At 44.5% G+C, this 113,756-nt stretch carries 119 protein-coding genes, 1 pseudogene, 2 riboswitches and 1 other annotated feature (1 of these 123 running past the window's edge); of the genes and pseudogenes, 81 read left to right on the forward strand and 39 right to left on the reverse strand.

Translation table 11 applies throughout. The features are described from left to right. Positions 1–551: 551 nt before the first annotated feature. The 3 genes from EIZ58_RS00005 to EIZ58_RS00015 all read right to left on the reverse strand — a co-directional run bounded on the left by EIZ58_RS00005 (position 552) and on the right by EIZ58_RS00015 (position 4,534). Positions 552–1,655 carry a CapA family protein gene (locus tag EIZ58_RS00005; RefSeq protein WP_134698481.1) on the reverse strand — a complete coding sequence of 368 codons (1,104 nt, stop codon included), beginning with the start codon at positions 1,653–1,655 and terminating at the stop codon, positions 552–554. A 125-nt stretch (positions 1,656–1,780) separates the two neighbouring features. Further along, positions 1,781–3,583 (reverse strand): L-lactate permease, encoded by a 1,803-nt coding sequence (locus EIZ58_RS00010; protein ID WP_134698482.1) that lies wholly within the window; start codon positions 3,581–3,583, stop codon positions 1,781–1,783. A 264-nt stretch (positions 3,584–3,847) separates the two neighbouring features. Further along, entirely contained in the window at positions 3,848–4,534 is a 687-nt protein-coding gene (locus tag EIZ58_RS00015) for a FadR/GntR family transcriptional regulator (protein ID WP_167577407.1), read from the reverse strand. A gap of 129 nt (positions 4,535–4,663) precedes the next feature. On the opposite strand from EIZ58_RS00015, the gene EIZ58_RS00020 reads away from it, so the two are divergent. The 6 genes from EIZ58_RS00020 (at position 4,664) to EIZ58_RS00045 (ending at position 11,375) form a co-directional block, all read left to right on the forward strand. Continuing rightward, a complete protein-coding gene (locus EIZ58_RS00020; protein WP_134698484.1) occupies positions 4,664–6,076 on the forward strand; it encodes an FAD-binding oxidoreductase in 1,413 nt (470 codons plus the stop codon). Positions 6,077–6,132: 56 nt separating this feature from the next. Beyond that, a complete protein-coding gene (locus EIZ58_RS00025) occupies positions 6,133–7,422 on the forward strand; it encodes a (Fe-S)-binding protein (protein WP_134699576.1) in 1,290 nt (429 codons plus the stop codon). Positions 7,423–7,558: 136 nt separating this feature from the next. Beyond that, positions 7,559–8,260, forward strand: a complete 702-nt coding sequence (locus tag EIZ58_RS00030) for a FadR/GntR family transcriptional regulator (RefSeq protein WP_134698485.1) — start codon at positions 7,559–7,561, stop codon at positions 8,258–8,260. Between the two features lie 163 nt (positions 8,261–8,423). Then, positions 8,424–9,158 carry a (Fe-S)-binding protein gene (locus tag EIZ58_RS00035; protein WP_134698486.1) on the forward strand — a complete coding sequence of 245 codons (735 nt, stop codon included), beginning with the start codon at positions 8,424–8,426 and terminating at the stop codon, positions 9,156–9,158. Continuing rightward, complete coding sequence (locus tag EIZ58_RS00040; RefSeq protein WP_134698487.1) at positions 9,155–10,663, forward strand: LutB/LldF family L-lactate oxidation iron-sulfur protein; 1,509 nt, start codon at positions 9,155–9,157, stop codon at positions 10,661–10,663. The genes EIZ58_RS00035 and EIZ58_RS00040 overlap by 4 nt, the downstream gene beginning before the upstream one ends. Further along, positions 10,656–11,375: a LutC/YkgG family protein gene (locus EIZ58_RS00045; RefSeq protein WP_134698488.1), complete on the forward strand. Its 720-nt coding sequence runs from the start codon at positions 10,656–10,658 to the stop codon at positions 11,373–11,375. The genes EIZ58_RS00040 and EIZ58_RS00045 overlap by 8 nt, the downstream gene beginning before the upstream one ends. A 50-nt stretch (positions 11,376–11,425) precedes the next feature. On the opposite strand, the gene EIZ58_RS32980 is transcribed toward EIZ58_RS00045, so the two are convergent. Beyond that, complete coding sequence (locus EIZ58_RS32980) at positions 11,426–11,575, reverse strand: hypothetical protein (RefSeq protein WP_167577408.1); 150 nt, start codon at positions 11,573–11,575, stop codon at positions 11,426–11,428. A gap of 277 nt (positions 11,576–11,852) precedes the next feature. On the opposite strand from EIZ58_RS32980, the gene EIZ58_RS00050 reads away from it, so the two are divergent. Both EIZ58_RS00050 and thiI read left to right on the forward strand, forming a co-directional pair. Then, on the forward strand, positions 11,853–12,998 hold the full coding sequence (locus tag EIZ58_RS00050) for a cysteine desulfurase family protein (RefSeq protein WP_134698489.1): 1,146 nt from the start codon (positions 11,853–11,855) through the stop codon (positions 12,996–12,998). Positions 12,999–13,008: 10 nt separating this feature from the next. Beyond that, positions 13,009–14,223: a tRNA uracil 4-sulfurtransferase ThiI gene (gene thiI, locus EIZ58_RS00055; RefSeq protein WP_483296320.1), complete on the forward strand. Its 1,215-nt coding sequence runs from the start codon at positions 13,009–13,011 to the stop codon at positions 14,221–14,223. 43 nt (positions 14,224–14,266) lie between these two features. Here the strand turns inward: thiI and phaC are convergent, their stop codons facing one another. The 3 genes from phaC to EIZ58_RS00070 all read right to left on the reverse strand — a co-directional run bounded on the left by phaC (position 14,267) and on the right by EIZ58_RS00070 (position 16,694). Next, complete coding sequence (phaC, locus tag EIZ58_RS00060) at positions 14,267–15,355, reverse strand: class III poly(R)-hydroxyalkanoic acid synthase subunit PhaC (RefSeq protein WP_370297579.1); 1,089 nt, start codon at positions 15,353–15,355, stop codon at positions 14,267–14,269. Between the two features lie 45 nt (positions 15,356–15,400). Further along, positions 15,401–16,144, reverse strand: a complete 744-nt coding sequence (gene fabG / locus EIZ58_RS00065) for a 3-oxoacyl-[acyl-carrier-protein] reductase (RefSeq protein WP_134698490.1) — start codon at positions 16,142–16,144, stop codon at positions 15,401–15,403. A 73-nt stretch (positions 16,145–16,217) separates the two neighbouring features. Beyond that, complete coding sequence (locus EIZ58_RS00070; RefSeq protein ID WP_134698491.1) at positions 16,218–16,694, reverse strand: DUF4349 domain-containing protein; 477 nt, start codon at positions 16,692–16,694, stop codon at positions 16,218–16,220. Positions 16,695–17,038: 344 nt separating this feature from the next. On the opposite strand from EIZ58_RS00070, the gene phaQ (EIZ58_RS00075) reads away from it, so the two are divergent. Next, on the forward strand, positions 17,039–17,482 hold the full coding sequence (gene phaQ / locus EIZ58_RS00075; RefSeq protein ID WP_134698492.1) for a poly-beta-hydroxybutyrate-responsive repressor: 444 nt from the start codon (positions 17,039–17,041) through the stop codon (positions 17,480–17,482). 56 nt (positions 17,483–17,538) lie between these two features. Further along, entirely contained in the window at positions 17,539–18,090 is a 552-nt protein-coding gene (locus EIZ58_RS00080) for a hypothetical protein (protein ID WP_134698493.1), read from the forward strand. A 120-nt stretch (positions 18,091–18,210) separates the two neighbouring features. Here EIZ58_RS00080 and EIZ58_RS00085 read toward each other — a convergent pair whose 3' ends face one another. After that, positions 18,211–19,050, reverse strand: coding sequence for a metal ABC transporter permease (locus EIZ58_RS00085; protein ID WP_134698494.1), 840 nt, complete (start codon positions 19,048–19,050; stop codon positions 18,211–18,213). A 16-nt stretch (positions 19,051–19,066) separates the two neighbouring features. Next, on the reverse strand, positions 19,067–19,819 hold the full coding sequence (locus tag EIZ58_RS00090; protein ID WP_134698495.1) for a metal ABC transporter ATP-binding protein: 753 nt from the start codon (positions 19,817–19,819) through the stop codon (positions 19,067–19,069). A gap of 169 nt (positions 19,820–19,988) precedes the next feature. On the opposite strand from EIZ58_RS00090, the gene EIZ58_RS00095 reads away from it, so the two are divergent. Beyond that, positions 19,989–21,104 carry a two-component system sensor histidine kinase NtrB gene (locus EIZ58_RS00095; RefSeq protein ID WP_134698496.1) on the forward strand — a complete coding sequence of 372 codons (1,116 nt, stop codon included), beginning with the start codon at positions 19,989–19,991 and terminating at the stop codon, positions 21,102–21,104. 42 nt (positions 21,105–21,146) lie between these two features. On the opposite strand, the gene EIZ58_RS00100 is transcribed toward EIZ58_RS00095, so the two are convergent. Further along, the gene (locus tag EIZ58_RS00100) at positions 21,147–22,343 is read right to left on the reverse strand and encodes a hypothetical protein (protein WP_134698497.1); all 1,197 of its coding nucleotides are present in this window, start codon (positions 22,341–22,343) and stop codon (positions 21,147–21,149) included. A 94-nt stretch (positions 22,344–22,437) separates the two neighbouring features. Between EIZ58_RS00100 and EIZ58_RS00105 the strand changes: the two genes are divergently transcribed. The 7 genes from EIZ58_RS00105 to EIZ58_RS00135 all read left to right on the forward strand — a co-directional run bounded on the left by EIZ58_RS00105 (position 22,438) and on the right by EIZ58_RS00135 (position 28,891). Further along, positions 22,438–23,013 carry a TVP38/TMEM64 family protein gene (locus EIZ58_RS00105; RefSeq protein WP_134698498.1) on the forward strand — a complete coding sequence of 192 codons (576 nt, stop codon included), beginning with the start codon at positions 22,438–22,440 and terminating at the stop codon, positions 23,011–23,013. Positions 23,014–23,060: 47 nt separating this feature from the next. Then, positions 23,061–23,183, forward strand: a riboswitch (SAM riboswitch). A 100-nt stretch (positions 23,184–23,283) separates the two neighbouring features. Then, the gene (locus EIZ58_RS00110; protein ID WP_134698499.1) at positions 23,284–24,405 is read left to right on the forward strand and encodes an aminotransferase class I/II-fold pyridoxal phosphate-dependent enzyme; all 1,122 of its coding nucleotides are present in this window, start codon (positions 23,284–23,286) and stop codon (positions 24,403–24,405) included. Then, positions 24,405–25,544: an aminotransferase class I/II-fold pyridoxal phosphate-dependent enzyme gene (locus EIZ58_RS00115; protein WP_134698500.1), complete on the forward strand. Its 1,140-nt coding sequence runs from the start codon at positions 24,405–24,407 to the stop codon at positions 25,542–25,544. Before EIZ58_RS00110 ends, EIZ58_RS00115 begins: the two co-directional genes overlap by 1 nt. A gap of 57 nt (positions 25,545–25,601) precedes the next feature. Beyond that, positions 25,602–25,834, forward strand: a binding site (T-box leader). Between the two features lie 42 nt (positions 25,835–25,876). Next, the gene (trpS, locus tag EIZ58_RS00120; protein WP_134698501.1) at positions 25,877–26,893 is read left to right on the forward strand and encodes a tryptophan--tRNA ligase; all 1,017 of its coding nucleotides are present in this window, start codon (positions 25,877–25,879) and stop codon (positions 26,891–26,893) included. A 37-nt stretch (positions 26,894–26,930) separates the two neighbouring features. Continuing rightward, complete coding sequence (locus EIZ58_RS00125; RefSeq protein WP_134698502.1) at positions 26,931–27,299, forward strand: DUF3905 domain-containing protein; 369 nt, start codon at positions 26,931–26,933, stop codon at positions 27,297–27,299. A gap of 98 nt (positions 27,300–27,397) precedes the next feature. Next, on the forward strand, positions 27,398–28,705 hold the full coding sequence (locus tag EIZ58_RS00130) for a pyrimidine-nucleoside phosphorylase (RefSeq protein WP_134698503.1): 1,308 nt from the start codon (positions 27,398–27,400) through the stop codon (positions 28,703–28,705). Positions 28,706–28,720: 15 nt separating this feature from the next. Further along, positions 28,721–28,891 (forward strand): XapX domain-containing protein, encoded by a 171-nt coding sequence (locus EIZ58_RS00135; protein ID WP_134698504.1) that lies wholly within the window; start codon positions 28,721–28,723, stop codon positions 28,889–28,891. A gap of 178 nt (positions 28,892–29,069) precedes the next feature. Here the strand turns inward: EIZ58_RS00135 and EIZ58_RS00140 are convergent, their stop codons facing one another. Then, positions 29,070–29,993 carry a C40 family peptidase gene (locus EIZ58_RS00140; RefSeq protein WP_134698505.1) on the reverse strand — a complete coding sequence of 308 codons (924 nt, stop codon included), beginning with the start codon at positions 29,991–29,993 and terminating at the stop codon, positions 29,070–29,072. A gap of 122 nt (positions 29,994–30,115) precedes the next feature. On the opposite strand from EIZ58_RS00140, the gene EIZ58_RS00145 reads away from it, so the two are divergent. Next, positions 30,116–31,288, forward strand: coding sequence for a THUMP domain-containing class I SAM-dependent RNA methyltransferase (locus EIZ58_RS00145; protein WP_134698506.1), 1,173 nt, complete (start codon positions 30,116–30,118; stop codon positions 31,286–31,288). Next, positions 31,281–31,403, forward strand: coding sequence for a hypothetical protein (locus EIZ58_RS34680; RefSeq protein WP_255438085.1), 123 nt, complete (start codon positions 31,281–31,283; stop codon positions 31,401–31,403). Before EIZ58_RS00145 ends, EIZ58_RS34680 begins: the two co-directional genes overlap by 8 nt. A gap of 50 nt (positions 31,404–31,453) precedes the next feature. On the opposite strand, the gene zwf is transcribed toward EIZ58_RS34680, so the two are convergent. Both zwf and EIZ58_RS00155 read right to left on the reverse strand, forming a co-directional pair. Further along, the gene (gene zwf, locus EIZ58_RS00150; RefSeq protein WP_240688900.1) at positions 31,454–32,992 is read right to left on the reverse strand and encodes a glucose-6-phosphate dehydrogenase; all 1,539 of its coding nucleotides are present in this window, start codon (positions 32,990–32,992) and stop codon (positions 31,454–31,456) included. Positions 32,993–33,050: 58 nt separating this feature from the next. Continuing rightward, positions 33,051–34,343, reverse strand: coding sequence for a bifunctional folylpolyglutamate synthase/dihydrofolate synthase (locus tag EIZ58_RS00155; protein WP_134698508.1), 1,293 nt, complete (start codon positions 34,341–34,343; stop codon positions 33,051–33,053). Between the two features lie 139 nt (positions 34,344–34,482). Between EIZ58_RS00155 and thrS the strand changes: the two genes are divergently transcribed. Continuing rightward, complete coding sequence (gene thrS, locus EIZ58_RS00160; RefSeq protein WP_134698509.1) at positions 34,483–36,411, forward strand: threonine--tRNA ligase; 1,929 nt, start codon at positions 34,483–34,485, stop codon at positions 36,409–36,411. Positions 36,412–36,472: 61 nt separating this feature from the next. Here thrS and EIZ58_RS00165 read toward each other — a convergent pair whose 3' ends face one another. The 4 genes from EIZ58_RS00165 to EIZ58_RS00180 all read right to left on the reverse strand — a co-directional run bounded on the left by EIZ58_RS00165 (position 36,473) and on the right by EIZ58_RS00180 (position 39,291). Then, a complete protein-coding gene (locus EIZ58_RS00165; protein ID WP_134698510.1) occupies positions 36,473–36,685 on the reverse strand; it encodes a hypothetical protein in 213 nt (70 codons plus the stop codon). A gap of 121 nt (positions 36,686–36,806) precedes the next feature. Next, positions 36,807–37,526: a demethylmenaquinone methyltransferase gene (locus EIZ58_RS00170; RefSeq protein WP_134698511.1), complete on the reverse strand. Its 720-nt coding sequence runs from the start codon at positions 37,524–37,526 to the stop codon at positions 36,807–36,809. Positions 37,527–37,650: 124 nt separating this feature from the next. After that, on the reverse strand, positions 37,651–38,082 hold the full coding sequence (locus EIZ58_RS00175; protein ID WP_134698512.1) for a protein-tyrosine phosphatase family protein: 432 nt from the start codon (positions 38,080–38,082) through the stop codon (positions 37,651–37,653). A 159-nt stretch (positions 38,083–38,241) separates the two neighbouring features. Next, positions 38,242–39,291, reverse strand: a complete 1,050-nt coding sequence (locus EIZ58_RS00180; protein WP_134698513.1) for an ABC transporter substrate-binding protein — start codon at positions 39,289–39,291, stop codon at positions 38,242–38,244. A gap of 231 nt (positions 39,292–39,522) precedes the next feature. On the opposite strand from EIZ58_RS00180, the gene EIZ58_RS00185 reads away from it, so the two are divergent. The 4 genes from EIZ58_RS00185 (at position 39,523) to EIZ58_RS00200 (ending at position 42,584) form a co-directional block, all read left to right on the forward strand. After that, positions 39,523–40,170, forward strand: coding sequence for a Crp/Fnr family transcriptional regulator (locus tag EIZ58_RS00185; RefSeq protein ID WP_167577409.1), 648 nt, complete (start codon positions 39,523–39,525; stop codon positions 40,168–40,170). Between the two features lie 281 nt (positions 40,171–40,451). Next, positions 40,452–41,138, forward strand: a complete 687-nt coding sequence (locus tag EIZ58_RS00190) for a TerC family protein (protein WP_370297581.1) — start codon at positions 40,452–40,454, stop codon at positions 41,136–41,138. Positions 41,139–41,189: 51 nt separating this feature from the next. Next, positions 41,190–42,302, forward strand: a complete 1,113-nt coding sequence (locus tag EIZ58_RS00195; RefSeq protein WP_134698516.1) for an MGDG synthase family glycosyltransferase — start codon at positions 41,190–41,192, stop codon at positions 42,300–42,302. A gap of 87 nt (positions 42,303–42,389) precedes the next feature. Beyond that, complete coding sequence (locus EIZ58_RS00200; protein ID WP_134698517.1) at positions 42,390–42,584, forward strand: alpha/beta-type small acid-soluble spore protein; 195 nt, start codon at positions 42,390–42,392, stop codon at positions 42,582–42,584. Positions 42,585–42,648: 64 nt separating this feature from the next. Here EIZ58_RS00200 and EIZ58_RS34685 read toward each other — a convergent pair whose 3' ends face one another. Beyond that, positions 42,649–42,780, reverse strand: coding sequence for a hypothetical protein (locus tag EIZ58_RS34685; protein ID WP_255438087.1), 132 nt, complete (start codon positions 42,778–42,780; stop codon positions 42,649–42,651). A gap of 178 nt (positions 42,781–42,958) precedes the next feature. Here EIZ58_RS34685 and mbcS point away from each other — a divergent pair, with 178 nt between their 5' ends. The 3 genes from mbcS (at position 42,959) to ytfJ (ending at position 45,722) form a co-directional block, all read left to right on the forward strand. Next, positions 42,959–44,563: an acyl-CoA synthetase MbcS gene (gene mbcS / locus EIZ58_RS00205; RefSeq protein ID WP_240688901.1), complete on the forward strand. Its 1,605-nt coding sequence runs from the start codon at positions 42,959–42,961 to the stop codon at positions 44,561–44,563. Positions 44,564–44,637: 74 nt separating this feature from the next. After that, positions 44,638–45,309: a DUF2953 domain-containing protein gene (locus tag EIZ58_RS00210; RefSeq protein ID WP_134698518.1), complete on the forward strand. Its 672-nt coding sequence runs from the start codon at positions 44,638–44,640 to the stop codon at positions 45,307–45,309. Then, positions 45,282–45,722, forward strand: coding sequence for a GerW family sporulation protein (ytfJ, locus tag EIZ58_RS00215; protein ID WP_134698519.1), 441 nt, complete (start codon positions 45,282–45,284; stop codon positions 45,720–45,722). Before EIZ58_RS00210 ends, ytfJ begins: the two co-directional genes overlap by 28 nt. Positions 45,723–45,755: 33 nt before the next feature. Here the strand turns inward: ytfJ and EIZ58_RS00220 are convergent, their stop codons facing one another. After that, positions 45,756–46,055, reverse strand: coding sequence for a hypothetical protein (locus EIZ58_RS00220; protein ID WP_134698520.1), 300 nt, complete (start codon positions 46,053–46,055; stop codon positions 45,756–45,758). 133 nt (positions 46,056–46,188) lie between these two features. Then, on the reverse strand, positions 46,189–49,644 hold the full coding sequence (gene pyc, locus EIZ58_RS00225) for a pyruvate carboxylase (RefSeq protein WP_134698521.1): 3,456 nt from the start codon (positions 49,642–49,644) through the stop codon (positions 46,189–46,191). Positions 49,645–49,846: 202 nt separating this feature from the next. Here pyc and EIZ58_RS00230 point away from each other — a divergent pair, with 202 nt between their 5' ends. Continuing rightward, positions 49,847–50,383, forward strand: a complete 537-nt coding sequence (locus EIZ58_RS00230) for a hypothetical protein (RefSeq protein ID WP_134698522.1) — start codon at positions 49,847–49,849, stop codon at positions 50,381–50,383. Positions 50,384–50,390: 7 nt separating this feature from the next. Here EIZ58_RS00230 and EIZ58_RS00235 read toward each other — a convergent pair whose 3' ends face one another. Beyond that, positions 50,391–51,593, reverse strand: coding sequence for an MDR family MFS transporter (locus EIZ58_RS00235; RefSeq protein ID WP_134698523.1), 1,203 nt, complete (start codon positions 51,591–51,593; stop codon positions 50,391–50,393). 118 nt (positions 51,594–51,711) lie between these two features. On the opposite strand from EIZ58_RS00235, the gene EIZ58_RS00240 reads away from it, so the two are divergent. The 7 genes from EIZ58_RS00240 (at position 51,712) to EIZ58_RS00270 (ending at position 57,912) form a co-directional block, all read left to right on the forward strand. After that, on the forward strand, positions 51,712–52,620 hold the full coding sequence (locus EIZ58_RS00240; protein ID WP_134698524.1) for a LysR family transcriptional regulator: 909 nt from the start codon (positions 51,712–51,714) through the stop codon (positions 52,618–52,620). A 2-nt stretch (positions 52,621–52,622) separates the two neighbouring features. Continuing rightward, positions 52,623–53,519, forward strand: a complete 897-nt coding sequence (locus EIZ58_RS00245; RefSeq protein ID WP_134698525.1) for an RluA family pseudouridine synthase — start codon at positions 52,623–52,625, stop codon at positions 53,517–53,519. Positions 53,520–53,525: 6 nt separating this feature from the next. Further along, positions 53,526–54,149: a flavin reductase family protein gene (locus EIZ58_RS00250; RefSeq protein ID WP_134698526.1), complete on the forward strand. Its 624-nt coding sequence runs from the start codon at positions 53,526–53,528 to the stop codon at positions 54,147–54,149. Between the two features lie 152 nt (positions 54,150–54,301). Next, positions 54,302–55,360: an ABC transporter substrate-binding protein gene (locus EIZ58_RS00255; protein ID WP_134698527.1), complete on the forward strand. Its 1,059-nt coding sequence runs from the start codon at positions 54,302–54,304 to the stop codon at positions 55,358–55,360. 179 nt (positions 55,361–55,539) lie between these two features. Then, on the forward strand, positions 55,540–56,502 hold the full coding sequence (locus tag EIZ58_RS00260) for an ABC transporter permease (RefSeq protein ID WP_134698528.1): 963 nt from the start codon (positions 55,540–55,542) through the stop codon (positions 56,500–56,502). Then, the gene (locus EIZ58_RS00265) at positions 56,495–57,289 is read left to right on the forward strand and encodes an ABC transporter ATP-binding protein (RefSeq protein ID WP_134698529.1); all 795 of its coding nucleotides are present in this window, start codon (positions 56,495–56,497) and stop codon (positions 57,287–57,289) included. Before EIZ58_RS00260 ends, EIZ58_RS00265 begins: the two co-directional genes overlap by 8 nt. Before the next feature lie 71 nt (positions 57,290–57,360). Continuing rightward, complete coding sequence (locus EIZ58_RS00270; RefSeq protein WP_134698530.1) at positions 57,361–57,912, forward strand: YkvA family protein; 552 nt, start codon at positions 57,361–57,363, stop codon at positions 57,910–57,912. Positions 57,913–58,247: 335 nt separating this feature from the next. On the opposite strand, the gene EIZ58_RS00275 is transcribed toward EIZ58_RS00270, so the two are convergent. Next, positions 58,248–58,724, reverse strand: coding sequence for an N-acetyltransferase (locus EIZ58_RS00275; RefSeq protein ID WP_134698531.1), 477 nt, complete (start codon positions 58,722–58,724; stop codon positions 58,248–58,250). 552 nt (positions 58,725–59,276) lie between these two features. Between EIZ58_RS00275 and EIZ58_RS00280 the strand changes: the two genes are divergently transcribed. From EIZ58_RS00280 to EIZ58_RS00290, 3 genes are all read left to right on the forward strand, one after another. Next, positions 59,277–60,419 (forward strand): ATP-binding protein, encoded by a 1,143-nt coding sequence (locus EIZ58_RS00280; RefSeq protein ID WP_134698532.1) that lies wholly within the window; start codon positions 59,277–59,279, stop codon positions 60,417–60,419. Positions 60,420–60,633: 214 nt separating this feature from the next. Next, positions 60,634–61,491, forward strand: coding sequence for an S-layer homology domain-containing protein (locus tag EIZ58_RS00285; RefSeq protein WP_134698533.1), 858 nt, complete (start codon positions 60,634–60,636; stop codon positions 61,489–61,491). A 17-nt stretch (positions 61,492–61,508) separates the two neighbouring features. Then, positions 61,509–63,092 (forward strand): DUF4855 domain-containing protein, encoded by a 1,584-nt coding sequence (locus tag EIZ58_RS00290; protein WP_134698534.1) that lies wholly within the window; start codon positions 61,509–61,511, stop codon positions 63,090–63,092. 139 nt (positions 63,093–63,231) lie between these two features. Here the strand turns inward: EIZ58_RS00290 and EIZ58_RS00295 are convergent, their stop codons facing one another. Then, positions 63,232–63,429: a hypothetical protein gene (locus tag EIZ58_RS00295; protein WP_134698535.1), complete on the reverse strand. Its 198-nt coding sequence runs from the start codon at positions 63,427–63,429 to the stop codon at positions 63,232–63,234. 213 nt (positions 63,430–63,642) lie between these two features. Here EIZ58_RS00295 and EIZ58_RS32985 point away from each other — a divergent pair, with 213 nt between their 5' ends. Continuing rightward, positions 63,643–63,816, forward strand: a complete 174-nt coding sequence (locus tag EIZ58_RS32985) for a hypothetical protein (protein ID WP_167577410.1) — start codon at positions 63,643–63,645, stop codon at positions 63,814–63,816. 24 nt (positions 63,817–63,840) lie between these two features. Here EIZ58_RS32985 and EIZ58_RS00300 read toward each other — a convergent pair whose 3' ends face one another. From EIZ58_RS00300 to EIZ58_RS00310, 3 genes are all read right to left on the reverse strand, one after another. Beyond that, the gene (locus EIZ58_RS00300; protein WP_134698536.1) at positions 63,841–64,239 is read right to left on the reverse strand and encodes a globin domain-containing protein; all 399 of its coding nucleotides are present in this window, start codon (positions 64,237–64,239) and stop codon (positions 63,841–63,843) included. A gap of 74 nt (positions 64,240–64,313) precedes the next feature. Beyond that, positions 64,314–64,763 (reverse strand): GNAT family N-acetyltransferase, encoded by a 450-nt coding sequence (locus EIZ58_RS00305; protein WP_167577411.1) that lies wholly within the window; start codon positions 64,761–64,763, stop codon positions 64,314–64,316. 156 nt (positions 64,764–64,919) lie between these two features. Continuing rightward, on the reverse strand, positions 64,920–65,105 hold the full coding sequence (locus tag EIZ58_RS00310; RefSeq protein WP_134698538.1) for a twin-arginine translocase TatA/TatE family subunit: 186 nt from the start codon (positions 65,103–65,105) through the stop codon (positions 64,920–64,922). 196 nt (positions 65,106–65,301) lie between these two features. Here EIZ58_RS00310 and EIZ58_RS00315 point away from each other — a divergent pair, with 196 nt between their 5' ends. The 5 genes from EIZ58_RS00315 (at position 65,302) to EIZ58_RS00335 (ending at position 68,696) form a co-directional block, all read left to right on the forward strand. Beyond that, positions 65,302–66,231: a hypothetical protein gene (locus EIZ58_RS00315; RefSeq protein WP_134698539.1), complete on the forward strand. Its 930-nt coding sequence runs from the start codon at positions 65,302–65,304 to the stop codon at positions 66,229–66,231. Positions 66,232–66,251: 20 nt separating this feature from the next. After that, a complete protein-coding gene (locus EIZ58_RS00320) occupies positions 66,252–66,506 on the forward strand; it encodes a hypothetical protein (protein ID WP_134698540.1) in 255 nt (84 codons plus the stop codon). A gap of 23 nt (positions 66,507–66,529) precedes the next feature. After that, positions 66,530–67,501, forward strand: a complete 972-nt coding sequence (locus EIZ58_RS00325; RefSeq protein ID WP_134698541.1) for an NAD(P)H-dependent flavin oxidoreductase — start codon at positions 66,530–66,532, stop codon at positions 67,499–67,501. 229 nt (positions 67,502–67,730) lie between these two features. Next, on the forward strand, positions 67,731–68,030 hold the full coding sequence (locus EIZ58_RS00330) for a 4a-hydroxytetrahydrobiopterin dehydratase (RefSeq protein WP_134698542.1): 300 nt from the start codon (positions 67,731–67,733) through the stop codon (positions 68,028–68,030). Between the two features lie 150 nt (positions 68,031–68,180). Beyond that, positions 68,181–68,696 carry a DUF3907 family protein gene (locus EIZ58_RS00335; protein WP_134698543.1) on the forward strand — a complete coding sequence of 172 codons (516 nt, stop codon included), beginning with the start codon at positions 68,181–68,183 and terminating at the stop codon, positions 68,694–68,696. A 25-nt stretch (positions 68,697–68,721) separates the two neighbouring features. On the opposite strand, the gene EIZ58_RS00340 is transcribed toward EIZ58_RS00335, so the two are convergent. Together EIZ58_RS00340 and EIZ58_RS00345 are read right to left on the reverse strand one after the other, a co-directional pair. Beyond that, positions 68,722–70,122: a S8 family peptidase gene (locus EIZ58_RS00340; RefSeq protein WP_134698544.1), complete on the reverse strand. Its 1,401-nt coding sequence runs from the start codon at positions 70,120–70,122 to the stop codon at positions 68,722–68,724. A gap of 112 nt (positions 70,123–70,234) precedes the next feature. Next, a complete protein-coding gene (locus EIZ58_RS00345) occupies positions 70,235–71,044 on the reverse strand; it encodes a metallophosphoesterase (RefSeq protein ID WP_370297585.1) in 810 nt (269 codons plus the stop codon). 214 nt (positions 71,045–71,258) lie between these two features. On the opposite strand from EIZ58_RS00345, the gene acsA reads away from it, so the two are divergent. The 3 genes from acsA (at position 71,259) to EIZ58_RS00360 (ending at position 74,371) form a co-directional block, all read left to right on the forward strand. Next, on the forward strand, positions 71,259–72,977 hold the full coding sequence (acsA, locus tag EIZ58_RS00350) for an acetate--CoA ligase (protein ID WP_205672081.1): 1,719 nt from the start codon (positions 71,259–71,261) through the stop codon (positions 72,975–72,977). 359 nt (positions 72,978–73,336) lie between these two features. Further along, entirely contained in the window at positions 73,337–73,729 is a 393-nt protein-coding gene (phaQ, locus tag EIZ58_RS00355) for a poly-beta-hydroxybutyrate-responsive repressor (protein ID WP_134698545.1), read from the forward strand. 99 nt (positions 73,730–73,828) lie between these two features. Further along, positions 73,829–74,371 (forward strand): transcriptional regulator, SarA/Rot family, encoded by a 543-nt coding sequence (locus EIZ58_RS00360; RefSeq protein ID WP_134698546.1) that lies wholly within the window; start codon positions 73,829–73,831, stop codon positions 74,369–74,371. A 35-nt stretch (positions 74,372–74,406) separates the two neighbouring features. Here the strand turns inward: EIZ58_RS00360 and EIZ58_RS00365 are convergent, their stop codons facing one another. Continuing rightward, complete coding sequence (locus EIZ58_RS00365) at positions 74,407–75,087, reverse strand: tetratricopeptide repeat protein (protein ID WP_134698547.1); 681 nt, start codon at positions 75,085–75,087, stop codon at positions 74,407–74,409. Positions 75,088–75,246: 159 nt separating this feature from the next. Between EIZ58_RS00365 and EIZ58_RS00370 the strand changes: the two genes are divergently transcribed. Together EIZ58_RS00370 and EIZ58_RS00375 are read left to right on the forward strand one after the other, a co-directional pair. Then, entirely contained in the window at positions 75,247–76,776 is a 1,530-nt protein-coding gene (locus tag EIZ58_RS00370) for a fumarate hydratase (RefSeq protein ID WP_134698548.1), read from the forward strand. 54 nt (positions 76,777–76,830) lie between these two features. Next, entirely contained in the window at positions 76,831–77,892 is a 1,062-nt protein-coding gene (locus EIZ58_RS00375; protein WP_134699582.1) for a M42 family metallopeptidase, read from the forward strand. A gap of 51 nt (positions 77,893–77,943) precedes the next feature. On the opposite strand, the gene EIZ58_RS00380 is transcribed toward EIZ58_RS00375, so the two are convergent. Next, positions 77,944–78,216 carry an alpha/beta-type small acid-soluble spore protein gene (locus EIZ58_RS00380; protein ID WP_134698549.1) on the reverse strand — a complete coding sequence of 91 codons (273 nt, stop codon included), beginning with the start codon at positions 78,214–78,216 and terminating at the stop codon, positions 77,944–77,946. Positions 78,217–78,305: 89 nt separating this feature from the next. On the opposite strand from EIZ58_RS00380, the gene EIZ58_RS00385 reads away from it, so the two are divergent. From EIZ58_RS00385 to EIZ58_RS00395, 3 genes are read left to right on the forward strand one after another with little or no spacing between them, the layout of a single operon-like run. Further along, positions 78,306–79,226 (forward strand): EamA family transporter, encoded by a 921-nt coding sequence (locus EIZ58_RS00385; protein WP_240688902.1) that lies wholly within the window; start codon positions 78,306–78,308, stop codon positions 79,224–79,226. A gap of 15 nt (positions 79,227–79,241) precedes the next feature. Next, positions 79,242–80,306, forward strand: a complete 1,065-nt coding sequence (locus tag EIZ58_RS00390; protein ID WP_134698550.1) for a M42 family metallopeptidase — start codon at positions 79,242–79,244, stop codon at positions 80,304–80,306. Positions 80,307–80,321: 15 nt separating this feature from the next. Continuing rightward, entirely contained in the window at positions 80,322–80,819 is a 498-nt protein-coding gene (locus tag EIZ58_RS00395; protein WP_134698551.1) for a hypothetical protein, read from the forward strand. 187 nt (positions 80,820–81,006) lie between these two features. On the opposite strand, the gene EIZ58_RS00400 is transcribed toward EIZ58_RS00395, so the two are convergent. Beyond that, positions 81,007–81,498 (reverse strand): molybdopterin-binding protein, encoded by a 492-nt coding sequence (locus EIZ58_RS00400; RefSeq protein ID WP_134698552.1) that lies wholly within the window; start codon positions 81,496–81,498, stop codon positions 81,007–81,009. 111 nt (positions 81,499–81,609) lie between these two features. Between EIZ58_RS00400 and EIZ58_RS00405 the strand changes: the two genes are divergently transcribed. From EIZ58_RS00405 to EIZ58_RS00420, 3 genes are all read left to right on the forward strand, one after another. Next, a complete protein-coding gene (locus EIZ58_RS00405) occupies positions 81,610–81,930 on the forward strand; it encodes an Fpa/YlaN family protein (protein ID WP_134698553.1) in 321 nt (106 codons plus the stop codon). Positions 81,931–83,582: 1,652 nt separating this feature from the next. Continuing rightward, on the forward strand, positions 83,583–83,837 hold the full coding sequence (locus EIZ58_RS00415; protein ID WP_134698554.1) for a DNA alkylation repair protein: 255 nt from the start codon (positions 83,583–83,585) through the stop codon (positions 83,835–83,837). 151 nt (positions 83,838–83,988) lie between these two features. Continuing rightward, entirely contained in the window at positions 83,989–84,363 is a 375-nt protein-coding gene (locus EIZ58_RS00420) for an Asp23/Gls24 family envelope stress response protein (protein ID WP_134699584.1), read from the forward strand. 58 nt (positions 84,364–84,421) lie between these two features. Here the strand turns inward: EIZ58_RS00420 and EIZ58_RS00425 are convergent, their stop codons facing one another. Then, positions 84,422–84,763, reverse strand: coding sequence for a YugN family protein (locus EIZ58_RS00425; protein ID WP_134698555.1), 342 nt, complete (start codon positions 84,761–84,763; stop codon positions 84,422–84,424). Positions 84,764–84,933: 170 nt separating this feature from the next. Here EIZ58_RS00425 and EIZ58_RS00430 point away from each other — a divergent pair, with 170 nt between their 5' ends. From EIZ58_RS00430 to EIZ58_RS00440, 3 genes are all read left to right on the forward strand, one after another. After that, positions 84,934–85,383 (forward strand): CBS domain-containing protein, encoded by a 450-nt coding sequence (locus tag EIZ58_RS00430; protein ID WP_134698556.1) that lies wholly within the window; start codon positions 84,934–84,936, stop codon positions 85,381–85,383. Positions 85,384–85,616: 233 nt separating this feature from the next. Further along, positions 85,617–86,216, forward strand: a complete 600-nt coding sequence (locus EIZ58_RS00435; RefSeq protein ID WP_134698557.1) for a hypothetical protein — start codon at positions 85,617–85,619, stop codon at positions 86,214–86,216. A 13-nt stretch (positions 86,217–86,229) separates the two neighbouring features. Continuing rightward, the gene (locus tag EIZ58_RS00440) at positions 86,230–87,015 is read left to right on the forward strand and encodes an SDR family oxidoreductase (protein WP_134698558.1); all 786 of its coding nucleotides are present in this window, start codon (positions 86,230–86,232) and stop codon (positions 87,013–87,015) included. A 14-nt stretch (positions 87,016–87,029) separates the two neighbouring features. Here EIZ58_RS00440 and hprK read toward each other — a convergent pair whose 3' ends face one another. Together hprK and EIZ58_RS00450 are read right to left on the reverse strand one after the other, a co-directional pair. Further along, entirely contained in the window at positions 87,030–87,944 is a 915-nt protein-coding gene (gene hprK / locus EIZ58_RS00445) for an HPr(Ser) kinase/phosphatase (protein ID WP_134698559.1), read from the reverse strand. A gap of 128 nt (positions 87,945–88,072) precedes the next feature. Beyond that, complete coding sequence (locus EIZ58_RS00450) at positions 88,073–88,510, reverse strand: protease complex subunit PrcB family protein (protein ID WP_134698560.1); 438 nt, start codon at positions 88,508–88,510, stop codon at positions 88,073–88,075. 90 nt (positions 88,511–88,600) lie between these two features. Here EIZ58_RS00450 and EIZ58_RS00455 point away from each other — a divergent pair, with 90 nt between their 5' ends. Together EIZ58_RS00455 and EIZ58_RS00460 are read left to right on the forward strand one after the other, a co-directional pair. Beyond that, positions 88,601–90,415, forward strand: coding sequence for a hypothetical protein (locus EIZ58_RS00455; RefSeq protein ID WP_134698561.1), 1,815 nt, complete (start codon positions 88,601–88,603; stop codon positions 90,413–90,415). A 74-nt stretch (positions 90,416–90,489) separates the two neighbouring features. After that, on the forward strand, positions 90,490–90,942 hold the full coding sequence (locus tag EIZ58_RS00460) for a YlbF/YmcA family competence regulator (protein WP_134698562.1): 453 nt from the start codon (positions 90,490–90,492) through the stop codon (positions 90,940–90,942). Here EIZ58_RS00460 and EIZ58_RS00465 read toward each other — a convergent pair. After that, complete coding sequence (locus EIZ58_RS00465; protein ID WP_134698563.1) at positions 90,939–91,250, reverse strand: hypothetical protein; 312 nt, start codon at positions 91,248–91,250, stop codon at positions 90,939–90,941. The two genes, EIZ58_RS00460 and EIZ58_RS00465, sit on opposite strands and share 4 nt — an antisense overlap. A 186-nt stretch (positions 91,251–91,436) precedes the next feature. Between EIZ58_RS00465 and EIZ58_RS00470 the strand changes: the two genes are divergently transcribed. From EIZ58_RS00470 to EIZ58_RS00520, 11 genes are all read left to right on the forward strand, one after another. Continuing rightward, positions 91,437–91,772 (forward strand): YlbG family protein, encoded by a 336-nt coding sequence (locus EIZ58_RS00470; protein WP_134698564.1) that lies wholly within the window; start codon positions 91,437–91,439, stop codon positions 91,770–91,772. A 62-nt stretch (positions 91,773–91,834) separates the two neighbouring features. Then, positions 91,835–93,007, forward strand: a complete 1,173-nt coding sequence (locus EIZ58_RS00475; protein WP_134698565.1) for an LL-diaminopimelate aminotransferase — start codon at positions 91,835–91,837, stop codon at positions 93,005–93,007. A gap of 105 nt (positions 93,008–93,112) precedes the next feature. After that, the gene (locus tag EIZ58_RS00480; protein ID WP_134698566.1) at positions 93,113–94,207 is read left to right on the forward strand and encodes a GspE/PulE family protein; all 1,095 of its coding nucleotides are present in this window, start codon (positions 93,113–93,115) and stop codon (positions 94,205–94,207) included. After that, the gene (locus EIZ58_RS00485; protein WP_134698567.1) at positions 94,170–95,219 is read left to right on the forward strand and encodes a type II secretion system F family protein; all 1,050 of its coding nucleotides are present in this window, start codon (positions 94,170–94,172) and stop codon (positions 95,217–95,219) included. The genes EIZ58_RS00480 and EIZ58_RS00485 overlap by 38 nt, the downstream gene beginning before the upstream one ends. 11 nt (positions 95,220–95,230) lie before the next feature. Then, positions 95,231–95,590 (forward strand): competence type IV pilus major pilin ComGC, encoded by a 360-nt coding sequence (locus EIZ58_RS00490; RefSeq protein WP_134698568.1) that lies wholly within the window; start codon positions 95,231–95,233, stop codon positions 95,588–95,590. A gap of 94 nt (positions 95,591–95,684) precedes the next feature. Next, the gene (locus EIZ58_RS00495) at positions 95,685–96,026 is read left to right on the forward strand and encodes a GspH/FimT family protein (protein WP_167577412.1); all 342 of its coding nucleotides are present in this window, start codon (positions 95,685–95,687) and stop codon (positions 96,024–96,026) included. Continuing rightward, positions 96,019–96,357 (forward strand): type IV pilus modification PilV family protein, encoded by a 339-nt coding sequence (locus EIZ58_RS00500; RefSeq protein ID WP_134698570.1) that lies wholly within the window; start codon positions 96,019–96,021, stop codon positions 96,355–96,357. The genes EIZ58_RS00495 and EIZ58_RS00500 overlap by 8 nt, the downstream gene beginning before the upstream one ends. Beyond that, the gene (locus EIZ58_RS00505) at positions 96,357–96,761 is read left to right on the forward strand and encodes a ComGF family competence protein (protein WP_134698571.1); all 405 of its coding nucleotides are present in this window, start codon (positions 96,357–96,359) and stop codon (positions 96,759–96,761) included. Before EIZ58_RS00500 ends, EIZ58_RS00505 begins: the two co-directional genes overlap by 1 nt. Positions 96,762–96,796: 35 nt before the next feature. Next, complete coding sequence (locus tag EIZ58_RS00510) at positions 96,797–97,153, forward strand: hypothetical protein (protein WP_134698572.1); 357 nt, start codon at positions 96,797–96,799, stop codon at positions 97,151–97,153. Positions 97,154–97,235: 82 nt separating this feature from the next. Continuing rightward, positions 97,236–97,406, forward strand: coding sequence for a YqzE family protein (locus EIZ58_RS00515; RefSeq protein WP_134698573.1), 171 nt, complete (start codon positions 97,236–97,238; stop codon positions 97,404–97,406). Positions 97,407–97,421: 15 nt separating this feature from the next. After that, positions 97,422–97,670 carry a YkuS family protein gene (locus EIZ58_RS00520; protein ID WP_134698574.1) on the forward strand — a complete coding sequence of 83 codons (249 nt, stop codon included), beginning with the start codon at positions 97,422–97,424 and terminating at the stop codon, positions 97,668–97,670. 949 nt (positions 97,671–98,619) lie between these two features. Here EIZ58_RS00520 and EIZ58_RS00525 read toward each other — a convergent pair. The 3 genes from EIZ58_RS00525 to EIZ58_RS00535 all read right to left on the reverse strand — a co-directional run bounded on the left by EIZ58_RS00525 (position 98,620) and on the right by EIZ58_RS00535 (position 102,045). Continuing rightward, positions 98,620–99,375 carry a hypothetical protein gene (locus EIZ58_RS00525; protein WP_134698575.1) on the reverse strand — a complete coding sequence of 252 codons (756 nt, stop codon included), beginning with the start codon at positions 99,373–99,375 and terminating at the stop codon, positions 98,620–98,622. 124 nt (positions 99,376–99,499) lie between these two features. Beyond that, entirely contained in the window at positions 99,500–100,357 is an 858-nt protein-coding gene (locus tag EIZ58_RS00530; protein WP_134698576.1) for a YqhG family protein, read from the reverse strand. Next, positions 100,354–102,045, reverse strand: coding sequence for a DEAD/DEAH box helicase (locus EIZ58_RS00535; protein ID WP_134698577.1), 1,692 nt, complete (start codon positions 102,043–102,045; stop codon positions 100,354–100,356). The genes EIZ58_RS00530 and EIZ58_RS00535 overlap by 4 nt, the downstream gene beginning before the upstream one ends. A gap of 139 nt (positions 102,046–102,184) precedes the next feature. Beyond that, positions 102,185–102,273: riboswitch (glycine riboswitch) on the forward strand. Between the two features lie 189 nt (positions 102,274–102,462). Between EIZ58_RS00535 and gcvT the strand changes: the two genes are divergently transcribed. The 8 genes from gcvT (at position 102,463) to EIZ58_RS00565 (ending at position 112,161) form a co-directional block, all read left to right on the forward strand. Next, positions 102,463–103,563, forward strand: a complete 1,101-nt coding sequence (gene gcvT / locus EIZ58_RS00540; protein WP_134698578.1) for a glycine cleavage system aminomethyltransferase GcvT — start codon at positions 102,463–102,465, stop codon at positions 103,561–103,563. A 6-nt stretch (positions 103,564–103,569) separates the two neighbouring features. Then, the gene (locus tag EIZ58_RS00545) at positions 103,570–103,938 is read left to right on the forward strand and encodes a glycine cleavage system protein H (RefSeq protein ID WP_134698579.1); all 369 of its coding nucleotides are present in this window, start codon (positions 103,570–103,572) and stop codon (positions 103,936–103,938) included. Then, positions 103,935–105,287, forward strand: a complete 1,353-nt coding sequence (gene gcvPA / locus EIZ58_RS00550; protein ID WP_134698580.1) for an aminomethyl-transferring glycine dehydrogenase subunit GcvPA — start codon at positions 103,935–103,937, stop codon at positions 105,285–105,287. Before EIZ58_RS00545 ends, gcvPA begins: the two co-directional genes overlap by 4 nt. Further along, entirely contained in the window at positions 105,259–106,743 is a 1,485-nt protein-coding gene (gcvPB, locus tag EIZ58_RS00555; RefSeq protein WP_205672085.1) for an aminomethyl-transferring glycine dehydrogenase subunit GcvPB, read from the forward strand. Before gcvPA ends, gcvPB begins: the two co-directional genes overlap by 29 nt. Positions 106,744–106,798: 55 nt before the next feature. Beyond that, positions 106,799–106,927, forward strand: coding sequence for a hypothetical protein (locus EIZ58_RS34690; RefSeq protein ID WP_255438098.1), 129 nt, complete (start codon positions 106,799–106,801; stop codon positions 106,925–106,927). 334 nt (positions 106,928–107,261) lie between these two features. Next, complete coding sequence (locus tag EIZ58_RS34695) at positions 107,262–107,390, forward strand: hypothetical protein (RefSeq protein ID WP_255438099.1); 129 nt, start codon at positions 107,262–107,264, stop codon at positions 107,388–107,390. 1,115 nt (positions 107,391–108,505) lie between these two features. After that, on the forward strand, positions 108,506–109,342 hold the full coding sequence (locus EIZ58_RS00560; RefSeq protein ID WP_134698582.1) for a lipoate--protein ligase family protein: 837 nt from the start codon (positions 108,506–108,508) through the stop codon (positions 109,340–109,342). Positions 109,343–109,482: 140 nt separating this feature from the next. After that, positions 109,483–112,161, forward strand: a complete 2,679-nt coding sequence (locus EIZ58_RS00565) for an S-layer homology domain-containing protein (RefSeq protein ID WP_134698583.1) — start codon at positions 109,483–109,485, stop codon at positions 112,159–112,161. A gap of 47 nt (positions 112,162–112,208) precedes the next feature. On the opposite strand, the gene dat is transcribed toward EIZ58_RS00565, so the two are convergent. After that, entirely contained in the window at positions 112,209–113,033 is an 825-nt protein-coding gene (dat, locus tag EIZ58_RS00570) for a D-amino-acid transaminase (RefSeq protein ID WP_134698584.1), read from the reverse strand. A gap of 215 nt (positions 113,034–113,248) precedes the next feature. On the opposite strand from dat, the pseudogene EIZ58_RS00575 reads away from it, so the two are divergent. Further along, a pseudogene (locus EIZ58_RS00575) lies at positions 113,249–113,756 on the forward strand (adenosylcobalamin-dependent ribonucleoside-diphosphate reductase); its annotated part runs 155 nt beyond the window's last position; the annotation flags it as partial.

Consider the following 113,756-nt stretch of genomic DNA (forward strand, 5'->3'; position numbering starts at 1 on the left):
CACAGTTAGATGCCCTCAAACCCAGCCGCAGCCCGGATCGGGGCACCAAACTCACAGTTAGATGCCCTCAAACCCCGCCGAAGCCCCGGATCAGGGCACCAAACTCACAGTTAGATGCCCGCAAACCCCGCCGAAGCCCCGGATCAGGGCACCAAACTCACAGTTAGATGCCCGCAAACCCCGCCGAAGCCCCGGATCAGGGCACCAAACTCACAGTTAGATGCCCGCAAACCCCGCCGAAGCCCCGGATCAGGGCACCAAACTCACAGTTAGATGCCCTCAAACCCAGCCGAAGCCCCGAATCAGGGCACCAAACCCACAGTTAGATGCCCTCAAACCCAGCCGAAGCCAAAATCAGGGAATCAAACCCACAGTTAGATGCCCTCAAATCCAGCCGAAGCCCGGATCAGGGCACCAAACCCACAGTTAGATGCCCTCAAATCCCGCCGAAGCCCGAATCAGGGAATCAAAGCTGCCGTTTGATACCCTCAAACCTCGCCGAGGTCCAGATCAGGGAATCAAAGCCCCCGTTTTTCCCTCGATTCTCCTATCTAAGGGTTCACTACAAATGTATTGTCACTTTGCCAGCTTCCACCCACAGACAGTCGTTTCAGCCGCTCCATAATTTGTTGTGTAATCGTCTCGTTTGCGTGCCACACGGCTCCCTGGTCGATATGCATAGGAATGAAACGGGGCAGGATCTGGTCATCGGTTAGAGTTACCTGAAGGATGCCGGACTGACGTCCTTCCGCCGTACGACTCGTGGTAAACACAAAATTCCCTAGGCTGTAGGCAATGAGTTTGCCCTTATACCACTCCAAGCCTTGAAGCACATGGGGATGACTGCCGATCACCAGATCTACTCCTAGATCGATTAGACCATGGGCGAGTTGAACTTGATAGGGTAAGGGCTTTTCGGCTAGTTCCTGACCCCAGTGAAGGTAGACGATGGTATAGTCGTTTTGACTCACATAGGGTTTGACGCTACGGTAGACGAGCTCTGGATCATAGGCACTAGACATTCCAGGATGGTTTTGACCGGCGTGCCAGCTGGCTTCAGCTAAAACTCGGCTAAAACCAAAGATGGCGATTTTCTTTCCTTTCACCTCTAGTTCAACTGGAGCGTAGGCTTCCTCCTGATTGTTTCCTCCTCCGACATATCGAACTCCTGCTTTATGCAGGTGCGCTAGTGTATCAAGGAAAGCCTCTGAACCATAATCCAAGGCATGGTTGTTTGCGACTGTAACTACATCGACTCCTGCATTTTTCAGTGCTTCAGCCATCACGGGATCACTGCGGAAGGTGTATTCCTTTTGCTTGGCATCTCCCCGGGTACTAATGGCAGTTTCAACATTTAGCATGGAAAGGTCGCTTCCATGAAAGATGGGTGCCGCATCCGTAAACGGATAGTCAGGACCCTTGGCTTTAACCATATCAGCCACCCGGCCAGCCATCATGGTGTCCCCGGCAAAAGAGATGACGATGGGGGAAGGTGAAGGGAGTGGGAGTGTGGTTGTGGGTTGGCTAGAACCGACTGCTTCTTTTTCTTTTCTTTCTTCCACAATAGACTTTTCATGTTGGGGTAAAGATTCTTGCTTAGCACAGCCTGCCAAAAAGACGAGAAGCAAGATAAGGATTTTGGAAAGTATGTTCATGGCAACCTCCGTTTGTTACATGCTGTTCCTATTATGGAACAATGTCAATCATCTCGTAAATACGAAATTTGAACGGATGGACAAAAAGAAAGGATGGAGCTTCGTAAGCCCATCCTTTTACTAATCTAAGAGGCAATATTCTTATTGCTGCTGAACTGTGCAACCCTTCTATTATTCGTAGCAATAATCCAGATGGCTGCGAAGCCGATAGCCACAGCAATAAATGTACCGACATTAAAGATTCCCTTTTGAGAATACCAAACAATGGAATAACCTACGGAACCAAGCAAGAGTGCGTAATAAGTGAAAGGCAAGAGTGTTTTGCGTATTACATCGCCTTCACGCCCGACGAGTCCAACTACAGCAGATGCAGCGACTACGTTATGCACACAAATCATATTACCAGCGGCTCCACCGATAGCCTGTAGAGCCACCATCCAAGTTGGATCCACCCCGATGCGCTCGCCAACCCCGAATTGGAATAACGAAAACATCATGTTACTAACGGTATTACTTCCAGCAACGAAGGCACCTAAACCACCGATGAAAGGAGCGAAGATGGGCCAAGCAGAGCCGGCTAAGGCAGCTACTCCATCGGCAAGAGCGATAGGCATTCTAGCGAACTCGGCAGCACCGCCTCCCGTGTTAATGAATACTTGTACCATAGGAACTGTAAAAATAAGGGCTACAGATGCAGATAATGTTGTTTTAAAAGCGCTCGATACGGCACGACCGTATGCTGCACCACTCATTTGATGTAATAAGAGTGTAATGAGGGAAACAACAATAAAGATCGTCCCAGGCAAATACAGAGGTTGGAAGCTCGCACTGATTTCAGTTCCAAATAGATTGGGGAACTTTACCGTCCAAGATCTTAACAAATCCATGAAAGGCAACGCTTTCAAACGTGTGACTACGAGGAATAATCCAACAAGAATATAAGGAGCCCATGCCTTAATCATGCTGATATCGCCATTACGTGCAGCAATATCCTTGATTTCAATTTTTCCATTCCAAGAAGCATCCCAATTTTCTTTCTTATCGAAGTCCCACATATCATTTTTGGCAGGCATAAGGAAACCGTTCTTGGCTGCCGTGATTACAATGGCAAGTCCTACTAAACCACCGATCATAGATGGGAATTCAGGTCCGAGCAAGACAGCTACTAAGTAATAGGGAATCGTCATGGCAAACGCGGAGAATAAAGCGAATTTCCATACTTTCAAGCCTTCACTAAAGCTCTTGTTTTTGCCGTAGAATCTGGTAAGGAAAGCCACTACGATTAACGGTACTAAAGTTCCGCCAATGGCGTGAAGGAGAGCAACCTTGGCTCCGATCATGTTGAGGAATTGGCTCCATTCCGCATAGCCAAGATTGGCTGCAAAGGCTTTAATAGCTTCGTCCGAGCCTATACCGCTATTGATTCCCACAAGGACAGGCGTACCAACTGCACCGAATGAAACCGGCGTGCTTTGAATAATCATTCCTGCCATAACAGCTGCCATCGCAGGGAAGCCTAGACCGACCATAAGTGGAACGGCGACTGCAGCAGGTGTACCAAATCCAGCAGCCCCCTCAATAAAGGAACCAAACAACCAAGCAATAATGATCGCTTGAATTCGACGATCAGGGGTAATATCAGTAAAGCCCTGGCGAATCGTCCGCAAGCCACCGCTTTCTTGTAGCGTATTTAATAGTAATATGGCCCCGAAGATAATGTATAGCAGCGTTCCTGCCGTAACTAAACCGTTTACAGAAGCAGCAGCAACTTGGGCACCCGGTACCTTCCAGACAAAAAGAGCAAGACCGGCTGCAACAATATAACAGATGGGCATAGCTCGGCTTGCAGGCCAACGCAAGGCGACAAGGAATAAGGCGACGGACAGAATAGGAAGTAAAGATAAGATAGCTAAAACCCCAGTACTCAAAATAAACCCCCCTAAAAAGTTTCCCCCGTGATCTAGAAAACGCTTACAGCATGAACATGTTTTTAGCAGATAAGAATCAATAAGTATTCTGAACTCTTTATCTGCATTAGTGGAATCGACTTGCTACTATCCAGCCGGTTCTCATTATCATGTTGTAGTGAGATCATCAGATGACCTTATTATAGAAAGGCAAAGATATTTTGACAAGTAGTATTTTCTAATTTTTTTCGAACCCCCCATAACTAGAGGATTGCAGCCCTCCAGTTAGTTCTTGTTTAATACCGTTTCTACCTTGGATAAATGATCTCTCATAACGATCATTCCAGCTTCCCCATTCTGAGAAATGATGCATTTTAGCATTTGCTGGTGCTCCTCGAAAAGGCGGGCTGCCGTTTCTTTACGGCTATAGAGCCAAAGATTTCGGGTATCTCGAATGGTTCGACTCATAACGGTAGAGATGCTTTCCATCATGGCGAGCAAGAAAGGGTTCTGTGTAGCTTTGGCTATGGCTAAATGAAAATTCACATCATAAACCTGGCTAATTTCTTCATTTCCAATGGCATCTTTCATCTGGTTTAAGATTCTTTCAAGCTCTTCTATATCAGATTGGGTGCGCAATTTGGAGGCAAGCTCAATACAACCGACTTCCACGATTTTTCTCACCTGCAGAAGCTGACTCAGCTCTAACGGGTTGTCTACAGGAAGGTCTTGAAAAGGAGACATGCTGGAGATTGCACTAGTGACGTAGGTGCCCCCTCCTTGCCGAGACTCTATTAAACCTTTGGCTTTGAGTTGACTTAAGGCTTCACGGATGGTCGATCGGCCTACATGATATTCCTTCGCTAAACTTTCAATGGAGTCTAATTTATCTCCAGGTTTTATCAGTCCGGATTCAATCAGTCGCTGCAATTCTTCAGCGATGATTTCATAGCTCTTTTTGGTTAGGCTCATAAGTTCCTCCACTTTTGATCGCAATGGGTATAAAAATACTCTACACAATTTTGTAAGCATATGATAGAGTAGATTTATCAAAAGTCATCTGATGACCTGTCAACATGGTGAAAAACGGGAGGGCGAATCATGATTAGTCCACAATTAAAAAATCAATTTATCGCGATCGTAGGAAGTAAATATTACTTGGATAGTCCAAATGAATTGTATGCGTATTCATATGATGCCACTCCAATCTATCAATCGATGCCAGATGCGGTCATTATGCCAGAGACCACGCAGGAAGTGTCGGACATTCTTAAGCTGGCTAACGAACATTTGATTCCGGTCGTACCAAGAGGCTCGGGGACGAACTTGGCGGGCGGAACGATCCCTGTCGAGGGCGGCATCGTGCTAAATATGAATCGCTTTAATAAAATTTATGAGATTGATCAACGAAACCTTACGGCTACAATAGGGACCGGAGTGGTAACCGCGGATTTGCATAAAGCCGTAGAAGCCGTAGGTCTATTTTATCCACCAGATCCAGGAAGTATGAGGATATCCACTGTCGGCGGCAACATGGCTCAATGTGCAGGAGGGATGCGCGGCTTAAAGTATGGGGTGACCAAAGATTATATCATGGGTCTTGAGTATGTGCTGCCTTCCGGCGAGATCCTTCGCTGCGGCGGAAAAAATGTAAAAGATGTCGCCGGCTACGATATGACACGCCTCATGGTCGGATCGGAAGGAACCTTGGGGGTTGTTACGGAAATAACAGTCAAATTGGTTCCCCTTCCTGAAACAAAGCGGACTTTGGTCGCTTATTATCGCAACCTTGTAGATGCGGCACGTACAGTAGAGACGGTGATTGCATCAAAAATCATTCCTGCGACCATGGAGTTTATGGATCAATCCACCATGAAGGTTGTTGATGATTTTGCGAAGTTAGGGCTCCCTTTAGAGATGAAGTCGATGCTTTTAATTGAGCAGGATGGCAGTGAGGATCAGGTGGTAAAAGACATTGAGAAAATCGCAGAGATTGCTCGCCAGGAAGGAGCAGCCCTGGTTGAGGTAGCCCGTACGATCGAAGAGGGAGCGAAGTTATTAGCGGCGAGAAGATCTGCTTTGGCCGCATTGTCCCGATTGCGACCGACGACGATTCTTGAGGATGCAACGGTTCCGCGCTCGCGTTTAGCTGAGATTGTAGAAGTGGTAGAACAAGTCGCTGTGAAGTATGACTTGCAGATCTGTACCTTTGGTCACGCTGGGGATGGAAATTTGCATCCTACCTGCATGACGGACGAACGGAATAAAGAGGAAATCCATCGTGTGGAACAAGCATTTGATGAGATATTCCGAGCTGCTATTCGAATGGGCGGAACCATTACAGGAGAGCATGGGGTGGGCATGGCCAAGATGAACTACCTCAGTCTTAAAGTAGGCGATGGCGGCGTGGAATTGATGAAGCGATTGAAGGCCGCCTTTGATCCCAACAACATTATGAATCCAGGAAAAATGTTTGCCAATAGCGAAAGACGCAGAGTGGTGGTGAAGCAGTAATGAGTACGATGACCAACCTGCCTGTACAAAAGCCTGCTTGTGACGTGGAAGTTAAAATGGATTCCCAAAATGGGTTATTGGCAAAGTTTAATATGGATGAAATTATGAATTGCATGCACTGTGGTTTTTGTTTGCCGGCCTGTCCTACGTACCGTGAGACGGGAATGGAGTATGCGAGTCCGAGGGGCCGAATCGCCCTCATGAAGGGGGTAGCGAAAGAGCAGCTTTCCCTCGATGAGGAGTTCGAGAAAAATATGTATCTCTGTCTAGGATGCCGGGCTTGTGAAACGGCCTGTCCGGCAGGGGTTCCTTATGGGAGCTTGGTGGAAACGGCCCGGGATGTTGTAGAAGACTATAAGAAGAAAAAAGAAAAGCCTTCAATGATCCGAACGATCCTATTTGAAGAGCTCTTCAGCAAGCCTAAGCGAATGAAGTGGTTAGGAACCGCTCTATGGGCAGCTCAAGCAGCTGGAATGCAAAAGCTAGCAGATAAAACGGGACTTATTCAAATCTTGCCAAAGCCGATGGCAGAGATGCAAAAAGCGGTGGATACGATTGCCTCCCCGTGGGAAAGAAACAAAAGACAATCTGTTATGAAGACAGAGCAAAAAAGATTATTTAAAGTCGGTTTATTTACTGGCTGCGTGATGGATGTTATGTTCTATGAAACGAATCAAGCAACCGCTCGCCTTCTGTTGAAGGCGGGGTGTGATGTCCAATTTGTAGAGAACCAGTCCTGTTGTGGCGCTCTTCACGCCCACTCCGGTGAAAAGGATGGGGCAAAGGAACTTGCGAAGCGTAATATCGAAGCCTTTGAAAAGGCGGAAGTAGACTTTATAGTCAATAACGCTGGGGGATGCGGAGCCGCACTAAAAGAATATCATCATTGGTTTCATGAAGATCCAGAATGGAAAGAGCGATCGATGGCTTTCGTGGCTAAAATGCGAGATGCTAACGAGCTTTTAGCAGAATTGCCGCCAATCACTTTCAGCAAACCGCTCTCCGTACGAGTAACCTATCAAGACTCCTGCCACTTGGCTCATGGGCAAGGTGTTCGTAATCAGCCTCGCCATCTCATACGCAGCATTCCGGGCGTAGAATATGTGGAGCTGGCCAATGCGGATAGTTGTTGCGGCTCAGCAGGGATCTATAATATTACGAACTTTGACATGTCCATGCAGATCTTAGATGGAAAGATGGAGCAGGTTAAAGAGACGAAAGCTCAATACGTTGTCACTTCCAATCCAGGCTGCTTACTGCAGATGAAGAACGGCATCATCCGTGCTGGAATGGAAGGGAAAATGGAAGCCATCCATATCATGGACTTGTTGGACAGAGCACTATAAATAAAGAAGAGGCCCTATTTTCTTTTAAAACAAAGAATGGGGCCTTCTTACATGGACGTTGCTGTAACAAGATGGGAAAATGGAGGATAGTGTGCTATAATTCTCTTCATACAAAGAAGGAAACTTGAGGTGGGCCATGAAACCACAGTTTAAAGTGCGAAAAACCTATGAAGAGGTTGCGGATTATCTGCGTGACCAGATCATTTCAGGTGTATATAAGGCCGGAGATCGATTGCCATCCTTAAGAGAGCTTGGTGAAATCCTAGGTGTGGGACAATCCACGATTCGAGAAGCAATAGGATCGCTGAAAACCATGGGACTCGTGACTATTCGCCAGGGCGAGGGAACGTTTGTTACGAGACTTGAACCTGAAGAGCTTAAACATACTTTAGAGTCTCTTAGACCGGTGACCAAGCAAGATATCAGTTCTCTTTATGAAGTTCGCAAGATCATTGAAGCGGGGATCGTCCGTTTAGCAGCCGAAAGAAGAACAGTAGAAGATCTCCGATTAATTGGGGAAGCGCTAGACGAGATGGAAGAAGCGCATAAAGGAGATCTAAGAGAGCAAGGAGATCAGGCTGACTGGAACTTCCATTTTGCTATCGCACAAGCCTCCCATAACGAAATGCTTGAGTCCGTCATGCATTCCATCTCGGAAATGATTGAGCGGACAATGAAGGCGTCGCGACAGAAGATGTATGAAGAGTTGGATGCTGATATTCTTCTGGTGGCTCATCGAGAGATATACGAGGCGATTCGACTCCAGAATGTGGAGCAGGCCCAAGAAGCCATGATTAAGCACTTGCAGGAAGTAGAAGAGATTATGCTACAAGACTAGAAGGTTCGAGGTGTAGCCCTTGAACCTTTTTCCTATTGAAGCAAGAGTTAAAAAGTTCTGTTCTTTTTTTAAAAATTGCAGTATACTCTACTTAATAGACATCTGATGACCTGAAGGGCGTTGGAGATATACTTACTTCGTTAGGCAAAGGGAGGGTTTACACATGAAAGTTTCCCTGTTTGTTACCTGTCTAGTAGATGGGATTTACCCTCATGTAGGGGAGGCTATGGCAAGACTGTTAGCTCGCCACGGGGTAAAGCTTGACTTTCCAGAGGTACAGACCTGTTGTGGTCAGCCGGCTTTTAATAGCGGATACTGGGAGGACGCGCGTGGCGCAGCGATCACTTTATTGGATGCGTTTGAAGACAGTGATTTTGTGATTTCTCCTTCGGGATCTTGTGTAGGGATGATTCATCATAATTATGAGAGATTATTTGAAAATGATAACGTTCTGCTAGAAAGAGCGAAAAAACTAATGGATAAGACCTATGAGTTTACCCAATTCCTTGTCCAGGTGCTTGGCGTAAAAGATTTAGGGGCGTATTTTCCGCATAAAGTAACTTATCATCCTTCTTGTCACGGCACTCGTTTACTCGGGGTAAAGAATGAACCCTTAGAGTTACTCAAGCATGTTCGCGGACTAGAGTTGGTACCGTTGCCATTTGGAGAGGACTGTTGTGGCTTCGGCGGAACCTTTGCGGTGAAAATGTCAGATATCTCAGGGGCCATGGTCGAGGAGAAGGCGCAGCATGTAATGGAAACCGAGGCAGAAGTACTAGTTGGACTGGATATGGGATGCTTAATGAACATTGGCGGGCATCTTCACTATAAGGGAAAACCCTTGCGTGTCATGCATCTCGTTGAACTTTTATATGAAGGAGTGAAAGCGAAGGCATGAATACAGCTAAACTGACAAGTGTAAAAGATCGTGCCAAGGTGGCGCTCAATGACCAATTTTTAAGAAATGCCGTTAGGTTCACTACGGAAAAACTGCGTTCAGGCCGAAAGACCGCATCACAAGATCAAGGAAACTGGGAGGAGTGGCGGGAACGCGGCAGACAAATTCGCTTACACACGATAGCCCATCTGGATTATTACTTGGCCCAGTTCATTGAAAATGCAAGAGCGCAAGGAACACATGTTCATTTTGCTTCGACCAGTGAAGAAGCGGTTGAAATTGCGATGAAAATAGCAGAAGCTAAGCAAGCGAAGTCTGTTGTAAAATCCAAATCGATGGTTTCTGAAGAGGTTCATCTCAACCAAGCGCTTGAGAGTGCAGGAATTGAGGCAGTAGAAACCGATTTGGGGGAATATATTATCCAACTAGCGGGGGAGACCCCTTCCCATATCATCATACCGGCCATTCATAAGAATAAGCAGCAAGTGGCCGATTTATTTTCCAAAGAAGCAGGGGAACAGCTCCCTGCTGACACGACCATTTTAGCAGGGTTCGCAAGGGCAAAGCTTCGCGAGAAGTTTCTGGAAGCGGATATTGGTATGACCGGCTGTAATTTTGCGATTGCGGAAACAGGGTCTATCACCTTGTTCTCTAATGAAGGAAATGCACGCATGGTGAGTACCGTGCCGAAAACACAAATTACCATGATGGGGATGGAACGAATTATCCCTACCTTAGAGGACCTAGAAGTAATGGCTACCTTACTGCCTCGTTCTGCAACCGGACAAAAGTTAACGGTTTACATGTCCATTATCACAGGACCGCGCCGAACCCAAGATAGTGATGGACCGGAAGAAATGCACATCATTATTTTAGACAATGGACGATCCTTACAGTTAGGAGATCCAGAATTTCAAGAGCTGCTCAACTGCATTCGTTGCGGGGCCTGCTTAAATGCCTGTCCCGTCTATCGGCACATTGGGGGCCATTCCTATGGAAAGGTGTATAGCGGACCCATTGGAGCGGTGTTGACCCCAGCCCTGAATGGCAACGTGGCTGAGTGGGATGATATCGCGAATGCCTCGACACTATGCGGGGCTTGCTGGGAAGCTTGTCCGGTGAAAATTCCTTTACACGACATGCTGGTTTATTTGAGACGAAAAAAAGCTGATCAAGGATATACCTCGGCTTCGGAGAGAGCTGCTTTTAAAGGGTTTCGATATGTGATGTCCAACCATAAACGCTATCGATTATCTATGAAAATGGGAGCCATTGGACAGACCCCTCTAGTCAGTAACGGCATCATTTCGGCAAAGGTAGGGCCACTAAAGGGATGGACGTCCCACCGCTATGCCCCTTCTTTGGCTAAACAGTCGTTTAGAGATTCCTGGAGAGCTCTAGATTTAGATGTACAATCAGAGCTGCGAGAGATGGATCCCGATATCCAAGCGAAGATGAACCAGATCGTAGAAAGTCGGAGAAAAGGAGGGAAAACCAATGGCTAAACCATCGGATTACTTGGCAGAACTTGAAGTAAGATCCAAGCAAAGACAAGAAGAGTTTCTAACTAATATTAGGACTCGTTTAGGGCGTTCAAACACGCCTCCGGTACATCCGTTTAGGGGAGCTCCTGATTTCTGGTTAAACTATGACATGTCGCAGCAGGAACGCATTGAACTATTTATGGAAAACTGGAGAAAAGTCGGCGGGGAAGCCATTCATGTAGCAACAATGGAAGAAGCTAAGGGGTATATCTCTGAAGTCGCTCAGACCATGCAAGCGCGCTATTTGCTTAGTTTTGATCAGCCAGAATTGCTGGAGATGAAATTGGCAGAAGCCTGCCCGGGGACCGAAGTCACCTACTGGAATCCAGACAGAAAGGACGAGCTTCTAGCCAGGGCGGCGGGAACAGACATTGGAATAGGCATCGTAGACTATGCGATCGCGCATACAGGGACCATCTTGGCGATGTCAAGTCCTTATAAAGGACGATCCATTAGCTTGCTCCCCACCGCGTTTATGGCTGTGATCAAGGCTGAAACCATTAAGACGCGTATGGGCGAGGTCCTAAAAGAAGTACATGGACTCCAAGAAGCGGGCGAAATGCCGGCTGGTGTTCACTTCGTGACGGGTCCAAGCCGTTCCGCAGATATAGAAAATGATCTTACAATCGGCGTTCATGGTCCCGGTGTAATGTATGCCGTGGTGGTAGGATGAAACAAGTAAAGGGTGCCTCCAAAACGACAGTTTTGGGGGCACCCTTTCGCTTATGCATTATAAACTTCCATTAAGTAGGTATCGCTATCTAGCTTCTCGAATCCTTCTTGCTGTTGGCTCAAGCGATTTAATTGAGTTTGTAAGGACTTAATTTGCTCTTCTAATTGTTTAATTACTTCCACCTTTACTGTTACGGTCATCTGAGATCCCTCCATGCTCATTATGTTATCTTTTTCTCTGTTTAACTTCACCGCGTCATGGTGAATACAGTTTCTAATTTATTGATAATTCTAACAAGGGGAAGAGCTTTTGTAAATAGCTTTCGGGAATGTAAGCGATTCCAATTAGAAAGAATTTTTTGACATTTACCATCGCTTTAAGAGAACTAGTTGTATGCGCTTGTTTAGATAAGTTATAATGTGGTTTAGCTTTTTCTTCCATTGCAAACGGGAATACTTTAATAAGGAGGTGCTGCCTATGATATATTTAGATAATGCGGCAACTACTGCACCCTATCCGGAAGTGGCAGATGTTATGAGGTCTGTTATGGATTCGTATTATGGGAATCCCTCATCGCTGCATCATTTAGGAGTAGAGTCCGAGAAGGTATTGCAGCAGTCTCGAGGAGTTGCGGCAAAGCTATTGGGGGTCCAACCCGGTGAAATTGTTTTTACTTCAGGGGCGACTGAGAGCAATAATCTAGCGATTAAAGGGATTGCTTTTCAGTATCAGAATCGTGGAAAGCATATTATAACGACGGCGATTGAACATCCCGCTGTTTACGATGTCTGTAAACAGTTGGAACATTTCGGCTTTGAGGTCACGATCCTTCCAGTAGATCGGAATGGAGTGATAAGTCTAGAGGATCTAAAAGCAGCCATTCGGAATGAAACCATCCTGGTTTCCATTATGCATGTAAATAATGAAGTAGGCAGCGTTCAACCGTTGAGGGAGATTGGTGCCGTATTAAAGAACTATCCCAAGCTATTTTTCCATGTCGATGCTGTTCAAGGGTATGGAAAGCTTCCCGTTCATCCTAAAGAGTGGGAAGCGGATCTTGTCTCCTTATCCGCCCATAAATTTCATGGGCCCAAGGGAACCGGTTTGTTATACGTGAGAAAAGGGATTGACCTCTTTCCTTTAATGGTAGGGGGAGGGCAGGAAGGCGGGTATCGCTCGGGAACGGAAAACCTTGCTGGTATTGTAGGGATGGTAAAAGCGATGAGAATGTCGAAGGAAAAATTTGAGGCTAATCCAGAGTATGTGCGGAGCCTTCGAAACCGGCTGTGGGACAGCTTGGACCAGTGGGAAGAATGCAAGGTAAATTCCCCCAAGGAGGGAGCACCCCATATCCTTAACTTTTCCTTGCCAGGATTGAAATCGGAGGTTCTCCTCCATGCCCTAGAGGACAAGCAGATCTGCATTTCAACCAAGTCTGCCTGCTCCTCTAAAGTAGATCGGCCCAGTCGTGTACTGCTTGCTATGCATGTAGGGGAGTCGAGAGCCCGCAGCAGTTTAAGAATTAGCCTTTCCTATTCGAATACAGAAGCTGAAGTCCATGCCTTTCTCACAAGTCTCTATCAAGTAGTTCCCCAATTAAAACAAATGCTAAAGGTAACCTAAAGGAGTATGTATGATTAATTATGAAGATATTTTAGTTCGCTATGGTGAAATGGCTCTTAAAGGAAAAAACAGGGGGATGTTTGAAGCGCAGCTCATTCGAAATATTAAGCGTGCTTTAGATGCTTATCCGGCAGTAGAAGTGGAGAAGGCTTACGGCAGAATGTATATTTCTTTGAACGGTGCTCCTTATTCGGAAGTGGAACCCAAGATAAAAAAGATTTTTGGCATCACTTCCTTTAGTCCTACGAAGAGGCTAAACAGCTTTGAATTGGAGACGATACAAGAAGCCGCTCTATCAGTGATGCGGGATGTCAGTCCTGCTCCTATGACCTTCAAAGTGGAAACCAATCGATCCAATAAAAGGTTTCCTCACCGTTCGATGGAGATGAATAATCTGATCGGTGGCTATGTTTTGCGAAATATGCCAGGCCTAAAGGTAGACGTGAGAAAACCTGAGGTCCTGTTAAAAGTGGAAATTAGAAACGAAGGAACCTTTATCAGTTGCTTGGATATTCCTGCCTTTGGCGGGCTTCCCGTAGGAACGAGCGGGAAGGCTATGCTGCTTCTATCGGGAGGAATTGACAGCCCGGTAGCGGGATGGTTGACCATGAAAAGAGGAGTCAGGATCGAAGGCATTCATTTCGAGAGTCCTCCATTTACAAGTGAGCGCGCGCGACAAAAGGTGGTGGATTTAGCCGGGATTGTTAGTCAGTATGGTACCGGTGAAATGAGGGTCCATATGGTTCCCTTTACAAAAATCCAAACAGAGATCCGACAAAAATGCCCCGAGCATTATTTGATTACGATCATGAGAAGGTGCATGGTGCGAATAGCGGAGAGAATTGCCAAAAAACGCAAAGCTCTTGCGATTGCAACGGGAGAAAGTCTTGGCCAAGTAGCAAGTCAGACGATGGAAAGCATGAATACGATTAATCATGTTACGAATATGCCTATCATTCGTCCGCTCGTAACGATGGATAAATCAGAAATCGTAAAGATCGCAACAGAAATAGGGACGTATGAAACTTCCATTCTTCCTTTTGAAGATTGCTGTACCATTTTTGTTCCTAAATCACCTGTAACACGCCCGAACCCTGAGAAGGCAGAAAAGTTCGAAGCAGAACTAGCTGAGCTTGAAGCCTTAATTGAAGAGGCTGTACAGAATACAGAAACCATTATCGCCTCTTCCCGTCCGAAAGAAACAGAAACCATGGACTTGTTCTAAAGATGAAAAGACCCCAGTGAGATTCACTGGGGTCTTAAGTATATTAGTTGGAACGTTCAGCTAACCAGTCACCGATTGTTGGATAGGTGTGCTTGACAGCTTGGCGTCCGAAAACAATGGATACATGACCTGTAGGCATAAGAGAGAGGGTCTTATCCTTGCTAGAGATAGCATCCATTAATGGCTCGAGCTGCTTTGGCTGAGCAATATGGTCTCTTGTTGCGCCAATGTTAAGGACATTAGCTTTAATTTCTTTAAGATCTACGCGATGGCCACGAATGATCAGTTCACCTTTAATCAACTTGTTATGTTGATAGAATTCCCGAATCCATTGACGGAAGGCTTCTCCAGGGAATGGAACGCCATCGCCTACCCATTTTTGCATGAGTTTCCAGCTATCAACAAAAGATTGGTTTTCTACGCGCTCAGCTAGACTTACATAAGGACCAGCGAAATTGACGAGAGGCTTCAGCATCTTGTTGCCAAGATCAATCATCTCTGGTGGAATGTTTCCTAGCGTGTCGACCACTTTATCCAGATTAAAGTAACGCTCATCCAACCAGTTGGTGAACAAACCTAAACCAGAAAAATCGATAGGAGCGGTCATGAAGATCGCGTTTTTGATAGGTAGTTGGGCATGAAGAGCAGTAAAAATCGCTGTCATGGTACCACCCATGCAATATCCTAAGACGGATAATTCATCTGCGCCGCTGTGGCGTAGAACCTTGCGCACAGCTAAAGGCATATAATCCATGATGTAGTCATCCAGCTTCATGTAGCGATCTTCTGGCCCAGGAGATCCCCAATCCATGAGATAAACATCGAAGCCGCGGTTCACCAGATACTCTATTAAGCTGTTGCCAGGTGATAGATCAAGGATATAAGGCTTGTTGATTAATGCATAGAACATTAACAACGGTACACGTTGAGTCTTGGGTTTATTCGGTGCGAAACGATAGAGTTTAGCCTTGTTTTTAGTCCAGATGACTTCTTTCGGAGTTTGATAGACTTGCGGTTCTGGTTCTACGAACATGACTTCGTTAAATCGCTTTACGCGGTCCAGTTGCTTCTTGAACTCATCAGGAGCTAAACCCAAGATTTCTTCCCATTCTTTAACTGGGGACATGATCATTTTTTTGTAACCCTCCACTTTTTTCTGTTGCTGAACAACAGATTATTACATGTAAAGTCCGCCGTTCACGTTTAATTGTTGACCAGTAATGTAATCACCATCGGTTACAAGATAATTTACGGCACGAGCGATCTCGCTAGCTTGACCTAGACGGCGTTGAGGAACTTTAGATACAATCTTCTCTAAAATCTCAGGAGCAATTTCTGCTACCATTTCCGTTTCAATATAGCCAGGGCATACAGCGTTTACTGTAACGCCTTTATTTGCCATTTCAAGAGCAAGAGACTTCGTGAACCCGATAAGACCAGCCTTGGAAGCTGCATAGTTGGTTTGACCAATGTTTCCGGATTGACCAATAACGGAGCTAATGTTGATGATGCGACCGTATTTTTGCTCTACCATGGATGGAAGAACGGCACTGGTTGTATTGAAAGCACTGTTAAGGTTTACGTCAATAACCTTTCTCCAGGCTTCTTCTGTTAACTTAAGGAAGGTGCGATCGCGAGTGATACCAGCATTGTTTACTAGAATATCAACCTTACCGTAACGGTTGATCGTTTCTTCTACTAATACCTTTGCTTGTGCGCTATCAGATACATCAGCTTGACTTGCAAATGCTTCAGCACCAAGGGCTTCGATTTCTTTTACCACTTCATTAGCAGCATCTGCATTGCTATTATAGTTAATGACTACCTTAGCTCCATTGCGGGCTAATTCTAGTGCGATAGTTTTACCAATTCCGCGGGATCCGCCAGTTACGATAGCTACTTTGTTGTCGAGTGTTTTCATCTTCATACATCCTCTCTCATGTGTAAGTATTTGTGTAGTGTTTTTGTTTATTATTTATATATCTAAAAGTTATCTATTTAGATTTAGGTTTTTGTTCTGCTGCTTCAGGAGTACGAGTTTCTTTTGCAGTTGCAATCTCACTCTTGGCTTGCAGAATCTCAAAAAGCTGATCTAATCGGGAAGTTAATTTCGCAATATCCGCTTGTAAAGTTTTGACTTCCTTCGACAGATCTCTTTGCTTAAGCTGATCAATGATCTCGTCTTCAATCGTTTGTTCTAACTTGTCGAGTTTACCCTCAACATTAACGACCATCCCAGCGATATTCGCTACATCTTGTCGAGAAGGCATGTTAGCTTGCTCCAGATATTTCTCAGCAGATTGACGGGCTACATTCTGATATTGAAGGTAGCTGTTAAGGCTTTGTCCCATCCACTTGGAAAACTCTTCCTTGTGCATGGCCTCGTCTATCGTCTGACTCCATTGCTCCTCTGCCTTATCATAGAATTGCTTCCATACGGCAAAAGGGTCAAAGGGCATGTGCTGACTCATGGTTTCATCTCCCTTTTCATCTTTTTGCAAAACAATACTCTCTGAAATAGCTGACTCTGCTCTAATTAGTCAAACGATTGATCAAAGAGTCTTTGCAAAGGATCCTACTTCCCTTCGATCGCTGTCGAAATTTAGGATTCTATTTGCTTACATTGAAAATTATAGTCAATAGTTGGTGCGAAAACAATTGAAACCCTTCGACAATTCTGTGAAGATAATAAGAAATACTTATCACAATTTGTCGAATAAGCTCTGAGGGTTTTCTTGTGCCAATACTTGACAGGGGGGACCACATAGGTGTAAATTACACATAGAAGGAAATTACAAATTTGTAGGTGATGCTCATGTCGGCCAGTAAGGATAAAGAACAACAGGTCCGAGAAGATGAAAAATGGAATATCCCCGGCGGGCCGCCAAAAAACATGATGGTCCCCGTTCTCCTGCTGATACTTAAAGGATGGAATGCTCATGGATATGAGTTGATCCAGCAGCTTGTCAAGTTCGGTTTTCATTCCATAGATCAAGGCAATGTTTATCGAACGCTTCGCCAATTGGAGAAGGAAAACATTGTGAAGTCCGAATGGGACACGACCTCAGGTGGCCCTGCCAAGCGAGTTTATTCCTTGACCGATGCAGGGACACAATACTTAGAATCCTGGGCAGAGGCATTGGGCCAATATCAGAACATGCTTGATCAATTCTTCAATATGTACACTCAATTCTTCATGTCCTTACCGAGTGTGCCTACCCGAAAAAGTAAAGAAAGCGACGACAACGACTTTGAGTGATTCAGCTTATGCTGTGTCATATAAAAAAAAAATGATATTTTAGGAGGATGTAAAAAATGGCAACTGCACAAGCGAAAAAGAACGAATTAACAAATCCGGTAAATGTATTCGACACGATGTGGGATGGATGGTTAAACAGCGTAAAGCTAATGTATGGATATCAGCGTGAGATGGAAGCTGTTACGATTCAATCTATCGAGCGTCAAAAAGAAATCTGGCAGCAAACAAAAGAAAATCTAGATAAATTAGAACTAGAATTAAGTAAATTTGTTGTCGATGTAAAGGCAAATATGCTAGATAACGTTAAAAATGTGAACGGTGAAGCCGTATCTAAAAATGTAGAAGATTGGAGCAAGCGTGCTGAAGAAGTGGTGAATAAAGTTCAACAGCTTTATGGTACACCTGGCAAGGCTAGCAACAGCATGTTCGGAAAATCTTTAGAACAATTAGAGTCTACTCTACTAAGCTTAATCGAACAACAACAAAAGAATCGTACAGAAGTTCAAGAGCTATTAGAAAACTTTACAGACCAAGTAAAGAAGACAAACAAAGGACTTATGGAGTCTTGGGAAACAAGCCGTACTTCTGCTTTCAATATGTTTAAATAATTTTATGACTGTCCCCATGGTTGAAGATAACCATGGGGACAGTTTTTTTAGGGATGTCATCAAAAAACAAAAAACTGTATCCGAATTCCACTTAGGTGGAGTAAGATACAGTTATAAGGGTTAATCCTTTTTTAATACAATCTTTTTTATGAAGAGTACAAGAACGAGTAAGAAGACCGAGAATAGCACAATGGTACCACCAGATGCCCAATCCAGATAGAAAGCTGTTATTAACCCACCTAATACGGCGATCTCTGCTAAAACAATGGAAATCCAAAAGGTTTGCTGGAAGCTGCGTGAGATCTGTAGGGCGGCAGCAACGGGCAATGTAATAAGAGCAGAAACAAGTAAAATTCCAACAATACGCATCGAGATGGCGATGGTTAATGCCACGAGAACAATGAACACAAGGTTAATCATCCGTCGCTTAATACCAGAGATTCTTGCGTATTCTTCATCAAAGGATAGAGCAAAAAGCTCTTTGTAAAGAAGGTAGATGGAAAGTAAGACAACAAAACCAACCCCGATAATGGTCCACAGGTCGTTTCGTCCTACGGCCACTACGCTTCCAAACAAGTAGGAAAAGAGATCAACATTAAAGCCCTTGGCAATGCTAATGAGAACGACGCCTAACCCAATTCCGGTGGATAAAATAATGGGAATGGCGAGCTCTTGATAAAACCGATAGGCTTTTCTAAGCTGTTCTACGAGGAGAGCTCCAATAACAGAAAAGATCATTCCCATATACATTGGATTAATCCCCTGAAAAAAGGCTCCTTTCTTTGATAACAGGATGCCTGCAGCGATTCCTGATAACGTGATGTGAGAGAGGGCGTCAGCCATAAGCGAGAGCCTTCTAACAACAAGAAATACCCCAATAGCGGGGCAGATGATGCCAACTATTAAACCGGCAAAAAGGGCATTGCGCATGAATTCGTATTGAAACATAAGATCAAGCATGGATCGTGAGTTCCTCCTAATGACGATGCTCTACCAGATTCATATTAGAGCCGTAAGCAGATTCTAAAATAGCTTTTTGATTAGCATGAAAGTCACTAGGGTTTCCATGGAAGTGGATTTTCTTATTTAAGCAAGCGACTTTGTTTACATGATTGGTCATCATTCCAATGTCATGGGTGACCATTAAAAGGGTCAAGTTGTGATCTTGATGGAGTTTTCCCAGCAGCTGATAGAATTTATCGACCGACTCGGTATCCACTCCCACCGTAGGTTCGTCTAATATCAGCAGCTCGGGGTTAGAAACGAGGGCTCTAGCGATAAAAGCTCGCTGTTGCTGGCCTCCGGACAGTTTCCCGATATTGCGTTCGGCTAGGTCTGATAGTCCTACTTGATCGATGGCTTCTAAAATAGCGGAACGATGCTGACGTGTTAACCTTTTAAACAATCCCAGTTTCCCGAATAGACCCATGGAGACCACTTCAAACACGGTAGCGGGAAAACCGCTGTTAAAGCTGTTGGCTTTTTGAGAGACATAGCCAATCTTATGCCACTCCTTAAACGAGCTCAGTGGGGTTTCAAATAGCTTTACTTCCCCCTGCTTCGGTTCTACTAGGCCTAAGATAATTTTTAGCAAGGTTGATTTACCTGATCCGTTTGGACCAACTAAGCCTACATAATCGCCTTTTTCAACGATGAATTGTACGCCTTTTAGCACTTCATTTTGATTATAATGAAAATGGATGTTTTTACATTCAATAATCGGCTTCATGGACGCCACCTTTTAGTTTGTACTTCCTTATCTAGAGCCATTTTATCATAGGGGAAAACGGGTAGATAAGTCAACTGCTGAAGCGTGTAACAGGAATTTTGAAGGTTTTGTAGAAATATATAGATTATTGGCTGTCTTTGTCTACTCTATTCGATTAAGGAGTCTATGTATGTTATCTATGGATCGGGCAACGCGAGAACACCTGCTTGCCTTTGCGAATGAATACGTGAACGAAGTCTTTGGTAAATCCGCTAATTATGAAATTCTTTTTCAAGAAAAAAGAGACGAACTTGTTGAAACTCTACAGCAGGCCCTTATGTTTGTCCTTGAGGCCATTCAAGATGAAACGATTTCTTTACAGACGGTTACCGAATTTGCGCAACGTTATGCGGAGCATTTTGTCATTTATTTTCACGATGCAGAAACCCTGATCAGGGACTGTTCTGAACTTAAACATCGCTTTCTCACCAAAATCATTTACCCCTATTCTCTTGAGGGGAAAGAACCAAGAGCCGTTCGGGTCATTAACACCTTTGTTGACGAATATATGATTCGGTTATTCAAAGAGAAGCAGTGGGAACTCGAACGAATGGAAGTGGAGAAGTTTAATGCCATAGGGAATATGGCTTCCGGAATGGCTCATGAATTGCGTAATCCGATCACGAGTGTAAAGGGCTTTTTAAAGCTGATCTATGAGATGCATCCCCATCCCGAAGAAATCCACAGCTATTACACCATTATGGACGATGAAGTAAAGAGACTTGACTATATATTAGAGAGATTTCTTTCCTTAACTAAACGCAAAAACCTTCAGATGAAAAGAGAATTCGAAGAGGTGGATCTTTGCCATATCATTGATCGGTGTGTTTCTCTTTTTGAATTTGAATTCATTCGCTTAGGGATTGAAACGATCGTACAGCTTGAGCCTCATGCAATTATCAAAGGAAATTCCAAGGAAATAGAACAGACCTTTATTAATATTGTGAAAAATGCTTGTGAAGAATTCCAGCGGCTACCCAATCAAAGAGAAAAGCTGTTTCGCATCACGTGCCGGGTCAAGGAGGAGAAGGTGCTTGTTCTGTTTTTTAATAACGGGGCACCTATTAGCTCAGAAGATGTGAAGCATATCTTTAGTCCGTTCTATTCAACAAAAGAAAATGGGACGGGGTTGGGCCTAGCTATATGCAAGCAGATCATAGAAGCTCACGGGGGAAAGATTCATATCTATCCTGAGCCGGATGGTACGATGGTTGAAGTGAAGCTGCCTCGAACGGTGGAGTCTTAATACATAACAATGGAGGGCAAGAAAGGCCCTCCATTGTTATGCTTATCGATAGGACTTATGGATATCCCAAAACATTTTCAACAAAGCACCGCCGATGAGAAGACTTGTACCCAGTAGTCCGATCCATATACTTTTCGTTAGAGAAATCTTCACCCATTCGAAGAGACCTGCAAGAAACAAGAGGATAATCATGCCGGCAACCCCCATGCAGTAAACAGTTGATGACATAGCCAACCGCTGGCTAGTGTAGACTACTACGATATAATAAAGGAGGAAGCTTGTAATAAAACCTAGAAGAGTCAAGTGCAGGTAAGCGATAATGACTTGCCGGCTGTCAAATACAGCATAAGACAAGACTGGCCAAGCTCCTATGAGCTCAAACAGAGATTTAACGCCCAAGCTGATAAAGGACAGACCCAGTAGCCATCGCATAGCCCCATCTTGTTGCTTTAGCCATAATGGTTTGGCGACATGGATGAGGAATAAGGCAATCGCCAGAAACTGCAATAGAGAACCTATCATCCCAATCAGCGCGGCAAGGGGATGGTCAAAAAACCAAAGAGAAGTGGACAAATAGGATGGGATTACACTAACCGCAACCATATAAAACAGCCATCTTATAGTCGAAGTAGGCTTAGTAGCTGTAGGATAAGCTAAAGAATAGCATACGCCCAGAATAACAAAAGTAAACCATCCATTATATTGTAGATGAAGATAATAATAGACAAATAAGTTCGATAGGTTGCTGTCACCAGAGCCAATCATTTGGTTTAGGGCAACCCCCCAAGGGCCCAAAGAAGATAAAAGATTAAACCAGATGGCAGCTTGGTAAAAGGATGACGCAAACCAAGGCCAGTTTTGGCTACGGTAAGAGAAAAAACGATAAGCAAAATAATAGGACAAAAAGGCGTGTAGAGTGGAGAAGGCGATGGAATAAACTCCATACCCCTGATAACTGAACGTAATGAGCATCCCTACAACGGAAACGTGTAATAAATAGTAATAGATTTTCATCGAGCGTTGGGTTAGGGAATGGACTGGAAAGCAATGTCGGACAATCACAACATTTAAGATAAAATACACCCAACCCAAAAAAGCAACGTGAGAATGAGCGTGTACAATATGCAAAAATTGAAGTTCAGGCCAAACGGGAGCAATCATTTTCCATCTTAAAAGAATACCTAGAAGGGTGATAATGATAAGATAAAAATAGCCTGAGTAAATCCATTGCCGGGTCATTTGTATGTCCGCCGCCTTTTTGATTAATATATTTGCATGTATAGTTAAAACATACTCCAACAAAAAGTTCAACTTGTATTAGAGTGAGGGTTTTATGGACATCAGATTAGAGGATTTGTATTATTGGATCAGCGCTTACCGGGGGCTGGGAGTCGCTGTGGCTTTTATTCTTCCCATTGTCGAAGCCTTTTTCCCTGTACTTCCTCTTTTTGCTATCGTAACAGGCAATGCTGCCGCCTTCGGTCTATGGAAAGGGTTTATTTTTACCTGGCTTGGGGCATGTACAGGCTCTCTTATTACCTTTTGGCTCGTTCGCAAATGGGGCAGAAATTGGACGAAAAAGTGGCTTCATCGATATAAGGGGCTGGAAAAAAGTTCAAGGTGGTTTGAACGTCATGGCTTTTCGGTTCTTTTTTTGCTTCGTTGCTTTCCCTTTTCTCCATCTAGCTTCATAAACGTGTTGGCTGGTTTATCCTCTTTGCCTTTTCATACCTATTTTTGGGCAACCACCTTAGGCAAAGCGGTCAGTGTATTTGTCCTATCCTACGTTGGTGCTGATCTGCCAGACCTTATAAGACAACCAATAAAAATTGCATTGGTGGGCATCATCGTGCTGCTTTTATGGAGTATCGGCAAAATAGTAGAAAAGCGGTACTTGCCGAAATCCTAAGAATTGATTATAATTTTAACTAATTAGTTTAACAAGTTAATACGTTACTCTTATCAAGAGAAGGTGGAGGGACTGGCCCTATGAAGCCCGGCAACCGGCTGTATGAATTTTTTTCATACTGTACGGTGCTAATTCCTACAAGATGAATGGTTCATCTTGAAAGATAAGGGTCTGTCGTTTCTTGATAATGATCAGCCCCTTTCTCGCTCATAAGAAAGGGGCTTTTGCCTTACACTAACACAGATAGAATGTCTAGCAGGAGGAGAAATTATGGAGTTAGAGACAACATTAGCGCAAATTGGCAATCGCAAGCAAAAGGATACGGGGGCCATAAGCTTTCCTGTGACTTTTTCGACGGCATTTTTGCACCCTGCTTTGGGAGAAAGTACAGGATTTGATTATATTCGGACGAAGAATCCAACCCGAACGGTTTTGGAAGAGGCTATCGCGGAAATTGAGGGAGGAGACCGCGGTTTTGCGATGAGCTCTGGAATGGCTGCTATTCATGTGATCATGGGATTGTTCAAGCCAGGAGATCATATTATCGCTTCCCTAGATCTCTATGGAGGAACGTACCGATTATTTGAGCAAGTGTGGAAGGACTACGGATTAACCTTTAGTTATGTGAATTTAAGAGAAGCAAGCGATCTGCAAGAGGCCATTACGGACCAAACCGCAGCTGTATTCATTGAAACTCCAACAAATCCGATGATGATCACGGCTGACATTGCCGGCTTGAGCCAGATCGCAAAGGAACATGGATTGTTGACGATTGTAGATAATACGTTCTTGTCTCCCTATTATCAGAAGCCTCTTCTATTGGGTGCTGATATTAGCTTTCATAGTGCAACGAAATACTTGGGAGGACATAATGATGTGCTAGCGGGTCTGATCGTAACCAAAGGCCAGGAGCTCTCGGATCGATTGTATTTCTTGCAAAATTCCATTGGGGCGGTATTGGGACCGATGGATTCCTGGCTTCTGATTCGCGGAATGAAAACTCTGGCCCTACGCATGGAACGTCATACAGACAATGCCAGACAAATCACGTCGTTCTTAAAGGAACATCCTTTAGTGAATGATGTGCTTTATGCAGGCCAGGGTGGAATGATCTCCTTCCGGGTGCAAGATCCAGGCTTAGTCCCAGGCTTGTTACGAAATTTGAAGGTCATTTCGTTTGCCGAAAGTCTAGGGGGAGTAGAGAGCTTGCTCACCTATCCTGCGGTGCAGACGCATGCCGATATCCCTAAAGAGGTCAGAGAAGCGGTAGGAGTATGTGATCGGTTGCTGAGATTCTCTGTCGGGATTGAGCATGCAGCAGACTTAATCGCGGATCTACAGCAAGCCCTGCATGCAGCGGAGATCGAGTGGAGACAAGGAGAGGGAGTATAATGAGCTTAGACTTTGGAACGAGACTCATTCATCATCGACACAGCGTGGATCCTCAAACGGGCGCGAGCTCTACGCCGATGTACTTAGCATCAACCTACCATCAAGAAGATGTGGATCAGCCTGGCGCCTATGATTATTCAAGATCAGGTAATCCGACGCGTCATGCCCTCGAAGAGACGATCGCGGAGCTCGAAGGAGGAGTGGCAGGGTTTGCTTTTTCATCCGGAATGGCCGCGATTTCCACCACCTTCTTGCTATTCTCCGCAGGGGACCATTTGATCATTAGTGAGGATGTATATGGAGGCACGTTTCGTGTCTTGACAGAAGTGTTGAGCCGTTTAGGGATTACTTGCACTTTTGTCGATACTACGGATTTAGCAAAAGTAAAAGAAGCACTGCGCCCCGAAACCAAGGGAGTCTATATCGAGACCCCGTCTAATCCGTTGCTTAAAGTATCCGATCTGCAACCGATTTGCGAATGGGCCAGACAGAATGGCATCATCTCAATGGTAGACAATACCTTTTTGACTCCGTATTATCAGAAGCCGCTTGTGCTGGGTGCCGATATCGTGATACATAGTGCGACGAAATTTATCTCCGGGCACTCTGACGTGGTAGCAGGTTTAGTCGCTGTTGGAGATCCAGCGCTCGCGAAGAGAGTGGGATATTTGCAAAATGCATTTGGCTCCATCTTAGGGGTTCAGGATTGCTGGCTCGTTCTTCGCGGTCTGAAGACCCTGAAGATTCGCATGGAAGCATCGACTCGAGGAGCTGAAAAAATTGCTCGTTGGTTAGAGAGCCAACCGGCAGTCAAACAGGTAAATTACACGGGACTTCCTTCACACCCTGGTCACTCCATTCAAGCTGCCCAAGCAACGGGCCATGGAGCGGTACTTACGTTTGAAGTGGAAGATGGATCCGTTGCACGCAAGCTAATGAAAAACGTGAAGATCCCCATTGTTGCGGTGAGCTTAGGATCGGTTGAATCGATCCTATCCTATCCATGCAAAATGTCACATGCCTCCATGCCTGAAGAAGAAAGAAACCGTCGAGGAATTACGGACGGCTTACTGCGCTTGTCTGTAGGTTTAGAGGACCCGGATGATTTAATTGCTGATTTGGAACAGGCCTTAGCTTAGAATGATCAGAAACTTGCATTTTTTCTATGACTAAGCTAAAATTTGAACAAAGAATGAATAGTGGCGTTGACGAAGAAGAGTAAACACGAAATTTCTGTTGAAGAGAGCCAGTGGTCGCTGTGAACTGGTACAGAGTCGTCGTTGAATGGCCTTCCGAGCCCCAAACCGAAACAGACGGAGTAGGCTTTGGCGGAGTGTCTTCCCGATATCGAAGACATAGAGATGATTTGAACTTTAATTTTTTTCTGTTCAGATCAACAAGGGTGGCACCACGGTCCCTCGTCCCTTATGGATGAGGGGCTTTTTGTATTTTCAAGAAAAAAAGGAGTGGAATGATGAGCAAGAAGAAGATTTTTTCAGGTATCCAACCAAGCGGTTTGCTTACATTAGGAAATTATATCGGAGCCATGCGTCAATTTGTGGAGCTTCAAGATGAGGGCGATTGTATTTTTTGTGTCGTTGACCTACATGCCCTCACCGTTCCTCAAGATCCTGTGGCTTTAAGAAATAATGTTCGATCACTGGCCGCTTTGTTTTTAGCCGTCGGCATTGACCCGCAAAAATCGAAACTAATCGTTCAATCTCAAGTTAAAGAACATGCCGAGCTAGGCTGGTTGATGCAATGCGTGTCACATATGGGTGAATTGGAGCGAATGACGCAATTTAAGGATAAGTCAACTGGTAAAGATGTAGTTACCTCTGCTTTGTTTACGTACCCTGCCTTGATGGCGGCCGACATTTTGCTGTACGATACCACCCATGTACCTGTAGGGGAGGATCAGAAGCAGCATTTAGAACTCACGCGTGATATTGCTGGACGTTTCAATAACCGGTTTGGAACAACGTTTGTGGTGCCAGAGCCGATGATTCCAAAAGTAGGCGGGCGCGTCATGTCACTTGATGATCCAACGAAAAAGATGAGCAAGAGCAATCCTAACGAGGGAAGCTACATTGCCTTGTTGGATGAACCCGCGAAAATTATCAAAAAGATTAAGCGAGCCGTAACGGATTCGGAAAATGAGATTCGTTTTGATGTCGAGAATAAGCCCGCGATCAGCAACTTGTTAACCATCTATTCCTTCTGTGCTAACGCTTCGGTTGAGGATTTGGTTTCCCGATATCAAGGCGTGGGGTATGGCACCTTTAAAAGTGAATTAGCCGAAGCCGTCGTTCAATTCCTGGCGCCTGTCCAAGCCCGTTATCGTGAGCTGGTTGAATCCGATGAACTAGACCGCATTTTGCTAACTGGAGCCGAGCATGCATCTGCCTTCGCTGAGAAGAAAATGATTGATGTAAAGGAAAAGATGGGCTTGATTCCAAGGGAAAAGTTGTCTACATTAACCCGATAAGGAGTGGCTACACTAAGGATACTCCTTGAAAGAGGTGATGGACATGAGTAGCAAAGAACAGAAGCCTAAAAAGGTTTCACTAAACTCTCCTGTCATGGATCAAACCATTCCGCATCAAGTTCATGCTCCCGATTATAAGCAATCGAAGTCAGATGCAACGGAGCCCTTTGTCAATGAATTTGGGGTCGTCATTGGGGATAGCTTCTATGATTCACCCCATTCTCCATTAAACAACTGGAGCACGGATGTGGACCCTGCTATTATGGCTGGGGATCAATGGGTGCATCCGACAAATGATATCGGAAATAATTCAGCCGAAAATGCTGAAATGATTGAAGAAGGAATCAATCCTCGAGGAGTCCCCTTCATGCATCCTACGAAGGATGTCAGCTACGGAAGAGATTAAAAAAGAAGAGAACTGGCCATTTGAGAAAAAGGCCAGTTTTTTTATATCGCAATTGTGGTAAAATGATCCAAAATAGCTTGAAGTTAGAGGTGACACACATGAGAATGGTGGATCTGATCCAAAGAAAAAGGGATGGTCTTACGTTATCCAAGGAAGAAATCAACTTTATTATTAATGGATATACCCAAGGGAGCATACCCGATTACCAAGTGGCGGCATGGGCCATGGCTATTTACTTCCAGGGAATGAATGCACAGGAAATTGCGGATCTGACCATGGCCATGGTTCAATCCGGGGATGTAGTGGACCTGACAGGGATTGAGGGAGTGAAAGTGGATAAACACAGTACCGGCGGTGTTGGAGATACGACTACGCTTGTGTTAGGTCCGCTAGTAGCAGCTGTCGGCGTTCCTGTAGCAAAAATGTCGGGACGCGGACTTGGACACACGGGAGGAACCATTGATAAATTAGAATCGATTGAAGGTTTTCATACGGAAATAACCAAAGAACAGTTTATTGATATCGTTAATAAATATAAGGTTGCGGTTGCTGGACAGAGTGGGAACCTCACTCCTGCGGATAAAAAGCTATATGGGCTTCGTGACGTCACGGCCACTGTGAGTTCCATTCCGCTTATCGCTAGCTCTATCATGAGCAAGAAAATTGCTTCAGGAGCGGATGCCATCGTGCTCGATGTTAAGACCGGGGACGGCGCTTTCATGAAGACGATTGAAGGGTCAAGAGAACTGGCACAGACCATGGTGCGCATCGGGCAGGATGTGGGTCGCAATACAGTTGCTGTCATCAGTGACATGAGCCAGCCTTTGGGATTTGCGGTAGGAAATGCTTTAGAAGTGAAAGAGGCCATCGACACCCTGCGAGGTGAAGGTCCAGAGGATTTAACAGAGCTCTGCTTAGTGTTGGGTGCACACATGGTACACCTAGCGAAACGGGCAGAAACCTTTGAAGAGGCCTATAACCAGCTGCAGTCGGTATTGAAGTCTGGTGAAGGGATACATAAACTTAAGGAGTTTATCGCGGCGCAAGGGGGCGATTCGAGCATCGTTGATCATCCCGAGAAGCTTCCTCAAGCTAATCGCCAGATCGAAGTGAAAGCAAGCTTAAATGGATATATTAAGTCTATACAGGCAGAGAGCATTGGTCATATTGCCATGATGTTAGGTGCAGGCAGAAAGACCAAGGAGGATCCCATTGATCTAGCTGTGGGGGTTGTTTTAAAGAAGAAGGTAGGAGCTCCAGTCAAAGCAGGGGATGTTCTAGCTGTCTTGCACGTGAACGGTTCAGCGGACTACTCGGATATAGTGAACAGAACCACTCAAGCATTTATCCTTACGCAGGAGCCAGTAGAGCCACCGACTCTAATATATGATGTCATTGTCGAATAGCTGGGAGGTACTACGATGAGAGAGATCGTGATGTCTATCCTTGCTGGAATCTTAGTGGGGATTATTTTTAAATTAATGAAGCTTCCTATTCCGGCCCCACCGGTCTTGCCTGCTGTACTTGGAATCTTTGGTCTTTACTTGGGAGGAAAAATTGCAGAAATGGTACTGCAGATGTGGGGCAAATAAAAAAGGAAGAGCACGTCTTTTCTAAGACTTGCTCTTTTTTCATTTAGCAGATAAGAATTTATAAAATATTAGAATTCTTTATCTGCATAAGGGCAACTAGGCTGCCGCACAACTCATTTGACATAAAGAACGTCAAGTGGAGTTTCAGCGCCAAGGCTTGGCGCCAGCCAAGTTTTCTTTACCAAAATCTCATGGCCCCGCAATATTTCTCTAAGTATTTGCCTTCCCATAGCGGTTGGATCTTCACTACGTAATTAGAGTTCGAAGCATGCAAGAACTCTCCGTCACCAGCATAAATCCCCACATGGTCAACAAATCCTCGTTCATTCGCAAAATAAACAAGATCACCAGGCAGCAAGTCCTCCTTCTGTACCTCCATCCCATGTTCCTTACCGAACTTAAATTGCGCAGAGGCATCCCGAGGGATCAAAATTCCATTGGCCAAATGCATGGTGCGTGAGAATCCCGAGCAATCATAGCCAAAGCTAGACATTCCGGACCATAGATAGGGAAGATCAAGAAAAGGCTTACTTGCTTCCACAATTTTATCCCCGTCTTGTTTCTCAAGCAACGGGTAGGGAGCGTGTTCTCCTTCTCTGACTTTAACTTCGGAAGCAGCAAGGGCTCCCTGTTCTCCCGTAGGCAGCTTCACCCAAACCTGTTCCTCGTCTTTTCTAATAAAAGGGAGGTGAGTCAAATAGGAGAGGGTTAGGCCGTTCTCCTTCTTTAGAGAAGTTTGAGGTACGGTAACCCACGTGTGAGGTGCTTGGGTATAGAGTAGGTGATAGTCTTCGTTATAGGTCAACTGCAGTGTAGGAACCCACCCAGGATATCCCGTTTCATTCTTAGGTGTCCACTGGTCGGGTATCAGGATGTGACTCCAATCTCCTGACTCTTCTGTCACAATGACTTGGGAACCATATAGTAGTTGGGTTTGTAAAATATTTTCATCAATAAACCAAATGCGGTCTTGATGGGTTAAGCCTGAAAGCCAAGCAGGCAAATCGGTTGGATTGGTCGTTGCATAGTAGTCCATCTCTCGCTGCAGATTGGGCTGGGTCCATACGGTTGCTACATTTACACTTACGTAGGCGAATTTCAACTAAACGTCCCCTTTCAGTTACAAGCGTACTCACTAAGTATAAACCTCCATCTTTCGTTTGGAAACAGGTTTGAGTAATAGTATAATGTTTTCATTACGCCTTGTGGATAGGAGAGAAGGGTATGTCTAGCAGTCAGATTGTGGAATTAATTGCGACTTCGACCTTTGGTTTAGAGTCTGTGGTTGGAGAAGAGGTTCGTTCCCTAGGTTTTGAAAATGCGGTAGTAGAAAACGGAAAAGTCACGTTCAAAGCAGGTCTTGAAGCGATACCGAAAGCAAACTTATGGCTGCGGACCGCAGATCGCATCCGATTAAAGGTAGGTGAGTTCGAGGCTCGTACGTTCGATGAGCTATTTGAAAAAACAAAGGCCCTTCCTTGGTCAGATTGGCTTCCTGTGGACGCTCAATTTCCCGTAGATGGGAAGTCGGTCAAGTCGACGCTATTTTCCATTTCAGATAGCCAAGCGATCGTGAAAAAAGCGATTGTCGAACATATGAAGCAAAAATATAAAAAAGAATGGTTCGAGGAAAGTGGTCCATTATATCGGATTGAGGTTTCTTTGCTTAAGGATGTCGCGACCTTAACGATCGATACGAGTGGAACAGCCTTACATAAACGGGGTTATCGTACCTTAATCGGTGGAGCTCCCCTCAAGGAAACCATGGCAGCTGCCCTCATACTGCTTTCGAAATGGAGACCGGATACAGCATTAATTGACCCATTTTGCGGGTCTGGAACGATACCGATTGAGGCCGCTCTAATTGGCCAAAATATTGCTCCAGGAATGAACCGGGAGTTCGCTTCAGAAAACTGGCCTATCATTCCTAAAGAAATTTGGCGAGAAGCCAGAAGAGAAACGCATGATCTAGCCAGATATGATCAACCTCTTCAGATTATGGGGACGGATTATGATGAAGAGGTTTTACAGGTCGCAAGAAGGAATGCGGAAGAAGCCATGGTCGGGGAACATATCCACTTCCAGCGAATGGATGTAAGAGATCTGCGCTCAAGCAAGAAATATGGTAAGATCATTTGTAATCCTCCCTATGGAGAGCGACTCGGGGAAGAAAAAGAAGTCGAGCTATTGTATCGAGAGATGGGTAGGGTTTTCCAAGCCCTAGACACCTGGTCCTACTATGTGATTACTTCTAATGAGAAGTTTGAGGAATTGTTCGGGAGAAGGGCAAGCAAAAAGAGAAAGTTGTTTAACGGTAATATCAAAGTAGATTATTATCAATATTTTGGACCGAGACCTCCACGGCCAAAGAGAGAAGGGGAAGAGCCGCGTGGATGAGTTTTTTCGACGCAGAAGAAATAATAAGCCGCTTTACTATATCATGATCGGGTTTTTAGCTTTTGGACTACTACTGATTGCTGGAGGCATCTGGTTTGTGATGAACGTGCAGTAAAGGAAAAACTCCCGTTAGGCGTTAACGGGAGTTTTTTCGTGTTTGTAAAATTAGGCTCTAACAAAGTAGGATTCATTACCTGCTGTGGATTCTTCCTGTCCATTGACCGGCCACCAGCGGAACCCATCTTGTGTCAGCATTTGAGCAGAAGCCTCTGGTCCCCAGCTTCCTGCAGCGTAGCGATGAAGCTCGGTTTTTCCTTGCGAGAAAGCTGCAGAAATAGGATCTACAAATTTCCATGCCAGGGAAACTTCGTCCCATCGAGTGAAGAAGGTAGAATCTCCTTCGAGACAATTGTGGAGAAGTCTTTCATAGGCTTCCGGTGAATTGATTCCCGTTTCACAATTCTGGCAGAAATCCAGCGGGATGGGGGAAAGGATGCCATCCGTACCTGGCTTTTTCGCATTGAGCTTAAAGTAGATCCCTTCTTGTGGATGGATCCGGATGCTTAAAAGGTTAGGCTCAAGATTCCCTTGTTTATTGAAATAAAGATTCTTCGGAAGTGTCTTAAACTGAATAATAATTTCTGTAGCCTTATTTGGCATTCTTTTCCCCGTACGGATATAGAAAGGGACACCAGCCCAACGGAAATTGTCAATATAGAGCTTAGCAGATACAAAGGTTTCGGTTGTGGAATGAGGATTTACGCCACTTTCTTCGAGATAGCCAGCCATATCTTTACCGGCTAGTTGACCACGGTCATATTGTCCACGAATCACATAATCTTTGACTTCATCTTCGGAAAATCTGCGTAAGGATCGCAGCACCTTTACTTTCTCGTCTCTAATCGCCTCCGTCACGAGCCGGCTAGGCGGTTCCATCGCGATCATAGTGACCATTTGAAGCATATGGTTTTGAACCATATCTCTTAGGGCTCCAGATTTTTCATAGTAACCGCCACGTTCCTCTACTCCTACGGTTTCACTTGAAGTGATTTGCACATTCGCGATATGGTTATTGTTCCATAAAGGCTCAAAAAAGGAGTTAGCAAAGCGAATGACTTCGATATTCTGGATCATTTCTTTACCGAGATAATGATCGATCCGATAGATCTCTTCCTCGCGAAACACGGATCGAATTTTATCGTTGAGTTCATTGGCCGATTGGTAGTCATGACCGAAGGGCTTTTCAATCACCAGTCGCTTCCAACCATTCGTTTCTAAGAGCTCACTCGATTTTAGATTATTCGAGACGTCACCGAACAGCTCGGGCGAGATCGCGAGATAGAATACGCGATTGCCAGGAAGCTGGCTACGCTGCTCAGTTTCTGTTAATTCATTCTTTAATTTTATGTAGCTTGCCGCATTTTGCAGATCAACGCTCACATAGCTAAGCTTGTCAGCAAAGGCTTCCCATAGTCCTTGCTTTTCGGCAGAGAAGCGGCCAAATTCTTTAAGAGAATGAAGAACATGGTCTCTAAATGTTTCGTTCGACCAGTCTTTACGCGCTACGCCAATAACTGAGAAAGATGCTGGCAGTAGTCCTCGTTGATAGAGGCTGAAGATAGCAGGGTAAAGCTTTCTTTTAGCTAGGTCCCCGGTAGCTCCGAACAATACGATGGTAGATGGTTCAATAGGTGATGAGTGCATAAATTCCTCCGTCATGGCAATGAATGTTATCTGTTAGTCTCTCTCATAGAGGGGGGTTTTACTCCGTTTGAGTCAACAGCCTAAGGGCGTCTCCTGCAATAAACATAGAACCTGTGAAGAATATGCCATCTGATGCATTCGCTTTTTTATTGGCGTATTCATAGGCTTGTTCTAGGGATTCAAAGATAAGTGTGTCTTTGTTTGCTTGTCTGGCATTATTGGCTAACTCCACTGGATCTTTTACTCGTATCGTGTTGGAATGAGGGACAAATAAAAATGTGGATGCAAGCCCATCAAACCATTTTAGCATGTGGTCCAATTGCTTATCTTGGGAAAAACCTAAGATAAAGTAATGCCAGTTGCATTCGAACTGGCGTACGGTTTCACAAAAGCGCCGAATTTCTTCTTCGTTATGGGCACCATCAATGACGGTAAGTGGAGACCGATCCAGGATCTGAAAGCGTCCAGGAAGGAATGTCTTAACTAATGCCTTAGCGACGTTGTCAGATTCAATGGGGTAGCCTAGCTCTTTAAGGATGAACGAACTCTTGATTGCTATGGCGGAATTCTCCCATTGAAAGTTTCCAGCGACACCTAGGCGGTAGGGTAGGGTCGTCCCTTCCTCTACATAAGTGCCATTCCCAAGATTAAATTGTACGAAAAAGTCTGAGTGAAGACAATAGAGGGGCGCATTCTTTTTATTCGCTTCAGTTTTCAATACTTGCAATGCTTCGGGAACGGAAGTTCCGGTAACAACCGGTACTCCTTCTTTGATCACTCCTGATTTGTCGTAAGCAATTAATTCGAAGGTGGAACCTAAGACCGCCTCGTGGTCTTTGAATATATTCGTGATGATGGATAGTACAGGAGTAAAGTAGGAAACAGGATCGTTATACCCACCAATTCCCGTTTCTAGAATAACAAAATCTACTTGTTTCATTAAAAAAAGATGCAGCCCTGCTAGGAGAAAAACTTGATTGTAGTTCAGAGCGCCAAGCGGATGAGCAGCAGATGGTTCTACCGCTTGGAGAAAGCTTGGAAGAAGCAGATCAATTTGGGCAAGAATTTCGTTCTCAGGCAGGGGCGTCCGATCCACCTGTATTCGTTCGTTAAACGAGATAAAATGAGGACTTTGAACTAATCCGACACTAAGCCCATGCTCCTCAAGAATGGAAGATAGAAATAATGTTGTTGAGCCCTTGCCGCAAGTTCCAGTAACTAGAATAATAGGAATGGGGTAAGGAAGCAGATTCGTATCTTGGGCTAATTTATGGATGAGCTTCCGTTTCTCTTCCGGAGTAGCAAAGAGGCGTTTTCCTCCTAATTCTTTCAGCAGTTCTTCGGCAGTCATGGATTTCCCCCGGCTATTTCATGTTTTTTCAGCAAGTTTATTATAGCCCAAAAAGAAAAGCTTACCAATGTAGCTTTTACTCTCTATTTCCGGTATGATGAACTAATGATGAAAAGAGAAAAAAAAGAGGTGTACAAGCATGTCCATGGTAAAGGTTGAACTCAAAGACGGCAGTGTCCGTGAGATTGAGGCCGGCATCAATTTACGAGACCTAGCTGGCCAGATTTCATCCAAATTAAAAAAAGAATCCGTAGTGGGAAGCATCAACGGCACATTAGTTGATCTAACGACTCCCATTCAAGAGGATTGCAAAATAGAGCTGTTTTCCACGGAAGATGCAGAAGGACTTGAAGTGCTTCGTCACTCGACAGCACACTTAATGGCACAGGCCATTCAACGCCTATGGCCAGGAGTTAAGTTAGCCATAGGCCCTGTCATTGAGGATGGGTTCTATTACGATATGGCAGGCCGTACTTTTTCTTCCGAGGAATTCGAGCAAATTGAAAAAGAAATGCAGGCTATTATTAAGGAAAATCTGAAGATCGAGCGAAAAGAGATTTCCCGAAACGACGCCTTGCAGTATTTCCTAGAGCGAGAAGATAAGTATAAAATCGAGATCATTAAAGATCTACCAGAGGATACGGTCCTCACGCTATATACCCAAGGGGATTTTACAGACTTGTGCCGAGGACCGCATGTTCCGTCCACAGGGTACCTTAAAACCTTTAAGCTCATGTCCTTGTCTGCAGCCTATTGGCGAGGAGATGCCAAGAACGATTCCTTAACCCGTATTTACGGTACGGCTTGGCCGAAGAAAGAGCAATTGGCTGAATATCTGGACCGCTTAGAGCAAGCGCGTCGACGCGATCACCGCCGAATCGGAAAGGAAATGAAGATTTTTACGGCTACGCCTGAAGTAGGGCCTGGATTGCCTCTTTGGCTGCCGAATGGGGCGAAAATTCGCCGAACCCTCGAGCGATACATTGTAGATTTAGAAGAAAGCTTAGGCTACGACCATGTCTACACCCCAGTTCTGGCGAACGTGGAGCTCTATAAAACGTCTGGACACTGGGAGCACTATCAGGAAGATATGTTCCCTCCTATGGAGATGGAGAATGAGATGTTCGTGCTCCGCCCGATGAACTGTCCTCATCATATGATGGTGTACAAGTCCGAGAAGAGAAGCTATCGTGATCTTCCTATTCGAATTGCGGAGCTTGGGACCATGCACCGCTATGAAGCATCCGGAGCTGTTTCTGGACTCCAGCGCGTGAGAGCAATGACCCTAAACGATGCGCATATTTTCTGCCGTCCGGATCAAATACAAGAAGAGTTCAGCCGTACGGTTCAGCTCATCCAACAAGCGTATAAGGATCTGAACATTACCGATTACTGGTTCCGTTTGTCTTATCGCGATCCGGAAGATAAAGAGAAGTATGTTCAAAACGATGAACTGTGGGAAATGGCCCAATCCATGCTTAAGCAAGCCATGGATAACCTAGGTTTGCCTTATAAAGAAGTAGAAGGGGAAGCGGCCTTCTATGGTCCGAAGCTTGATGTGCAGGTGAAGACAGCCATCGGTAAGGATGAGACCCTATCGACCGTCCAGTTAGATTTCTTATTGCCAGATCGATTCGAGTTGGAATACATTGGTGATGATGACAAACCTCATCGTCCGGTTGTAATCCACCGTGGAATCCTTTCTACCATGGAACGTCTGACTGCTTACCTTATTGAAGTGTACGAGGGTAAGTTCCCACTTTGGCTATCTCCAACGCAAGTGAAGGTGCTAACGATTAGCAACGATCTTGCTGGATATGCGGAGGAAGTTGTCCAGAAGCTAAAACGCCTGGGAGTACGCGTTGAATTAGACAATCGCAACGAGAAGATCGGCTATAAAATTCGCCAGGCTCAGCTCGAGAAAATGCCGTATATGGCTGTGATCGGGAAGGCTGAAGCAGAAAATGGACAAGTTGCTGTGCGTAAAAGAGAGCAGGGTGACTTAGGTACAATGGCGTTGAATGACTTTGTTCAACAGATCTTAGAAGAGATTGCAGAGAAGAAGTAGGAAGAGGAGAGCCAATCCGTATACGGGTTGGTTCTTTTTTTAATGAAAAAAAACACAGACCTTATGCAGAAGGTCTGTGGTTCGGTTTCCCAGGGCTGCCTTGAAATCCAGCTAAGACACTAAAGACAATAAATACGTTAACAGCCCATAAGGTAAACAACATGGAAATATCCTGGAAGACAATGGATGTATAACCATTCCACTTCATAACTAAAAGAGATTGCAAGTAGATGAGGACAAAGCCGCCAATAAGAGATAAGGCTAATTTATGCATCCATTTCTTCCTCCGATCATTTTTTTTCATTATATCCATAAAATCGTCACAGAGGAAGGCTTGTTTATTTTGGAGTTTAGGTTATCTCGTTATTGGTGTAGTCTAAGTGAACCTTACTGATTTATTTACGTCCTTCTACTATGGCTAACGTTCCGCCCATTAGGTTTTTGTATGTGGTTTCGTTGAGTCCTAATTGATGGAATCGGTTAGCTAATTTTCCCGCATCAGGAAACTCTTTTGCCGATTCATAAAAGTATCGATATGCATTGGCCTTACCTGCACCGAATTGGCCCATTACAGGAACGATTTTTTCAAAGTAGAGCCAATAGGCTTGTTTAAACACCGGGGCTTCCGGTTTGGACATATCTAGCGAAACCAGCTTGCCTCCCGGTTTAAGAACACGTATCATTTCCTGAATTGCGGTGTCCAGATCAGGAACGTTACGGAGCCCCCAAGCCACCGTTACAGCATCAAATTGATTATCCTCAAAAGGCAGGCTCATCGCATTGCCTTGAATGAGCTCAATGATATCATGGTGAGGATGGGAGATAATGTTTTGCTTGCCTACTTCAATCATATTCTCCGAAAAATCGAGTCCCGTTACTTTCCCATGTGGTGCAACTGCTGAAGCTAACTGCATGGACAGCTTCGCTGTACCGCAACAAACATCGAGGATATGATCACCCTTTTTAGCTTCCGAGCGCTTAACCACCATGCTGCGCCATTTTTCATCCTGGCCGATGCTCATCATACGGTTTGTACGGTCATAGCCGCTTGAAATGTTGTTAAATAGCTCTCTAACATAGCTTTCTTTTTTATCTTTTGAAGGAAGATAGGACATAATGAGCCCCCTTTCCGTGAATTCATATTGCTATTATAGCCATATCTCTAGAGAACGTCTATCTTTGCTCCATGGTGATTTAAGGATGTGAACAAACAAAAACCGGTTTGCACCGGTTTTGAAGCTATTTATATAAGTTTTGTAAGGTTTTCTTTAGGCTGGGGTGAAGCGCTGTTTGCTTCCGGCTCATCTCCACAAATTCTAGTGCTTCTTTCATCTTCTTGCAAATCCCTAATTCAATGAGCACACCTATCGCTATGGTTGCTGTTCTACAAACACCTGAGGCACAATGGATCCCTATTCTATGGTCCTGGTGATACAAATCTGTGACAAGCTGTATGGCTTCCTTCACCAACTCTTCTTGACCTGAGATATGGTCTTTTAGGCCGATATGTTTCCACACGGTGGACTTACTACAAAAAGAAGGTCCAGAGGCCTCTTGCCGCAGATCTATGATGATGTCACATTTCGCAATGTCAACCATGTCTTGTGCATCGGTCTCGCTTCCGATAAAAATCTTTTCCGGGATCAACGTGTTGAATTTGACACGGTCCACAACTAATCTCTCCTTTATGCATCCGTAAGTGAACTCAAAGATTATCTATCATTGTATAACAAAATGCAAAGGAAAAGGAGTGAACACTTTTAGACAATATTCGAGTCTATTGATAAAAAAAGAAGGCTTCTCCACATAGGAGAAACCTTCCCAAATCAGTTACTCAATGACCTCATCAGCTTGATCTAGCAGCTGTTGAGGAAGGGTTACACCAAAACGTTCTGCAGCCTTCTTGTTTACAAACAATTGAAGATTTTTCTGCGTTTCAATGGCCATATCTGCTGGTTTAGTTTCACCTTTCAATACGCGGACAGCCATTTCTCCTGTTTGTCTTCCTAGTTCATAATAGTCGATTCCGTAGGTGAGAAGCGCACCGCTCTTAACGGATTCGGATTCTCCTGCAATGACTGGAACTTTAAGCTTCTCAGCTACCATTAACACAGCGTCAAGGGCAGAAACAACCGTATTATCGGTAGGAACGTAGATCGCATCAATACCGGACAGAGACTCAGCGGCTTGCTTTACTTCAGAGCTATTGGTTACTGCGCGCTCCACAATCTCAAAGCCTAGCTCTGGTGCGTGGGCTTTCACCTGCTCGATCTGAACAATAGAATTTGTCTCTCCTGAATTGTAAAGCACGCCAACCTTCTTGGCCTCGGGCTTCACTTCTTTAATTAAGCTTAGCTGCTCTTTAATCGGGTTCATATCTGATGTCCCTGTTACATTGGCACCTGGCTTATCCATCGACGCGGCAATCTTAGCCGCAACAGGATCCGTAACAGCTGTAATCAAAATAGGAATTTCTTTTGTCGCTTGCGCTGCAGCTTGTGCGGTTGGAGTTGCAATCGCTAATATTAGATCTACTTTATCCCCAGAGAATTTTTGGGCGATGGTAGTAGCTGTATTCATGTCACCTTGAGCGCTCTGGAAGTCGTAAGTTACTTGTTCGCCTTCCTTATAGCCATTTTCATTTAAGTAGTCCACAAACCCTTTTTTCGCTGCATCTAAGGCAGGATGTTCAACGATCTGGGTTATCCCTATTCTTAGCTTTTGTTCGCTGGCTGCAGGAGCACTTGTTGTATTCTCTGCAGGCTTATCGGGTGTTGCAGCTGGTTGGGTAGAGGACGATCCGCCACCACAAGCGGTAAGGGATAGAGCTAGAGAGGCTCCAAGCATTCCCATTGCCCATTTTTTCCATTGCTTTCTCATTAAAATTCCCCCTCTGATTTCTCTTTAGCCTTGAGGCTGTGTAAGTCGTCTGAAAAGATTAGTTAATCGATAAAGATTCTTTATCTCTTTTTTGCGGCAAAGCATAAAAACAATAAAATATATATATTAAAATATCAAAAAAATAAGACGAGTTCAATCCTTAATTTTGATGGTAGTTTTTTCATGATATACTTGGTAGGGAGAATATTGAACGGTTTGGGGGTAGATGGGATGAATTTGCCACTTAGGATGATGTTGGGAAAAATTCCGATGTTTCAACATTGTACGGAGGATGAGATCGAACAAATTGCAGCCTTACTGATCTTAAAGGAAGCAAGGAAGAAAGAAATTGTATTTAACGAGGGAGACCCCTGTGAGGTTATCTACTTTATTCATCAAGGACGGGTGAAGATCTATAAAACGTCCGAAGATGGACGGGAACAAATCGTAAATTTACTGGGAAAGGGGGATATGTTTCCGCACGTTGGCTGGTACGGGGGAAGTGCTTATCCAGCAACAGCGGAGATATTAGAAGAAGGGGAGCTTTATTTCATGTATGTTCAACAGTTTACACATCTATTGGAACATCAGCCTAAGCTTACTTTGAAACTTCTTCAAGAACTAGATACCAAGATCCGTGGGCTTCAATCTCGCTTGTCACATGTGTTAAGCAAAGATATGACGGAGAAAATCGTGAGTGTTTTGCAGTCATTGGCTAATGAGGAAGGCAAATTAGATATGGAACTTACCCATCAAGATATTGCCAATATGGTGGGGACTACAAGAGAGACGGCAAGCCGTATTCTTAATCAGTTAAAGAAAGAGGGCAAAGTACAAATCGATCATAAATTTATTAAAGTTAAACTTAGAGAAGAGTAAGAGTACATTTGTCAAACGCATTGGCAGGTGAAAATAACGTAATCGATAAAGTATCGGTTTGTTTGTAAGTAAATATCTATTTCCACCCACTGCTTAGGTTGATTCCCACTAAGCAGTTTTTTTTCCGCATAGGAAGTTAGGTTTACTTTTAAACCTAACTTCCTATCGGCATAAAAAACTTCCTCTAAAAGCGGTCTGGCTACTATGAATTTACTCCGATCAAGTTTTTTTTATGAATTAAAGTAGGACAAGGCAAATATATATGTCTTAGCGAGAGGGGGATGCTTTTGGACTGGGAGTTTATTACAGGATTTATTCATATTATTATCATCGATCTGGTCTTAAGTGGGGATAATGCAGTGGTAGTAGGAATGGCTAGCCGGAACCTGCCGCCTGCGCAAAGAAAAAAAGCCATCATGTGGGGCACGGTTGGAGCCGTAGCTTTAAGAGTGTTTTTCACCGGTTTGGCTACTTGGCTATTGGTGGTTCCCTATATTAAGCTCTTTGGGGGTCTAATGCTTGTATGGATAGCGGTCAAGCTGCTTATTCAGCAAGAAGAGTCCTCTTCCATACAGTCTGGAAAAAATACATGGGAAGCTGTAAAAATAATAATTATTGCTGATTTTATCATGAGTCTGGATAACGTACTGGCTGTTGGAGGAGCAGCTAAGGGAAGCCTTGGACTCGTATTATTTGGTTTATTCCTAAGTGTACCCCTGCTCATGTGGGGGAGTACCCTTGTAGCGAAATGGATGAACGATTATCCTATTCTGATCTATTTTGGCTCTGGGGTTTTGGCGTATACGGCTGCGACAATGATTCTAGAGGATCCGTTAGTTGTGAGTTTGCTGTCAAAAATCCACTGGTCTGGCTTGGAATCCATCATACCATTTATCATCACGGCCATTGTAATGGTAGTAGGGAAGTCCTGGAGAGAGTCGATCATCACCATTCATCATGTAAAATAAAGGGAATGATGGGCATACTGTTATACATGTGAAAACATGTGAGGTGCCGCTATGAAAATCCTGATCCTTTCGGAGTCCATTGCCGGATCTGGCCATACTAGAGCAGCAGAGAATGTAGCGAAAGGGATCCGACTTCATGCTCCTGAAGCAGAAATAAAAATTGATAGTTCACTATCCCATGTCAGCCCCACCCTAGAAAAGTGGTCAAGCCGTTTGTATATGGGCGCCATTCGTCATGCCGCTCCATTGTGGGGTTGGGCCTATCAGCGAGATCGAGAGTGGAGCCGAATGGGAAAAAAGACGCTTAACAGCTTTGTTGCAAGGAAAATTGCCCCCTATATTGAAAAAGAGAGTCCAAATATTATTATCAGTACTCATGCTTTTTGTTTGGGCGGCTTGGCCGAGTTAAAAGAACGATATGGTTTCAGGCTTGGAGCAGCCCTAACGGATTACTGGGTGAATCCATTTTGGATTCATGAGAAGATCGATGCTTATTTTGTTGGAGCTGAATATGTGAAAGAGAAGATAATAAGAGACTTTTCCCTCGAGGCTCATAAAATTCATGTAACGGGCATCCCCATTGATCCCTCTTTTTCTCAACCTGTTCGTAGAGAAGGGATAAGAGAAAAGTATTCCATTCCCAAAGACGCTTGTTTTGTCTTGATTTCGGGAGGGGGAATGGGAATTTTGCCTTATGAGGAGATTCTCGAGGGCCTGTCTCAAGTAGATAAGTCTCTCTTTGTTGCGGTATTAATGGGTACAAATCAGCAAGCCAAAAAGAAAGTAGAATCTCATTTGGCTCATGCTGCTTTTCCTCATCCCATTCTCTTATTAGACTATGTCAGTAACATCCATGAATGGATGAAAAGCGCTGATTTGCTTATTGGAAAACCAGGGGGCTTAACGGTCTCGGAAGCACTGGCTTGCCATTTGCCCATCCTAATCTACAGGCCGATCCCTGGGCAGGAAGAACGAAACAGTCGGTTCCTACTTGAAGAACAGGTAGGGATGACGGCGGGGAATTCAGAGGAATTGAAGATCCAAGTTAATCAATTCATAGAGGTCCGTAAACAGGAATTAGCCATTCAAATAGAGAGAATGAAACGATTAGCTAAACCCGCTTCTGCGGAGGAAGTGGGAAAGATTATGCTTAACATCACTTAATTTCCATTAATTAACAATAAGGTTTGATGAATGAGTTTACCTTCTTTGTGAAACGATATGGTTACATCACAAGAGGAGGTGAATTACATGCCGAACAACAACCAAAAACTAGTTTCTGGTGCTTCTCAAGCTCTAGATCAAATGAAGTATGAAATTGCTCAAGAGTTTGGAGTTCAACTTGGACCTGAGCAAACGGCTCGTGCTAACGGTTCTGTTGGAGGAGAAATCACCAAGCGTTTAGTTCAATTTGCTGAACAGCAACTAAGCGGAATGCGTCAATAATGGCAAAACGCTCCTCATGGATCAGGAGCACATAGGCAGGGCAACCCTCGGGTTGCCCTGTTTTTCATTTGCCTTTAACCGCCCTCATCGCCTCCTCCGGCCCAAGAAGACTAATCATCTCCATTAGTTCTTTATTGTTTAAAGCAGTCTTTTTTCCCTTCTCAATTAGCTCTTGCAATCTCTTTTGGTCTTCCACTGATCAACACCTCCATTTGGTCATTATCTCCAACGAACGAGTAAACATTTACAAGGATAAGAAAAAGAAATGTTTGTAAGATTATCAAATTTTGGGTAAAATAAAGTTGAAACCGATTACATCTATACATAAAATTGACCGACTGTTCGCTCGGTAATGAGGGGAGAGGGGAAGTACGATGATGAACGAATGGGACTTAAACCTGCTTGCACCAGAATATTACAACATGGCTTCAGACATCGATCGTCATGCCAATAATCCATTGAAGAAGGCTTTATTATGGGAAGATGAAGCGGGACAAACTCAAGAAATCACGTATTTAAAATTGCGCAGGGAATCTAATCGATTGGCTAATGCCTTAACAAGCCTAGGACTAGAAAAAGGAGACAAAGTCATCATTACCCTTCCACGGATTCCTGAGGCCTACTATGCCTATTTAGGAGCACTTAAGATGGGCCTTGTCATTTCTCCTGGCTCCGAAATGCTCATGCCTAAGGATCTTCTTTATCGCTTGGAGCATTCGAAGGCAAAGGCCGTTATTTGTTCCCATGATTTAATCGATCGATTTAATCAAGTCAAAGGCGATGCCCGAGCACTTAAACACTTGATATCCGTAGGGGATGCTGTCGAGGGCTGGATAGAGTATGATACTTTAACCTCTTCTTTCGCAGATGAGTTTGAGATTGTACAAACCCGTTCGGATGATCTAGCTTTCCTAAATTATACATCGGGTACAACCGGAAACCCTAAAGGGGTGATTCACCATCATAGCTGGGCATTTGCGCATCAAGCGGTAGCCGCCAAGCTTTGGTTGGATGTTAAGGAAAACGATGTCATATGGGCAACAGCTTCACCAGGCTGGGCCAAATGGAACTGGAGTCCTTTTATTTCTACTTTAGGATCCGGAGCCACAGGCTTTGTTTACCATGGTCGATTCGATGCAAAGAAATATTTGCAACTGCTAGAGCGTTATCAGGTCAATGTGCTTTGCTGCACCCCAACAGAGTATCGTTTAATGGCCAAAGTAGATGGATTAGGGGATTATAAGCTACCGCATTTACGCAGTACCGTTAGTGCGGGCGAGCCTTTGAATAGGCAAGTGATCGACACCTTTAAGCATTATTTTGGTGTGGTTGTTCGCGATGGGTATGGTCAAACCGAAAATTCCTTGCTTGTAGGCACTATCATGGGAATGGAGCTTAAGGTCGGTTCGATGGGGAAGCCTACTCCAGGCAATCAAGTGGCTATTATTGATGAAGATGGTTGTCCTGTTGAAACTGGACAGGTTGGAGATATCGCTGTTCATCGGAGTGCACCCGCACTGTTTAAAGGCTACTTAAATGATCCTGAGCGTACAGCAGCGGCTTATAGAGGCGAGTGGTACCTTACGGGTGACCGGGCGAAGAGGGATGAAGACGGCAATTTTTGGTTCGAGGGACGTTCAGATGACATCATTATCAGTTCAGGATATACAATTGGACCGTTTGAGGTCGAGGATGCCTTGATTAAACACGACGCTGTCAAGGAGTGTGCCGTGGTAGCTAGTCCAGATGAGGTTCGCGGGTCCATCGTAAAGGCCTTTGTCATACTAAAAGATACAACCGAAGAAACAGAAGAAATGGTGGTTCGACTCCAAGATCATGTGAAACAAACGACAGCTCCTTATAAATACCCTAGAGAAATTGAGTTTGTAAGAGAGTTGCCGAAGACCTCTTCAGGTAAGATACGTCGAGTAGAACTTCGCCAACTTGAGGAACAGCGTAAACAAACGGGTGACCAATAGGGTCACCCGTTTGGCCGTTTTAGAGTAATTATAAGACCATCCGTCCATACTAGGTTAGAGGTGGAAAAAACGGAATGAAATGGTTCTTTTTGATTTGGACAACCATGTGGATTAGTTTCTTACTGACAAACGTTAAAATTATCATCCAGTACAAAAAAAGGAAGGTCGATGACCATATCCATCTGGAATTGCAATTTTTATTTGGTCTAATTTCATTAAAGTTTGACATCCCGATGATAAATCTAAATTCTTTTATGGAAGGTGTACCTGTGAAGACTCAAGCTTCTTCGGACGTCCCTGTAGGTAGAGAGCCTGCTCCGGCTATGGGAGGATTTTTCCTGAGAAGGCAATTGATCAAGAGGTTACTTGAGTTCCTTAACCGATTAAAACTAAGAGCCCATGATCTTCAGGAGGTGACAAGAGAAACGCTTAGCCGTGTACGGTGTGAGAGGTTAGAATGGTATACTCGGGTAGGTCTGGGGGATGCCGCCACCACGGGAATGGCTACAGGCCTGTTTTGGGGGATAAAGACCGCCATCATTGGAGTGATGTCTCATTATCTTTCCATGCGTACCACACCAAGAATGAATATTGTGCCTGCTTTCCATGCACTTGAGATTGATACCCAGTTTACTTGCATACTACGCTACCGTATAGGAAACACTATTATCGCAGTCGTGCGAATCCTATTCAAACTAATTAAAGGGCGTGAAGGAATATGGCAGAACACCCTATTCAGGGCTTAATGCAAACAGCCATGGAGAATTTGAAAGAAATGGTCGATGTGAATACCATTGTCGGAGACCCTGTTGAAACTCCCGATGGAAGCGTCATTCTTCCTATCTCGAAGGTAGGATTTGGATTTGCAGCAGGTGGAAGCGAGTTTGAAATGGTGGAAAAGGGAAAGGAACCTGGCGGCAAAGACATGCCGTTTGGTGGAGGTAGCGGTGGCGGTGTTTCCATCACCCCAGTTGCTTTTCTTGTTGTAGGTAAAAACGGCATTAAAACGATCCCTCTAGAAGGAACCAATCAATTGTACGACCGTGTCATGGATATGGCTCCCCAGTTTCTTGAGAAGGTGCAAACCATGATCAGTAAAGGTAATAAAGGAAATAAGAGTCAAAATGGACGTACAGAGGATCCATTTGACATTCAATAAGGGCTGACAACATGTCAGCCCTTTTACCTTTTTTTAAAGCTGTAAAACTTCTCGATACTCCCCGGGTTCATATCCCTTTTCTAAAAGATGTTCGGATAACAGGTCGCGAAGCTCAGGTGCTTTTTCCCGAATCTCAGGTATATCAATTTGGTCAGGGTCCTTAAGATCGAAATCAACAAAGCCGATCATGCCTTTTTCGTGCCGCCCTTCAAATCCAACATCAGCAATCTTATTGTTATATTCCATATGGGCAATCCCTGTAAAAAAAATGTCTGTTTCTTCATGATTCCTATCAAAATGATTAATATCATAGCCGCGAATTTGGATGGTCATGTTCGAAAGAGCCTCCTTAAGTTAAGATCTTTCGTTAGTCTGATACAAGCAAACCTTTTTTACTCCTCTAATTCCATTGAACAAAAATAAAAGCCTTTAGACAGCGTGATCTGCTATCTAAAGGCAAGCATCATTACTTCGTTTTTGTCAATTCGATGAGCAAGTCGCCCGTTTCAATGGTATCTCCATTTTTCACGTGGATGGCTTGCACCACCGCATTGAATGGGGCTTGGAGAGTGGTTTCCATCTTCATCGCTTCTGTAACAATGAGATGCTCTCCTTTTTTAACCTTGTCTCCCGGTTCGATCATCAGCTTGAGTACTTTACCTGGCATGGTTGCCCCAATTTGCTCGGGATTGGTCGGATCCACCTTGCGGCGAACTTCAACGGATACTTTAGCCGATTGATCACGGACTGTCACTTCACGAGGCTGGCCATTCAACTCGTAATAAATGGTTCTAGTTCCGTCCGGAGCAATTTCTCCGATTGAGATCAACTTCACCACCAGGGTTTTACCTTGCTCAATGTCTACAGAGATTTCTTCCCCGAGACGAAGGCCATAGAAGAAGGTAGGGGTGTCAAGGACAGAAAGCTTACCAAACTCATTGGCGTTCTTTTCTTTATCCAAGAATACCTTCGGATACATGATGTATGACATGATGTCCAACTCGCTTACGCTATGACCCACCTTTTCTTCAAGCTCCTGTTGAACCTTATCGAAGTCAACAGGGGGAAGAAGTTCTCCTGGGCGACAAGTAAAATAATCGCGTCCCTTTAAGATAATGTCTCGAAGCTGAGACGGGAATCCGCCTGGCGGTTGTCCTAGATAGCCTTGGAAGAATTGAACAACAGACTCCGGAAAATCGAGTCGATCTCCTTTATCATATACATCTTGCTCCGTTAGGTTATTTTGCACCATGAATAGGGCCATGTCACCCACAACTTTAGAGGATGGTGTTACTTTTACGATATCGCCGAACATCATATTGACGGTAGCGTAGGTTTCTTTGACCTCGTCCCAACGGTCAGCCAGGCCAACGCCCTTGGCTTGTTGGTGAAGATTCGTATATTGACCGCCAGGCATCTCGTGCTGATACACATCCGTAGTGGTAGCCTTCATCTCGCTCTCGAAGCCTACATAATACTGTCGGACATCTTCCCAATAATCCGCTAATTTTTGCAGGTTGTTTTCGTTAAGGCCGGTTTCTCTTGGTTGACCTTTTAGGGTAGAAACGAGCCCGTTCAAGCTTGGCTGGGAAGTAAGACCTGACATGGAGCTGATCGCCACGTCTACAATGTCTACGCCTGCTTCGTAAGCCTTCACCAAGGTACCCATCTGATTACCGCTTGTTTCGTGAGTGTGAAGGTGAATCGGAATACCAATCTCTTGTTTTAAAGCTCGGACAAGCTCATAGGCTGCGAACGGCTTTAATAAGCCTGCCATATCTTTGATACAAAGAATCTGAGCCCCTGTACGCTCTAATTCTTTACTTAGATTCACGTAATACTGTAGAGAATACTTATCTCGCTTTGGATCTAAGATATCCCCGGTATAGCACACCGTAGCTTCGGCAATTTTTCCTGCTTCGAGAACCGCATCAATGGCAACCCTCATTCCCTCTACCCAGTTTAAGCTGTCAAAGATACGGAAGACGTCAATGCCAGCGTTGGCTGATAATTGAACAAACTTGCGAATGACATTATCAGGATAGTTGGTATAGCCGACAGCATTGGCCCCGCGGAACAGCATTTGGAAGAGGACATTAGGGACTTGTTCTCTCAACTTGTGAAGCCTCTCCCATGGATCTTCATTCAAGAATCGCATGGTGGTGTCAAAGGTAGCGCCTCCCCACATCTCTAGAGAAAAGAGGTCAGGAGAAAGCTTACCTGTAGCTTCTGCAATCTGCAGCATATCGTGCGTACGGACGCGAGTAGCAAAAAGGGATTGCTGGGCGTCACGGAAGGTAGTGTCTGTAACTAATAAGCGGTTTTCCTTTTTAATCCAGTCAATTAATCCAGCTGGTCCTTGCTCATCCAGGATTTGTTTCGTGCCCTTAGGGTATTCTTGCTTAAAGCTGGTCACTGGAATTCTTGGACTCGGGAAGCTAGGCTTCTTACCTTTCGGTAAACCTGGATGACCATTCACAATCGTCTGGCCGATATAGGTTAAGAGCTTGGTCCCACGGTCTCTGCGTTTCGGGAACTCAAAGAGCTCCGTTGTTGTATCGATAAAAGAGGTATCATATTGTCCGCTGAGGAAATCAGGGTGCTGCACCACGTTTTCCAGGAATGGGATATTGGTTTTTACTCCACGGATCCGGAATTCCTTTAGCGTACGAAGCATCTTGCTTGATGCCTGCTCATACTTCATCGCCCAAGATGAAACTTTTACTAGCAACGAATCGTAATGAGGGGTAATCACCGCACCTGGGTAACCATTACCAGCATCTAGACGTATGCCAAATCCACCGCCAGAACGGTAGGCTAACAAACGTCCAGTTTCCGGGAGAAATCCGCGGGCAGGATCTTCCGTCGTTACGCGGCATTGGATTGCATATCCACGTGTGGTAATCTCTGCTTGACCGGAGATGCCGACTTCCTCATCGCTTAGGGCATAGCCTTCAGCAATGCGAATCTGGGATTGTACGATATCGATCCCCGTAATCATTTCTGTAATGGTATGCTCTACTTGTACGCGCGGGTTGACTTCAATAAAGTAGAAGCTGTGATCTGGGGTGACGAGGTATTCCACGGTACCCGCATTAACATAACCTGCAGTCGTCATAAGCTGTAAAGCGGAATTATTGATGGCATTGCGAAGTTCTTCAGGCAAAGAGACGCTTGGCGCCACTTCAACCACTTTCTGATGCCTACGCTGAATAGAACAGTCTCTTTCAAACAAGTGAACAACATGTCCATATCGGTCAGCTAGAATTTGCACTTCAATATGCTTCGGACGTTCCAGATACTTTTCAATATATACGGCTGTATTTCCGAAGGCTGATTTCGCCTCTGATCTCGCGCGGTCTAACGCTTCTTGAAGCTCGTCTTGATTACGGACGATTCTCATTCCTCGACCGCCGCCGCCTGATGCCGCTTTAATAATAATCGGATAGCCATGCTCTTTCGCGAAGAACATCGCTTCTTGCAGGGTTTGAATCGGTTCAGGAGTTCCGGGAATTACGGGAATACCTGCCTTAATTGCCATGGTACGAGCGTCAACCTTGTCTCCAAACATCTGAATATGCTCTGGCTTCGGTCCGATGAAGACAATGCCTTCCTCCTGACATCTTTGAGCAAACTCAGCATTTTCCGAGAGAAATCCATAACCTGGATGAATAGCATCCACATCGTGGCGCTTGGCCACTTCAATAATTCCTTCAATGTCCAAGTATGCTTCAATAGCACCTTTTCCCTCTCCGATTAGATAAGCCTCGTCGGCCTTAAAGCGGTGCAGGGCAATGTTATCCTGTTCGGAATACACGGCAACTGTTCGAATCCCTAGCTCAGTACATGCACGGAAGATTCGAATCGCAATCTCTCCACGGTTTGCGACTAGCACTTTCTTAAAACGTGTAATTTGTTTCATCCTTTGCCTCCCTGTCTCCCACAACTCCAATGTGATTAATGATCTATATATTATGATATCATAAATCAAATTTAACAAATTGTTAATAACTTTTTCTTTATTTTATTTATTCCGGTATTGCCAGAATGAGCACAGGATGCGGTGAAACCGTCGTATAAATGGGAAAAATATGGTGAACAATGGAAGCATGAGGTGAACAACAATGCTCTTGCTTGATCGAACGCCAGCTTATATTTGGCGCTTACTGCTTCCTAAACAAAACATCTTATTTCCAGAAAACCGAGATGATGAAGATCTTATTTTTCATTATCGAGGCTTTGTTTACTTTGTTCATGAGGATGGGGCTGTGATCAGGATGAAGAAACCGCAAAATGTCCACAAGCTGCAGCCTGAGGACATGTGGGAGCTTCTTTTTCACGATCATGATACCTTTGATTATGATGATCATGGTATGTTTTCTATCGGTTCCATTTTGATTCACATGGGTTTTCTCATACCCATGCAGACGAACCTTCATTATCAGGGCTATGAGGTTGAGGTGATCAATAAACTGTCGCCAGACCCCCAGGTTTATCAATATACTCTGCCTGCCGTATCTTTTCGCTACGCTCTTTACTTTTCTCTGCTTAGGTGTTACGAACTGAGCCTTCAAGATGAAGACGGTGAGTTTGAGGTACAATCGATTACTTTGCTAGACTACGATACGAAAGAAATAACGCCCCCATCTTCCTTAGGATAGGGGGTTTTTAGGATGCGCTTAAGAACCGCTTGCTATGTCTTCCCTCTAAGCGATGCAGGCTCCATGTGACGACAAGAGAAACGAACAAGCAACAGAACCAAGGAAGGGCAGACCAGTTGATTTGAGCTCCAAGATCGTAAATCCATCCTCCAAGACTGGTACTAAGCGCTCCGCCGATAGCAAGAGAATAGCCATTAAAACCATAATAAGAAGCCAGCTTTTGTTTGGGTGCAAGAATAGGAACAATGTCCATAAGGACTGGACCTGAAATCATAATTCCTACCGCAAATATAAAGGAGTTTATAAGGAGTTCCCAAAGAGTTGTAGAGAAGCTAAATAGGAATAGTCCAGTTCCCATCAATAAGGAGCCGATCCCAATCAGCGTCATGCGCTGCTGGTATTTCTCCAGCCATTTTGTCACATGCATTTGAAGCAAGATTACAGACCCAGAGATCACGGCATAAATATAAGCCACGCTTTCGGATTGACCTGTTAACGTTTGGGCTAACTTCGGAATGGTTAAAAACAGCTGCATATAGAGGTAATAGTACCCAATTAAAATGATGGTATAGATCACGAATGGTGTATCTTTTATAATCTCCTTCACATCCTGAGCCCAGCTTACCTGCGACATTTCAACCTCCAATGAAGGCAGGGCGAAGAGACATAAGAAACCGATAAATACATAAGTTAACCCTGCAGAAAGCGCTAGATAAGAAAAGGGTAGGGTACTGAGCACACTCCCTACTAAGGTGGAAGCGACAATTCCCATATTGGTAACCACGTTTTTAAAGGAGAATAGAGTTTTCCGGTGCTCTTCAGGCGTCAGCCGAGCAAAGGCGGCTTGAAAAGACGGCTCAAACAGGGCACCACCCAGCCCTGAAATGATCGCAGCGATAAAAAAGTGCCAGGTATTTGTGCAAAAGGCAAAGCTGATAAATCCAATGGAACGTATAAATACGCCAATAACTAAACTGGGCTTACAGCCGAATCGATCCGCAAAGATCCCTCCGATAAACGTAAGCCCCTGTTGTGAGAACTGACGGACGCCGAGCAGAACACCAGCCATAGCCATCGACCAAGCGAAGCTCCCCGTCAAATAAAGAGTAAGGTACGGAATCAAGGCATAAAAGCCCATATTCATCAGAAAAGAGCTGAAATACAAAATCTTAATCCCTCGAGGAGACAGCTCCCAAATCCTCATTAACATAGAATACACCTTCTTTGTCAGAATCATTCTACTCTAAAGATAAGGGAGGAATTTATTGCTGTACAACGAATAGTATTGATTACAATCATCGATAATTTGAATAGTAGGAGTTCGTTTCATGGATATAGAGCAGTTGCAGGCTTTTGTGGTTCTTGCGCACAATAAAAGCTTCTCTAAGACCGCAGAATCCCTCCATCTCGTCCAATCCACCGTGACCGCTCGCATTCAGAGCCTAGAGAGGTCAGTAGGCAGACCTCTATTTACCCGCAATAACCGTAAAGTGGAGATTACCCCCGCAGGACTTTCCCTGCTTCCGTATGCTGAACGGATTCTAATGCTTCGCCAAGAAAGCTTGCAGAAACTAAAAGCGATGGAGACTTATTCCGAACGGCTAGCCATAGGCAGCTTGGATTCGATTTGGAAGTACATGTTGTCCCCCGTGTTGAAGGATTTCTATGTACAGTACCCTCATGTAGCACTTTCCACCAAGACCGGCCACTCGGCGGATATGATTCAATACTTGATGGACGGTGTAATTCAAGTCGGCTTTGTTTTTTTACAGCCTCATCTTCCGGGATATGAAGTCACACCTTTTTATGAGGATGAAATTATCTTGGTCGCTCATCCGGATCACCCCGCTGTCGAGTTGGGTGGAGTTTATCCAGAGCAGCTGTCGGAGCTATCTTTTATATATATTAATTGGGGTTCCCCCTTCCAAGAATGGATGGAAGAGATTCTTTCTCCCAATTACTTGCCTCGCATCCAAGTGGACCAAGCCTCCTTGGCTTTATCTTTGGTTTCGGAACAATTAGGGATCTCTCTTGTGACGAAATCTTGTGCCGAGCATCGAGTACGGGCAAGAGAACTAGTAGAAATCCCTCTGTTAGGCAGCAAGAAACCTCCTAAGCGAACCGCTTATGCCGTCGTTCACCGTGAGAAGCGGGAGAGTCCGGCAGTGGAGAGTTGGTTTAGCCATATGAAAAGCTACGGTTTTTTTAACCAGGACATTGTAACGAAAGGGGAGTAGGGATGGGCAGTCTGACCTACCGCATCACAGAAGAAGACCACGGACTTACCATGAAGCAATTTTTGCGAAATAAAAAAGGACTCTCCCGAACGTTGCTTGTAAAGTTAAAAAAGGAAAAGGCTATTTTTCTCAATGGAAACTTTACTTATCTCGATCATCCCCTTCAAGCAGGGGATATCATTACTATAGTTATGAATGAGGAAGAGTCCGAGAATATCATACCCGAAGATATTACCTTAGATATTGTGTTTGAGGATGAGGATTTGATGGTTCTAAATAAAACGTACGGCCAATGTGTACATCCTACGTTGCTGCATCCGAGTGGAACCTTAGCCAATGGAGTAGTCAAATACTGGCAGGATCAAGGGTTTAACCGAAAGTTTCGAGCGGTGAATCGATTAGATAAAGATACAACAGGGTTATTAATAGTAGCGAAAAACCAGTTTGCCCACCAGCAGCTTGCGATTGTTCAGCGTAAGCACTTAATCATTCGTTATTATGAGTCGGTGGTTCATGGCCACCTCGACCGTGATACAGGAACGATTTCCGCTCCGATTGCCCGTAAAGGAGAATCCATTGTGGAAAGAGAAGTCCGTGAGGATGGACAAGAAGCCGTCACCCATTTTGAAGTACTGAAACGCTTTGCTAGAGCAACCTATATTAAACTCAAGCTAGAAACAGGAAGGACCCATCAAATTCGTGTACATATGAGTCATATCGGTCATCCCCTCATGGGGGACGACATGTATGGAGGCAGTAGGGAGGAGATGGGAAGGCAAGCTCTGCACGCGCGCTATCTGTCCTTTCCTCATCCCCGAACCGGCGAAGAGCTTTCGTTTGAAGCTGGCTTGCCAAAAGATATGAAGGATTTACTAGATAAATTAGCAAAGGGAGAGTGAACGCAAGTGGAGATTAATCCGAGTCAAAACAAACGCGCGGAGAACTATAAGCTGCTAATCGGAGGCGTTTTGCCGCGTCCGATCGCGTTTATTACTTCTCAAGGAAAAGATGGTGTATTAAACGCTGCTCCGTTTAGTTTTTTTAATGTCGTGGCAACAGACCCTCCCATGATTGCGGTTACCGTCATGAAAAAGCCCGGAGGAATACAAAAAGATACCGCTCGTAATATTCTTGAACAGCAGGAATTTGTCATTAATGTCGTCGATGAGCATAATGTCGAAAAAGTCAATCACACGGCTTGCGACTATCCACCAGAGATTAGCGAAGTGACGGAAGCCGGCTTGACCACAAGCCCAAGTAAAGTGGTCGGGGTTCCGCGAATAGCGGAGGCTCGTGTTCATTTTGAATGCCGTCTCCATCAGCATCTGGAGCTAGGGAATGGACCTAATTCGGATCTCATCATTGGCGAGATTGTACAGATTCATGTGGATGATTCCCTCTATCTTGGGGACGGGAAGATCGATACCCAGAAGCTAGCGCCTATTGGCCGATTAGCGGGAACGGATTATGTAACCCTTGGAAAAATAATATCGATGCCGCGTCTGGTTTACCAGCCAAAAGAATCATAAATGACATTTAAGAATTACCTTGTTGAAGAATAAGGTAATTTTTTTTGTGATTTAATATTTTTGTACTTTAAAGCGTGTGTGTGATGATGTATAATAACCATAGTTTTATAAAGGTTATAAAAATTTTAAAAAGACAGATGGGGGAACATAAGATGAAAAAACAATGGTTCAAACAACTTGGCTTGCTTTCATGTCTATTATTGACCGCTTGTGGTGGTGCCCAAACAACGAATGCTCCAGCGGAATCCGCTAAGACAGAAGCACCGGCACCGGCCGCTCAGGAAAAATTAAAAATAGGAATCACCCAAATTATTGAACATCCTGCCTTGGATGCGGCGAGAGAAGGGTTTATCGCTGCCTTGAAGGACAACGGATACATAGATGGGGAAACTATTGTGATTGACTTCCAATCCGCTCAAGGGGATCCCAGTACAGTAAATACCATCGCCCAGAAGTTTGCCAGTGATAAGAAGGATGCGATTCTAGCCATTTCCACCCCAAGTGCCCAATCCATTGTAAAAACAACGGAAGGTACAGATATACCTGTGTTTTTCACAGCGATCACCGATCCGCTTAAAGCAAAGCTGGTGGATAATATAGAGAAACCAGGCAAAAATGTAACGGGTTATTCGGACACGCACCCAGAAGCGATCAAGCGAGCCATGGGAGTTATTCCTGAATTGTTTCCGGATGTGAAGACTGTTGGGATTATTTACAATTCAGGAGAAGCCAACTCGGTTGTGAACGTCGATAATGCGAAAAACGCTTTAGCTGAGCTTGGGCTTAAGGCAGTGGAGGTTAACGCCAGCAATGCCACAGAAGTGAAGCAAGCCGCTGAATCTCTCGTTGGACGAGCTGATGTAATCTATGTTCCTAAGGACAATACGGCTGTAGCCGCTCTGAAGGCGATTGTGAAAGTGGCTGAAGATAATAAAGTACCGATGTTTGTAGGAGAAATGGATTCCGTTAAGAACGGGGGCTTTGCAGGCTTTGGCGTGGATTATTTTGACTTAGGGTATGATACAGGCAAAATGGCGGTTAAAGTGTTAAAAGGCGAAGCTAAGACGGGGGACTTGGCCGTACAATTCCCCGCTGAAATAAGCTTGGCTGTCAACAAAGAAGCTGCAGCTAACGAAGGGATCGACTTGGAAAAGCTGATGCCGGTGATTGAGAAGTACAACCCTGTATTCATTGAAAAAACAGAAAAATAACATATATTGGATAGGATTCCCGCTTGCTGGGAATCCTTTTTTTCTTTCCTGCTGCTCCACTTTATGGGAGAACAGCTAAAAAGCATTGCCGTCTTAAAAATTTACACTTAAACTATTACTTAAATTATATTATAATAATTTTTAGTGTTTCAGAGAGAAGATGAGGGGGTATTAGCATCATGGGTCCAGCAATACTAGGCTCCGTTGAATCAGGTATCATTTTTGCTCTTATGGCATTAGGTGTATACCTTACGTTTAGAATTTTAGATTTTCCAGACTTAACGGTTGATGGAAGCTTCACAACCGGCGGCTCGGTAGCAGCCGTGATGATCATTAATGGCTATTCTCCCTTGCTGGCGACTGTTGTAGCGATGCTTGCTGGATTTTTATTTGGAAGTATGACGGGAATTCTTCATACAAAAGGAAAGATCAATGCGCTGTTAGCGGGGATTCTTTCCATGATCGCTCTTTATTCTATTAATCTTAGAATAATGGGAAAAGCCAATATCGGATTGCTCGGTGAAGAGACCTTGATGTCTCAGATTGGCTCCTTCACGAGTGCTTTTGGTCAATCGTTCGCTAAGTATTCCACCTTGATTATGGTTGCCTTTTTAGTAATCGTGATTAAGCTTGTCGTGGATTGGTTCTTAGATACAGAAGTCGGATTAGCACTTCGTGCAACAGGGGATAACCCTCGCATGATCCGTAGTTTCTCTACGAACACCGATAACACCATTATTATTGGTCTAGCTTTATCCAATGGGCTTGTAGCACTTTCGGGTGCTCTTATGGCTCAATACCAAGGCTTTTCTGATGTATCGATGGGGATCGGTATGATCATTGTTGGACTGGCATCTGTTATCATTGGTGAAGCTATCTTTGGAGATCGTTCGATTAAGAGAGCAACACTAGCGGTTATTGGTGGGGCTATTATTTACCGATTAGTGGTTGCACTAGCGCTACGAGTAGGTTTGAGTCCATCAGACATGAAGCTTATGACGGCACTTATTGTTATTATTGCCTTGATTACACCAAAAATCATTTCCAATATGAAAGAGAAAAAGAGAAAAGCAGCTAGACGCAAACAAAGAATCGAGTCGGCAAACGCACCTCATACAGAGGGGAGAGAACATAATGCTTAGACTAAAGCATATTAACAAAATCTTTAACGAAGGCACAGTCGATGAAAAAATTGCTTTAGGGCATGTTAACCTGGATCTGAAAAAAGGCGACTTCGTCACGATCATCGGAAGCAATGGTGCAGGTAAGTCGACCTTGATGAACATTATTTCGGGTGTAATGCAACCAGACGAGGGTTCTGTTGAAATTGATGGGGCTATTGTTAACCAGCTGAAGGAACATCAACGCGCCCCACTCATTGGTCGTGTTTTCCAAGATCCGATGGCGGGAACTGCGCCATCGATGACGATCGAAGAAAATCTGGCCATGGCTTATTCCCGAAATAAGCCACGCGGATTGAGAGTCGGTGTAAATAAAGAAAGAAGAGAATTGTTCCGTAAACACTTGGAAAGTCTGCATCTTGGATTGGAAAGTCGTCTAACTGCCAAGGTAGGATTATTGTCAGGTGGGGAAAGACAAGCCTTGAGCTTGTTAATGGCCACCTTCACACAGCCTAAGGTCTTATTGCTCGACGAGCATACCGCAGCCTTGGACCCTGCACGGGCGGCTTTGATTACCAACCTCACCAAAGAAATTGTAGAAAATTCTGGGCTTACCACGCTGATGGTAACGCATAACATGCAGCAAGCGATCGACCTTGGAAATCGCCTGATTATGATGGATAAGGGAACGATCATCCTAGACGTGGATCCAGACCAGAAGAAGTCGTTAACGATTGAGCGTTTGCTTAAAGAGTTTGAGCGTCTACGCGGAGAAAAGTTTGCAAGCGATCGTGCGGTTCTCGGGTAAGCATTATTTGCCTTCCCTCTAACTTGTTGTAAAATAGAGGAAACTGACAGTATCAGGATGGAGGCAAAACAGTGAATAAATGGGATAAGAAAAGCTCGGTTGAAGGTGAATGGAGACAAGTAGAAACAACGGAACAGCCTCAAGATCAAGCAGAAGAGACACAGCTAATTGTTCTGGAGAAAGAGCATGAGCGTTTTTACGATAAACTAAGGAAAAAGGTCGAGGAGTTCTTGAAGAAGCAGACAGGGGACAAGTCGGATGCAGCCGCCCAATATATTCTGCTAGCCCCGGATCTATTTGTACTGTTTGCGCGTTTACTGCAGGACAAGCGGGTACCCTTGAAACCCAAAGCCCTCGCGGGCGTTGTAGTTGCCTATTTTATTTCTCCGATTGACCTTATGCCAGAGGCCCTTCTCGGACCTATTGGATTCATTGATGATATTGTCTTAGCTGCTTATGCTTTAAGTCGAATTATGAATGAAGTGGATAAGCATATTCTACTTGAGCATTGGAACGGAGAAGCAGACCTGCTAGAAACCGTCCAGGACGTATTGAAAAAAGCAGAAGACTTAGTCGATAATAAAGTCCTAGGTACGTTGAAGAATATGTTGAATAAGAAATAGTGAAGGTGTCCCGATGTGGGACACCTTTTGGGTTTTGTCGGGGGGAGAAGAGGAGAGGAGCTGAGCGGATAAATTTAGATGGATAAAGTTCAACTATTTGATAAAAAAGGGGTAAGTGACACCACGTTAGTTGGATAAATTCCACCTATTGTTCAATTTCCACCGTTTATAATCATCTTTGGAAGGTTTAATTGACATTCCTCCACCTATTTACCAAATTAAGATAACATTTATAATAATAGTTGAACAAATTCCATCTATTTAGATCTGCAAGGGTAGTTCTCAATTAAAAGAGACTGTTTCCCCACCAAGTCGGGAAACAGTCTCTTACATAATTATGAAGCGATAAGACTAGGAATGACTTCCTTAATAACGGCAATCTCATCACAGGCAGGGAACTTAGAGCAGTTAATACAATCCTTCCAAACCTTATGAGGCAGCGTCTCTTTAGATACGACCTGGAATCCACAGCTGTCAAAAAACTTTTCTTGATAAGTGAGAGCCATTACTTTTTTGATTGCAAGCTCACGTGCGCGATCACATAAATGCTGTACTAACATTTTTCCGATCCCTTTACCAGCAGAGTTGGGGGCAACAACGAGGGAGCGTATTTCTGCAAGGTCTTCCCATAGTATGTGAAGGCCTCCTACTCCAATGATAGAACCGTCATCGGCCTCTACAACAGAAAAACAGGTAAGGGATTCGCACAAGCTAAGCTTCGAGCGTGGAAGCATCATTCCTTTTTCAGCGTACATCGTAATAAGTTCAACCATCGGATCTAAATCCTTAATGGTGGCCTGACGTATGATCATGTATAGAACCTCCCTTTCGGGCTTAGTATTCTTGTGAATAAATATACTTTAGATAATATAAATATACACACATTTACTCCGTCTGTCTATAACGAAAAAACTGTAGAAAACTGTCGAGCGATGATCCTGTCCTGGATTACTTGGATATGTTATAGTTGTTTTGTAGTAAATCCATTTCATTTCCTACTTCCGCCTCGGAGACCTTGATATATGCTGATAAAGTCAGCAATAGCAAGGGCTTCGGGGACTTTTTTTGTTTCCGGAGTAAACCTGTCTAATACGGTTAAAAATGACCTAGAACGACCTAATTGTGACCCCAAGTGTGACCGGACGGCTCAATGAATGTATTCCTACAAGGACATCTGAAAAAATTAAATACTTGTCTAGGACTTTAGACTCTGTTTAAAGTTTAGAATTCTGTCAAAATATTTTTATGTTAATAACCTTTGTTGGTAGATTATAATCGAGTTTTAGCAAATTTTGGCAGGTTTAAAAGGATTGTAGTGGGACTTTAGACCCGATTAATTTATCGTGCAGGATGGAGATGTTTTAATGCTTAAATCCTTTTGGCGGAAATTAGTAGGCCATATACAGGATATCCTTAACTATAGAAAAACGAAAGAGGAGCTAATAAAGGCCCAAGAGCAACTCAATACCACAATAAAAGAACAACAGGGAATGACGTTTAAGGCAAAAAAAGTGAATGGCCAATTTATTCATACGCTTTGTGATGGCGAGCTTTTGTATAGATTGGGATTAACCCCCCATGATGTCGTGGGCCAACCCCTAGAGTCATTCTTACCCTTAGAACTTGCGCGTTATAAAACAGAATATTATGAACGGGCGTGGCAGGGCGAAGAACTTACTTATTATGAAGGGACTGTTAATGGTATAACCTATTTAGCTTCACTCCGGTCCATTAAAAGAAAGGGTAAAGTGGTAGAAATCGTTGCTTCTTGCGTAGACATTACCCCCCTAAAGCAAACAGAAGAGCTCCTACGGAAGTCAGAAACCCTTTCAGTCGTAGGTCAACTGGCGGCAAGCATGGCTCATGAAGTACGCAATCCCTTAACAACGCTCAAAGGATTTCTGCAGCTTGCCCAACAAAAAAGTGAGATCTCTCCTTCCCATATTCAGATCATGTTAGAGGAGCTTGACCGCATCAATTTTATCGTGAGTGAGTTTTTAAGTTTAACCAAAAGCAATACACAGTTCAGAGAAATCGAGCTTATAGACCTCATACAATCAACGATCAAGTTCATGGAGATGCAAGCCAATATGTGCAATATCCAGCTTGAATGGGGTGTATTGGACTCAGGATCTACGATATGGTGTGAGCCTAACCACATTAAGCAGGTATTAATTAACTTAATGAAAAATGCCTTTGAAGCCATGCCTAATGGCGGGACAGTCAGAATTGGAATTGAAGTTGATTCAGAATATGTGTCTGTACGTATTCAAGATGAGGGGTGTGGGATACCAGAAGATCGACTCGCCCAACTAGGACAACCTTTTTATTCTACGAAGGAGAAAGGGTCAGGTCTCGGTTTACTCGTTTGTAATCGGATTGTTGAAAATCATAATGGAAAAATACAGTTTCATACCGATCTAGAAAAAGGGACGACCGTAGAAGTTTTCTTACCCCGTGCTCACAATGATTCTCAGAAAAATGACGATGTTAACTGTCTCTCATAAACGACACCCGTTATTATATTATGGGTGTCGTTTTTAATTAATTGTCCGATCTTCGTATTTATTTTACTTTTTCTTTTCTGCGCAAAAAGGTTAGGCGACCAGTGAATGGGTCATCCTGATTAACTTTACCCAGGTAATGGTACCATATGGTGCATAATAAGCTATAATTATCCTGCTTTATGCATTACTCGAATCGCATGGAGGTCTAGTGGATATGTTTAACAAAAAATGGATAAGTGGATTGTTGGCTGTAAGTATAATAGGGGGTACTTCTTCTATTGCTTCAGCTTCATTTACAGATATTGAGCACTCCTATGCTAAGGAGTCCATTAGGTATTTAGCCAAAGAAGGTGTCCTAAGTGGGTTAACTTCGGAACGTTTTGCGCCTAAGGAGAAAGTAACCCGTAAGCAGTTTGCCGTTGTTATAGCTAAGGCAATTGGACTGCAGCCCTTGTTCTTAGAAACTTCATCTTTTGATGATATCCCTTCTACGGATTGGTCTTATGGCTACGTTGAGGCCTTAAATCAATTGGACGTAATCAAGGGAGTAGATGGGCAGTTTCATGGGGAGCTGCCTATTACCCGTGAGGATGCAGCTGTTGTCCTCTATAAGGCCATTGAAGCGGGGTTGCAACCATCCTTATCCCTTTCAAGCATCACTTTCACGGATGGTACAAGCATAGCCTCTTACGCTAGGGAAGCAGTCGATTATCTCAGTAGTATGGGCATAATGCAGGGAAATCAGGGTGCTTTTTCACCGAAGAGTCATGTAACTCGAGAACAGATGGCTGTCCTTGCCAAATTATTGTTTGAGAAATACAGTCTGCTAGGCCAAAGTAAGGACTGGGCAGCATCCCCTATGACCGTTGAGCTTAAGGTAGGGGAACAAACGACGGTTCATATTCTTAGAGAGAAGGTATCCCCCTATACTACGGTTTATGGATGGGATGATTCCTTCATTGGATCGATTACCTCTTCTGGGTTATTTACTGCCAAGAAACCCGGAAAGGGATTTTTATCCGTAACCCTAGGTAATCAAACGCAATTCATCCTGGTAAAAATAACAGAATAAAGCAGAGGGGAAATCAAATGTTTCATAAGATGATCGTAGGGCTCTTAGTTATGAGTGTATTAATGGGAACCGTTCAGGCCAAGGAGGGTCAGGCTGCTAACCAGACTATCACCTATACAGTTAAACAAGATGAACCGGATGAGATGTTTAAACAAACAGAGTACAAAATGTACCCTGGTCCAATCGATGGCCTTCTCTCGAATAGTGATTCCTGGACAGGCTTCTTTCGGCAAGAGGGCCGTGAGATCAAGATAGATCTTGGAACGAATCGGGTGTTAAGTGAAGTTTCCCTGGAATTCAATCAAAATAAGGGGGCAAGTATTGTTCTCCCTAAGTACCTTCATGTCACGGTTTCCACTGACGGTCAAAAGTGGTATAAATTAGGGCAGGTTAAGCCCTATACTCTCTCTTCCGAATCCAGTGTGTTGAATCGGAGGTACGGTCTAACCTTTAACCCTACGTATATGAGGTATGTGAAGCTAGAGTTCCCAGTAGATGTCTGGGTTTTTGCCCGTAAGCTTGTTCTAAAAGAAGAACCTTTATCCACTTTGTCAAGACCGACCGTTCTAGGTCATGCTTCAGATGTACCTATCACTGACCAAGGGTATATGAAGATTGAGGGTCTAGACGATTTGGCTCTTGTTTATACGGGTGGGCATGGAGCAAAAGGCATTTGGGGAAAAGAGGATTTTATTCCGATGACTTCTTATGTCGATCGAGTGGGAAATATTCAAGGACGAATGTTTGATGCTTTTCTATTCCTCCCTTATCCGGGTCTCATGAATACAAAAAAAGAATGGGAGGGTTATTTGGACGATCTGTTTAAGAAGGGACAACAGCTGGACGCCTTAAACGAGGCAAGCAAAATGGTGTCGGAAAAGGAGTCTACACTAGGATATAAGCCGAAGGTCGTTCTTACACTGCCTTACCCAGATTCTAAACAAGAGCAATTCGGGCAACTAGATGATTCAGAAGTTCCTTTAAACTTTTCTCATACCTCCGTATCTCCCGAGGCTTCGGTGAAAGATCGTGCGGCTGCAGTTAAGTGGTATTACCAGGAATTAATGAGAAGTTGGGAAGAGACCTCGTTTTCCCATTTGGAATTAGTAGGAATTTACTGGTTCCAAGAGACGATGGATGATCGGATTCCATACGAGAAAGAGCTTGTGCAGCTAGTTGCTAATCTAGTACACGAGGACGGACATAAGTTGATGTGGATTCCTTATTTCGGCTCTCACGGTTACGAGCATTGGTCCACGTATGGGTTTGACTATGTGTTTCTTCAACCCAACTTTTATGTCAAGGATACGCCACCAGCGAAGCGGATGGAGAATATTGCACGTATAGCTGAAAAAAACCATCTTGGAATTGAGCTGGAGATGGACGACAATATTTTATTGAATCGCTACTATTATGACTTGTTTTATGAGCAGCTTAATAAAGGGGCAGAGTTTAATCTTCACACGCACGCAAGTAACGCCTATTACTTGGGAGGGTCAAAAGTTCTCGTTCAAGCCTCCAAGAGCAGTCAGCCGCTAGCTAGACAAATCTATGATGATATGTACCGTTGGATTAACGGAACCTACCAACCAAAACCGTAGAATAAGGAAGTAAAGAAGCAATGGTCACTAGTCCAGGGTTAGAAGTTGAAAACTACGAAAACAACAGTAGAGGGGCTCTCTGGGGAGCCCCTCTTTTTCGTATTCCTTCATTAAAACAGAGCGTAAAAAGGGTGATTTGTTAATCTCTGCCTTTTCTGATTTGTAGTTTTAGGTCTTCGAGAGTATGCTGTATGGTGTCAAGCTCTTCTTGATATTCTAATATTCTCTCATCCTCAGCGGGCTTAGTTTTAGTTCCTAACTCACTAAGCATTTGTTTTACATCATACTCTCTTTCCTGAGCAAGTGACAATAGGTATTGCAAGCTCTTCATCCTCATAGGAATCATCCTCCCATCACGTGAAAATGGTTGTATAGGTTCATTATACCCTTCCCAATTCGTCAAAGGAAATGTATATTTGCAGAAAACATGGTCTGATTTTAAAAGTTGGCTCTAGCCTTTAAAATTCTGCGATTTCCTAAGCATAAAGACGCATTCGGGAGAATAAAGTTAATCGTGAAATGGAATTTGAACACCATGGAGGTTTTAGGAATGGATTTAAGGGTAATAGATCTGCAATATCGGCTGGAACAAACTCAACGTCATTTAAAAGGAAACAGTTATTTAAGTCAGATCTATAAGGATGATATTGCAGAAATTGAGAAAATACTGATAGAAATTGAAGCGATGATGAGATACCAGCCAAATAAGCCTTACTTAATGTGATACGTAAAAAGGTAGCCGGAGAGGCTACCTTTTATTCGTGTCAGGACTATTAACCATCTGAAAAGCGACTTGTGTCAAGCGAATGAAAATGGTTTCGCGCAAGTTGGATTCTATGTTGATTTCCTCCATCGCGGCTTCCATGCAGTTTAACCACGCTTTTGCCCGTTGAGGTGTGACTTCAAATCGAAGATGTCTTGCTCTCATTGCAGGAGGACCATAGATATCGCTATAAGCCGTGGGCCCACCAAGAAATTGAGTTAAAAAGAGGGTTTGTTTGTTTTTGATTTCCTCGATCCCTTCTGGAAACAAGGGACTAAGATCGGGATCCTGTATGACCTTAGTGTAAAAGGCTTCGACCAATCTTTTAATGGTCTCTACTCCGCCCAACTCATGGAAGGGTGTTTGAAATGAGGATTGAGACATGTTGTTCACCGCCTGTGCTTAAATTCACATGAGTTGAGTATAGTAAAAAACAGTCAAACATGATGTGATTAAGCTCACATCAGCCTTTTTTGCATGAGGATGGTAGGAGCATAAGGGGGAGTGGGAAGAGGGATAAAGCCGAAGCGACGGTAGAGTTCATAAGCTTCAGTGTTAACTTTATCTACATAAAATTGCATGGTTGTAAAATTCCTTTCGATAGCATACTGTTCTAGAGTGTGGAGATAGTGAGAAGCGATTCCTTTTCCTTGGTATTGTTCTGAGAGTACACAGAGTTCTAGAAATAAGATCGGTTTTTTTTCCGTCCAGCTAAGAAATCCAATTCTCTTTCCTCTTGTTGTTGTAAGCATCACTACCCTTGAATATCCGTTCATAATCTCCAAAATTCGCTTGTCACTTAACCCTTGTGCGGAAGGATAATGACCAAGGTTTCGTTTGATTAAGCGGAGCAAGAATTTATTGTCTTTTTTAGGAATGCGATCCCGAAACTTAAACCGATAGGTCAACATAGTCACCCCTTTGTCACATCACAACCCTAATATTTTATGTTTTGTTTACGTGTAGGGTGCGAGTGGGGAGGGACGACGTACGGATTGATGCCATTTACCCTCGTAAAAAAAGGCTGAACCACGTTAACAGCGTGGTTCAGCCTTCTCTTATTATTACTTTATCAGCTTAGGCTCTTCTTTCTTGTCTTCATCATCCATAATTCCCTTTGTGGAATCCTTGAATTCCTTTAACGTACGTCCAACGGCACGTCCTAATTCCGGCAGCTTGCTCGGACCGAAAATGACCAATGCAATAATAAGGATGAGTATTAACCCTGGTACGCCGATGTTCGAAAACATATCATCATACCTTTCGATGAGAAATTTAACATTCTTAGTTTAGCTCAAAAACCTATTCTTAACAATGTATCTTTTTTCTATAGTTTTGAAAAGAATGTGACAGAAAAAACTATGAAAATATGAGACAAAGCTTGGGAGTCATGGTATAGTATAAATATACCAATTTTTGAGAGTTCAAAGGGGGGTAATGACACCATTGGCTAAACACATTTATACACCCATCAGCTTAATTAAGAAAGTATTTAGATTAGGGGAGAGGTCTCTTTCCCGTGATGAGATTTCCCAGAGGTTGTTAAGCGCTTCTGACGTGCAAGGTGAATGGGCAGAGCAAACGATACAATCTGCATTGGATCAACCATCCACACCTTTTCGAGAAGGGAATTCTCGCGCCATAATTGAATATGTACAAGAAACGCAGGCTCTCTCGCAGAATGTTTGGCGTATCTTTCAGGAAGCTGGAGGTCCGTTGACGGAAGAGCAGATCCTTCGCAAGCTGAGAAGCTTTAATCTTATTTCCTGGAGCTTTAATTTTGAACGCTTAGGTTTACAAGGCGACCACCGTTTTTCTCAGCTATCCGATCACCGTTGGATACTAAGCGAGTGGGAAATAGCAAATGATGAGATCCTTGCTTTTATTGAGAGCAAGGAGACGAAGGAAATCCTGAATAAAGACGTTCCTTATGTTATGCAGATGAGAATGGGAATGACGAAGAAAAAGTGTATCTTTCTTCCTGAACTCGATGATCGATTTGAGATCCTAGGGGACAGAATTACGTTACGACAAGACTTCCAGCCTGTCATAGAGGAAAACGCTGAACAAAGTGTTGTTCTTGACAGTTTATTGGATGATAATCATACATCATATATGGAGGTGGCGGCAGCCATGAATCAAGAAACTTTAGAGTTGGTACAAGAGACTGGAGAAAAAACGGTGGTAGACCAGGTAGTTGAAGATTTAATGGGTGCACTTATCAAGTTAGAAAAGCGTTCTACGGAGATGAAAGAGGAGGTTCTTTCTCATTTCACAGCTAACAATTTAGATGCCATCAAGTCTTTGCTATCGGAAAAGGAAAAAAATGAAAAAGTATTAGAAAAGATTAAAGATATTGTGGACGAGCTGTCTTAAAACTGGAGGAATAGAAGCCCGTGGATACGGACGTTTTCCTTGCTAAGCGGTTTGATCGGCTCCGTCAGATCATTAAGCTTAGAAATGACAAAGTTCAAGGCTTGGACAAGCAGGTCATTGAGATGTTTGAAGTAGGTAATATAGAAGGAATCGAGACTCTCATGCACAACAAGCAGAACATCCTGGAGACTAACCACCGCTTAGCACTATTTATCGAGAAGTGGGAGAGTCAATCTTCTAATTGGCTTAAGGAACAGCTGTATACTTCGATATAGAAAAGGGATTAGGAGTGTGTGCGATGGGTGGAAACAGGATTTGCGAGATGTTGGGCATTGAGTATCCTATTATTCAGGGCGGTCTCGCCTATGTGGGGAATGGAACCTTAGCTGCAGCAGTGTCAAATGGTGGAGGACTTGGAGTAGTGGGATCGGCCGGTCGATCTGTTGAAGATTTTCGTCGTCAAATTCAGATTGCAGCAGAAGCAACAGATAAACCTTTTGGGGTGAATCTTCCCATTAGTGAGCATTCGGATAATACAGGCTATGTACAAGCCATCCTAGATCATAAGGAGCATATCGCTGCTGTGAGCATATCAGCAGGTAATCCTAAGCCATACATACCGATTTTTAAGGAAGCGGGCCTTACTGTCATGGTGCTAACCTCCACGGTTACTCACTCCCTCAAGGCGGAGCAAGCTGGAGCGGACCTTGTGGTCTGTGAGGGATTTGAAGCAGGAGGCCATAATGGACCGGCTGAGATGACGCTGTTTTCCCTCATTCCTCAGGTAAGTAAAGCTGTCCGAATTCCTGTAATTGCAGCGGGGGGAATCGCTGACGGAAGAGGGATTCTCGCTGCCATGGTTTTAGGAGCAGAAGGGGTTCAGTTAGGGACACGATTTGTGGCAACCCTAGAGTGTCAAGCTCACGAGGCGTATAAGCAAGCACTAGTGAATTCACATGACGATGCTACCGTTGTGATGGAGAGGAGCATTGGCCGCGTAACCCGTGTACTAAAAGGAGCATTTGTAGACCAAATACTTTCACTGGAGAAGACAAGCCCATCCATTGAAGAGATGCTTCCTTATATTCGAGGGGTGAATAACCGAGTGGCTGCGATAGAAGGAAACTTAGAAGACGGGTGGCTGAATTGTGGGCAGGGCGTAGGTCTGATACAATCCATTGAGAGTGCCACAGATATAGTCAAGACACTGGTTGCTGAAGTGGATGCTCTTCATTCCGGATTTTCCGTCCAGTGGCCTAAATTAAGTTAGCACAGAGAGTGGTGTGGGGTCTTATCTTTTGGTTTGGCAAAACGAAAAGATAAGACCTTTTCAATGATCAAAAAAATGTATGCGATTACAAAAAATAGGAAGAGGAATTTGTAGTCGTGAATCAAAATATTCATACTATATAGCGTGAGGAGTGTCGGAAAGTAAGGCTCACTCCCTTATTTGCTATGAAGAAATGGGAAACCTTGTGAAAATGAAAGGAGCTAACCGCATGTCTAGACTTTCAAAAGAGCAAATCACTTTCAATATGCCTAAAATTCCAGGTTGGAAGCTGAATCAAAATGAAATTGAAAGAACGTTCGAATTCGAAGGTTTTAAGGAAGCCATTTCTTTTATCAATCAAGTAGCGGAGCATGCAGAGGAATTGAACCATCATCCGGATATTGTTTTACGGCATAATAAAGTATCTCTACTCTTGACTACTCAGGATGTTGGGGGATTAACAGGAAGAGATTTTGCTCTTGCACAACGAATTAATAAGCTGCTTCCTAGTAAAGGAAAAGCGGTTTAATAATCCAGGAACGGACCTCGATCAATATGGAGATCAGGTCCAATTGTTTTGGATTGAAAAATCAGACATTTTTATTGAGTGTATTTTCCTCTTCTTAAAAGGTGATGAATTTGCTAGAATAGATATAAATCAAAAGTTGGAGGGTATACAATGCCTGGGATTCAAGTAAGAGAACTTTGTGAAGAATCTTATCACCGTCTTAAGAAGGCGGCTTTGGACATTGAGAATTTCCTCAATTCAACCACATTGCAGGATCTAGTGAACAGAAGCGGGAGTCAAGAAGAATATGGCTTGTATTACAAAGCCTATTTGTCTGATTTAAGAAGCTTATTAGTACATTGTGAAAAGGTTTATGAAAATATTGCCGTGTGCTTGCGCAGATCTGAGTTCAATAAGGAATTTGCTGAGGAAGCTTTGTATCATCTTTATCATACTTGCGTAAATCTCTTCTACTACCCTAAGGGGGAAGTATACGAAGAGGACGGGCGCCATAGCTATACGGGTCGAGATGCCATCATTTTCCGTAAAGAAGTAACACCAGAGCTAAGAGAACTTACGTTATCTTTATCTAAGACTTTTGAATACCTTCGTGATGAGTTACAGTATTATGAAACAGATTATATCACCATGAAAAAAATGAACAGCCAAAAGAAAGCAACCATGTAGGTTGCTTTCTTTTTTTGTGGAATTTTTAGCTAAACCGATCCTGGAAAGGGCCGAACCTAAATCGGGATAAGAAACGTTGTCCCCACTTCTCCGTGGTCGGAGTTTGTTCTACGTGTGGTTTATTTGGTTGGGCTGGTGTTGTAACCATTTCAAGAGCACGGGCAATGTTGATCATCCCATGGCCATAATGGGGATCCCAGCCTTTAGGTCCTACATCCTGAGATGAGGTGCGTATGATCTTTCTAACTTCTTCTACACTAAGATCAGGGCTCACGGAAAGAATCAGCCCAGCAAGTCCAGCCACATGAGGACAGGCCATGGAGGTACCGGAGAGAGCCGCATACTCGTTGTTTAGGTAAGTGCTAGGAATATCGACTCCTGGGGCAGCTACTTCCACATAATTGCCATAGTTTGAGAAGTTCGCTCTATTCGCCCTTGAGTCAACGGCTGACACACTAATGACCTCTGGATAGGCTGCGGGATAACTGGATTGATTGGTATTGTCATTGCCAGAGGCCGCGACGAGAACGACTCCCTTATTGTAGGCATAGCGTACAGCTTCCTGCAGCATGGCGGAGTGATGATAATTTCCTACACTTAAGTTAATCACATTGGCACCATGATCAGTTGCCCACTGAATACCCTTGGCAATGTCAAAAGAGGAACCTGTGCCTTCCGGTGTCATCGCTTTAATTGGCATGATTTTGCTATGCCAGTTCACACCCGCAATTCCTACCGTATTATTGGTTCTCGCTGCAATGATCCCTGCGACGTGGGTTCCATGTCCATTGTCATCCTGGGCATTACTGTCACCACTCAATACGTTAAAGCCCTTTACAAGCTTGTCTTGAAAATCCTGGTGATTGAGATCCACTCCGGTATCGACTACAGCAATGACGATATCTTCTCGACCTGGGGTAATTTCCCAAGCCTGTTCTGCTTTAATTAACGGCAGATTCCATTGGTATCGGGTGTATAAAGGATCATTTGGCAATTTATTAGGCAACAGTAAAAAGTTAGGCTCTACAAAGTCGACGATATCCCGTCTGGCTTGGAAATAACGCATGAGTTCTTCCGTGCTTTTTGTAGAGGACTTAAAGATATGATAAGGGTCCCAATTTCGTTTTTGCTTACCGTCGATATCGCCTAGAATCTGTTTGATTTGCTGATCTGACGGGTGCTGCTTAAATTTGACGGTAACTTCTCGTTGCACGGCATGACTCTTGTCGTGCGCGTTATGGTGAATCGTCAGGATATGTGGACTGTGATTTAAGGTTTCTACCGTTTGGTGTACTTGGCCAATGTAGTTGATTCTCTGAATGTCGGGTCCCTCTTGTGGAGTAGGAGGTACATCCAAAAAAGGAGTTACGGCTAAAGCAAATAAGAAAGCAACAAGGGAGAAGGACAAGAAGTAGCGGATCCACATAGCATTCACCTCAAGATTTTAGTTCTTAAGGATATCATGGGTATTTTGTGAGGGAATCATGATGGTGGATAATTCCATTGAAAAAAGCCTTGAACCCAAAAGCAGTTCAAGGCTATTCTCCGGCAGTTAGAGTATGAAGAGTAATTTCAGGGCGTGATCTTAAGCGAATATTAAAACCCGTTTGCCCAAGGCCTTCGCTAATGTAGAAGGCTTTTTTATCATGGTAGTGCAATCCTTTAATAATATTCATACGAGGTAGCTTCCCCATTTTAGCTAGGTGATAAGGCTTGGGGTAGAGAATTTGGCCTCCGTGAAAATGACCGCTAAGCAAATAATCATAATGGTAATCATTCATCTTTAGTACGATGTTAGGGTCGTGAGTTAGTACGAGAACAGCCCCATCGTTGACGTTATGGTAGGCTTTCGCAATATCGCTGCGTTTTGTGCTGTGATCATCTATACCAACGATATGGATGAGTTTTCCAGCGTGTTCGATAACTCGATTTTCGTTTACAAGGACATGAATACCTTCCTCTATCATGGCCTTTTTCATACGGTCGAAATCGTTATCTTTAAGAACATAATCATGATTCCCAAAAACAGCGTAGATACCGTGCGTAGTCGGTAGTTTTTTTAGAACTCGGATATATTCCATGAACTTAGGGATGCTTCTTGCCCGATCCAGATAATCACCAGTCAAAGCAATCAAATCAATATGTTCGTCTTTTAGGTCATTATATAGCTTTTCAGGGCTGACGGAGAGGTTTTCCATATGAAGGTCGGACAGATGTAATACTTTCAGATCCCCGTTCCATGCTTTTTTAATAGGCAGTGTAATTCGAGTAAATACAACCTGCTTTGTGTTTTGATAAGCATAGAAGAGGATAAGGGACAAAACAGACAATAAAATAATCCACAACATGATATATCACTCTTTCTATACTAAAAGATATACTTGTGATTATATATCAGTTTCAGGCAAAAAGGGGACATCAAATATTGGTTATCATTCCATTCGCCATTTTGCTGGAATTTTCTCTAAAATTTTTTAAAAAGTATAGCAGGAATTGTTATAGACATAGAGAATTGTTATATAACATACAGACAGATATCCAAGTGAGGGAGTGAGAGTTGCAATGACCATTAGAAAAGATGAAATTCTCATGCTTGATGATAACGCAAACTTAAAGGACTATGACCAAGCCGTAAGCACCATCGATTGGGGGAGAGTAGAACAATCGTTTAGCTGGGCGAAGACAGGAAAGGTTAACATGGTGTATGAGGCCATCGACCGACACGTAGATGAGGGAAAAGGAGACCGTACGGCTTTATACTATACGGACGGGATTCGTGACGAGGATTATACCTACTCCCAGCTTCGACAGCTTTCTAGCCAATTTGCAAACGGTTTAAAACAGTTAGGCATCTCTAAAGGGGATCGGGTGTTCATCTTCATGCCGAGAAGCCCAGAATTATATACAGCGCTATTGGGAATTGTTCGCATTGGCGCGATTGCGGGTCCGCTTTTTGAAGCGTTTATGGAAGAAGCAGTCCGAGATCGTCTGCTTGATAGCGGCTCTGTAGCTATCGTGACGACGCCTCAATTGCTGAAGAGGATTCCAGTAGCTCAATTACCTGATTTGAAACATGTGATTCTTGTAGACAGTGAAGGGGAGGAACTGCCCGCGGGACACATTCGATTTGAAGATCTTCTTTCCGTATCTGATGACTATATCATTGAGTGGGTTGAGCGCGAATCCGGCATGTTGCTGCACTATACGTCTGGCTCGACAGGCAAGCCTAAGGGCGTTTATCAAGTCCACGATGCCATGGTTCACCAGGTAATGTCAGGCAAGTGGGTTTACGATCTAAGGGAAGGCGATATTTACTGGTGTACAGCAGATCCAGGCTGGGTTACGGGAACCTCTGCCGGGATGTGGGCTCCATGGCTGAATGGGGTTTCCATTGTCTTGCGAGGAGGACGATTTAAACCTGCAGATTGGTATGCCACCCTTGAGAAGTATAAGGTGACCGTCTGGTTCAGCGCCCCTACGGCTTTTCGCATGTTAATGGGCGAAGGCAATGAATTGCCGAAAAGCTTTGATTTAAGCTCCCTACGCCATGTTCTTTCTGCAGGAGAGCCGTTAAACCCAGAAGTTATTCGCTGGGGGCTGGATGTTCTTGGGGAGCGAATCCACGATAATTGGTGGATGACGGAGACCGGTTCTACTATTTGTGCGAACTACCGCAGTATGCCGATGCGACCGGGTTCGATGGGCAAGCCGTTACCTGGCATTCGTTTAGCCATTGTTGATAATGACGGTAACGAGCTTCCGCCGAATACGATGGGGAATCTAGCCATTAAGCCGCCTTGGCCTGCCATGATGCGAATGATTTGGGGCAACGAAGCAAAGTATCAGGAATATTTTATGTCGGGTTGGTATCTCAGCGGAGACTCGGCATATCAAGACGAAGACGGTTATTTCTGGTTCGAGGGTCGTGTTGACGATGTGATTAACACCTCCGGTGAAAGGGTGGGCCCGTTTGAAGTTGAGAGTAAACTGGTGGAACATCAAGCTGTTGCGGAAGCAGGCGTCATTGGCGTGCCGGACCCTCTACGCGGCGAAGTGATTAAAGCCTTTATTACCCTACGTGCAGGATATGAGGAAAGCGAAGAGGTTAAGGCGGACATAACAAGATACGTAAAAGAGAGATTGGCTGCACATGCAGCGCCACGCTTGATTGAGTTTAAGTCCAGACTACCTAAGACACGTTCAGGAAAAATTATGCGCCGAGTCCTCAAGGCGTGGGAACTGGGCCTTCCAACAGGTGATTTATCCACAATGGAAGATTAACTTATAAAGTCTTGCCTCTCCGATGCTTGTAAGAGTGGCAAGACTTTTTTTCCTGCAACATACCCAATATTTTGTAAATAAACAAAGGGTATGGATATCTCGTTAAAATAGGTAACAATCACCTTTATTGTCATTTATATCAAACTATATTGATTTGTGGTATGATGGAACTAACGAGACCACTTGTCGAAACGTTTTTGTATCTTGGGTAGATTCGAGCTTATTCAACACCATTTGCTGACTGAAATTGGATGCTTTTTCGGCATTATAGGTATTATAGGCATATAATACCTAATCTGGTAATACAATGATCACGTGAGGAGTATGCTAGATAAAAGGTTTTGGGGGGAGAGGACGAAATGTCTGATATGGAGAAACTACAGAATGATAAGCTGGGTGGAATTGCGGCAAGGAAAAACTTGCTTATCCCCTGCTTATTGCTTCTGCTTCGGGATCTGCGGGTTCACGGCTACCAGTTAATCCAGGAATTGGTTTCTTTCGGATTCGAATCAATTGATCAGGGATATGTATATCGGACATTGAGGCAAATGGAAAAGGAAAACCTCGTGCACTCACAATGGGACACGACTTCAGGCGGTCCGGCTAAACGGATCTATTCCATTACCCAACAAGGAGAAGATTATCTTAGTTCCTGGGCAACTACTCTGGAACAATACCAAAGAACCCTGGATCGATTCTTTGAAATGTACGAGCGCCTTTTGTTTTCCTCTTCGAAAAATAGCCAGGAATAATAAGATATTCAATCCAATTAAGAAGGATTTTTTATTAATAAAGGAGAATTCTTAAATATAAAGTATATAAATTTAAAGTAAGGTGGTCTTAGCTTAAAAATGGCAGAAAAAGATACCAAAATCTCCGGTGATTTACATATTATGATGAACGTTGTCCGTGCCATGTATAAGACATTAGAGGAGGATTGGACAAAGCAGGCGAAACAGCACGATTTGACCTCTCCTCAGCAACATCTTCTTTGGATTCTTTATTTTCGTGATGGCAGCACCATTACGGAAGTTTCGAATCTGGGACTCTGGCATATTTCCACAGCTATGCACCTCATCGATAAATTGGAAGAAAAGGATCTAGTTCGAAAAGAAAGATTACGAAATGACAAACGGGCTTCTCGTGTCTATCTAACTGAAAAAGGACGAGCTTTACGTGAAAAGATTGCGATGGAAGACGATTTTTCCACCTATAAGTTGCTTGCCGTGTTACAAAAACAAAGAGATATTCTAGGGTTGGAGTATGGACAACTCTTACAGTTTGGGTTATCGGTTACTCGTGACCTTTATGGGAAGGAATATACAGATTTTCTAGAGTCATCAGCACGGGTATTGGATGCGGAAATGGAAAAGGACAAGATTAACCAATCGTAATGAAAAGAGTTCCTGGACTGTCAGGAACTCTTTTTCTATGCCGATTTATTTAGTTCCCCAATTCGCTTCTCGATCTCATAATGAATAAAGTAAATCGAAAAATGACTCTTCTTTTGAAGCTTAGCTTGGTCAAGCAATTTTAATGCCTTTTGAATATTTCCTTTTGCTGCCTCAATTTCCGCTTCACAAGAAAGCAAGATCGTAGGGCTTATTCGTTTCATTTGCTTGAGCTTAGCTGAAACTTCGATGGCTCGACCGATTTCCCCAACTCTTGCCAGATTGCATGAAATTAGTGCCAAAATGTTTGGGGTTGACGGAACACGCTCGTACAATCGGATGGATATTTCTAGAGATTCTTTGTATTGTCCCCGGTAATAGAGAATCCACGAAAGATGACTGTAAAAGAATGTACGTATTAGCTGATTGCGAAGTCCTCGAACTTGGAGAATTTGTTGGATGCCCTTTAGTACAAACTTCTCTGCTTCATCATAATGACCTTCCAGTATTTCCATGGTAGCTCGGTCAAGCAGGCCGACAGCCGAGCGATTTTTTCGATAGGAGCGATGCAATAGGCGCTTGACTCCATTTGGAGATCTTCTAAAGAGTAAGCATAAGTATTGATATCGGAATGGATAGTAAAAGCGCAAGGTGGCAATGACCAAAACAACAACAAAACCAATAGTGAAGGAGAGGGGGGTTAACTCCATGGAATTCATGTTAGACCTCTTTCTTTTTTTCTTTGCTTCATCAGTATAGCATAAACGAAGGAAAGCTTGTTGGATGTGAATACTGTTCCATTTGGAGCGTTTGATATATAATAATAAAGGATTGAAAGAAACTAACGAAATAAATAAAGTTGGATAGGGGTTGAGGAGTTGAAACATTTAAAAGACAGTATTTATCAGCTAATTGTAGAAACATCGACAAACCTGCCACCTGATGTGCGCCGCGCAATCGTAAAGGCGAAGCAGATGGAGGATGAGGGTACAAGAGCTGCCCTTTCTTTGGCAACAATCGCTGGAAATATCCAAAGTGCAGAAGTTAATCAGTCTCCGATCTGTCAAGATACAGGAATGCCTACTTTTGAGATCAAGACACCAGCGGGAACCAATCAAGTAGAGATGAAAAAAGTGATTAAGGAAGCTATTGCTTTAGCCACGAAAAACGGGAAATTGCGTCCGAATTCAGTGGATTCCTTAACCGGAGAAAATTCAGGTGATAACCTGGGCCCAGGAACTCCTGTGTTTCATTTTGAGCAGTGGGAAAAAGATGAAATCGAAGTAAATCTCATCCTTAAGGGGGGCGGCTGTGAAAACAAAAACATCCAGTATAGCCTTCCCTGTGAACTCGAAGGTTTGGGAAAAGCAGGCAGAAATCTAGATGGAATTCGCAAATGTATCCTTCATAGTGTTTACCAGGCGCAAGGCCAAGGCTGCTCAGCTGGATTCATTGGAGTGGGGATTGGCGGTGACCGGACTTCTGGCTACGCGTTAGCTAAAGAACAATTGTTCCGTAAAGTAGATGATGTCAATCCGAATGAGACGCTGGCTCAGTTGGAAGATTACGTCATGGAAGCAGCCAACCAACTCGGAATTGGAACGATGGGCTTCGGCGGACAAGCTACCCTGCTTGGTTGTAAAATTGGCGTGATGAACCGTCTTCCTGCCAGCTTCTTTGTGTCTGTAGCGTACAATTGTTGGGCATTCCGCCGCCAAGGGGTAAGTCTGTCTCCTGAGACTGGAGAGATCCAGGGTTGGTTGTACAAGGACGGAGAAGTCCAAGTGACGGACACGATCCAAAGTGAAGAGCAACAAGAGAGCAAAGAAGTCGTGGTCCTTGAGGCTCCGATTACAGAAGAAAAGATTCGTTCTTTAAAGGTTGGAGATGTCGTCGTCATTAACGGATTAATGTACACCGGACGTGACGCCTTGCATAGTCATCTAATGAACCATGATAGCCCAGTAGACTTAAATGGGGGCATCATTTATCACTGTGGACCAGTTATGCTCAAGGATGATGCAGGCGAGTGGCATGTGAAAGCGGCTGGTCCGACCACCAGTATTCGCGAGGAGCCTTATCAAGCAGATATTATTAAGAAGTTTGGCATTCGTGCGGTCATTGGAAAAGGTGGAATGGGTCCAAAGACTTTGGCGGGACTCCAAGAGCACGGAGGCGTTTATCTGAATGCGATTGGTGGAGCTGCACAATACTACGCTCAATGTATTGAAAAAGTAGAAGGTGTAGACTTTATGGAGTTCGGAATTCCGGAAGCCATGTGGCACCTGCGGGTAAACGGCTTTACTGCTATTGTAACCATGGACTCCCATGGAAACAGCTTGCATGCAGATGTCGATAAGAACTCCCTTGAGAAGCTTGCCGAGTTTAAAGAGACGGTATTCAAATAAGACTATTTCTATGCGAAGAGAAGCCAATTGTTTTGGCTTCTTTTTCCCATGCACATGACAGAAAAGGGAGTTGGCGCTTTCGTGAAGACACTAGATTATGTTTTGGAGCAACTCGTAGCCTTATTGAACATTCCAAGCCCGTCAGGCAATACGGAAAAAGTCATTCAATATGTGGAGTCAGAGTTCCAACGGCTGGGGATTAGTTATACTCTCAATCATAAAGGTGGACTTATTGCTACAATCGCGGGACAACAAGCTGTGCCTCAGCGTATGCTGACGGCACATGTAGATACATTAGGAGCGATGGTAAAGGAGATTCACCCGAATGGAACGCTTCGTCTGACGAATATTGGTGGATTCCGCTGGCACTCGGTGGAAGGAGAATATTGCTGGATTGAAACCTCGCAAGGCAACGTCTTTACCGGCACCATTTTAACTAGACAGCCTTCGGTCCATGTGTACCGGGAAATGGAGAAGCTGCCTAGAACCGAAGAAAACATGATCGTGAGACTAGACGAAATCACGAAGTCTGCAGCCGACACGAGAGCCTTGGGAATTGAGGTCGGGGATTTTGTCAGTTTTGATCCAAGGGTTCAAGTCACGGACAGTGGGTTTATTAAATCTAGACATTTAGATGATAAAGCAAGTGTGGCTATTCTTCTAGGCGTCATGAAAGACATCGTGGAACAGGGAAAAGCTCTGCCTTACACGACTCATTTCTTGATTAGTAATAACGAAGAGATTGGTTATGGCGGGAATTCCAACATACCTAGGGAAGTCAAGGAATATCTTGCTGTTGATATGGGAGCCATTGGGGACGGACAAGCAACGGACGAGTATTGTGTATCAATTTGCGCTAAAGATAGCTCGGGCCCCTATCATAAGGCATTTCGCCAGAGGTTAGTGGAGTTGGCAAAAGAGGCAGGACTTTATTATAAGGTAGATATCTATCCTTATTATGGATCCGATGCGAGTGCAGCCTTGCGTGCCGGCTACGATATCGTTCATGGCTTGATCGGACCTGGCATTGATGCCTCCCACTCTCATGAGCGAACCCATACACAAGCGCTTGAAAATACTTTCAAGCTTATTCAAGCTTATCTTCATAGTCGTTAACTTAGAAGGGGTCTGACTCTACTGTTGAGTCGGACCCCTTAATTACAGTTGCTAATTTGTTGGATTACTCATTTTCTCCTGGGCCATTCGGATCATTTCCTTTACCATACTGCCTCCAATTTTACCGCCAATACTTCCTGCGTCCTTGGATTCCAGATGCCCGTTATATCCCTTTCTAAGAGGAACGCCGAGCTCCTTGGCCACTTCGAATTTTACGTCATCCGGCGTGGCTGCTTGATAGCCTTCTTTTTTCATCACCTCCTGTTTTAAACGCTGGAGTCCCTGCTGGGCCTCAGGTACGAGCAAGCGGTTTCGATTCGCCATGTTACAATCGCCTCCTTTGGCTTTAGGATGCGCATAGAGGGCTTTACTAAACGGACAGTTATCTTATATTGTAGGATAGAGGTGATCACTTGAATTATTGGAAATCGATTGTTTTTGTATTGGGGGGAGCTTCTTGCTATGGGATTCTCTCCACAATGGTTAAAACAGCCTATAGCCAAGGGTTTAGCCCTGCGGATGTGACGGGGAGCCAGATGTTTTTTGGGGCGTTGATCCTAACTCTTTTAGTGCTCATTACAGGGAGAATGGAAAAAATATCCTGGAAGAGTGGAAATTGTTTAACCATTGCCGGCATGTTTGTCGGGTTAACGGGCATATTCTATTACAGTGCCCTTCAGCTCCTACCCGCCTCCATTGCCGTTGTCCTTCTTTTTCAATTCACTTGGATGGGTGTCTTAATGGAAGCGATAATAGAGAAAAGGTGGCCTTCACGACCCAAGCAATGGGCACTGGTCTTTATCTCTCTAGGGACGGTTCTAGCGGGGAACGTCCTTCAAGCCGAATTTCGCCTGTATCCCTGGCAAGGGATGGTGTTAGGCCTGCTTGCCGCATTTTGTTATGCAGTGTTTATCCTGGCCAGCGGTCGATTAGCAACCGAGGTCAGTTCTTGGATGCGGAGCTTATTGATGGGCGTGGGCTCCATGCTCATCGTGTTCATGGTTTTCCCTCCCCAATTCCTAGTGGATGGGAGTCTGATAGAAGGACTCTGGTTATGGGGACTTCTCTTAGCTTTTTTCGGGATTGTGCTGCCTAATCTTCTTTTTACTTACGGGGTTCCTCAAATTGGTTCCGGTGTAGCCACGATTTTAAGCTCGATTGAATTGCCGATGGCGGTGTTTCTTTCCTATTTGGTATTACAAGAGAACGTGACCCTTTGGCAGTGGTTGGGTGTAGTCGTCATCTTAATGGGAATCGTGATTGTCGAACACTTCAGCAAGATTGAAATTACAGGAAATGAATGGGATACTAGTAAAAAAGCAAAAAAGCGCTAAAGGAGATTAGAATACATGAGTTGGCAGATGTCTCTTTTTAAGACGTTAACGGAAGCGCCAGGCGTACCGGGGTTTGAAGGACCAGTAAGGGAGATCATGAAGGAATATTTGACCCCTTTTTCAGAAGAAGTCATTCAAGATAACCTCGGGAGTATTTTTGGAAAGAAGGTGGGTAACCCGGAAGGACCTAAGATTATGGTCGCAGGTCATATGGATGAAGTAGGGTTTATGGTTACCCGGATCACGGAGAAGGGGTTTATTCAGTTCCAGCCGCTGGGAGGATGGTGGAGCCAGGTCCTGCTTGCCCAAAGAGTGGAGATTATTACCGAGCAAGGTCCTATTATTGGGGTGGTCAGCTCCATTCCTCCTCATGTTTTGAGTGATGAGGCGAGGAACAAACCGACTCCGATTAAAAACATGTTTATCGATGTTGGAGCAGATGATCTGGCTGAAGCGCAAAAATTGGGGATCAAGCCGGGTCAACCGATCGTTCCTGTTTGCCCGTTCACGATCATGAGCGAACAAAAACTTATGGCTAAGGCATGGGATAATCGTTACGGATGTGCCCTTAGTGTCGAATTAATGAAAGAGCTCCAAGATGTGTCCCATCCCAATGTGATTTATTCTGGAGCAACGGTTCAAGAAGAAGTGGGGTTAAGAGGAGCAGCGACGTCTGCACAAATGATTGAACCCGATTTGTTCATCGCCTTGGATGCGAGCCCTGCAGGGGATATTCCTGGCGTTGAAGATGGAATGGGAAAGCTCGGGGGAGGGCTTCTCATGCGGATTCTCGACCGTACCATGGTTACGTTGCCGGGCCTTCGAGACTATGTGATTGACCTTTGTGAAGCGGAAGATATCAAGTATCAGTTTTTTGTTTCTGCAGGGGGCACAGACGCGGGCCGGGTTCATACCACGGGGAATGGTGTACCCTCTTTAGTCATCGGGATCCCTGCCCGGTACATCCACAGTCACGCAGCTATCATACATAAGCATGATTATGAAGCCGCGAAAAAGCTTCTTCTCACCCTAGTTCAGAAAATGGATCATGCGACCTTAACGGAAATCAAGAAACGCTAATGAAGGAGTTCATCGATGCATCACCTTTATCTAAGAAGGAAACAGAATGAATCTATAATAGAGATTGAATTCTTGTTCGAAGATCATACGCTTTCACCGGCAAATCAGATCGTTACCCGATTGTTTCGTCAGATGCTGTTAGCTGTAGAATCCAAGCTAACGACCTTGGAGGTAGAGTATGTCGATGTTTTGCTGGCGAAACAAATGGGGATTGGGCGATCAACGGAGCTTTTGCAACGATTAGGTGCCACTAAGGATAATATTAGAGAGAACCGAAAGGAAAATGTGGTTTTAAGTCGAAGCTTTCGTGCTCCGCTTTCGGGAGAGGCCTTGCAATACTTTAAGAGGATTCAAGATCTTGAAGAGTTATCAGCTTTTTCATTTTGGGCGCTAGAGGAGAAAAAAGTGGAGGTCTACTTTGCTCGCAGGATATCCGCCTTCTTCACTTCTCTTGAAGAAGCTAAATTTCTTCAGCTATTAGAAGAGGATCGAATTCGCTATAAAATCGTGTAAAAAAAATGTAAAAGAAGATTGTATTGTGTCAGAATTTGTTATATGCTTGGTAATGAACCAATTTGGGAGTACCAATTGGTTGAGAGTTATTTTACCCAGATGAGAACATCTGGGTTTTTTTACTGTTTAAGAAAGTTTAAGTTCACGAAAGCATTAAAGTGAACAAACTTTCTTAAATTACTTTACTTTACTTTACTTCAAGTACCTCGATGCCTCGAATCGGTTCATGTCGGTTGCTTCCGTCTGGGAAAAGAAGATGTACAGGTCCGTCTTCGCGGATTGGCTTTCCATCTAAGGCAAAGCAAAGAATACTCTTTTTAGCTTTTTCCAATGGGAGTTCAATGAAGTCGCCGGACTGTAGGTGACATATTACGTGGGTCGTCCCTTCTAATGGTGTGGCGTTGTTAAGGAAGGGCTCGAACAAAATCCCCCAATCTCCAGAAATGTCTTTCTTTTCAACGAACATGGGCTTGTTTTCACTGGCAGGAGTAGCACCTTCACGTAATTCCTTGTCCCATAACTCACCCATCGTACGCTGGTAGGCTAGAGACTCGTCCTCCAATTGGTCTTGCTTAAAGAATTCTTCAAGGTGTTTTTTTCGATCATCAAAGATCCAGACTCCTGGGTCGAGTGTAATCGTATGTTTTACTTTTCCCTTTACTAAGATAACGTCAGACATAATTTTTACCTCCAGGTTTGAGAAGTGCTTTGGAAGAATTTTCTAGCACATCACAAAATTTTTTTTAGCTCTCTAATCAATTAGATTATGATACACTATTATTTAGGTAAAATGAAGGATAAGGAGGGAATTCGATTGCCAACCGTTACCGCAATAGAGATTCAGCAGAAAGCGATCCAGATGCTGCAGGCCGATGCTGAAAAAATTTTAAAGCTGATTGAAGTGCAAATGAAAAATTTTTCAATGCCTCAATGTCCCCTCTATGAAGAAGTATTAGATACACAAGTGTTTGGTTTATCTCGCGAGATTGACTTTGCTGTTCGGTTAAAGCTGATCCAAGAAGATACAGGGAAACGAATTCTCATGGAGCTTGAGAGAAAACTAAATGAAGTCAATGAACTGCACCGAGAGAATGCAGAGGCAAAGGAATAGTCCCTATTGAAGGGACTATTATTTTTTTTGTTCTTTAGTAGGTGGATCTAGGGGGGGGGACGTATGATGCCCTGCAATTGCTCGGGGGCCCGGATCAGGGAATCAAAGCGGTCGTATGATGCCCTGAGACCGCTCGGGGCCGGGATCAGGGAAACAAAGTGGTCGTACGTATGATGCCCTGAAATTGCTCCGGGGCTGGGATCAGGGAACCAAAGTGGTCGTATGATGCCCCGAATCCGCTCGGGGGCCGGGATCAAGGAATCAAAGTTGCCGTATGATGCCCCGAAACTGCTCGGGAGCCAGGATCAGGGAATCAAAGCCACCGTATGATACCCTGAAACGCTCGGGAGCTAGGATCAGGGAATCAAAGCCACCGTATGATGCCCCGAAACTGCTCGGGAGCTAGGATCAGGGAATCAAAGCCACCGTATGATGCCCCGAAACTGCTCGGGAGCTGGTATCAGGGAATCAAAGTGGTCGTATGATGCCCCGAAACCGCTCGGGGCCGGGATCAGGGAAACAAAGTGGTCGTACGTATGATGCCCTGAAATTGCTCCGGGGCTGGGATCAGGGAACCAAAGTGGTCGTATGATGCCCCGAATCCGCTCGGGGGCCGGGATCAAGGAATCAAAGTTGCCGTATGATGCCCCGAAACTGCTCGGGAGCCAGGATCAGGGAATCAAAGCCACCGTATGATACCCTGAAACGCTCGGGAGCTAGGATCAGGGAATCAAAGCCACCGTATGATGCCCCGAAACTGCTCGGGAGCCGGGATCAGGGAATCAAAGCGGCCGTATGATGCCCTGAAACCGCTCGGGGGCCAGGATCAGGTAATCAAAGCGGTCGTATGATGCCCTGAAACCGCTCGGGAGCTGGTATCAGGGAATCAAAGCGGTCGTATGATGCCCTGAAACCGCTCGGGAGCTGGTATCAGGGAATCAAAGTGGTCGTATGATGCCCTGAAATCGCTCGGGAGCTGGGATCAGGGAATCAAAGTGGTCGTATGATACCCTGAAACCGCTCAGGGGCCCGGATCAGGGAATCAAAGTGGTCGTATGATGCCCTTCAAGCGAGCTGAAGCCCGGATTAGGGAATCAAAGTGGTCGTATGTTGCCCTGAAATCGCTCTGGGGCCAGGATCAGGTAATCAAAGCCACCGTATGATGCCCTGAAATCGCTCTGGGGCCAGGATCAGGTAATCAAAGCCACCGTATGATGCCCTGAAATCGCTCGAGATCTAGGAACAGGGAATCAAAGCTGCCGTATGATGCCCTGAAACCGCTCGGGGGCCAGGATCAGGTAATCAAAGCGGTCGTATGATGCCCTGAAATCGCTCGAGAGCTAGGAACAGGTAATCAAAGCGGACGTTTGATGCCCTGAAACTGCTCGGGAGCCGGGCTCAGGGAATCAAAGTTGCCGTATGATGCCCTGAGACCGCTCCGGGGCCCGGATCAGGGAATCAAACCGCCTCCCCCTGCTTTTTTAGGCATAAAAAAATGGGGATGCAAGATCCCCAAGTTTGCTGAAGGTATTACAAGTTACAGAAAAAAAGTGGCAGGTGTTTATTTACGTTCCTTATAGCATATGTGGGTGTGGTAAAAGAAGTGAAAGTTGGAAAAGATAAGAATAAAACACTGGTTAGGAGGAGCACTATTGAGCCAACCCTACTTTTGTCCTAATTGTAAGACCAATCGATCTCGATACAATATCATTCAGCAAGTTTCACAAGCGGTTAAAATGGATCCCCAAAGTGGTGATGTATTACAGGTTTATCAACAGCAAATTGATGATCCGTTTCATTCACCTTACACGGGGCCAGCTTATAAGGTTCAGTGTGCCACGTGCAGCATGGTTGATGATGAAGAGATTTTTATCAAGGCGGCGGAGAATTACAATCGTAAACGCTAAATAAAATTCAAACAAAATTAACAGAATTGTTAAAGGATTTCTTTTTTCTATAGAGAAGTACATACATATAAAATTCTTTTTCGATCATGTTCCGTGAGCCCAGGCCGCGGAATAGAATAGGGAGTAAGGAGGAGGGGGTATTGTGGCCGACATGAAGGAAAAGGGTATCGTTAAAATTGCAGATGATGTTGTGGCTGTAATCGCAGCCATCGCAGCGGCGGAAACCGATGGAGTCGCAAGTATGTCGGGGGGAATCGTGGAAGGTTTTGCTCGGAGAGTTAGCGGGAAAAACGTCCATAAAGGGGTACACGTTGAAGTGGGCGAGGTGGAAGCCGCTATTGATTTAAGAGTTATTTTACATTACGGAGTCAAGATTGACGAGGTATGTAAAAAGCTGCAATACGTTGTGAAGGATACCGTGGAGACGATGACAGGTCTTCGGGTGATCGAGGTTAACGTGAAGGTTGAAGGTGTGGAATTTAAAGAGACGAAGCCAGGTCTAGAAGAGGCTTATCGGATTCGTTAAAATAAAAAAATCTCTTATGATTCACTTGAACCGTGGATCGTAAGAGATTTTTTTCTAATTAAGCAAGTTTTTCTTTGATTACAGTAAGCTTCTTCTTAGCAGCAGTGGACACAGAAGATGGTACAACTGCTTGATAGTCGATCCCATGTGGGAAAAGATGTTTGCCAATATAAGGCTCTTCCAACTTAAGAATGGTATCGTGATCCAGATTTTCCCCTTTGACTACATGACCTTGTACTCGCAGAAAGAAAGTCGATTTGGTTGCTTTATCCTCAAACTTGTAGTCGTATGTAGCATGTTCATAGTCCCATGCCCAGCGTACAAAGCCAGCATCCAGCATGACGTGATCTAAGTCACCTAGTGTTGCTTCTAATCCGTTTAATCCCACGTTAATTAGCACGTTGGTTTTCCCTCCTTAATCTATCTGTACAGAATTATTGCTTATACCATGATATTATGATTTCCTAAATCGCGCAATCGAAAAATAGGAGGTAATTGGTGACGATTTCGTGTATGAGGATTGGAATAATTGGGAAACTTACAATTGATAACGATCAAAGGAGGCTCATTATGGCAAATTCTATCCGTGAAATTATGAGTACGAATGTTGAAACGGTTACGCTAAAAGACAATGTATATGAAGTGGCATGTAAAATGAGAGATCACAATGTAGGTGTTGTCCCGGTGGTGGATGAGAACCAGCACTGTATTGGGATGATTACCGATCGCGATATCGTCATTCGCGGACTAGCTGAAAAAAGAGAAGGATCCGCTGCCGTTGAAAAAGTCATGAGTACAGAGCTCATTACAGGAACACCTGATATGAGTGTAGATGAAGCAGCTAAGCTTATGGCTCAGCAGCAAATTCGCCGCTTGCCAATCGTGGAGAACGGTCGTCTAGTTGGAATCGTGGCAATGGCTGACCTAGCTGTTCGCAGCAACTTTGCTGACGAGGCGGGATATGCCTTAAGCGAAATCTCTGAACCTACCGGCCGCCATTCCCAAGGCATGCAACAATAAGGAGTACATGTAAGAAGGCCCCATACCCATGGGGCTTTTTACTTTAGCAGATAAGCATAAGGGCAACTAGGTTGCCGCACAACTCATTTGACATAAAGAATGTCAAGTGGAGTTTCAGCGCCAAGGCTTGGCGCCAGCCAAGTTTTCTTTACTTACTTGATTTTGGATGAATCTGCAAGTACACTTTGGTTAATAGGGGAAGTTCGGATATAGGTAAAAGGAGACTACCCATTTTGAGTAGAAAAACCAAAAAAAAGAAAGAAAAGAAAAATAAAGTCTTTACCCGCTGGGCCTTCATTATTTCCATTTGGACTTTTTTCACAGCGATATGCATAAGCATGATAAGTAATTTATTGTTACGGGAATCTTCATTGCTTCTTGCTCTTATTACTTTATTAAGTATTGTTGTTATTGGAACCGTAGCGGATATTATCGCTGTCGCCATTACAGCTGCCGATATTAGTCCCTTTAATGCGATGGCCGCGAGAAAGATCTATGGGGCCCGGAAGGGCATTCAAATGATTCAAAATGCCGAAAAGTATGCCAACTTCTTTGCAGATGTTGTAGGGGATGTTTTAGGGTATATTGCGGGGGTCGCAGGGGCTACTTTAGTGTTTCAGATCGTCCGTCTCTCCGATGAGTTAACGCTGTATGAATCGGTCGTTTCTGTCCTTGTAGCTGGATTGTCTAGCTCGGCGATTGTGGGCAGCAAAGCGATTGGCAAGAATATTGCGATTCAAAACAGTACCGAGATTGTTTTAGGATTTGGTAAGATACTGACCTTTCTTTCCGAGCTTAAGCCGAATGCGATGGCGAAATCAAGGCGAAATTGAGGTGGAGATGCTCTTGAACCAAAAAGTTGCACTCATTACTGGCAGTGCCACTGGCTTAGGGAAGAGAACAGCGCTAGAGCTCGCCAGCCGTGGTGTGAACATTGTATTGAATTATATTACCAGTCAACAAGAAGCAAGGAAACTGGCTAATTATATTCAAGACACTTATAAGGTAAACGCATGTGCGATCCGAGGGGACGTGAGTCAATACAGAGACGTGCAAGAGATGGTACAGCAAGCCTCAGAACAGATGGGCAAGATCGACATCATTGTGAATAATGCAGGTCCCTATATCCCCGAGAGAAAAAACATGGTCGATTATGAAATAGAAGACTGGCAGAAGATGATTGACGGAAATTTAAACAGCGTTTTTTATCTATCCAAATTAGTCATTCCCTCCATGCGCCAGCAAGGGTGGGGGAGAATTATTAATATAGGCTTTGATCGAGCGGATACAGCGCCAGGCTGGAGGTTTCGCTCAGCCTTTGCAGCAGCCAAGGTGGGATTGGTTTCTTTGACTAAGACGTTGGCGATCGAAGAGGCTGAGCACGGCATTACGGTGAATATGATTTGTCCAGGTGATATTACTCAGGAGTATAAGGAAATGAGCATTGAAGAGGTTCAAATGGTATGGGATACCGCGACCCCTATTGGTAGACCTGGTACTGGGGAGGATGTATCCCGGGTCGTATCCTTTCTGTGTGAACCTCGTTCGGACTTTATCACGGGCAGCATTATTCAGGTAACAGGCGGCAAAGATGTCTTGAATAAATACCTATATGAAGAACAAAAGGAGTAGCCGCATAGCTTGGGCTACTCTTTTACTTCCAGCAAACGCTGTTCAAAAGCTTTTAGCGCATTGTACCCTTTCTGTTGGAGCCTCCAGTTTTTCGCGGCGACTTCAATCAGGGCGGCAATGTCTCGGCCTGGGCGGACTGGAATTTCAATATGTCGTATCGTAACATCAAGATAGGTCACTGTTTTTTGCTCCACCCCAAGCCCATCATAGTGGTGTTTCTCCTTCCAGGGGGAGAGCAGGATGTCTAGCTTCACGTGGGTCTCACCTTGGAAGGCACCTGAGCCATAGAGGCGAGGGATGTTGACTAGTCCAATGCCGCGAAGAGACAGAAATTCTCGATTGCTTTCATTATGCGTACCAAGAAGCGTTTCAGGGTCGATTTGCTTCAACAGAACCAAATCGTCTGATACTAATCGGTGTCCGCGTTCGATGAGAGCTAGAGCTGCTTCACTTTTTCCAATCCCACTTTCTCCCCGCAGCAATATCCCGACGCCAAAGACGTTTAAACATACTCCATGGACCCCGATTTCATTAGCTAATGCTTTGACCAAGAGATTGTTCAGCTTGGCGATAAATTTGGTTGTCTTCTCGGGAGTCCGTAGAAGAGGAATGTTCGCTTCGGCACAGTGCTTTTCAAAATACGTTAGTTCTTCTTGTCCACGTGTTACGATAAAGCAGGGGGGATGTTGAGCAACGATGGCACCAATCCGCCTATCACGCTCAGTCAATGATAAAGCGTGTAAATAGGTGATCTCTTGTCTGCCGAGCAGTTGTACCCGCTCATGGGGAAAATGATCCAGAAAACCTGTAAAAGCCAGACCCGGCCGATGAATATCATCATGAATAACCTCTCTTGATAACCCCTCTGCCCCAGCTAACACCTCTAATTTTAAAGTTTTTACGATTTCTTCCACACTTATTTTTTTCATGTCCTGTTCCTTTCCCTAGGGCTTTTAGGGTTAGCTTTCACTATATGATCGCTTTTTTCTAAGTGAAAACTTGGAAACAAGATGGTTCCAGAAAAAATCCTCCCTTGGGTATAAGGGAGGATACGAAGTTATTTTTTTGCTTGAATGTGTACGGGAAGATCGGTTTGGGGCATTTTAATCACAGTATAAGGATAGGTAATCATGGAAGCCGCCATCCCTTGAGGTGTTTTCTCTGCATATCGAACGACAATCTTTCCATGGCTTTGCTCTACCTTTTCAATTCCAACCGCATAGCCGGCTGATGGCTTTTGGCCCAGTGCGATAATGACCCAGGTTGCTCCATCTTTATGAATAACTTTCGTACCTCCCTTTTTCTTCAGGGAGTTTACTGCCTGATCTACTGCGGTAGGATAAGGGGGCTTAAGCAGATCGAACTTCACTTTTGCGTCAGTCCTTTCCTGAACCACCGGATTTGCTGCTTGGATGGAATAATCTGTGACGAACCATAGGGACAACAAAAGGCTAAGAATAACATGCCACTTTATATTTATGCTTGAACGCATCATCTAACACACTCTCCTTTACATAATTGTAGTATGAATTTTTTTCTTGATAGGTATCCGTGATATGATAAGGGTAGTGAGGTGTTGTGTGCAATGAAATGGACAGAGACGGTTAGTATGCTTTCCGACCGTGTAACGAAGCAGATCATTAGTGAACATGGAAAACAAGCAGAAGATTTAAGCTTTCTCCTTGATCCTCAATATGTTCAGCTTTGCTGGGATCGTTTTTCTGTTAGCGAGCAAGAAGTGATTAATTACTTTCTCTTGGAGAAAGGTGAAGATTTTATTACCTATAGAGAACTGGAACAGGAGGGTCACCCTCTTGCCCATGCCAAATACCGAGTATCTTTAACGAAGCTTCGCCGTCTTGGTTTTGTTTTTACCCTGCGAAGAATGTGGGGAGAGCAAGCTTACGGCATCCCCCGAGAGCTGCTTACGCTGTTCCGTCAGATCCTTGTCGCGGAGCAGGTTTCATGGGAAAGTTCAACGCCGTTGATGGCTTCGTTATCATATCACATTCTTGAGGATATATTACAAGCTGTAAATAATGTCAGATATACACCTTTGGAATTGACCAAAAAAGCAACCATTACCAAGAAGTCAATGCGTCAATTGGTGGAAGGATGCCATCTCCCAATAGAAGCATTGGCTGCAATGGCAAAACAAGCAGTCACTGTACCTCCGTATCAAGAGCATGAAGTAGTTTTTTTGGACATGCTGCTGAAGTGGGAACTTCTTCAGGTTGAACCTACGCAGGTTCAACTTGGAGATATGGAAAGTTGGGTAAACCGTTCCTTTGCGGAGCTTCAAAATCAATGTTTGGACTTGCTTGCTTCATACATGGAGCTGTGTCCGAGACTGCAATTTTATTGGGATATTACACGAAACTTGAAGTCACGTCAGCCCTATTCATTAGAAGCCATTCTTGCTTCGATGGGAAGGTTTGCCCCGGCTCGTGATAAGGTTATAAAAAACTGGCTTCAACCCCTTGAACAGCTAGGATTGCTTTATGCCCAAACTGTTGGCACGGATACTATATGGGCATGGAATATAAAAGAGGAAATAGGCTCGTCCATATACGTGCAACCAAATTTTGATGTGATCCTGCCTTCCTATAGTTCCATGAGGTTGAAATGGGAACTACTTGCTTTTACGCGCGTCTCCGCGCGGGCGGAGATGTGGACTCTTGCCTTGGATCGTTACGAGGTTCAACGTTATATAGAAAATGGGGGGTCTGCGAGCGAGCTTGTTAGTAGGTTAGAACAAAACAGTGCCACTCCGATCCCGCCTTCCATAGTTAATGGAGTCTCTACCTGGGCTCAGGAGGCCCAACAAATCTCCTTCGTCGATTGCCGACTGATGGTGGTCAGTCACCCCGATTTGGCCGCTGATATGGAACGCATTGCTTCTATCTCCCGTCACTTACAAGGAAAGATTGGGGATCGTACTTTTATCGTGTCCGTTGCCAAGTGGCAGGAATTACAGGAGGAATTAGAAAAAAGGGGATACCTGACAGGGACCATTAAGAATCTGTTGGAAGAGAAGGAAGCAAAAGAGCCAGCAAAGCTTCATTTATTTAAGGCGACTTCCGTACTGACAGACTATCAAGTGGACAGTGTGTTTCCAGATCTAGAGGATGCCATTCCAGGGCTGCGTCAATTGCCCAAAATGTGGTTGGCGAACTATTCACAGTATCATGAATCTACTCTGCGAGAGATGATTCAACAGGCCTCTTTGCTCCGATTAGAACTGCAATTACAGTGGAAGGGAAAGGACTACCGTCTGTACCCACAATCGATTGTGAATAAGAATGGGTACTGGTTTTTGCAAAGCTTCTCTGAGGATCAAGGGCAGACCCAGGAGATCAGCCTGCGTGAAATCGGGAATATCAAAATCCTTCAGCCATAAAAATTTGGAATCGGCTATAACGCTCGCGTTTGTTATATTTTGCGGTATAATAGGAAATGAGGTGATAATAACAAATGGTTGCCCAGGAATTAGATGTGATGGAAGTCCTGGCTTCAGCCCAGGATATTGCGGATATGATTATGGCGTCGGAAGAAATGAAGACGTATCAATATACGAAGAATAGACTAGCACAAGACCGCGAGGCCCAAGCAAAAATAGGGCAGTTTCAACGGCTAAAAGAGGATTATGAAGAGGTGCAACGCTTCGGCAAATATCACCCTGACTATGAGCGAGTGGGGAAAAGAATACGCGAGTTGCGACGGGAGGTCCTTTCCTTTCCAAGTGTTCACGCCTATAAGAAAGCAGAAACAGCTTTAGATGACTTGCTTTATCATGTATGCCGGACGATCGCGAATGGCGTATCGGAAACGGTCAAGGTACCGAGCGATAATCCACTTTATAACTTAGGCGGCGGCTGTGGGACCTCAGGAGGCTGTGGAACGGGCGGTTCTTGTGGTTGCGGCTAAGCATGATCCTGTTTGCGCAACACACAGTCCTCTCCGCACTGGTTTCCACAGCAAAAGCTCTTGTTGAGCGGATAGAGGAAACGAAACCGATACACATGAATATTTCGATAGGTTCTAACATAGATACTTTCATAGTGTAAGGGAGTTTGATGAATTAACGTGTCTGCCGTCTGAGAGATCAGGCGGCTTACTTTGTGTGAAGGGGTAGACGACTGGATGTAGAGGAAGGGCATACCGGCGAGTACCTTAAGCTCTAAGGATTCAATGACAGGATGTTGACCGAGTTCATTCAACAGCTTCTGGATCATAATCGACCTACCTCGTTTAATGTGATACACGAAAAATGGTTACCCTAATCTATGCAATGGAAATGGGTGGAGGTACTTCTTTATTTTTTAAAAAATGAACTAAAGCGCTTGCGTGCAGGTGGGAGTCATGATACGATTTTTTTATCATTCCCTCATACAATAAGCTGGGAAACAAGGGGGGCAGTCATGAGAGAAAGACGACTAGGTCTTGCCGTGTGGGTCAAGAGTACGAAAGCAGCCAGAAACCTTCGTCGGTACGGTAACATTCATTATGTTTCCCGTCGGCTAAGCTATGTAAGCATGTATGTTAATGCCGAAGAAATTAATCAGATTATAGAACGCATCCAACGGTTGGATTTTGTCGTTCGAGTTGAACGTTCTCATCGCCACGAGATTCCTATAGAATATACGAATTCTAAGCCGGACAAGGCGAAGGAATATGACTATAAGCTAGAAGAAAAACGACTAGCAGAGCTTGAGGCACAGGAGTTAGATCTGCGGGAAATACTTCAAATCAAATAATAATGATTGAAGATAAGAAACTCCTTGTAAAAGAGGAGTTTTCTTCATAAGGAGAGAAGAAAATGAAACCATCCAAGCGATTAGGATCGCTGTCATCGGCCATCTTTACAGAAATGGGTATAAGAAAGCGTGCCATAGAACAAAAAGGGATCAAGGTGATTGACCTAGGAATTGGAAGTCCTGACCAGCCGCCTGCTCCGCATCTTGTGGAGACCCTGGCGAAGGCTGTGCAAAACCCGCTCTATTACCGTTATCCGACATCAGAAGGTAGCATGGAATTTCGCGAAACCGTTGCCGCCTGGTATGACTATCGGTTTGGTGTTCACTTGCAGCCAGCAGATGAGGTCCTCTCTCTGATGGGTTCGCAGGATGGTCTGGCTCATCTGGCTTTGGCGTGGATTGATGAAGGGGACATCGTCCTCGTACCTGATCCTGGATATCCGATCTATGCTGCGAGTGTGACCTTAGCAGGAGGAGAGGTATACCCCCTACCGCTAACCTTTGACAATCAATACCTTCCCGATTTGGAACAGATCCCTGATGATATCTGCCAAAGGGCGAAGCTGATGATCTTAAATTACCCCAATAACCCGCTAGCCGCTACGGCGGATCTCGCATTTTTTGAGAAAGTAGTGGCCTTCGCGAAAAAGCACGAGATCATTGTGGCCCATGATTTAGCTTATTCCGAGCTCGCCTTTGACGGGTATAAGCCGAGCAGCTTTTTAGAAGTCGAGGGGGCCAAGGAGATCGGGATTGAATTTAATTCCTTGTCTAAGAGCTTTAACTTAGCCGGGTGTCGGATTGCTTATGTGGCTGGTAATCGGGATATCATTAAGCCGCTTGCGATTGTGAAGAGCAATATAGACTATGGCGTTTTCCTGGCCGTTCAAGAGGTGGCGATTGCTGCCATGAAAGCAGACATGGCTGGACTGCTGCCTTCGATAGCCGAGAGCTACCAATCCCGCCGGGACGTACTCATTGATGGGTTGGCCAAGCATGGCTGGAACATCGAAAAACCGAAAGCTACCATGTTTGTGTGGGCGCGAATACCCGAAGGCTGGTCCTCTTCCGAGTTTGCTTTTGAGCTGTTAGAGAAAGCCGGTGTTGTCGTGATTCCAGGAAATGCTTTTGGGCAGCAAGGAGAGGGTTTTGTCCGCATCGCCTTGGTCGAGGAGGAAGAGGTATTGCGAGAAGCCGTAAGACGAATTGCCGATTCGGGTATGCTTTCAAGCTGAAACGACGACTTCTGACATTTAACTAAAGGAAGAGCAGGAATTTGCATTCTAGCAGCGAATACACAGGAAGAAAACATCTATAAAACCATTTAAGGAGTGATGTAAATGAGTGATGTTTCTTCCTATCTTTCTTTTCTACTGGAAGAGGCCGTACGAAGAAGGGCGAGCGATGTGCATATTGAGCCCTTGCCTGACCGAATAGGAATTCGTCTGCGGATTGATGGTTTCCTGGTCCCCTTTGAACAAAAGGAGGAATGCTGGGGTCCACCGCTCGTCTCCAAGTTAAAGCTATTGGCTGGACTAGATATCGGGGAACGGAGACTTCCTCAAGACGGAGGCTTTATGTACCGCGGTGAACAAACGGAAATGGATATCCGCGTTTCTACTCTTCCTTTGATTTATGGTGAAAAAATCGTATTGCGTATCCTCAATCGCCAGCTTACTTTTGACAGCTTACCCTCTTTAGGCTTAGATCCTCAACAAACGAACATCGTACGAAAAATGCTTCAAGCATCTGGAGGACTGCTCCTTGCCACAGGCCCTACCGGCTCCGGAAAAACCACCACCCTCTACACGCTTCTCCAAGAAATTTCTTCACAAGAGCAAAATATTATCGCCCTCGAAGATCCCGTAGAATACCATGTACCTGGCATTAATCAAGTTCAAGTGAATCCCAAGTCTGGCTTAACTTTCTCTACTGGTCTGCGAGCTAGTTTACGACAAGATCCGGATGTCATTCTTGTGGGTGAGATCCGAGATCGGGAAACGGCTGAGATTGCCATTAAAGCCGCATTAACTGGTCATTTGGTTTTGTCCAGTCTGCATTGCAACGATTGTGCAAGCGCCATAACACGATTGCTTGATATGGGGGTAGAGCCCTATTTAATTACCTCTTCTCTTGTGGGTGTGATCGCCCAACGTCTCGTGAGACAGGTGTGTCCATGTTCTCGAGAAACTCAATCGTATTGTTCTTCTTGTCATGGCATGGGTTATTTCGGTAGACAAGCCGTATACGAGGTGCTAACGGTGCAGGATGAGCTTTATCCGTTGGTCATGAAGCGGGCTTCTTCTTTGGAGATACGAGAGTTCCTGAGGTCAAAGGGCTTTTCTAATCTCAATGACAAACTAAAAGAAAAGGTTCGTCAGGGCATAACGACCATCAGTGAGTACCGCAGAGCCTGGATCGCCGATGTGGAGTAATCGTTGGTCCGATCAACAATTAGCTTCGTTCAGCTTCAAGCTGCACCATTTATTAGAGGCGGGGTTGCCGCTCATGGATTGCCTTAGGCTTGTTCAACATCATTGGCCCAAGCGAAGAATGGCTGAATACACTCAATTATTAAGCACACTGCAAGAAGGGCGCCCTTTAACCCATGCTCTGAAGCTCATTCGTTTTCCTCCCTTCTATTTATTCCTCCTTACAGTTGGCGAACAGCATGGCCAGTTGTCTGATAGTCTCCAAATAACCAGTATGTATTACCACAAAAGACACAATCAAAAGCGCAAACAACGCAAAGCGCTGGCTTATCCTCTTTTGTTGCTAGGCTCCGTCCTCTGTACCCTCTTTATTTTTCTGCAGTTTTTATTACCTCAGTTTCTTAGTTTGTATCACACCTTCGATGTTCCTCTCCCTGCCGTGACGCGATGGACAGTGCTTCTTATGGAATCCACTCTTATTCCGTGGGCTTTATTAGGAGGGTTGGTGGTTCTCTTTTTCACCGTCTGGCTCATTAAACACAAGCGAATGATATGGGAAAAGGCCCTTTTTAAGCTTCCTTGGATTTCTTATTATTTTCGGTTACAGCAAACGTACCTCGTTTGTATCCAAGCGGGTCTTTTACTGGAAGGTGGAGTTACGATCCTACAAGTCTGCAAGCTTTTCCAAAACGAAGGAGTGAGTTTGCTCGTCCAGCAAACGTTTAGCGATATCCTTGACAAGCTCCATCAAGGAGAGGCCTTAAGCCGTGTCTTCCACGGCAGGTCCTGTTTCCTGCCGATCTTGCACGAGATGGTGCTTATCGCAGAACAATCCGGTACTCTCGGTGCATCGCTGCTTCGGGTAGGAGAGCAGTTGGAATCAGAGTTGGAAGATTGGACAGAAAGGCTGTCCATCTTTTTCGAATCCTTTATTACCATTGGAGCCGGGAGCCTCGTGTTATTTTTAATGCTCGTGCTTTTTGTTCCGCTGTATCATCTGATTAACTATATCTAGGAGGAGAGTTTATGAAAAAAGTCTTACGTAGTCAGGATGGGTTTACGTTTTTAGAAATGAGCATCGTGGTGGCCATTATAGGGATTTTATTGTTGATGGCGATGCCTAATTACCAAGGAGCAGCCGAAAAAGCGCAGGCCAAAAGCTGTGAAGCGAACCGCAAGATGATTGAGGCGCAGGTGGTGAGTTATATGGTGGATACCTCCATTATACCCACTGAGCTTGCACCACTCGTCGCTACGGGATACTTAAGAGAGATACCCAAATGTCCGTTGAAGGGGAATTACTCTTTTGCCGTCGTAGAGGCTTCAGGAACAGCTATGGGAAAAGTTAATGTGTATTGTCCAACACATGCGCCTGCATCAAACTAACCCCCTACTTAGTGCTGGCTACTCCTTCCTCGAACTCACTTTCGTCCTCTCCTTACTCTCCCTCTTCTTTGTAATAACACTTCCTGTAATCCCAATGGCGATTGAACAGCAAAAAACGAAAAATTTTATAGAGGAATTGGCTGGAGATTTACATGTAGCTTCAAATGAAGCTCGGACTAGACAGGTTGAGGCGATCATTGATCTGTTTCCAACTTACTCCTTTTATCTTTTGCGTATCAATGGGAAGCAAGTCAAAAAGGTCGATGCACCGAAAGGAGTCACCCTGAACAGTAATTACACGAATCAGCGTGTGGTGTTTTATACGGATGGACAAGTTGCGCAAGCGGGCACCATCAAGATAACGGATCAAAGGGGGAAAATCCATTCCATTGTTATTCAGCTTTCAAGTGGGAGGTTTTGGATTAAATTTGGATGAGAAAGGACATCTATTCTTAGAGGTACTAGTGGCTTTGTCCATTATTTCGGTGACCCTACTACCCTTTATTACGGTATATGGACAGCTGACTCAAGAGGTACAGAATCAAACGATGAACACACAAGCCTATTGGCTTGTTTATGAAGCAGTAGAAAGATGGAAGAGTGGCTCGGAGCAAGTGAATTCGAACCAAAGTCGATGGGAGGTCACCATCACGGAACAATTGATTTCCCCAACAATCTTGGAAGGAGAGTTTCGAATTAGGTGGAACGATTTAGGAAGAGAACATCAGCTGCAAATGCGAGCCTACAAGAAGGTGGCTACACGTTGATGGAATTGGTAATAGGATTGTCCTTGTCTCTGGTCATGCTGACTTCCCTTCTTTATAGTTCCATACTGCTAAAGGAAAATCTAGAGAGAGGAAAGGTTCAGCAGCTATTACAAATGGAAGCATCAGCCTTTATCCACTATCTAGAGCGAGAGCTGGGGTGCACGGAGCAGGTTTACATTTCCTCCAGGAGGATGCTCTTCACCTGTAAGGGAGTCTTATATGATTACAGGCAATCGGGGAGTTCGATTGTTCGAGAAGTAGATAGCAAAGGATGGGTACAGGTATGTCTTCATGTAAAGGATTTTCAAGTCCAACCCTTTCAGAAGGGAGTAGTCATTAACTTATGGCTAGAAAAAGGGGGGATACCCTGGAAGATGCAAACCTCAATTTCCTATGCCCGTTAAGAATACTGCATAATCAACAAGGGTCGGCCACTATCTTGTTAGTATTGTTTCTTTCCTCTATGCTCTTGCTCCAGCTCACTGGCGGCATGACGTTTACCTCTCTTGCTAAGAAGATCCCATCCAATGATAGCAGTAAGCTCCAAGCCAAATATTTGGCTGAGGCTGGAGTATGGTTAACGATTGAAAAATGGGAGGAGCTAGGAGAAATTGCTGCAGGTACTCACAGTTATTCGCTGCCCAATGGAGTAGTGGAAACGTCGATTCGCGCTACTTCTCCTGGCGTGATCGAGCTTCGATCGATCGGGTATGTGAGCCCTCATTTTAAGGATAAGTTGTTGGCGATATATGACTTGTCTGCAAAAAAGATCCTGGATTGGAATAGACAGAAATAGCTGCGTGCCGGGCTTCAAGGGTTGACTGGCGGGAATTTTGGCAAGACTACTGCTAGAGACTTATCGAAGGGAGAGGCTTGCATTGAAGTCAAATGATATTGTTAAATACCTTACTCAAGAATTTGTTAAATACATTGATACGCCAAAACCGGAGCGTAAAAAAAGACCAAAGGAACAATGGTCTTCCCGGTGGTTTGGGATGATTCCCATGGCTATACGGATGGTTATTCGACGCAGAGAGAAAACTAGATAGCAGGAGGTGAAGGGAATGCCAACGATTGCTATTGAACAATCTTTACGTGAAGTCGAGCAGTTTCTTAGAAATAATGGAATGACTGTCGTAGGTATTGGTACAAATGCGGCAAGTGATGCCGATGCCTTTGTTATCTCCGGAATGGACCGGGACGTCATGGGGATGGCAGAAGCTACAACAGGCTCACCTGTCATTGATGCAGAAGGAAAAACCCCCCAAGATATCTTAAGGCAGATTCAGCAAAGTATTCCGCACTCGCACTAAGAAGTTGTCCCGCGAGGGACAGCTTCTTTTTTAACGTTTTGGGGGCGTACTGTCAGTACTCCTTTTTAAGAATTTGGAGCACATGAGGTACTGCAAGCTCGCGTTACGTGCCCTGACCCGGGCGGATCCTCGGATGAGGTACCGCAAGTTCGCGTTTCGTGCCCTGAACCGGGCGGATCACTCGGATGAGGTAGCGGAAGCTCGTGTTTCGTGCCCTGAACCGGAGGGATCGCTCGGATGAGGTAGCGGAAGCTCGTGTTTCGTGCCCTGAACCGGAGGGATCGCTCGGTTCAGCTCTGATATGCTCACGGAAAGATAGTGGATGCTCACGAAGAAATGCTGTTTGATCACGAACCTGATACAATTCCAAATACCATGCAGCATTTGGTCACATAACTAGGCCACCGTCTCCAATGAAAATCCCCTTTGTCCGCGGTTTGGTCCCAGACTCATGTTTTTTCGAGATATGAAGTGATTTGGGTCTACTTTTTAGAAGTGCAATCTAACCTTCGGTTTAGAGCCTTTCATTTCAAGCTGATTTTTTAAGTAATTCGTCTTTTATTTTTCATCTATCCCTGTTTCGGTCCCGATTACGCTTGCCCGTGGCCGGATGCTCACAAAATTTTTGATTTGCTCACAGAAACGTGACGGATGCTCACGAGTTGGTTCCGTTTGCTCACGTACTTGGAACCATTCCAGCTAATCTCGGAGGTTTGGTCACGATACTCGGTGAGTTGCTCCCAAACCCGTAATGGTTACAATTAAGATGGGCTAGCTCGCTTTACTTTTTCTCGGGAAGCGATCGGGTATCCCGAATCCCCCTGTGATCAAGCACCAACTATAATACCGGGTATTTTGATATAAACCGATAATGACTACATTTAGGTGTAGTACCTGGCTGAGATTTTTCAGTTTTTTGGGGTTAGGTGGTGGGCCTCTGTCCCCCCTACTACTGATAAAACCCTCCCACCTTCACTGCATACTGATACGGGATATATCGACTTCCATAATCATCCAATTCCACGAACAGCTCTTCTCCCCATTGGTGGTATCCTACGACTTTAAAAGGGGCGATGACCGTGTTCTGGAATAATCGAGCGATAAACGAAATCTCGCTGTTGGCCATTCTCTCTTTTAACTGACTATCCTCTTGGATCACCTCTCCTGGCTTTATCCAGGGTTCAACCAGCATGTCTGGAGGGTGATGGCTGGCAGATGCCAAGCTTGTTTCTATCCCAATACGGGATGTAATGATTGGGGGAACAATAGCAGCCTCTCCAGGATATTGCTCTCCTGATTTTGCATCATAGATCCTGCCTTCTTCCACCCAAACCGATTCGAGCCCAGCGTAATGCTTCTCCAACTGTAACGTGTTCGGTACCATACCTAATTGGTCAAATAGGACATATTCCCCTAAACCATATTCCAGGAGGACAAAACCACTCGGGTCTTCTCCCACGACCATATACCCCACATTTACTTCATCTTTGGAAAAGGTGATCAGCCATTGCTTGGAATTCGGACCCAGCCCTTCATAAGTATAAACGGCTTCGGTAAAGGAAGCAAAACGCGGGTCTTGCTGAGCCAGCTCAGCTGCCCATTGTTTAATATGCTGTTGGAAAGAGTCACGCCAGGTTTCGGCTTGGCCTGTCCACGGTATGATGAGGAAAGCCCATAGTAGGCAGATTCCTAGCCATTTTTTCATTTGACTTTCCTCCCTCAACTTATTAGTTTATGCTCATTATACAGGAATGACCTTACATATTTTGCCACAACCTGTCGGTAGATTTTGTCATATCGCACCAATTTTGCGTGTGTTTCCGACAAGTTTACCTATCAAGGGGCGTGCGTAGGTAAAACAATCCAGCATTTATCGTGGAAACCTCGATTCGTGGCTGAAACTGCCATTCTAATTCTTTAAGCCGCATCGTCTTTTCTTCGGCAAGCTTTTGTTTTTGCTCTTCGGCAGCTTCAGGGTCTTCGCTAGAAGGGGTGGATCTCCTTTCTTCATTATAGAAAGATTCCACAAGCAGCTTTTCTTCTTCTAAGCGTTCATTAGCTTGGCTTGCCCAGGTTGTATCTTCTTGGTCTAAGCAGGATTGGATAAAATTTTCTAGGCGATCAGCCGCAGATTCCAGTCCAAAGATCGGTTGCATGGTAAAAGAATAGTCAGGAAGCTTCGGTGTAAGTTCCAATTGGGTGACAGACTGGTAGAAGGATTGAACAATTGCCCCGGAAATGAGATTGACTCCTAAGGAAAAGATGAGATCTCTTTTTTGATCGCAAATGAACTCGACTTTATAGTTAATGCCTAACCAAGGAACTAAAGGAACAGAAGAGAGGGAACCCAAAGAAGTTCCTTGGGGAGAAAGCTCATAAAGACGTACGAATCTTCCGTGTTTTTGGGCGGACTGAAAGATTTGATGGAGTCTTCTGGAACCGAAGACCAAATCTTCTCCTCGAATGTCTGGGGCTTCCTCTCGATTAAAGACAAAGGTCAAGTGAAGTGGGGTGGGCTCCATTCCGATTTTTTCGACATAGGTCCAATAAAAAGGACGGTTTCCCAAGTCCTTGTCTACTTCAATTGGGAGTTGGACGGTGAAGTGTGCCGAACTCTCCTCGATAAAAGGGCTTTGGAAGGCCTTAAAATATCCTTCTACATAGGTGCGGATTTCTTGTTGATTCATGGGCTCATCATTCCTTCAGGTACATGAGTTTCTTCCCTATTCATCCTCATGACTTCACCAATATTATTGATCTTAATTTGCATCTCCCGCAGAGAGTCGGATTCTAGGAAGATATTGACCAGATTATTTTCAATAGACTGATTGAGTTTTAGTCTTTCTACGATCGTATCCAGCTCGCCGATCACCATCTCAAAGAGGTGAATTTTTTCGTAGAGCAGGTTCAGGATATGTTCCTCAATCGTATTTTGAGTAGACAAATTATAAATATAGACATCCCTTGTTTGGCCAAGACGATGGACACGTCCGATTCGTTGCTCTACACGCATGGGATTCCATGGTAGGTCAAAATTAATAATGCGATTACAGAACTGCAGGTTAATTCCTTCTCCTCCTGCTTCCGTTGCAATCAGTACTTGGGCGCGGTTTTGGAATAGCTCGGTCATCCAATCTTTCTTATTTCGTTTAAACCCTCCTCGAAAGAGGACTGAGCTGATCCCATGCTCAGCTAGGAAGTGGTGAAGGTATTCCTGCGTTTTTCGATACTCTGTGAATATAATTACCTTATCGTTGCTTTGTTGAATCAATTCTAGTGTTTTTTCCGCTTTGGAATTCTTTTTTATATTGCGGATGAGCTCAGCTAGCTCCAAGATCTGTCCTCGGGCAGGGGCATCCTCCGGTAATTTGTTGTGCATATTGACTAGCGTGTCAAAGGCGGCAAATCTACTGCTGCACACCTCCCGCTGCAGTGTGATCAAGGCCAGCGGATTTTTAAAGCCTGCGTTTTGATATTGTTCTTTAACAAACCGAGTAACGCCCTCATATAATTGCCATTCCTCGTTTGATAGGGTGACAGGTACGGCTTCGACGATCCGTTTGGTAAAGAAAAGGCCACCATCGCTTCGTTTATTGCGGATCATGATGTCTTTAAGCTCTTCTTGCAGGTCTTCGTGATTGCGGGCTTGTCGCTTTCCTTCCACATAGTTTTTCTGAAAGTCTGAGGTTTGTCCCAGATAACCAGGCTTTAATAAAGTAATTAGATTATAGAGTTCATCCATATCGTTTTGGATGGGAGTAGCGGTTAGAAGCAAGCAATATTTTTTCTTGATCTCTTTAATGAATTGATAGTTTTTTGTATTTTTATTTTTAAGTTTGTGGGCTTCATCGATCACGAGCATGTCGTAATCCTGAGAGAGGACGTGCTCGCGATGGGGGTCTCGTTTGGCGGTATCAATAGAAGCAATAACGACCTCATACTGCTTCCACATATACTCTTTTTTCTGAGCAACGGCGGGAATACCAAACTTTTGATTTAACTCCCGTGCCCATTGCACAACAAGAGAGGCTGGGACGAGGATAAGGACTCGTTTTGCTAGGCCCCTTACCATATATTCCTTTATGATCAATCCTGCTTCAATTGTTTTTCCAAGTCCGACTTCATCCGCCAAAATGGCTCTTCCATGCATTTCGGTAATGACTTTCCTGGCTGTATCCAGCTGATGGGGGAACGGGTCCAGCTGAGGAAGGTGCTTTAGGCATTGGAGTTCATCAAAGTTAGCAACAGAGGTCACCTCTTCAGCTTGATAGGCCAATTGAAATAGCTCCCACTTATGCCAAGGGCCATCTTCCTTCAGTTTTTGTTTAAGCTCGGGAACCCACTCACGGTTGAAGTTGACGGGAATATTATACATAGTAGATACTTCCTTTCCTGTTTCAGAAAGTTGTAGCCTGATTGTTCCCTTTTTGGCAAAACTATGTTAGGATGTAAAGGGTTATCATATAGCATTTATCAAAACAGTAAGTTTCATACCCAAAAATTTATATATGCGAATGAAGATAGCGGGAGAGACTGCGTAAGCGGCGCCGAAGGAGCAAGCCCAAGGGGTGAATCTCTCAGGCAAAAGTACCTCTATCTGACGCAACTCTGGAGAGCGCCAAGAAGGCCACCAAAGGGGAAAATCTCTCAGGTACCAAGGACAGAGCAGTAGGCAAGAGCAATAGCCTACGTCTGTCCTTTTTTGCGTTTTTCGAATGTACTCTTTAAAGAAGGACACTCTACAAATAGCAGATTATGGATGAAATAAATAAACAATCTGGAGGTGTACCACATGTCCGAATTAAAGCGAACCCCTTTATTTCCGGTTTATGCTCAATACGGCGGTAAGACCATTGATTTTGGAGGATGGGAGCTTCCCGTACAGTTCTCTAGCATCAAGGAAGAGCATGAGGCGGTACGAGAAAGAGCGGGCTTATTTGATGTTTCGCATATGGGTGAGGTGGAGGTTACCGGGCCTGATGCGCTGGCTTTTGTGCAAAAGATGACGACGAATGACGCGTCCAAACTTGCAATCCATCAAGCGCACTACTCCATTCTCTGTTATCCAGATGGAGGAACGGTAGATGACTTGTTGGTTTATAAACAAGCAGACGACCATTACTTGCTTGTCATCAATGCTTCAAATATTGAAAAAGACGTCGCGTGGCTAAACGATCATGTTTCGGGCGAGGTTACCGTGAAAAATATTTCTCCAGAGGTCGCGCAGTTGGCTCTGCAAGGGCCTCTAGCCGAAAAGGTGCTGTCTAAGTTGACGGATACCGATCTATCTGCGATTGGGTTCTTCCGATTTTCACCAGATGTGGAGTTGAAAGGGATCAAAGCATTGGTTTCACGTACCGGGTATACGGGTGAAGACGGGTTTGAAATCTATTGCCCAGCAGAACAGGCGGTTACGCTTTGGAATGCGATTCTTCAAGCTGGTCAGGAAGAGGGAGTCCTTCCTTGTGGATTAGGGGCAAGGGATACCTTGCGCTTTGAAGCGAAGCTGCCGCTTTATGGCCAAGAGCTGAGTCAAGACATTTCCCCGTTAGAAGCAGGACTCGGCTTTGCTGTGAAATTGGATAAAGAAGCCGATTTTATAGGAAAATCCGCTCTTCAAGCGCAAAAGGAACAAGGGATTCCACGTAAGCTCGTCGGCATCGAGATGATCGATCGAGGAATACCTCGCAGCCATTATCCAGTTTTCCTAGGGGAAGAGCAAATTGGAGAGGTGACCACGGGAACGCAATCCCCGACCTTGAAAAAGAATGTAGGCCTGGCGTTGATTCAAGCCCAACATGCTTCGGTAGACCAAGAAGTCGATGTAGAGATTCGCGGGAAACGAGTAAGGGCGCGCATTATCAAAACTCCTTTCTATAAAAGGAACAAATAAAGGGCCATGTCAGGACCTGCCGATTTCTTTTACACCCGGGAGCACGTCTGGATTGAGCTCTTGGATCCGTTAAAGGTACGGATAGGAGTTACGCCCTACGCTGTGGAAAAATTGGGGGAGATTATCAGTATCGAGCTTCCAGTGCCCGGAACCCCGACGAAAAGCGGCCGACCGATCGGAACGCTAGAATCAGCCAAAACCATATCAGACCTGTATTGTCCGGTGTCTGGTGTGGTGCTTGAGGTGAACGATCCGCCGTTTCATAGATTGTCCAAGGAGTGGTTGGTGCTTGTGGAGTTAGATCAGCCATGCCACCCCAGTGATTGGATGAGTTCATTTGAATATGCAAGTTATACAAAGGAGGAGTCAAGATGAAGCATCGCTACCTTCCCATGACGAGAGAAGATAAAAAAGAAATGCTCTCTTTTCTAGGGATTCAAGACGTCAATGAATTATTTGCAGATATTCCAGAAAATGTACGGTATAAAGAAGAGATTAAGATACCTGAGGCCTTGTCTGAAGTCGAGATTGTGAGATATTTCTCTCAATTGGCAGGCCAAAATGTGAATAGCAACGAGTATGCTTATTTTCTAGGGGCGGGGATCTATGATCACTACATTCCTAGTACCGTCAACCATATGTTATTGCGTGGTGAGTTTTTCACTGCGTATACTCCTTACCAGCCGGAAATTAGTCAAGGGGAATTACAAGCGATTTTTGAGTTCCAAACCATGGTCAGTGAGTTAACAGGAATGGATGTAGCCAACTCCTCCATGTACGATGGTCCAACAGCATTAGCAGAAGGAGCAAACATGGCGGTTGGCGGAGCGAAAGGTAAAAAGGTTTTGGTGTCCAAGACCGTTCATCCTGAAGCTCGCGCCATTCTAAAAGTGAATGGAAAAGGCCAAGGCTATGAAGTGGTGGAGATCGATCATAAAGATGGGGTCACAGACCTCCAGGCCTTGGAGCAAGCTTACGACGAAACCACAGCAGCCGTTATTGTGCAATATCCCAATTTCTTTGGTGTGATCGAGGATTTGGAAGCCATCGAAAAAATTGCCCACCAGCATAAAGGGCTTATGATCGTTTCTTCTAATCCACTTGCGCTCGGCGTCTTGCAGCCACCCGGTGCCTTTGGCGCAGACATTGTTGTAGGCGATATGCAGCCGTTTGGGATTCCGATGCAGCTAGGCGGCCCTTCTTGTGGTTACTTCGCTGTAAAAGAAAAGCTGATGCGTAAGATCCCCGGACGAATCGTGGGCCAGACGACCGATACGAATGGGAAGCGCGGGTTTGTTTTAACGCTTCAAGCACGCGAGCAGCACATTCGTCGTGAAAAAGCGACGTCGAATATTTGTTCCAACCAAGCGTTAAATGCGCTAGCTGCTTCGATTGCGATGAGTGCGCTTGGAAAGCGTGGAGTCCAGGAAATGGCCATGTTGAATCTGCAGAAGGCCCAATATGCTAAAACTCAAATCGCTAAGCTTTCGTGTGTAGAGATTGCTTTTGAAGGGCCGATATTCAATGAGTTTGTGGTGAAGGTTCCAGGGAATGTAGGAGAGTTGAATCGTAAGTTATTGCAGCAAAAAATTGTGGGTGGGTACGACCTTGGGCGTGATTATCCCGAGCTAAATGGATTTATGCTGTTAGCTGTTACAGAGATGCGGACCAAAGAAGAGATCGATTCTCTTGTTAATGGATTGGAGGGGATCACACGTGGTTAAAGATGAGAATAAAGCCTTGATTTTTGAAATGAGCAAAAGCGGCCGACATGCTTACTCGCTGCCTGATGTCGATGTTCCGGAGGTTGACATCACCACCGTTCTTCCGCACCAGTTTATCCGTCAGGCACCCGCGGAACTGCCGGAGGTATCGGAGCTTCAGCTCGTTCGTCATTATACTGAGCTGTCTAATCGTAACCATGGGATCGATAATGGATTTTACCCTCTCGGATCCTGCACGATGAAATATAACCCGAAAATTAACGAAGATGTAGCTCGTTATGCTGGATTTGCTAAAATTCACCCTTATCAAGCAGAGGAAACGATCCAGGGTGCCCTTAAGGTCATGTATGACTTGCAAACCGAGTTAGCTGAGATTACGGGGATGGATGAAGTGACGCTTCAACCTGCAGCAGGGGCCCAAGGGGAGTGGACAGCGCTGATGATGATCCGCGCTTACCATGAGAGCCGCGGGGAAACCCGGACCAAGGTCATCGTACCCGATACAGCACACGGAACGAACCCAGCTAGTGCGTCTGTGGCTGGATTAGATACCGTAACGATTGGTTCAGATGAGAATGGACTGGTAAACGTGGAGGAATTGCGTAAAGCAGTTGGACCTGACACGGCAGCTTTGATGCTGACGAATCCCAATACCCTTGGTTTATTCGAAGAAAACATTGTTCAAATCGCCGAGATCGTCCACGAAGCAGGTGGCTTGCTATACTATGATGGAGCCAATGCGAATGCCATCTTAGGTATCGCTCGACCTGGAGATATGGGATTTGACGTCGTGCATCTGAACTTGCATAAAACCTTCACAGGACCTCACGGTGGAGGAGGACCAGGATCGGGTCCGATTGGCTGCAAAAAGGAACTATCTCCTTTCTTGCCTCGACCGCAAGTTGTGAAGGATGGAGAGCAGTACCGTTTAAACTATGACATCCCGGAATCCATCGGTCGTGTAAAAGGTTTCTATGGAAACTTTGGCATAAACTTGCGTGCCCATGTTTACATCCGTTCCAATGGACCTGATGGATTGTTGCGTGTTTCTCAAGAAGCCGTCTTGAATGCGAATTATATGATGAGAAGACTTGCTCCTTACTTTGATCTTCCATACGACCGCATCTGCAAGCATGAGTTTGTCTTATCTGGACGTCGTCAGAAAAAACTTGGCGTACGTACCCTCGATATTGCCAAGAGACTTCTCGATTTCGGTTACCATCCGCCAACGATTTATTTCCCGTTAATTGTGGAAGAGTGCATGATGTTTGAACCGACCGAGACGGAGTCCAAAGAAACGATCGATGAGTTTGTTGAAGTAATGATCCAAATTGCTAAAGAAGCCGAGGAAAACCCATCCATCGTACAGGAAGCACCACACCATACGGTGGTTGCACGCCTAGATGAAGTAACCGCTGCAAGAAAGCCGGTACTGCGCTTCAAGAAAGCGGATTAACTCTTTTCTTTGGGAAACCCTAGAATTGAACTTAACTATCAAGGAGGGGTTTGTCATGGCGGAAAAGCGAGATCAAGGAAAAGAAGATATCCGTGATAAAACGTCCTGGGCCGAGGCCAACGACGCTCGCGGACGAACGGAGATCAAGGATCCCAATAAGGGACCAAAGCATAAAAGGAAATAAAGCATGAAATAACCGGAGGAGTTCTCCGGTTATTTTTTTGGGTGTGACATGCTCGGCTGGGGGATCGCTCAGGTGGGTACCGCAAGCTCGCGGTTCGTGACCTGAATCTGGCGGATCGCTCGGATGAGGTACCGCAAGCCCGCGATTCGTGACCTGAACTAGGCGGATCGCTCGGATGAGGTACCGCAAGCCCGCGATTCGTGCCCTGAACTAGGCGGATCGCTCGGATGAGGTACCGCAAGCTCGCGATTCGTGCCCTGAATCTAGCGGATCGCTCGGATGAGGTACCGCAAGCCCGCGATTCGTGACCTGAACTAGGCGGATCGCTCGGATGATGTACCGCAAGCCCGCGATTCGTGCCCTGAATCTGGCGGATCGCTCGGATGAGGTACCGCAAGCCCGCGATTCGTGCCCTGAATTGGCGGATCGCTCGGATGAGGTATCGCAAGCCTGCGGTTCGTGACCTGTATCGGGTGGATCACTCGGGTGAGGTAGCAGCCTGGCTCAGGTTTTTTCAAGGTATGGGCAATTTTAATCTAGTTTTTTATGAGTGCTACTTGAACTTTTGTTTAGAGCACTCAATATGAAGCTGATTTTTAAGTAATTTTGATTTTTTTATTAGCTCGTGCCCTGGATCGGGTGGATCACTCGGGTGAGGTAGCGCAAGCCCGCGGATCGTGCCCTGAACCGTGCGGATTGCTCGGATGAGGTAGCGCAAGCCCTCGTTGCGTGCCCTGAACCGTAACGGATTACTCGGATGAGGTACCGCAAGCTCGCGATTCGTGCCCTGAAGCTGGTGGATCGCTCGGATGAGGTATCGCCTGGCTCAGGTTTTTTCAAGGTATGGGCAATTTTAATCTAGTTTTTTATGAGTGCTACTTGAACTTTTGTTTAGAGCAATCAATATGAAGCTGATTTTTAAGTAATTTTGATTTTTTTATTAGCTCGTGCCCTGGATCGGGTGGATCACTCGGGTGAGGTAGCGCAAGCCCGCGGATCGTGCCCTGAACCGTGCGGATTGCTCGGATGAGGTAGCGCAAGCCCTCGTTGCGTGCCCTGAACCGTAACGGATTACTCGGATGAGGTACCGCAAGCTCGCGATTCGTGCCCTGAAGCTGGTGGATCGCTCGGATGAGGTATCGCCTGGCTCAGGTTTTTTCAAGGTATGGGCAATTTTAATCTAGTTTTTTATGAGTGCTACTTGAACTTTTGTTTAGAGCAATCAATATGAAGCTGATTTTCAAGTAATTTTGATTTTTTTATTAGCTCGTGCCCTGGATCGAACCCAATGACCGTGTTCAATTCCGGATGCTCACGAAATTCCTGATATGCTCACGGAAAAGTGGTGGTTGCTCATGAATAGGTACCGTTTGCTCACGTGCGAGGTACAATTCCAAATAATCCACGCCATTTGATCACAAAACCCATCAACTTGCTCTCAAGCCGCTAATGATTGCAATTAACTGGTGCATCTGGGTTTTTCACCTAACTGTCTCAAGCTTCCCGTCTTCAACTCTTACATACACTCCCAATCCATGTTAAAGTAGAGGCTATAGTCCGAACAAAAAGAGGTGTCATATGACGAAAAAAGCTAGATGGCGCTTTATTGATTCCGGGGCTCAAACCCCAGCCATGAACATGGCTATTGATGAAGCGATTCTAACCATACACAGTCAAGGAAAGACTCCTCCGACTGTAAGATTTTATACGTGGGACCCGTCTACTTTATCGATTGGTTACTTTCAAAAGGAAAAGGAAATTAACCACGAAGCGGTTGCTAGGTTTGGTCTTGGTTTTGTTCGTCGAGCTACGGGGGGAAGAGCCGTACTGCACGACCAAGAGCTCACTTATAGTGTGGTAGTCTCGGAGAACTATCCAGGCATGCCTTCTCAAGTGAATGAAGCGTATCGGGTTATTAGCAATGGATTGCTTAGCGGCTTTCAACGCCTAGGCTTCCACGCCGAGATGGTTTCTCTTGCATCAGAAGAGGAAAAAGCGAAATACGCCTCCATGGGTTCCTCTGCGTGTTTTGATTCTCCCTCGTGGTATGAGCTAGTGGTAGAAGGGAAGAAGATTGCAGGTAGTGCTCAAACCAGGCAGAAGGGAACGATCCTCCAACATGGGTCGATCTTATTGGACTGGGACGTGGACAAGCTGTTCGAAGTCTTAAACTTCTCTTCGGAGCGGGTGATGGAGAGGATGAAGCAGTCCTTTCTGGAAAAAGCTGTTGCCATTAATCATCTGAGCGATCGGGTAGTAAGCTTAGAGGAAGCTCGGACTGCCTTTTTCCAAGGATTTCAAGAAGGACTGGATGTGGATCTTATCCCTGGTGAGCTGACGGAAGATGAACGCTTGTTAGCCGAGCAGCTTGCCCAAGAGAAGTATGGAAATTCTGAGTGGAATTTCAAGCGGTAGATTTCGGCATTTTTCTTGATTTTTATAGAGGAAATGAAGGAACAATGTCGAAAGGTAAAAAGAGGGAAAAAAGAAATCCCTCTTTTTTCTTTGGTCGTCTATAAAGGTAAAATTTGTAAAAAGGGAGAGAGGAATACAACATGAATCGAACGATCAAAAAAAGCATTTCAAGTGTCCTAGTCTTTTTCCTTGTCTTTGGTCTATTACTAACAACTCCGTTGACGGCCGATGCACAAGGGAAAAAATTCAGTGACGTTGACGCAAGGCATGGTTGGGCATTACAACATATTACAAAGATGTCCTTAAAAGGACTTGTTGAGGGAACACCGGATGGAAGATTCTTGCCTGATCAAGCGGTAAGACAAGAGCAAGCCATCGCCATGGTCGTACGTGCCATGGGGCTTAAAAACGAAGCAGAAACCTACACAGGCACAGATTACTCTACGCTTTACCAAGGCGTATCGGATTGGGCAAAGGGTTATATCTCCGTTGCTCATAAAGAAGGACTTCTAAAATTAGAAGAAGGAAGCCGATTCCGTGGGGAAACCGCTGCTTCTCGTCAGTGGATCGCTCAGCTTCTCGTTCGGATGATTGAAAAAGAAGCGGAAGCAAGACTGTATGAGAATGTTACGAGTACGTTTGCCGATAGAAACACAATTGACGATTGGGCTAGCAATTACGTCAAGCTTGCCGCATCAAGTGAATTTGAGTTGATTAAGGGATTCCAGAATGCAGATGGAAGCTTTAGCTTTAGACCTAAGCAAAGTGTAACAAGAGCCCAACTAGCGGTGCTGATCAGTCTTGCAGAGAAGCATCTTCCGGAAACCGTTGGCAATGAGGTTCAAGGTCAGATCCTGTCCTTTACTGGCGATGAGATGATTCTAGAAACCCAAACAGGGCAACTTACACTTTCTCTAAATGCAAATACTGCTGTATTTAAGGAAAATCAAAAAGTAGGCTTCACTTCTTTAGCGCGTTATCAACCTGTAAATGTTTTATTAGGCGGAGCGAATGCTAAGGATGCTCTACTCATTGAAATTCTTGATGAAGCAACTGCTCAAGAAACGATTACCGGTACCCTTTCTAAAGTCCTAACTGAATTTAAGACCATCGCTGTTACAACAACAGGAGGGTTAAAGACCTATCAGCTTGTAGATCAGATTAGCTTTGGCTCAAAGGATGGAACGGTTCGTTCTATTAATGATTTAGCGGTGAATGATACAATTGAATTGACGGTCGTCGGAGGAAGAGTCATCAAGATCTATCGCGTGGTAGGACAGCATGAACTCAGCAGCAAAGGCAATGTATATGAAGTCGACGTTACCAACCGACTCATTACGATTCAACAAGGAACTACATCGGTGAAGGTTTACAAAATCGCTGATAATGCCTTAATCACCTACCCTGATCAGCGTAATACCGGTCTAGTAGGGTTGCTAAAAGGGATGGAAGTCGAGCTTAAGCTAGACCAATCCGTGATTACGGAAATAAAAGTCGTTACCATCATTGAGGAAGCTTCGATTCTTTCCGTTTCACAAGACCAAAACTATTTGACAGTGAAACCGAAAAATAGTGAAAGACCTAATGTCTATAAGCTATCTGCTAATTCAACGATTAAGATTCAAGGTCAAACCGTTTCAGGAGCATCTGAGGTTAAAGCCGGCGACCAAGTTGTCCTGCACATTGGAGCAGACGGTACGATTTCTAGCGTAGATATCACGAGTCGCACTCAGGTTCAAACACCAGTAGTGGGAGATCTTATTGAAGGAAAAGTATTCTCCATCGATAAGACGACAAAAACCTTGCTGCTTGAATTTGAGAAGGATGGTAAAAAGACCTACCAGCCTTACGTTTTTGCAGACACCTATGAACTTTATATTAATGGAAGCTTCCGCTCCAACCTCGATGATATCAAAAAGGATATGAGAGCGAAGCTGCAGTTGTACAATGACAAGATCGTATACCTTGAAGTGGATAATCGATTAGAGGGTACGGTTGTACGTGTCGATACCGAGCGACGAATTCTTACTCTAGCGCTGGCTAACGGGGAGCAAAAGCCGTATTACGTAGCAAGTAATTATGATGTCAATATTAGGCATATAAGCAGTCCAGATTTATCGGATTTAGAGCGCAATGACTTTGTCCGAGTGAAGCTAGACAACACGGAAAAAATTACAGACATTGATGTCAAGAGAGAAATTGCCTACGTCGTGACAGATACCTATGAGAGTAGCAAGCGTCTCTATGTCCAAAACGAAAACAAAAGAGAATTTAGCCTTTACTTGAATGCTGGTGTAACCTTAACCATTCCAGCGAAGGATAAACCGAAATTTACCGAAATCCTAAAGGGAGATACGGTAAAAGCGACTTTTGTAGGGGAAGATTTGAAGGCCGTTGAGGTTCTTCCAAGCTATAAGGGTATGGTGACCAACATCAATGTAGAAAAGAAGGAATATACCGTCCTCAAAAATGATGGTACAAGCGTAACCCTAACCTTCACTACTGGTGATGTAATCAAGTATAAGACCAATGAATACACACAGTTAAGCAGCTTGGCGGTTAATGATCGGATTCAGGTGAATGAATGGGCAGGCGGCAAGAAGAGACTCATCAAGATGGAAAAAATTACAGCCGAGTATTATTATAAGGACAATAACTACATTTATATCATTGAAGGGGTTCGAAGCTATAAATATGCCCCCGAGCTCTTTGTTCGTTCTGGCAACCGAGGAGTTACACTTGATTCTTTGAAGAGAAACGACAAGATCGAATTGTACCGACTCGATGATATCGTCTATGAAGTAAATAAAACGAACTAAACTTAAAAGGGCTGCCCCACGGCAGCCCTTTTATACTTTCATTAATTTTAAAGTAGTCCTTCAAATTCTTCTTGCAATAGTTTAGTAACGCTACCAGGGGCTCCAGAACGCACAGGTTTACCATCTAGTGTCACGATAGGCATAATCTCAGAAGTCGTACTGGTGAGAAAGAGCTCCTCAGCTTCAGCAAGTTCACTTAGGGTAAAGGAGGATTCAACCACATCAATGCCCAACTTCTTAGCTATTTCGAGTACAACAATACGGGTAATGCCACCTAAGATCAGGTTACCAAGCGGATGAGTATGAAGCTTACCATCTTTCACCATGAAGAGGTTCGAGGCACTTCCCTCGGTAACTACACCATCTCGGTGTTGAATCGCTTCATAAGCCCCTGCTTCTGCTGCTTTTTGTTTAGCAAGCACACTGCCGAGTAGATTTAAACTCTTGATGTCGCAACGAAGCCAGCGAATATCGTCAGTGATGATGGCAGCCACTCCATTTTTCATGGCTTCAACAGGTCTTGGCTTACGAGTGACATAACCTGTTAATACCGGTTGAGGATTCTCAGGGAAGGGATGGTTTCTTGGTGCATAGCCACGCGTGACCTGATAGTAAATTTGTCCATCGGATAGCTCGTGATGAGCGATTAATTTATGTAGATTTTCGCTTAAGTTCTCTAGACTCACGGGAAGAGTAATGCCTATTTGGTTTGCGCTGTATTCAAACCGATCTAAATGCTCCTGTAACCTAAAGATTTTTCCACCATAAACACTGACGACTTCGTAGACGCCGTCACCAAATTGATATCCTCGGTCTTCGATATCAACTCGAGCTTCTTCTCGGTCAATCAACCTATTGTTATACAAGATCATGGAGCTTAAACATCCTTCCTAATAGAAGTTAGAATAATGCGAACTCATTTTTGCAGACTTTCCACAAAACACACAATATGTAGTAGAAGCACAAAAACACCTTGTCAACATATTGAATGTATTGGTGGGGTGTGGTATCTTTATCATACCTGCAACATCACTACTTTATCAGACATCATAGAGTTAGGTCAATTTAATATATTGGAGGACTAAGGATGGAATTAAAGAAAAATACATATCGTTTAGAGGGGCTAAGTGAGAAGATTTTCTTAGACCGCTATGCGATGAAAGATCTTGATCCTGATCACGTAACCGAAGGGGATACCGTCATTTGCTTGACGAAGGATGATCCGAAGTTTCCTCAAAAAGAAGTCGGTGTGGTCACCAAGCGCAACGGAAACGATGTTACCGTCAAGTTGCGCAGTGGAGAAGAGATCGTTACCATTCCTGAGCGCATGATAAGAACTCTCGAAGAGACTCCAGATAAAATGTGGGACAGGCTGGCTAGAACCATGTCTCGCTGTGAGCAATCTCCTGAAAAACAACAAGAGTGGGAAGATAAATTTAGATATGTACTAGATGATTGGAAGCTCGTACCTGGCGGACGTATTGCGGCTGGTGCTGGTACGAATGATGAATTAACTTTATTTAACTGTTACGTTATCCCATCTCCCCATGACAGCCGCGGAGGCATCATGACAACCCTCACGGAGATGACGGAAA

Origin of the sequence: Ammoniphilus sp. YIM 78166, assembly GCF_004522215.1 — a bacterium.
Lineage (GTDB): Bacteria > Bacillota > Bacilli > Aneurinibacillales > RAOX-1 > YIM-78166.

Coding starts and splice junctions, on each gene's coding strand:
- EIZ58_RS00525 (WP_134698575.1), bottom strand. CDS start 99,375: ATGAAAAAATGGCTAGGAATCTGCCTACTATGGGCTTTCCTCATCATA.
- EIZ58_RS00535 (WP_134698577.1), bottom strand. CDS start 102,045: ATGTATAATATTCCCGTCAACTTCAACCGTGAGTGGGTTCCCGAGCTT.
- EIZ58_RS00170 (WP_134698511.1), bottom strand. CDS start 37,526: ATGTCCTATCTTCCTTCAAAAGATAAAAAAGAAAGCTATGTTAGAGAG.
- EIZ58_RS00135 (WP_134698504.1), top strand. CDS start 28,721: ATGAGAGAGATCGTGATGTCTATCCTTGCTGGAATCTTAGTGGGGATT.
- EIZ58_RS00505 (WP_134698571.1), top strand. CDS start 96,357: ATGGAATTGGTAATAGGATTGTCCTTGTCTCTGGTCATGCTGACTTCC.
- EIZ58_RS00245 (WP_134698525.1), top strand. CDS start 52,623: ATGGGCAGTCTGACCTACCGCATCACAGAAGAAGACCACGGACTTACC.
- EIZ58_RS00115 (WP_134698500.1), top strand. CDS start 24,405: ATGAGCTTAGACTTTGGAACGAGACTCATTCATCATCGACACAGCGTG.
- EIZ58_RS00495 (WP_167577412.1), top strand. CDS start 95,685: ATGGCGATTGAACAGCAAAAAACGAAAAATTTTATAGAGGAATTGGCT.
- thiI (WP_483296320.1), top strand. CDS start 13,009: ATGATTAATTATGAAGATATTTTAGTTCGCTATGGTGAAATGGCTCTT.
- EIZ58_RS00020 (WP_134698484.1), top strand. CDS start 4,664: ATGATTAGTCCACAATTAAAAAATCAATTTATCGCGATCGTAGGAAGT.
- EIZ58_RS00025 (WP_134699576.1), top strand. CDS start 6,133: ATGGATTCCCAAAATGGGTTATTGGCAAAGTTTAATATGGATGAAATT.
- EIZ58_RS00165 (WP_134698510.1), bottom strand. CDS start 36,685: ATGCATAAATTAGCCTTATCTCTTATTGGCGGCTTTGTCCTCATCTAC.
- dat (WP_134698584.1), bottom strand. CDS start 113,033: ATGATCTTGTATAACAATAGGTTGATTGACCGAGAAGAAGCTCGAGTT.
- EIZ58_RS00185 (WP_167577409.1), top strand. CDS start 39,523: ATGAATTTGCCACTTAGGATGATGTTGGGAAAAATTCCGATGTTTCAA.
- EIZ58_RS00365 (WP_134698547.1), bottom strand. CDS start 75,087: ATGAATTCCATGGAGTTAACCCCCCTCTCCTTCACTATTGGTTTTGTT.
- EIZ58_RS00090 (WP_134698495.1), bottom strand. CDS start 19,819: ATGAAGCCGATTATTGAATGTAAAAACATCCATTTTCATTATAATCAA.
- EIZ58_RS00545 (WP_134698579.1), top strand. CDS start 103,570: ATGTCAGGACCTGCCGATTTCTTTTACACCCGGGAGCACGTCTGGATT.
- EIZ58_RS00210 (WP_134698518.1), top strand. CDS start 44,638: ATGAAATGGTTCTTTTTGATTTGGACAACCATGTGGATTAGTTTCTTA.
- EIZ58_RS00405 (WP_134698553.1), top strand. CDS start 81,610: ATGAAGGATAAGGAGGGAATTCGATTGCCAACCGTTACCGCAATAGAG.
- EIZ58_RS00220 (WP_134698520.1), bottom strand. CDS start 46,055: ATGACCATCCAAATTCGCGGCTATGATATTAATCATTTTGATAGGAAT.
- EIZ58_RS00280 (WP_134698532.1), top strand. CDS start 59,277: ATGCTTAAATCCTTTTGGCGGAAATTAGTAGGCCATATACAGGATATC.
- EIZ58_RS00070 (WP_134698491.1), bottom strand. CDS start 16,694: ATGAGTCAGCACATGCCCTTTGACCCTTTTGCCGTATGGAAGCAATTC.
- EIZ58_RS00005 (WP_134698481.1), bottom strand. CDS start 1,655: ATGAACATACTTTCCAAAATCCTTATCTTGCTTCTCGTCTTTTTGGCA.
- EIZ58_RS00125 (WP_134698502.1), top strand. CDS start 26,931: ATGGACATGAGTAGCAAAGAACAGAAGCCTAAAAAGGTTTCACTAAAC.
- EIZ58_RS00260 (WP_134698528.1), top strand. CDS start 55,540: ATGGGTCCAGCAATACTAGGCTCCGTTGAATCAGGTATCATTTTTGCT.
- EIZ58_RS00360 (WP_134698546.1), top strand. CDS start 73,829: ATGGCAGAAAAAGATACCAAAATCTCCGGTGATTTACATATTATGATG.
- EIZ58_RS00285 (WP_134698533.1), top strand. CDS start 60,634: ATGTTTAACAAAAAATGGATAAGTGGATTGTTGGCTGTAAGTATAATA.
- EIZ58_RS00480 (WP_134698566.1), top strand. CDS start 93,113: ATGAGTGATGTTTCTTCCTATCTTTCTTTTCTACTGGAAGAGGCCGTA.
- EIZ58_RS00565 (WP_134698583.1), top strand. CDS start 109,483: ATGAATCGAACGATCAAAAAAAGCATTTCAAGTGTCCTAGTCTTTTTC.
- EIZ58_RS00015 (WP_167577407.1), bottom strand. CDS start 4,534: ATGAGCCTAACCAAAAAGAGCTATGAAATCATCGCTGAAGAATTGCAG.
- EIZ58_RS00145 (WP_134698506.1), top strand. CDS start 30,116: ATGTCTAGCAGTCAGATTGTGGAATTAATTGCGACTTCGACCTTTGGT.
- EIZ58_RS00455 (WP_134698561.1), top strand. CDS start 88,601: ATGAAATGGACAGAGACGGTTAGTATGCTTTCCGACCGTGTAACGAAG.
- thrS (WP_134698509.1), top strand. CDS start 34,483: ATGTCCATGGTAAAGGTTGAACTCAAAGACGGCAGTGTCCGTGAGATT.
- EIZ58_RS00190 (WP_370297581.1), top strand. CDS start 40,452: ATGCTTTTGGACTGGGAGTTTATTACAGGATTTATTCATATTATTATC.
- EIZ58_RS00340 (WP_134698544.1), bottom strand. CDS start 70,122: ATGTGGATCCGCTACTTCTTGTCCTTCTCCCTTGTTGCTTTCTTATTT.
- EIZ58_RS34690 (WP_255438098.1), top strand. CDS start 106,799: ATGGCGGAAAAGCGAGATCAAGGAAAAGAAGATATCCGTGATAAAACG.
- gcvPB (WP_205672085.1), top strand. CDS start 105,259: ATGGATTGGAGGGGATCACACGTGGTTAAAGATGAGAATAAAGCCTTG.
- EIZ58_RS00295 (WP_134698535.1), bottom strand. CDS start 63,429: ATGAGGATGAAGAGCTTGCAATACCTATTGTCACTTGCTCAGGAAAGA.
- fabG (WP_134698490.1), bottom strand. CDS start 16,144: ATGAAAACACTCGACAACAAAGTAGCTATCGTAACTGGCGGATCCCGC.
- EIZ58_RS00130 (WP_134698503.1), top strand. CDS start 27,398: ATGAGAATGGTGGATCTGATCCAAAGAAAAAGGGATGGTCTTACGTTA.
- EIZ58_RS00080 (WP_134698493.1), top strand. CDS start 17,539: ATGGCAACTGCACAAGCGAAAAAGAACGAATTAACAAATCCGGTAAAT.
- gcvPA (WP_134698580.1), top strand. CDS start 103,935: ATGAAGCATCGCTACCTTCCCATGACGAGAGAAGATAAAAAAGAAATG.
- EIZ58_RS00380 (WP_134698549.1), bottom strand. CDS start 78,216: ATGGCGAATCGAAACCGCTTGCTCGTACCTGAGGCCCAGCAGGGACTC.
- EIZ58_RS00155 (WP_134698508.1), bottom strand. CDS start 34,343: ATGACTGCCGAAGAACTGCTGAAAGAATTAGGAGGAAAACGCCTCTTT.
- EIZ58_RS00335 (WP_134698543.1), top strand. CDS start 68,181: ATGCCTGGGATTCAAGTAAGAGAACTTTGTGAAGAATCTTATCACCGT.
- EIZ58_RS00300 (WP_134698536.1), bottom strand. CDS start 64,239: ATGTCTCAATCCTCATTTCAAACACCCTTCCATGAGTTGGGCGGAGTA.
- EIZ58_RS00465 (WP_134698563.1), bottom strand. CDS start 91,250: ATGATCCAGAAGCTGTTGAATGAACTCGGTCAACATCCTGTCATTGAA.
- EIZ58_RS00110 (WP_134698499.1), top strand. CDS start 23,284: ATGGAGTTAGAGACAACATTAGCGCAAATTGGCAATCGCAAGCAAAAG.
- EIZ58_RS00460 (WP_134698562.1), top strand. CDS start 90,490: ATGGTTGCCCAGGAATTAGATGTGATGGAAGTCCTGGCTTCAGCCCAG.
- EIZ58_RS00490 (WP_134698568.1), top strand. CDS start 95,231: ATGAAAAAAGTCTTACGTAGTCAGGATGGGTTTACGTTTTTAGAAATG.
- EIZ58_RS00450 (WP_134698560.1), bottom strand. CDS start 88,510: ATGATGCGTTCAAGCATAAATATAAAGTGGCATGTTATTCTTAGCCTT.
- EIZ58_RS00100 (WP_134698497.1), bottom strand. CDS start 22,343: ATGACCCGGCAATGGATTTACTCAGGCTATTTTTATCTTATCATTATC.
- phaC (WP_370297579.1), bottom strand. CDS start 15,355: ATGATCATGTCCCCAGTTAAAGAATGGGAAGAAATCTTGGGTTTAGCT.
- EIZ58_RS00095 (WP_134698496.1), top strand. CDS start 19,989: ATGTTATCTATGGATCGGGCAACGCGAGAACACCTGCTTGCCTTTGCG.
- EIZ58_RS00180 (WP_134698513.1), bottom strand. CDS start 39,291: ATGAGAAAGCAATGGAAAAAATGGGCAATGGGAATGCTTGGAGCCTCT.
- pyc (WP_134698521.1), bottom strand. CDS start 49,644: ATGAAACAAATTACACGTTTTAAGAAAGTGCTAGTCGCAAACCGTGGA.
- EIZ58_RS32985 (WP_167577410.1), top strand. CDS start 63,643: ATGGATTTAAGGGTAATAGATCTGCAATATCGGCTGGAACAAACTCAA.
- EIZ58_RS34695 (WP_255438099.1), top strand. CDS start 107,262: ATGTACCGCAAGCCCGCGATTCGTGCCCTGAATCTGGCGGATCGCTCG.
- hprK (WP_134698559.1), bottom strand. CDS start 87,944: ATGAAAAAAATAAGTGTGGAAGAAATCGTAAAAACTTTAAAATTAGAG.
- EIZ58_RS00085 (WP_134698494.1), bottom strand. CDS start 19,050: ATGCTTGATCTTATGTTTCAATACGAATTCATGCGCAATGCCCTTTTT.
- EIZ58_RS00395 (WP_134698551.1), top strand. CDS start 80,322: ATGCATCACCTTTATCTAAGAAGGAAACAGAATGAATCTATAATAGAG.
- EIZ58_RS00560 (WP_134698582.1), top strand. CDS start 108,506: ATGACGAAAAAAGCTAGATGGCGCTTTATTGATTCCGGGGCTCAAACC.
- trpS (WP_134698501.1), top strand. CDS start 25,877: ATGATGAGCAAGAAGAAGATTTTTTCAGGTATCCAACCAAGCGGTTTG.
- EIZ58_RS00235 (WP_134698523.1), bottom strand. CDS start 51,593: ATGTTAATGAGGATTTGGGAGCTGTCTCCTCGAGGGATTAAGATTTTG.
- EIZ58_RS00530 (WP_134698576.1), bottom strand. CDS start 100,357: ATGAATCAACAAGAAATCCGCACCTATGTAGAAGGATATTTTAAGGCC.
- EIZ58_RS32980 (WP_167577408.1), bottom strand. CDS start 11,575: ATGACCGTAACAGTAAAGGTGGAAGTAATTAAACAATTAGAAGAGCAA.
- ytfJ (WP_134698519.1), top strand. CDS start 45,282: ATGGCAGAACACCCTATTCAGGGCTTAATGCAAACAGCCATGGAGAAT.
- EIZ58_RS00195 (WP_134698516.1), top strand. CDS start 41,190: ATGAAAATCCTGATCCTTTCGGAGTCCATTGCCGGATCTGGCCATACT.
- EIZ58_RS00345 (WP_370297585.1), bottom strand. CDS start 71,044: ATGTTGTGGATTATTTTATTGTCTGTTTTGTCCCTTATCCTCTTCTAT.
- EIZ58_RS00310 (WP_134698538.1), bottom strand. CDS start 65,105: ATGTTTTCGAACATCGGCGTACCAGGGTTAATACTCATCCTTATTATT.
- phaQ (WP_134698492.1), top strand. CDS start 17,039: ATGTCGGCCAGTAAGGATAAAGAACAACAGGTCCGAGAAGATGAAAAA.
- EIZ58_RS00035 (WP_134698486.1), top strand. CDS start 8,424: ATGAAAGTTTCCCTGTTTGTTACCTGTCTAGTAGATGGGATTTACCCT.
- phaQ (WP_134698545.1), top strand. CDS start 73,337: ATGTCTGATATGGAGAAACTACAGAATGATAAGCTGGGTGGAATTGCG.
- EIZ58_RS00200 (WP_134698517.1), top strand. CDS start 42,390: ATGCCGAACAACAACCAAAAACTAGTTTCTGGTGCTTCTCAAGCTCTA.
- EIZ58_RS00400 (WP_134698552.1), bottom strand. CDS start 81,498: ATGTCTGACGTTATCTTAGTAAAGGGAAAAGTAAAACATACGATTACA.
- EIZ58_RS00105 (WP_134698498.1), top strand. CDS start 22,438: ATGGACATCAGATTAGAGGATTTGTATTATTGGATCAGCGCTTACCGG.
- EIZ58_RS00375 (WP_134699582.1), top strand. CDS start 76,831: ATGACAGAAAAGGGAGTTGGCGCTTTCGTGAAGACACTAGATTATGTT.
- EIZ58_RS00040 (WP_134698487.1), top strand. CDS start 9,155: ATGAATACAGCTAAACTGACAAGTGTAAAAGATCGTGCCAAGGTGGCG.
- EIZ58_RS00030 (WP_134698485.1), top strand. CDS start 7,559: ATGAAACCACAGTTTAAAGTGCGAAAAACCTATGAAGAGGTTGCGGAT.
- EIZ58_RS00050 (WP_134698489.1), top strand. CDS start 11,853: ATGATATATTTAGATAATGCGGCAACTACTGCACCCTATCCGGAAGTG.
- EIZ58_RS00230 (WP_134698522.1), top strand. CDS start 49,847: ATGCTCTTGCTTGATCGAACGCCAGCTTATATTTGGCGCTTACTGCTT.
- EIZ58_RS00290 (WP_134698534.1), top strand. CDS start 61,509: ATGTTTCATAAGATGATCGTAGGGCTCTTAGTTATGAGTGTATTAATG.
- zwf (WP_240688900.1), bottom strand. CDS start 32,992: ATGCACTCATCACCTATTGAACCATCTACCATCGTATTGTTCGGAGCT.
- EIZ58_RS00325 (WP_134698541.1), top strand. CDS start 66,530: ATGGGTGGAAACAGGATTTGCGAGATGTTGGGCATTGAGTATCCTATT.
- EIZ58_RS00470 (WP_134698564.1), top strand. CDS start 91,437: ATGAGAGAAAGACGACTAGGTCTTGCCGTGTGGGTCAAGAGTACGAAA.
- EIZ58_RS00265 (WP_134698529.1), top strand. CDS start 56,495: ATGCTTAGACTAAAGCATATTAACAAAATCTTTAACGAAGGCACAGTC.
- mbcS (WP_240688901.1), top strand. CDS start 42,959: ATGATGAACGAATGGGACTTAAACCTGCTTGCACCAGAATATTACAAC.
- EIZ58_RS00275 (WP_134698531.1), bottom strand. CDS start 58,724: ATGATCATACGTCAGGCCACCATTAAGGATTTAGATCCGATGGTTGAA.
- EIZ58_RS00255 (WP_134698527.1), top strand. CDS start 54,302: ATGAAAAAACAATGGTTCAAACAACTTGGCTTGCTTTCATGTCTATTA.
- EIZ58_RS00475 (WP_134698565.1), top strand. CDS start 91,835: ATGAAACCATCCAAGCGATTAGGATCGCTGTCATCGGCCATCTTTACA.
- EIZ58_RS00330 (WP_134698542.1), top strand. CDS start 67,731: ATGTCTAGACTTTCAAAAGAGCAAATCACTTTCAATATGCCTAAAATT.
- EIZ58_RS00520 (WP_134698574.1), top strand. CDS start 97,422: ATGCCAACGATTGCTATTGAACAATCTTTACGTGAAGTCGAGCAGTTT.
- EIZ58_RS00045 (WP_134698488.1), top strand. CDS start 10,656: ATGGCTAAACCATCGGATTACTTGGCAGAACTTGAAGTAAGATCCAAG.
- gcvT (WP_134698578.1), top strand. CDS start 102,463: ATGTCCGAATTAAAGCGAACCCCTTTATTTCCGGTTTATGCTCAATAC.
- EIZ58_RS00420 (WP_134699584.1), top strand. CDS start 83,989: ATGAAGGAAAAGGGTATCGTTAAAATTGCAGATGATGTTGTGGCTGTA.
- EIZ58_RS00430 (WP_134698556.1), top strand. CDS start 84,934: ATGGCAAATTCTATCCGTGAAATTATGAGTACGAATGTTGAAACGGTT.
- acsA (WP_205672081.1), top strand. CDS start 71,259: ATGACCATTAGAAAAGATGAAATTCTCATGCTTGATGATAACGCAAAC.
- EIZ58_RS00240 (WP_134698524.1), top strand. CDS start 51,712: ATGGATATAGAGCAGTTGCAGGCTTTTGTGGTTCTTGCGCACAATAAA.
- EIZ58_RS00390 (WP_134698550.1), top strand. CDS start 79,242: ATGAGTTGGCAGATGTCTCTTTTTAAGACGTTAACGGAAGCGCCAGGC.